The organism is Streptomyces aurantiogriseus, from assembly GCF_014649375.1.
Taxonomy (GTDB): Bacteria; Actinomycetota; Actinomycetes; order Streptomycetales; family Streptomycetaceae; genus Streptomyces; species Streptomyces aurantiogriseus.
In genome coordinates this window covers 429340-544682 of sequence record NZ_BMSX01000002.1, presented here as the reverse complement: position 1 = coordinate 544682, position 115343 = coordinate 429340, and the positions used below count along the sequence as shown (strand labels likewise).

Below are 115343 nucleotides of genomic sequence, written 5' to 3'. Positions count from 1 at the left end.
CGCACTGGACCGCGCCCAGCCCGAAGTCGTTGGCGGCGCGCTGCCGGTGCCAGGCCCGAAAGGCGGCCTCCGGCTCCGGCCAGCGGCGCGATATGGCCAGGACGAAGCCCTTCCCCCATCCCCCGATGTCGTTGCAGACATGGGCGATCACCTTGACGCCCTTGACCGACGGCACGGTGGCGTCACCCCGGACATATGTGATCTCCGACATGACGCCACCGTAGGCGATGCCACTGACAATCGCCCTGACCTGCTACTTCGTGAGATCGGCGAGCTCCTGCTCCGCCGCCTCGGCCACCCGGCGGCGGATCGCGAACCAGCCGGCGACCAGGGCGGCCGCGACGACGGGGACGAGGAGGAGGGTCTTGCGGCCGACTTCGGGGTCGTTCCACATCAGGCCGAGGACGGCGAGCAGGAAGGCGATCGTGACGATCTCCGTGACCGGGCTGCCGGGGAGGCGGAAGGAGGGACGGGCGAGCAGGCCCGCCCTGGCGCGGCGTACGAAGACCAGGTGGCAGACCATGATGATCACCCAGGTGCTGATGATGCCGAGGGAGGCGACGTTCAGCACGATCTCGAAGGCCTGGTCCGGCATCAGGAAGTTCAGGCCGACGCCGAGGACGCAGACCGCGCAGGTGAGGAGGATGCCGCCGTAGGGGACCTGGCTGCGGTTCATACGGGCGGTGAACCTCGGGGCCGAGCCCGCCATGGCCATGGAGCGCAGGATGCGGCCGGTGGAGTACAGGCCGGAGTTCAGGGACGACATGGCGGCGGTGAGGACGACGAGGTTCATCACGTCGCCGGCGCCGGAGACGCCGATCTTCGACAGGACGGTGACGAAGGGGCTCTCGTCGGCCGAGTAGACCGAGCCGGGCAGCAGCAGGGCGAGGAGGACGACCGAGCCGACGTAGAAGAGACCGACGCGCCACATGATCGAGTTCACCGCGCGCGGGACGACCTTCTCCGGCTCGGCGGTCTCGCCCGCGGCGACGCCGACCAGCTCCAGGGCGGCGTACGCGAAGATCACGCCCTGCATGACGAGGACCACGGGCATCAGGCCGTGCGGGAGGACACCGCCGTTGTCCGTGATCACGCTCAGACCGGGTGTCCGGCCGCCGACCTCGTGCCGGGTGGCGAGCAGGAAGATGCCGACGCACATGAAGGCGACGAGGGTGGCGACCTTGACGATCGCGAACCAGAACTCCATCTCGCCGAAGATCTTCACCGAGATCAGGTTCACGGCCAGGACCACCGCGAGGGCGATGAGCGCCAGCACCCACTGGGGGATGCTCGTGAACATGCTCCAGTAGTGCGTGTACAGCGCGATGGCGGTGATGTCGGCGATGCCGGTGGTCGACCAGTTCAGGAAGTACATCCAGCCGGCGACGTAGGCGCCCTTCTCGCCGAGGAACTCGCGCGCGTACGAGACGAAGGAGCCGGAGGAGGGGCGGTACAGGACCAGCTCGCCGAGGGCCCGCACGACGAAGAAGGCGAAGACGCCGCAGACGAGGTAGGCGAGGGCGAGCGCCGGGCCCGCGTTGTGGAGGCGTCCTCCGGCGCCCAGGAACAGGCCGGTGCCGATCGCGCCGCCGATGGCGATCATGTTGACGTGGCGGTGCTTGAGGTCCTTGCTGTAGCCGGCGTCGCCCGCGTCGGCGGGCATCGCGGTCGCCTGGGGGTGGGCGGCGACCTCGGCCGTGTGCACGGTGTCCTTGCTCACGGGTGGTTCCACTCTCTGGTGCGCCCGGGCGTGGTGCGCTCGGGTGTCCGTACGGTCACGGCCCGCGGCTCCCGGGTAGGGGCACAGACCGAGGAGGCAGCTTCCCAGAGGGCCCGCGAGCATGCGGTGGCTCATGTCACAGAGCGTTACTTCTCACAGGGCCCTCACCGCGGCCCCACGGGTTACACAGCACTGGTGTGACAGCGATACTGCTGCGTATGACGATCGAGACCGAGGAGCCGGCCCTCACGGTCGACGAACTGGCCGCCCGGGCCGGTGTCACGGTGCGGACGGTGCGCTTCTACAGCACCAGGGGACTGCTGCCCCCTCCGGTCATCGGTCCGCGCCGGGTGGGGCGCTACGGTCCGGAACACCTCGCGCGCCTCGCGCTGATCGAGGAGCTGCAGCAGCAGGGGATGACGCTGGCCGCGATCGAGCGCTATCTGGACCGGCTGCCGCCCGGTCTCGACGCGCACGACCTCGCCGTCCACCGCGCGGTGGTGGCCTCCTGGGCGCCGGACGCCGTGGAGACGGTGACCCGGGAGGAGCTGCAGCGGCGGGCGGGGCGGGCACTGAGCGAGGAGGACGTGGCACGGCTGGCGGCGATGAACGTCGTCGAGGGCCCGCAGGACGTGCCGGGCGCCGAGGGCGCCGGGGGCGGCTCCTACCGCGTCGACTGCGGTCTGCTGCCGCTCGGGGTCCGGCTGCTCGACGTACCGCTGTCGCAGGAGGTGATCCTGGCGGCGCGCACCACGCTGATCGAGCACTCGCGCGCGGCGGCGCACGAGCTGTCGCGGCTGCTGCGGGAGGCGGTCGCGGAGCGTGACACGCAGGACGTGAAGTCGCTGACCGCGCACATGCATCCGCTGGTGGTGCAGGCCCTGCTGACGACCTTCCAGCGGTCGCTGCGGGAGGAGCTGCGGCAGTGGCTGACGGAGTCGGAGGCGGAGGCGGGCGGGTCCGGCTGAGGGACTCGCCCGCCACACCGCCGCCCGCGACGCCGCCCTGTCTCGGCGAGGGCGGCGTCGCGGGCGGTGCCCTGTGGGAACGTCAGCGCCCGTCCGTGAAGGTCTCCCCCTTCTCCGCCTTCTCCACCAGCAGCGCCGGCGGGGTGAAGCGGTCGCCGTAGCGCTCGGCGAGTTCACGCGCGCGTGCCACGAATCCGGGCAGGCCACCCTCATACCCGTTGATGTACTGCAGCACGCCGCCGGTCCAGCCGGGGAAGCCGATGCCGAAGAGGGAGCCGATGTTGGCGTCGGCGACGGAGGTCAGCACGCCCTCTTCGAGGAGCTTGACGGTGTCGAGGGCCTCCGAGAAGAGCATGCGTTCCTGCATGTCCTCGAAGGGGATCTCGGCGCCCGCGCGCGTGAAGTGCTCGCGCAGGCCCGGCCACAGGCCCGTCCGCTTGCCGTCGGCGTAGTCGTAGAAGCCGGCGCCACCGCTGCGGCCGGTGCGGCCGAACTCGTCGACCATGCGGTCGATGACGGCTTCGGCGGGGTGTCCGGGCCAGGTGCCGCCCGCCTCCTCGACGGCCCGCTTCGACTCGCCCCGGATCTTGCGCGGGAGGGTGAGCGTCAGCTCGTCCATCAGGGAGAGGACCTTGGCCGGGTAGCCCGCCTGGGCCGCCGCCTGCTCGACGGACGCGGGCTCGATGCCCTCGCCGACCATGGCGACGCCCTCGTTGATGAAGTGGCCGATCACCCGGGAGGTGAAGAAGCCGCGCGAGTCGTTGACGACGATCGGCGTCTTCTTGATCTGCCGGACCAGGTCGAAGGCGCGCGCGAGCGCCTCGTCGCCGGTGCGCTCGCCCTTGATGATCTCGACGAGCGGCATCTTGTCGACGGGCGAGAAGAAGTGCAGCCCGATGAAGTCGGCCTGCCGCTCCACGCCTTCGGCGAGGACGGTGATGGGCAGGGTGGAGGTGTTCGAGCACAGCAGGGCGTCCGGCGCGACGATGTGCTGGATCTCCTGGAAGACCTTGTGCTTGAGGGAGGTGTCCTCGAACACGGCCTCGATGACGGCGTCGCAGCCTGCCAGGTCCTGCGGGTCCGCGGTGGCTGTGATCCGGGCGAGCAGCGCGTCCGCCTTCTCCTGGCTCGTACGGCCCCGGGAGACGGCCTTGGCGCACAGCTTCTCGGAGTAGCCCCTGCCCTTGACAGCGGCTTCCAGGGAGACGTCCTTGAGGACGACGTCGATGCCCGCGCGGGCGCACGAGTAGGCGATACCGGCGCCCATCATCCCGGCGCCGAGGACGGCGACCTTGCGGACCTGGCGGGGCTCGATGCCCTGGGGGCGGTTCGCGCCGGAGTTGACGGCCTGGAGGTCGAAGAAGAAGGCCTGGATCATGTTCTTCGAGGTCTGGCCGGCCGCCAGCTCCACGAAGTAGCGGGCCTCGATGACCTGTGCCGTCTCGAAGTCGACCTGGGCGCCCTCGACGGCCGCGGCGAGAATGGCGCGCGGTGCCGGGTAGGGGGCGCCGTGGGTCTGCTTGCGCAGGGTGGCGGGGAAGGCGGGCAGGTTCGCCGCGAACTTGGGGTTGGCGGGTGTGCCGCCGGGGATGCGGTAGCCGGGCCGGTCCCAGGGCTGCTGCGACTCGGGGTGGGCGTCGATGAAGGCGCGGGCCCTGTCGAGGAGTTCCTCGGGGGTGGCGGCGACCTCGTGGATCAGGCCGTTGTCCAGGGCGCGCCGCGGACTGTACTGGGTGCCCTGCAGCAGGACCTTCAGCAGTGCGTCGGCGATGCCCAGCAGGCGTACGGTGCGGACGACGCCGCCGCCTCCGGGGAGCAGGCCGAGGGTGACCTCGGGGCAGCCGATCTTCGAGCCGGGGGCGTCGAGGGCGATCCGGTGGTGGCAGGCGAGGGCGAGTTCGTACCCGCCGCCCAGGGCCGCGCCGTTGATCGCGGCGACGACCGGCTTGCCGAGGGTCTCGATGCGGCGGAGGTTGCCCTTGATCTCCAGCCCGCCCTCGAACAGCTCCTGGGCGGTCTCGGGCGTGACGCGGATCAGGTCGCGCAGGTCGCCGCCGGCGAAGAAGGTCTTCTTGGCGGAGGTGATGATGACGCCGCGGATGGTGTCCTTCTCGGCCTCCAGGCGGTCGGTGATCACCGCGAGCGACTCGCGGAACGCCTGGTTCATGGTGTTCGCGGACTGGTCGGGGTCGTCGAGGACGAGGGTGACGAGGCCGGTGCGGTCCTGTTCCCAGCGGATGGTGGTGCTCTGTGTCATGACAGGGTCTCCGTTGAAGTCTCTTGGTTCCGCCGGGGTGTTCAGACGCGTTCGACGATCGTGGCGATGCCCATGCCGCCGCCCACGCACAGCGTGGCCAGGCCGTAGCGCTTGTCCTGGCGCTCCAGTTCGTCGACGAGCGAGCCGAGGATCATCGCGCCGGTGGCGCCGAGGGGGTGGCCGAGGGCGATGGCGCCGCCGTTGACGTTGACCTTGTCCAGGGACAGGCCCATGTCCTTCACGAAGCGCAGCACGACCGCCGCGAAGGCTTCGTTGATCTCGACGAGGTCGATGTCGTCGATGGTCAGGCCGGCCTTGGCGAGGGCCTTGCGGGTGGCGGGCGCGGGGCCGGTGAGCATGATGGTGGGCTCGGAGCCGGAGACGGCGACGGAGACGATCCGCGCGCGCGGGGTGAGCCCGTACCGCTCCCCGACCTCCTTGGAGCCGATCGCGACCAGCGAGGCGCCGTCGACGATGCCGGAGGAGTTGCCCGCGTGGTGGACGTGGTCGATCTTCTCCACCCAGTGGTACTTCTGCAGCGCCACGGCGTCGAAGCCGCCCAGGTCGCCGATGTCGGCGAAGGAGGGCTTGAGCTTCGCGAGGGAGTCGGCGGTGGTGCCGGGACGCAGGTGCTCGTCGTGGTCGAGGACGACGAGGCCGTTGCGGTCCTTCACCGGCACGACCGAGCGGTCGAAGCGGCCCTCCTTCCAGGCCGTGGCCGCCCGCTCCTGGGACAGGGCCGCGTACTCGTCGACGTCGCGCCGGGAGAAGCCCTCGATGGTGGCGATGAGATCGGCGCCGATGCCCTGCGGCACGAAGTTCACGGCGAGGTTGGTCATCGGGTCGTTGAACCAGGCACCGCCGTCGGAGGCCATCGGCACCCGGGACATCGACTCCACCCCGCCCGCGAGGACGAGGTCCTCCCAGCCGGAACGGACCTTCATGGCGGCCAGGTTGACGGCCTCCAGGCCCGACGCACAGAAGCGGTTCTCCTGCACGCCCGCCACCGTGTCCGGCAGTCCGGCGGCGATCGCGGCGATCCGCGCGATGTCGGAGCCCTGGTCGCCGACGGGGCCGACGACGCCGAGGACGATGTCGTCGATCGCGGCCGGGTCGAGGGTCGGGAAGCGGTCGCGCAGTTCGTGGATGAGGCCGACGACGAGGTCGATGGGCTTGGTTCCGTGCAGGGCGCCGTTCGCCTTGCCGCGCCCGCGCGGGGTGCGGATCGCGTCGTACACGTACGCTTCGGTGCTCACTGGTAAGCCTTTCGGGAGGGTGGGCCGAGCGGGTCAGTCGCCCTGGTGCGGGAGGTCTGTCGCGAGCCGGGGTATGTCCCAGTCGCGCGCGACGTCCGCCGTGCCGGCGCCGGGTCGCGCGGGACCGCTGCGGACGGTGGTGGGGGTCGCGGAGAAGCGGGGGGCGGGGGCGGGCTGGGTGATGCCGCCGTGGTCGGTGAAGGTGCCGCGGGCGGCGAGGTGCGGGTGGTGCGGGGCCTCGCGCAGCGACAACACGGGCGCCACGCACGCGTCGGATCCCTCGAAGACGGCCGTCCACTCGTCCCTGGTACGGGACTTGAACCGGGCGGCGACCGCCTCGCGCAGTTCTTCCCAGCGGGTCGGGTCCTTGCGGGCGTCGGCGAAGTCCTCGATGCCGAGGAGGCGCACGAACGCGTCGTAGAACTGCGGCTCCAGGGCGCCGACGGCCATGTACTTCCCGTCGGCGGTCTCGTAGGTGCCGTAGTACGGGCAGCCGCCGTCGAGGAGGTTGGCGGCGCGGCGGTCCTGCCAGCCGCCGGCGGCGAGCATGCCGTGGATCATCGCGGAGAGGTGGGCGGCGCCGTCGACGATGGCGGCGTCGACGACCTGGCCGGTGCCCGTCACCCGCGCGTGGTGGAGGGCGGCGAGGACGCCGACGACGAGGTAGAGGGAACCGCCCGCGTAGTCGCCGAGGAGGTTGGCGGGGACGGACGGGGGCGTGCCGGGGGCGCCGATCATGCCGAGGGTGCCGGTGAGGGCGATGTAGGCGACGTCGTGGCCGGCGCGGTGGGCGAGCGGGCCGTCCTGGCCCCAGCCGGTCATCCGGCCGTAGACCAGACGGGGGTTGCGGGCGTGGCAGGCCTCGGGGCCGACGCCGAGGCGCTCGGCGACGCCGGGGCGGTAGCCCTCGATCAGCACGTCGGCGCGGGCGACGAGGTCGAGCACGCGCGCGGGGCCGTCCGGTGACTTGAGGTCGACGATCACCGAGCGCTTGTTGCGGTTGGTGACGTCGTGGTCCGGGGCGATGGCGAGGGAGGAGCCGCCGGGGCGGTCCACGCGGACGACGTCGGCGCCGAGGTCGGCGAGGAGCATGGCGGCGAAGGGGCCGGGCCCGATGCCGGCGAGTTCGACGACGCGCACACCGGCGAGCGGGCCGTGCCCCGCCGTGGCAACCGTGCCTGCCGTTGTCATCCAGCCCCCTTGCTGTGACACAACCGATGTAACACCAGTGATGCTAGGAACGCGCTCCGAGGGTGACAAGAGAGGCGAGCAAGCGCTTGGCCAGTTTCTCCCGGAGGTCAGCGGGCGTCCAGCTCCGCTGTCAGCCGCTTGGGGGCGATCGTGCGGTAGCTCTCCTCCACCCAGTCGCACAGCAGCTCCGCCGCGGGGGCGTCCTGCCGCTCCAGCGGAACACTCACCCAGCCGGACCTGCCGAGGCCGTATCCGGCGGGTTCGGCGCCCGGGGAGGCGAGCGCGTGGGCATGGGCCGTCTCGTCCTTGAGCTTGACCGTGACGCCCAGGGGACAGCTGCCGTCGTCGACTCCGAGGAAGACGAACACCTTCTTGTTGACCTTCGCGACGGTCTCGCCCCACGGGAACTCCTCGGTCGCGCCCGGCAGGCCGAGCGCGAACTCGCGCACCTTCTCCCACTTTTTCAGGGCGTTCCTGGGTACGGCCACCTGCTGCCTCCGGGCTCGTCGTCGGGCTCCGCACTCCTCACGCTAGCCTCAGCCACCGACAGCGGCGCGGGCTGCACGACCAAGGGGTGTCATGAGCAGGCTGAAAAGGACGGACCGTCCGTACGACATCGTGCTCTTCGGAGCCACGGGCTTCGTCGGGGCGCTCACCGCGGAGTACCTCGCGGCCCACGCGCCCGAGGACCTGCGCTGGGCGATCGCCGGCCGCGACGAGATCAAGCTGCGGAGGTTGCGCGACCGGCTCCCCGGTGGCGCGGAGCCCGGCGTGCTGCCGGCGGACGTGTCGGACCCGGCCTCGCTGCGCGCTCTCGCCGAGCACGCGCGCGTGGTGGCGACGACGGTCGGCCCCTATGTGACGTACGGCGAGGAGCTGGTGGCCGCCTGCGCGGACGCCGGCACCGACTACGTCGATCTCACGGGTGAGCCGGAGTTCGTGGACCTGGTGTACGTCCGGCACGACACACGCGCGCGGGAGACAGGTGCCCGCCTGGTGCACGCGTGCGGGTTCGACTCGGTCCCGCACGACCTGGGTGCGTACTTCACCGTCCGGCAGCTGCCGGAGGGCGTGCCGCTGACCGTGGACGGCTTCGTGACCGCCGACGCCACGTTCTCGGGCGGCACGTTCGCCTCCGCGCTGAACCAGTTCGCGCGCGGCCGGCAGATGGTGGCCGCCGCGCGGGAGCGGCACCGGCACGAGCCGCGGCTGATGGGCCGCCGGGCCACCGCGCCGCTGGGCACGCCTCGGTTCGCCCCGGAGGTCGGTGCGTGGGCGCTGCCCCTGCCGACCATCGACCCGCAGATCGTGCGCCGGTCCGCGAAGGCACTGGAGCGCTACGGCCCCGACTTCCGCTACCGCCACTACGCGGCCGTACGGCGGCTGCCGGTCGCCGTGGGCGGTACGGCGGCCGTCGGCGCCCTGTTCGCGGCGGCCCAACTGCCGCCCGCCCGGCGCTGGCTGTCGGACCGGCTGAAGCCCGGGGAGGGGCCGAGTGCGCAAAAGCGGGCGCGGAGCTGGTTCTCCGTCCGCTTCGTGGGCGAGGGCGGCGGCCGGCGGGTCTGCACCGAGGTCTCGGGCGGCGACCCCGGCTACGACGAGACGGCGAAGATGTTCGCCGAGGCGGCGCTGGCCCTGGCCTGCGACGACCTCCCGGAGACGGCCGGCCAGGTCACGACGGCGGTGGCGATGGGCGACGCGCTCATCGAACGGCTGCGCGCGGCGGGCATCCGCTTCCGGGTGGCCGCGAGCCGCTGACGGGCCCTTCGGCCCGGCCTCAGATCGGCCACTGCACCAGCGTGTAGATCATCCCCACGATCCAGCCCAGTCCCGCCAGGACGGCGAGGACCAGCGCGGCGTTCACGGCGCGCTCGACGGGCCGGTCGGGGTCGGCGAGGGGCTTCGGGGCACGGTGTGTCGTCATGCGGGTCAGCCTGCCGGGCGGCCGCCGGGTCCCACATCCGTACAGGTACTCAGACGACGTACTCAGGGAAGTACTCAGGCACGTACTCGACGGGGCCGGCACCGGGCGCACGGAGCGGCTCGGGGTCCGTTCTCGAAGTCACCGTGGGCGAAGGGGCGTTGGCGCAGGACACGGCGGGTGAGCCGGGGCGCATCCTGCGTACCTGGGTGGGAACCTCCGGCACTGCGCGAGGGAGCCCGGCGACGGTCCGGCGGTCTTCGGCTCGGAGTACCGCGAGGTCGGTCAGTGGGGCGTCGTCGCGTCCTGAAGCGCCCCGCGGCACAGCGCGTCCGCCCTGCGCGTCGTCTCCGGCAGGCGGAACTCGGGGGTGAGGGCGAGGGTGTGGGCGCAGGCGTTGTCCAGGGTCACGCGGTGGCCGACGGACACGAAGACCGGCTTGACACCGGTCCGGGTCCGCAGGGCGCGGCCCACCTCGTCGCCGCCGGCCAGCAACGGCGTGGCGGATCCGCGCGGGGCGTCCGGGTCGTCGTACGTGAAGGTGAACGGGTTCTTGGCGACGCCGATCGTGGGCAGGCCGGTGAGGACCCCGAGGTGGCTGGCAAGGCCGAAGCGGCGGGGGTGGGCGAGGCCGTAGCCGTCGCAGACGACCAGGCCGGGCGGGCAGGGCAGGGCGTCCAGGGCGGCGAGCACGGTGGGGATCTCGCGGAAGGCGAGCAGACCGGGCACGTACGGGAAGGAGATCCGGCCGACGGCGGTCGCCTCGGCGACGACGTCGAGGCTCGCCGCGTCCAGGACGACGGCCGCGGCCGCGACGACGTCGAGTTCGTCGTCGTAGGCGACGTCGACCCCCGTCACCCGGCCCGCGCCGGGCGGGGGTCCGGGCTCGTCGAGCACGACTCTCGCCCGCAGTTCGTCCTGGACGGCGCGGGCCTCCTCCTCGGTCGCGGGCCAGCCCGCGGGAATGCGTACGGTCGTCATGGTGAGGACGAGCGTACGGCTCCCGGGGGCCGGCCCGCGATCTTGTTCCGGAGCGGCCGTGTCAGCTCTTGCCCAGGGCCCGCTGCAGCTGGCTCTTGTTCATGTCCGAACGGCCGTGGATGTTGCGGCGCTTGGCCTCCTCGTACAGCTGGTCGTACGTGGGCCCCTGTGAGCCCTTGCCGGACCGCTGCCCGCCCCGCTTGCCGGACGACATGTCCTGTGTCGACGTGCGGCTGGCGGTCTTCGACTCGCCGGACCGGGCGCGTTCCTTGTTCACCGTCCGGGCCGCGATCTCCTCCGCCCGCTCGGTGCTCTCCCCCCGGTCCTGCGCGCTCTTCTTGATGTGCTCGTACTGGCGCTCCCGCTTGGGGCTGGAACCGCGTGGCATGTGCGCTCACTCCTTTCGCCGTCGGGGAACGGGTACCCCGAAACGGCGCCGCTGAGCGGGCTCATCGCTCCAGCCGTGCGACCCGCCCCTGTTCACCGGCGGCCCAGCACCCGAGGTCGGGGGTGCAGTCGACGGTGTCGTACGAGCCGGTGTCGACCGTGCGCCAGGTGCGGCCGGCGTCGGTGGTCAGGTCGGTGCCGGTGGGGCCGACCGCGAGGGCGGCGGTGCGGCTGTGCGGCAGCCAGGCGACGCCGGAGCGGTAGCCGGGCGGGGGCGTGGCGCTGGGCCGCCAGCTGCGGCCCGCGTCGCCGGTCGTGGCGGCGGCCTGCGAAGAGGGCTGGTCGGGGCGGTAGTCGCCGCCGACGGCGAGGCCGTGGGCGCGGTCGCGGAAGGCGAGGGCGAACACCCCGCGCGCGGGATCGCCCGCCGGGATCGGGGCGTCGGTGGCCGTCCAGGTCAGTCCGCGGTCGGCGGAGTGCAGCACGCGCGCGCGGGCGGCGCCGCCGGTGGCCAGCCAGACGTCGCGGGAGCCGGCGGAGACCAGACACTGGCCACTGGCGGCGAAGCCGGCCTCGCCCTCCAGGGCGGGCGGCATGCCCTCGTTCGGCAGGACCTTCCAGGAGCGGCCGCCGTCACTGGTCGACAGGATGCGGAACTTCCCGTCCACGGGGTCGCTCATGGCGAGGCCGTGGCGGCGGTCGAAGAAGGTGAGGCAGTCGTAGAAGGCCCGGGCGTCGGTGTTGCGGAAGGACTCCGTCCAGGTCGCGCCGCCGTCGTCGGTGCGGTACACGCGGGAGGCCTCGCCCTCGCCGATGGCGAGCACCACGGCGCGCCGCGCGTCGAAGGCCTCGATGTCCCGGAACTGCAGCTCGGTGGCGCCCGGGGGTGAGACGTTGCGCCAGGTCGTCCCGCCGTCGGTGGTGCGCAGGACGGTGCCCTGGCTGCCCGCCACCCAGGCGGTGTCCCGGTCGACCGCCGCCAGGCCGCGGAAACGGACGGAGGGGGTGCCGGTGTCCTTCGACGCCCACGTTCCGCCGTGCGTCCGCGTCCCCTCGGGGCCGTGCGCCTGTGCCTGGGCGGGTGCGGCGGTCAGGACGGCCAGTGCCGCCGCGCAGGCCGCTGTGGCGGCCGCCGTCCGCCCTGCGCGTCGTGCCCGTGCCGTTCGTACCGTGCGTCGCGTGTTCCCCAAGCGCCTCATGGCGGGCGAAGCTAGCCGACCGCTACGGTGCCGTCCAGAGGACCCTGACGGCCTCAACCGCCCTACGGGGCACGGGAAGAGAGGTGAGTCACTCCCGTGCATGAAGGCGGTGACCGAGGTCACTCGGATCTGGTGTGCACGGATCGGCCGGTTCCGGCGTCTCTTCCAGTGTCCGGCCCCACCCGCCCGGAAGTTCGTCCCGCCGTCACAAGGGAGCAAGGCGTTGTCCATCGTCATCGAGCAGCCCGTTGAGGCCCGCCTGGTCGCCGCCGCGCCTCGGATGCCGAGCATCCCCGCCACGCTGCACTACGACCGGCGCGATCCCTTCGCCGTCCGCATGACCTTCCCGGCCCCGGCCACCCTGGAGGGCGTGGAGGTCTGCTGGACCTTCGCCCGCGACCTGCTCGCCGCGGGTCTGCACGACGCCGAGGGACACGGCGACGTCCGCGTCCGCCCCTACGGCTACGACCGCACGGTGCTGGAGTTCCACGCCCCCGAGGGCACCGCGATCGTGCACGTCCACTCGGAGGAGATCCGGCGCTTCCTGCGGGCCACGAGCGAACTGGTGCCCACCGGCCTGGAGCACCTCCAGTTCGACCTCGACCACGACCTGGCGGAGCTGATGCGGGACGCCTGACCCGGGGCCGATTTAATCCGTTGACAGCCCTCCGACCCTCTCTTACGGTGTAGAACGCTTCTGTTGCCGCCGATTGGAGAAGGACGTTGCTCGTCTGAGGTCTGAGACACCGCACCACACCTGTCAGGTGTGCGTGCCGCGTGCGACCTCGGCGTTCGAGCCGTCCTTGCGGAGCAGGGCTTCTCCCCCGGGTTCTCCCTCCGGAGTCTTCCGGGTTCCCGCTCCCCCGCTCCCGCGGTGGTCGCCGCCTTCCGGTGTCTCGATACGCGTTGCCCCTGACCGCACACGCAACCGCGAGGCCCGCTTGTCCATTTCGATCACCTGTTCCTCCCTTTCCTTCGCCTGGCCGGACGGCACCCCTGTCTTCGAGGGGCTCGACGTCGCCTTCGGCCCCGGCCGCACCGGACTCGTCGGCGTCAACGGCTCCGGCAAGTCGACCCTGCTGAAGCTGATCGCCGGCCGACTGGCCCCCGCCGACGGCGTCGTACGCGTCGCGGGCGAGGTCGGCCACCTCCCGCAGAACGTCACGCTCGACACCTCCCTCCGGGTCGACGAGGCCCTCGGCATCGCCGCGCGGCGGGCCGCCCTGCACGCGATCGAGGCCGGTGACGTGTCCGAGGAGCACTTCGAGACGGTCGGCGACGACTGGGACGTCGAGGAGCGCGCCCTCGCCACCCTCGGCGAACTCGGGCTCGGCCACATCGACCTGGACCGCACCGTCGGCGAGGTGTCGGGCGGCGAGTCGGTGCTGCTGCGCCTGGCCGCGCTGCTGCTGCGCCGGCCGGACGTCCTGCTGCTCGACGAACCCACCAACAACCTCGACCTGTACGCCCGTCGGCGGCTCTACGCGGCCGTCGCCTCCTGGCCGGGCGTGATGGTCGTCGTCAGCCACGACCGCGAACTCCTGGAGCTGGTCGACCAGATCGCCGACCTGCGCGCCGGTGAGGTCACCTGGTACGGCGGCAACTTCTCCGCCTACGAGGAGGCACTCGCCACCGAACAGCAGGCCGCCGAGCGCATGGTGCGCGTCGCGGAGGCCGACCTGCGCAAGCAGAAACGCGAACTGGCCGACGCTCAGGTCAAGTTGGCCCGTCGCAAGCGGTACGGGCAGAAGATGTGGGACCAGAAACGCGAGCCGAAGATCGTCATGGGGGCGCGCAAGCGGGCGGCGCAGGAGTCCGCGGGCAAGCACCGCATCATGCACGAGGAGAAGCTCGCCGAGGCCAAGGAGCGGCTCGACGAGGCGGTGGAGGCCGTACGGGACGACGACGAGATCCGTGTCGACCTGCCGTACACGGCTGTACCGCCGGGCCGTGACGTCCTCACCCTCCAGGATCTGGAACTCGCCTACGGCGCGCGCGTGATGGGCGGTTTCGATCTGCGCGGGCCCGAGCGGGTCGCACTGGTCGGGCGCAACGGCGCGGGCAAGACGACGTTGCTGCGCACGATCGCCGGGGAGCTGGCGCCGGTGGCGGGCGAGGCACGCGCGCACGTGCCGCTGCGTTTCCTGCCGCAGCGGCTGGACGTCCTCGACGGCGAGCTGACGGTCGCCGAGAACGTGGCACGGTTCGCGCCGGCCGCCACCAACAACCGGATCCGCGCCCGTCTGGCCCGCTTCCTGTTCCGCGGCGCCCGCGCGGACCAGAAGGCGGCGACGCTGTCCGGCGGGGAGCGGTTCCGGGCGGCCCTGGCGGCGCTGATGCTGGCCGAGCCGGCGCCCCAGCTGCTGATGCTGGACGAGCCGACGAACAACCTCGACATGGCGAGCGTGCGCCAGCTCACCACGGCCCTGGAGTCCTACGAGGGGGCACTGATCGTGGCCAGCCACGACCTGCCGTTCCTGGAGTCGATCGGCATCACCCGCTGGCTGCTGCTGGACGGGCAGCTGCGGGAGACGTCGGCGGAGGAGGTGACGGATCCGGCGTAGGGCGGTGTCCGCCGCGTGTCTCGGGGCCGAGTGTCTCAGGAGTGGCACAGCCTGACGGCCGGGGTTTTGTCCTCGTCGAGCGGCGCTGCATGATGGCTGATCGGCGCCTGTCAGGGGCGCCGATCAGCCACCGCCGATTCGGAGACCTGGACGTGCCCAGCAAGAAGGCCCTCATCCGCCGCCCCAGCCCGCGCCTCGCCGAAGGTCTGGTGACGCACCTCGAGCGGGAGAAGGTCGACGTGGGGCTCGCCGAGGAGCAGTGGGAGGCGTACGTCGAGGCGTTGCGGACCCACGGCTGGGAGACCGTCGAGGTCGACCCGGCCGACGACTGCCCGGACTCCGTGTTCGTCGAGGACACGGTCGTGATGTACCGGAACGTCGCCCTGATCGCGCGGTCCGGCGCCGAGTCCCGGCGTGCGGAGACCGCCGGCGTCGAGGAGGCCGTGGCGCGCCTGGGCTGCTCGGTGAACTGGATCTGGGAGCCGGGCACACTGGACGGCGGCGACGTGCTGAAGATCGGTGACACGATCTACGTCGGCCGGGGCGGCCGGACCAACGCGGCCGGCGTCCAGCAGGTGCGGGAGGCCTTCGAACCGCTGGGGGCGCGGGTGGTGCCCGTACCGGTGAGCAAGGTGCTGCACCTGAAGTCGGCGGTCACCGCGCTGCCCGACGGCACGGTGATCGGTCACATCCCGAAGGTGGACCGCCCGTCGCTGTTCCCGCGTTTCCTGTCGGTGCCCGAGGAGGCCGGCGCCCACGTGGTGCTGCTGGACGGCCCCAAGGTGCTGATGGCGGCGAGCGCGCCGAAGACGGCGGACCTGCTCGCCGACCTCGGGTACGAGCCCGTCGTGGTCGACATCAGCGAGTTCGAGAAGCTCGAGGGCTGTGTGACATGCCTCTCGGTGCGCCTGCGGGAGTTGTACGCCTGAACGGACGAGCCGACCGCCATCGCAGCCCCGGGACCTGCGGATCCCGGGGCTGTTCCGCATGCCCGGACGCCACCTGGAGAGCCACCGCCACGCGGGCTGATCAGCGAGCTTTACGCCAACCTTAACCTACGGTTTCGTAACCTACGGATTCGTAGCCTACGATCCCGTAAGTTCCGGCACCGCCCGCCGGATGTTTTCCGCTGTGCCTCACGTCCCCTGGAGTATCCGTGACGATCACTTCCCCTCACCTCGGCAGCCCCTCCGTCTGGACCGACGCCCGGCTGCTGTACGCCTTGGAGGAAGTGGTCGAGAAGGAGCTGAACCGGCATCTGCAGGTCGCCAAGGACTGGATGCCGCACGAGTACGTGCCGTGGAGCGACGCGCGCAACTTCCCCGGCTTCTTCGAGGACGGCGAGGCCTGGGACAAGGAGCAGTCCAAGGTCACCGAGATCGGCCGGATCGCCCTCGTCGTGAACCTGCTGACCGAGGACAACCTCCCCAGCTACCACCACGAGATCGCCACGCTCTTCGGCCGGGACGGCGCCTGGGGCACCTGGGTGCACCGCTGGACCGCGGAGGAGGGCCGGCACGGCATCGTCATGCGTGACTACCTGCTCGCCTCGCGCGCGGTGGACCCGGACAAGCTGGAGCAGTTCCGCATGTCCCACATGAGCGAGGGCTTCGAGTCGGACAACCGGCACTCGATGCTGCACTCGGTCGCCTATGTCGCCTTCCAGGAGCTGGCGACCCGCATCTCGCACCGCAACACCGGCCACCAGTCGGGCGATCCGGTCTGCGACCGCATGCTGGCGCGCATCGCGACCGACGAGAACCTGCACATGGTCTTCTACCGCAACCTGCTCAAGGCGGCCTTCGAGATCGCGCCCGACCTCACCATGCAGGCCGTGCGGGACGTCGTGGTGAACTTCCGGATGCCCGGCCACGGCATCCCCGGTTTCGAGCGCGCCGCGGCGCAGATGGCGATCGGCGAGGTCTACAACCTGCGCATCCATCACGACGACGTCCTCCAGCCCGTGCTGCGCTTCCTGAAGGTCCTGGAGATCGACGGCCTCGGCCCCGAGGGGCTGAAGGCGCAGGAGGAACTCGGCCTGTTCATGGGCGGCCTGGACGCGGAGGCCCTGAAGTTCGACGAGAAGCTGGCGGCGCGCAAGGCGCGGATGGCGGCGCGGGCCGGCGGCTGACCGCCCCGCATCACCGGCCCCACGGCTCGCACAGGGAACCGATTTCCCCGTGCGGGCCGTCCACGACCTGCGGCATCATGCGGCCATGCACTACAGCCACACGGTCGAGCAGGCACTCGGATTCCTCCTCGGTCTGACCGACGAGGAGAGCGCCGGGCGGATCAGGGAGCGCATCGGCCTGCCCGCCTTCGCACCCGAGACCGCCCAGTCGCGGCAGCGTCGGCTGAACCGAGTGTGGACGTGGCGGTCGGACGTCCCGTCCTCCCTCATGCTGTGGATCCTCCAGGAGGACAATCCGGAGCTGAACGCCGTGGTGTGGCGCTACATCGGCCTCGACGCCGGTCTGCGGCGGGCCCTCGCCCGCGGAATACCGTTCGGCCCCGGCCGCACGAAGCCCGTCCGGGTGGACCCCCGACTGCCGGGCGAGGAGCCCGAGATCCCCGAGAGCTACGTCCACCACGGCCTCGTCGGCGCCCTGCGTAAGGCGACCGGCATGGCCGCCGGTCGGGCGGCCGCGTCCATGGTCCTCACCCCGGCCGACTGGCGGACGGTCGCCGAGGCGGACACCGAGCGCGCGCTGCCCGGCTACGCGCGCTGGGCGCTGTCCGTGCGCCCGGACTGCCCGCCCGCCCTGCGCGCCCAGTTCGGCTCGCACCCCAAGTTCACCCACCGGGTGCGACAGGCGGGCGTGCTCGACGGTCCCGCCGAGTACGCGACGGACCACGGTCCCGCCGTACGCGTCCTGGAGGTGCTGGCCATGGGTGGCGTGATGTTCCCGGCGCGGATCGGTGCGGCCGAGGACGCCCTCCGGCCGCTCGTCCAGGACCACTTGGGCGACCGGGAGGAGGCCTGGGCGGTGCTGGCCCAGCTGATCGGCACCTTCCACGGCACCGCCCCGGAGTTGGTGGTGACCGCGGGCGCCATCGCCTGAAGCCCGCTGGTGCGGCACCACCCGGACGGACGTATCGTGACAAAGGCGGCATGAACGGTGGTGCCGTCGAGCCGACCCACCCCATTCCGTTCTCTCTTCAACAGTCCATCTCTGGACGTTCGGCCGGCGGTCGCCGGTGGATCGCGGCGCCGGCCTCTGCAGGAAGGCCTAGAGGACATGACACGCGATCAGCACACCTCCGTGTCCAACCAGCCCGAGGAACAGGTCGCCCTGGCCGCGGAACAGGCGCTCTTCCAGCCTCCGTCGGAGGGCGTCGAGGGCACGGCGGCGCAGGCGGGCTCCAACGGCCTGGAACAGGTCGAGGGCTATGTGCGTCCGGAGTACGACAGGATGTCGACCGAGCTGTGGACCCCGCCGACCGCGGAACTGCCCGACATCGGCGTGGCGTCGTTCGGGCCGCCCCGGCCGGCGGCCGAGACCGTTCACGGACCGGACGACAGAGTCCAGATCACGAACACGGCGGACTACCCGTGGCGCGTGCACGCGTCCCTGCTCATCACCGCGGCGAACGGCGACCGGTACATCGGGACCGCCTGGTTCATCGGGCCGCACACCCTCGTGACCGCCGGCCACGTGGTGTTCATCAACCACCCCGGTCACCCCGACCACGGCTGGGTCCAGAGCATCCAGGTCATGCCCGGCCGCAACGGCCCGTCACTGCCCTTCGGCTCCGTCACCAGCACCAACTTCCGCTCGGTGCGCGGCTGGACCGTCTCGGGCGACGAGAACTACGACTACGGCGCGATCATCATCCCCACGGAACTGGGCGCCACCACCGGATGGTTCGGGTTCGGGGCCTGGCCGGACGCCGATCTGCTCAAGACCACCGGCAACATCTCCGGCTACCCGGGCGACAAGCCTCCCGGCACCCAGTGGTACGACGCGCGCGGCATCAGTTCGGTGAACCCGCTGAAGGTGTACTACGACATCGACACCGCCGGCGGGCAGAGCGGCAGCGCCGTGTACCGCGTCATCAACGGCAGCCGCTACGGCATCGCCGTGCACGCCTACGGCGGGGCGACCGTCAACTCCGGGACGAGGATCACCCAGCCCGTCTATGACAATCTGGTCGCCTGGAAGGCCTGAGGTGCCCCACAGCGATCGTTCCACCCACCTGATCACCGGAATCGTGGAGGACGCGACGGGCAGGCCCGTCCCGGACGCCAGCGTGTATCTCACCGCCGGGCCGGAGCCCTACCCCGACATCGCCGCACTCTCCGCGGCCGACGGCAGCTTCACCCTCTCCGTGCGCGGCGCGGGCGCCTACACCGTCCAGTGCCGCACACCGGACGACAGGATCGGCGAGGCCACCGTCACCGCCGGCGGCGACAGTCCGGCACGGGTGCGACTGCGGGTGTGAGGACGGCGACAGGGCCCCGGTGAACGCCGGGGCCCTGTCGGTGTGCAACGTCCTCGGGACGGGCGGGGCGGCTGGATTCGAACCAGCGTGTTCTGGTTTTGGAGACCGGTGCGCCTGCCTCTGCGCTACGACCCCGCCCTGCGGTCAGCGTAATGCCTTGGCCCGTTGTCAGTGGGGCCTGGTACCAATGAGGCACTGGGGGAAAGCACGGCACGGGGGGCTCGGCATGGGGTACGGGGAGCAGGGGCGACGGCGTCCGCCGGTGGTGGACCTCGCCGACCGCAGGGCGCTGGAGGCGTACCGTCCGGCGGATGCGGCGGTCGTGGAGGAGGCGCGGCAGCTGAAGGAGGCCGCGCTGCTGGACTTCGGGCTGACGGAGTCGGCGGTGGCGTCCTGGCTGTACGCCAAGTGCCACCACCAGATCGCCACGACGGCGGTGGACACGGCGGCCGTGGTCGCCTCCGGCGACGGCACCTGCCTGCTGCTGTACAACCCGGACTTCTTCGTCGGACTGGGCCTGTCGGGCGTGAAGTTCGTCCTGTTCCACGAGGCCCGTCACCTCGTGCACCGGCATCTGCTCGCCGACCCGGAGCTGCGCGACGACCCGGTGTTCACGCTGGCCACCGAGGTCGCCGTCAACCATGTGGCGCTGGTCCGGCTCGGCCGCGCGCACCTGCCTCTGCTGGACGGCCGGCCCACGGGTGTCGACCCGCGGCAGGTGTACGACGCCTATGTCGAGGACCTGGCGACGCACGGACTGGAGCCGGTGTCGTACGAGGTGTTCACCGAGACGGACATGCGGGTGTACGGCGAGCTGAAGCGGATGCGCCACCCGCCGGTGCCCGACGAGCGGCTGTGCGTGCACCTGGTGGCGGGCGCGGTCCCCGCCGACCAGCAGACGATCGACACGGTGACGTCCTCGGCGCTGCTCAACTCCCTGCTGGCGGCCCGGCGCGGGCACGCCGGCGCGGAGCGGGAACTGCTCGACCTGATGGGCCGTACGGAGGAGGGCTCGGCGCGGGCCACCCGGCTCTGGGGCACCCTGGGCGCCGGCGCGCTGCGCGGCGAGACGACGCGCACCCGGACGGTCGACTGGTGGCAGCGCTGGCTGGTCGACGTGCTCGGCTCGAAACTGCGCGACGGCGAGCGGCTGGTGTACCCGAAGAAGCGCGGCGCGCTCCTCGCGGCCCTCGGCCAGGACCCGATGCTGGCGCGGCGCGGCCCGGTCCGCGACAAGGTACTCGTGATCGCGTACGACACCTCGGGGTCGATGCCGGACCATGTGATCCGCTGGCTCACCGAGCTGGTCGGCCGGATCGACGGCGTGGAGGCGCACTGGCTGTCCTTCGACGCCGTGGTGATGCCGTTCAAGCCGGGCGAGCGAAGCGAGATGGGGGTCCCCCCGGACGGAGTCTGGGGGAGCGTCTACGGCGGTGGCGGCACGAGCTTCCAGGCCGTCGCGGACCACGTGGAGGGGCGCACGGAGGTGAACGGCCGCGTGTTCGACGTGCGTCCGGACGCGGTCGTCGTCCTCACCGACGGGTACGCGCCGCCGATCACGCCCGCCGAGCCGGAGAAATGGATCTGGCTGATCACCGAGGGCGGCAACGAGTGGCCCGAGACGCACACACCGGCGATGGCCTGCCATCGCGTCACGACAGGTTCGCGGTAGATGGCCCCAAAGACACGCCAGATGAACAACCCGACCGCCCAGCAGGAGCGCACCGAGGTCTCCCGTCTGGAGACCTTCATCGACGCGATGATCGACCTGGGGCAGACCGGGCAGGTCTTCGGCGAGCACGGCATCGGCAAGACGGCGACGTTCTTCTCGTACGTCGCGCGGTCCCGCCCGGACACCACGCTGGTGTACGTGCCGGCGGCGAACCTGACACCGGACGACCTGCTCGTCAACGCGCCGGTCAGGGACCCGGAGTCCGGTGAACTGGTGCTGCGGCAGCTGGTGATGAGCCAGCTGAAGCCCGGCCGGCCGTTCGTGCTGCTCATCGACGACTCGCTGCAGGCCGGGGACACCATCCAGTCGCAGCTGATGCAGATCGCCTGCAACTGGACGCTCGGCGAGCACGATCTGCGCGCCCTGGGCTGCGTCGGCGTCTTCCTCACGGACAACGAGTCGCTCGCGGAGACGTCGGCGCGGCGCGGGGACCTCGCGCTGCTGGACCGCATGGTGACGATGCGGATCACCGCGAACGACACGTCCTGGCGGCGGCACCTCGCGGCCAAGTACCGCCCGTGGGACCTGCGTCCGGTGTTCTCCCTGTGGGCGTCGCTCGCCCCGGCGCTGCGCGAGCTGCTGTCCCCGCGCACGCTCGACCATGTCCTGGCCAACGCCCGCGAGGGCTTCCCGCTGCGCTGGGGCCTGCCCCTGGTCGACGGGGAGCGGCTGCGGCTGGCCGAGCCCGGCCCGGACGGCAGGCCCGGGCAGAACCGCACGGCCGAGATCCTCGACCGCATCGCCCAGGCCCTCGGTGTTCCCAACCCGGCCACGATTCCCGACCCGGTACGGCAGGTGGTGCGGGCGGCGCTGCGCAACCGCTGGACGGTGCTGCTGCAGGGTCCGCCCGGGTGCGGCAAGACGGAGCTGGTGCGGGAGACGGTGCGGGAGGGACTGGGCCGCGACGCCCTGTACTTCTCGCTGCCGGTGACCAACGTCGAGGATCTGTGCGCGCCGGTGCCGTCGCCGGACGGCACGCTGGACAACCTCCTCGCCGTGAAGTTCACCGGGCCGGAGCCCAAGGCGATCGTGTGGGACGAGTACAACCGGCCCAAGGACAAGGCCGCCTTCGCCAAGCTGATGGAGATCACCCAGGAGTGGTCCCTGGCGGGACGGCGGATCGAGAACCTGCGGGCGCAGATAGCCGTGCAGAACCCGCCGTACCACCTGGGCCGCAAGCTCCTGGTGTCCCGGAACAACATCGCGCAGGCCACGCGGTTCACGGCCTCGCTGGAGGTGGCGCCGGAGGACATCCCCGCCAACGAGTGGCTGATCGCGCGGTACGGAGCGGACGCCGAGACGGTGCTGGAGTGGTGGAAGCACGACATCGACGAGGAGGGCCGCGCCTGGATCACCAAGCGCACCCTGGAGCGGCTGATCAAGCTGCACCGGCGTGGGCTGCCGCTGGAGATGGCGACGGTCTACCTCGGCGACGGCGAGTACGCGCCCGTGCCGCTGTCCGCGCTGATCGACCGGCTCCGGGGGCGCCCGGTGACGGGCCTGCGCGAGCTCGCCCGGGACGCGGACGTGTGGGAGGCCCGGCTGCGCCGCGCCGCCGAGCGGTCCGACGAGGGCGGCAACGACAGCGACGTGGTCCACCAGATCCTCGCCAACGCGGAGTTGTCCCAGCTGAAGAAGCACCGCGCGGTGGTGACCCGCTTGGTGGCCCATCTGCCGGCGAAGCTGCGGGCGACGTATCTGGTGGGGGCGTCGGAGCAGCAGCAGAAGTACTGGATGGGGGTGTTCACGGGGATGCGGCGCTGAGCCGACGGGGCGTGGGCGCGGGGTGGCTCACTCCTCGGGCGGGGCCGTGCGGTGCACGCTGCGTACGGCAGCCACGTCGGGGGGCACGGTCGGGGCCGGGATGTGGGCGCTGAGGGCCGACAGCCGGCGTTTGACGCTGGCGGCGACGCCCTGGCCGAGGACGAAGCGGGTGGGGGTGGTGGCGCGGGGCGCGTGGTCGAGGAGGCGGTGGGCCTCGCGGCTGCGCAGACCGGTGTGGCGCAGGACGAGGTGATGGAGGCGGTGCTCGCCGGCTGCCAGGGCCTGCCCGATGGTCTCGGCGGCCGCCAGGTCGAGCCGGTTGTCCGTCGCGCCGAGCACCGCGGCCGCCCGGACCCGGCCGAGGTCGAGCAGGGTGACGCCGGCCGCGGTGGCCGCGCCGACCAGCCGGGCCGCGGCGCCGGGTCCGATGCCGTTGCTGGCGACCGACAGGCGGGTGAGCCGTCCGTACGGTGCCCGTTCGAGCGCGGCGGCGAGGCGAAGGGCGCCCGCGTCACCCAACCGGGCGGCGGAGACGTACAGTTCGTCGATCGCTCCGGCGGCGATCACCGCGGCCAGCGCCTCCGCGCCCGCCTCGCCCAGCGCGTTGCCGCCGGCGAAGAGACGCTCGATGCGCCGCCCGTTGCCGGCGGCGGCCAGCAGGGCGTCGGCGAGGACGGCGACGCCGGCCGCGTCGAGGCCGGTCTGGACGAGGTCGAGGGTGCGCAACGTCCGGGCGGACTCGATGAGTTCGGCGGCCGCCCGGCCTCCTGCGCTGCCCAGCGGGTTGCGTTTGAGCCACACGCCGGTGACCACCTGCGGCGAGGCCCGCAGTTGGTCGGCGATCCGGCAGGCGCCGCCCGCGGTGATGCCGTTGCAGCCGAGGTAGAGCGTCTCCACCGGCGCGTCCGTGCCGGCCACGGCGGCCGCCCCCGCGTCGCCGAGGGCGTCCGTGCCGAGCAGCAGGTGTCGTACGGGCGAGGGGCCGTCGGCCAGGGCCTCGGCGACCAGAGCGGCGCCCTGCGCGCCCAGCCCCTGCTTGCACAGGTCGAGGCGTCCGTCGGGCAGCGCGGTGCCCGCCGCGAAGTCCAGCCGCTCCCCCGCCGGGCGGCCGGCCCGGAGCCAGTCGAGCAGGGGGGCGAGGTCGGCCAGGGGACGGGGGACGACGTGGGGCACGCCGGCGAAGCCGGGCGACTCGGCCTCGGTGTGCGGCTCGTGCCCGGTCTCCGGTTCGGGTTCCTCGGTCACCACTCCGCCTCCCGGTAGTCCTTCAGGAACACGCCCGACACGGGGTCGCCGGCCTCGCCGCGCACGATCGGGTCGTACACCCGGGCCGCGCCGTCGACGATGTCGAGCGGCGTGCGGAAGCCGGCGTCCGCCATGCGGGCCTTCTTGGGTGCCGGGTTCTCGTCGGTGATCCAGCCGGTGTCGACGGCGCACATGTGGACGCCCTGTTCGGCGAGTTCGGCGGCGCTGGTGCGGGTGAGCATGTTGAGGGCGGCCTTGGCCATGTTGGTGTGCGGGTGACCGGGCTGCTTGTTGCGCACCGCGAACCGGCCTTCGACGGCGGTGACGTTGACGACGTACCGGCGCGGATGCGGGGAGGCGAGCAGCAGCGGCAGCAGCCGGTCGCACAGCAGGGCGGGCGCGAGGGCGTTGACGAGCTGCGTCTCCAGGACCTCGGCCGGGTCGAGGGCGCCGAGCCGGGCCGACCAGGAGTTCTCCGGGGACGGGTCGGGCAGCAGCCCCGCCTCGTCGGCCTCGCGCAGGGCGGCGGGGAGGGCGGAGACGGAGCCCCCGAGACCCTCCAGCATCCGCATCGGCGTGAAGCCGGGCGCGCGGCGCGCCCCCTCGGGCAGTGCGTCGTACTCACCGGAGGCCAGCAGGGCGTACGAGTCGGGAGGCCGGCGTACCGTCTGGGCCGCGTTGTTGACGAGGATGTCGAGCGGCTCGCCCTCCTGACGCAGTTCCTCGCACAGGCCCAGTACCTGGCGGGGGTCCCGCAGGTCGACGGCGAGGACGGTCAGCCGGTCCAGCCATGCCCCGCTGCCCGGCGCGGCGCGGAAGCGGCGCACGGTGTCGTGGGGGAAGCGGGAGGTCACGAGGACCTCGGCGCCGTCCCGCAGCATCATCAGCGCCAGCTGGAAGCCGATCTTCACCCGGCCGCCGGTCAGCAGGACCCGGCGGCCGCTCAGGTCGGTGCTCAGGGCGCGCCGGGCGGTGTTGTCGGCGGCGCAGGGGGGACAGAGGCGGTGGTAGAAGGCATCGACCTGTCGATAGGGCGACTTGCAGACGTAGCAGGTGCGTGGCCGGCGGAAGACGCCCCCGCTGCCGGCGTCGGCCAGGGGCGCGTCCTCGCGCCGGTCCAGGGCGCCGGTCGCGGTCGCGGCCATGGCGGCGGCGTCGGCGGCCGAGGTCTCGGCGCCGCGTGTCCTGCGGCGCCGCAGCCGCCCGTCGCGTGCGAAGGACGCGGCGACCTGCTCGGCCCGCAGCCGTACGGGATCGTCGACGGGCAGGGCGCGCAGCTTGCCCACGACGTGGTGGAAGGCGGCCAGCTCCGCCTCGGAGACCGGCTCGACGCCCGGACCCGACGGCTGGGTGACCGCGTCCGCGCCCGTCGACCGAGTGACCGCCACGTCCGTGACCGCGCCCGCGCCCGTCGACCGGGTGACCGCCGCGTCCGTGACCACCGCGTCCGTGACCGGCCCGACGGCCGCCCCCGCGACCGCCCCGCTGCTCTCCTCGCCCATCCGTCCCCGCCCCGACCCGCCCCGTGCTCGCCGTGCCGCGGTCCCGACCGGATTCGAACCGGCGTATCCGCCCTGACAAGGCGGCGAGTCTGCCTCTGCTCTACGGGACCTCGCACGCGCCCGGACGGTCGGATTCGAACCGACGTTGTCGCCTTGGCAAGGCGGTGCGCCTGCCTCTGCGCTACGTCCGGACGCGCCCCCGGATCCTAACCGCACCCCCGCGATGCGGTCGCACGGATTTACGGGCTCAGTGCGAGGTGCGCCGGAGCCGCAGTCGTTCCTTCTCGGACAGGCCGCCCCACACGCCGAAGCGCTCGTCGTGGGCCAGGGCGTACTCGAGGCAGGCGGAGCGCATCGCGCACATGCCGCAGATGCGCTTGGCCTCCCGGACCGAGCTGCCGGGCTCGGGGAAGAAGAAGTCCGCCCCGGTCTGCGCGCACAGCGCCTCCCGCTGCCAGGCGAGGTCGGGCGTGGGAATCGTGTCGGTGTACATGGCGAGGATCGTGCCGTGCGGCGAAAAACGTTCGATCAACGCCGGATATACGCGGCGGCGCAGGGCCTCCGGCCGCCCCGATGGTGCCCCGGCGGAGGGCCTGGGGGCACGGCGGCGCGCGGGAACGGCGTGGACGAAGAGGTCCGTGCCGGTGACCGACGGTGATCCCGGCCCGGAGCTCGCGCCGCCCTGCTCCGGCAGCGATTGTCAGTGGGCGGTGCCAGACTCGGCAGTGCACAGGACGGGACTTCGACGAGGAGGGCGAAGATGCTCACCACCCGTTTCGTCAACGGCGCTCCGAACTGGATCGACCTCGGTACGACCGACATCGACCGCGCCTGCGCCTTCTACGGCGCCCTCTTCGGCTGGCGGTTCGAGTCGGCGGGGCCGGACGCCGGTGGCTACGGCTTCTTCCAGCTGGACGGGAGGACCGCGGCGGGCGCCATGCAGACCTCGCCCGAGCAGGGCCCGCCGTCGTGGACGGTGTACTTCCGGTCACCCGACGCGGACGCCACCTGCAAGGCGGCCGAGCAGGCGCACGGCAGAGTGCTGTTCCCGCCCATGGACGTGATGGACCGGGGCACGATGGCGATCCTCGCCGACCCGGCGGGCGCGCCGTTCGGCATCTGGCAGCCGGGGCGGACCAAGGGCGTGGACGTCGCGGGCGAGCCCGGGTCGCTGTGCTGGGTCGAGCTGTACACCCCGGACGAAGCCGCGGCGGCCGCCTTCTACAACGCCACGCTGGGCCTGGAGACCTCGGCCGTCTCCTTCCCGGGCGGCACCTACACCTCCGTCAACCCGTCGGGCGCCGGGGAGGACGCCATGTTCGGCGGGGTCGTCCCGCCGGCCGACGATCCGACGGCGGCGGAGTCGGGGGCGTACTGGCTGCCGTACTTCGAGGTCACGGACGTGGACGCGGTCGTCGCGCGGGCGGAGGAGCAGGGCGGGACGGTCCGCCTGGCCGCCACGGACATCGAGGGCGTCGGCCGGATCGCCAGACTCGCCGACCCCTACGGGGCACGCTTCGCGGTGATCAAGACCGCCCCGCAGTCCACGTGAGGCGGCCGGGGAACGCCCCGCTAGGCGGAGGCGCGGCGCACCAAAGTGGTCGGGAGGACCACGCCGGACGGTGAGGCGTCCGGTGTGTCGTCGGTCGTGGTCGTACCGCGGTCGAGGCCGCGCAGCAGGAGGCGGGCCATGATCCGGCCCATCTCCTCGATGTCCTGACGGACCGTCGTCAGCGGTGGGTCGGTCTGCTCGGCGACGGGCAGCATGTCGTCGAAGCCGACCACCGCGACGTCCTCGGGCACACGGCGCCCGTGTTCGCGCAGGACGCGCAGGGCGCCCGAGGCGGTGAGGTCGTTGGCGGCGAACACCGCGTCGACGTCGGGGCAGCGGTCGAGGAGTTCCCGCATGGCGCGCTCACCGCCGCCGGGGGTGAAGTCGCTCTCCACGACGAGCCGGGGATCGGCGTCGCCCCTGACGTCCCGGAACCCCTCGAGCCGGTCCGCCGCGGAGGTCTGGTCGAGGGGTCCGGTGAGGTGCGCGACGCGGGTGCGGCCCAGGCCCACCAAGTGGCGTACGGCCTCCCGGGCGCCGCCGCGGTTGTCGCTGTCGACGTACACGACGTCACGCGTGCCGTCGCTCCAGCCGGGGCGGCCGCCGAACACCGTCGGCACACCGGCGCCCTGGATGAGGCCGGGCAGCGGGTCGTCGAGGTGCAGCGAGAAGACGAGGGCTCCGTCGACATGGCCTCCGGCGAGATAGCGGGCGACGCGGGCGTGGTCGGCGCGGCCCTCGGTGAGCAGCAGCACGAGCTGGTTGTCGTGGGCCGTCAGTTCCTTGCTGATGCCGCGGAGTTGGAGGGCGAAGAAGGGGTCGGCGAAGACGCGGGTCTCCGGTTCGGCGATGACGACGGCGACGGCGTCGTGCCGTCTGGTCACCAGGCTGCGGGCGGCCTGGTTGGGGACGTACCCGAGTTCCTCCACGGCCCGCCGCACCCGCTCGACGAGGGGCTCCCTGACGCCGTCCCCGCCGTTGACGACCCGCGAGACGGTGGCCCGGGAGACCCCGGCCCGCGCGGCCACGGCCTCCAACGTGGGACGCGACGCTGTCTCGGTCACTGCGGGGCTCCTCCTCCTGCGCGGGTGCGGATCAGGATAGCCGCGGCAGGAGGGGGGATGAGAGCGCTCTCGCGAGGGTCGCCCGTCCATGATCCCTCAGTGCTTGTGCGTGTCCTTTGTCCCGTGTGTCTCCGGCGTCCCCTGCGATGCGTGCGTCCCGTCGGGATGGTGCGGCTCGTACCCCGGGATCGTGCCGTCCGGTTTCTTCACCAGGAACAGGCCCACCATCCCCATGTCGGAGTGGCTCTGCACATGGCAGTGGTACATCCACGCGCCGGCGCCCACCCCCTCCCCCGCGATCACCTGGAAACCGAAGGAGTCGGCCGGGCCGACGATCTTGTTGTCGATGACCTGGCTGGGGTCGTCGGGGCCGGTCAGCATGCCCGTGCGGTTGTCGGCCCAGCGATGTCCGTGCAGGTGGAAGGTGTGGTAGTACTCGCCGTGGGTGATCATCACGAACTCGACGCGATCGCCCACCGTCGCCTCGAAGTCGGGGCCGGTGTGGGCCGGCCGGTTGTTGATCGTCATGTCGTTGAAGACGATCGTGTGGGTCGCGTCGGGCAGGACGTCGCCCTTCCGGCGGACGATGACCGGGCCGTACAGGCCCTTGCGGATACCGCCCGTGCCGTGTTCGGTGCCGACGACGTGGTCGTGGTAGTGCCAGTAGCCGGCGCTGCCCGCGCGCCAGGTGCCGTCCGCGCGGCGGCCGGGGGCGTGGGTGCGCCAGGTGTAGGTGCGGGTGCCGCCGGGTTCGACGTCGCTGTGGTTCAGCTTCGTTCCGTCGCTGGAGATCTCGTAGTCCAGGCCGTGCACATGCAGGCTCGCCGGCACGTCGAGGGTGTTCTCGAACGCGATGTGGACGGTGTCGCCCTCGGTGATCTCGATCAGCGGTCCCGGGACCGTCGCGCCACCCTTCTCGAAGCCGTAGCCCAACTGCCCGTCGGGGAGCTTCTCGGCGTACAGCCTGAGGTGTCTGACCTGGCCCCCGGGAGGGGCCGTCCTGGCCGGCGCGTCCACGCCGGTGGCCTCGGGGGCCAGGGACAACGATGTCGCGGCCGCCGCCGCGCCGCCGATCAGCACCCGTCGGTTGAAACTGCGTCTGTCCATGCGGAACTCCCCACCCTGCCGAGGAACTTGCTGAGGCGTACCTGTGATGAACCGGTGAGACGGTACCGGCCGTTCCGCCGTTCATCCACACCCAGGACAAAGTTCGTGCCATTGCGGTCATAGGTATTGGCGAGTGACGCAAAGGGGTCTAGCTTCCTTGGCGCTGTCGCTGTGACCGAGGAGGTGCCCATGCACTTACGAGGGTTGAGCACAAGAAGCGCACCGAGCGCGAGCAGTACGGGATGCACGAGAAGACGGGTCTGGGTGGCCACCGCGGCTGCCGGGGCCGTCGCCGCCGGGCTGCTGTCCGGCCCGGCCGCGAACGCCCGCCCGTTCCCCGAGCCACCCCTGACAACGATGTCCGTGAAGTCGCCGCCAGGCGGCGCCGACGTACAGGTACTGGTCTTCTACGGGTCGGCGGCGGCCGGGGAGGAGTCGCCCGTCGTCAACGCCGGGATCGAGGCGATCGAGCGGATCGGCCTGTCCGGTGCGGCGGACCAGCGCTTCGAGGTCGAGGCCACGGACGACGCCTCGGTCTTCACCGACGGGACCCGGCTGGGCCGTTACAACGCCGTCGTCTTCCTGACGGGCGGTGGTGACGTCCTCGATCCGGAGCAGGAGGCGGGTCTGGAGGCCTACATGGAGGCGGGCGGCGGTTTCGTCGGCGTGCATGACGCGGCGCGCGCGGAACCGTACTCGGACTGGTTCACCGGCCTGATCGGCGCCCGTCCTGCCGCTTCCAGCCCCACGGCCGTGCAGCGGGCGGTGGTCGAGGTCGGCGACCGGCTGCACCCGGCCACCAAGGACGTGCCGGTGGAGTGGAAGCGCCCCGACCAGTGGCCCAACTGGGTGCGCAACCCCTCCGGCTCGGTGCACACCGTCGCGCGGGTGCGGGAGTCGAGCTACCAGCCGGGAGCGAGCGCCAACGGCTGGGACCATCCCATCAGCTGGTGCCGCGACTACGACGGCGGCCGCTCCTTCTACACGGGCATGGGCGGCACGGTGTCGTCGTACGACGAGACGGACTTCCGTGCGCACCTGCGCGGAGCGCTGCTGTGGACCACGCGCCTCGTGCAGGCCGACTGCAAGGCGACGATCACCGGCAACTACAAGGCGGAACGGCTGACCCAACCCAACCAGCCAGGCCGAAACGACCAGATCGGCGAACCGCACGGCCTGGTCACCGCCCCCGACGGCCGCGTGCTCTACATCGGCCGGGGCGGCGCCGACTCCTCCCAGCCCGTCGTCACCGACTGGAACAACCCCGACATCGGCAAGGGCAAGGGCCAGATCCACGTCTACGACCCGCAGACCAAGAAGGTCACGCCGGCAGGCGAGTTGACCGTCTTCGGCAACAAGGGCGGAGGCGACGAGCTGGTCAAGGTCGAGGAAGGCCTCCTCGGCATCGAGCTCGACCCGCGCTTCGAGCAGAACGGCTGGGTGTACCTGCACTACACGCCCCACTCGCAGATCAACCGCGACACCCGCATGGCCGAGCGGCGCGTCTCCCGCTTCACCCTCGACCACGCCACGAACAAGCTGGACCTCGGCAGCGAGAGGGTCCTGCTCAAGTGGCCGGTCCAGATCCACAGTTGCTGCCACGCCGGCGGCGGGATGGCCTGGGACTCCGAGGGCAACCTGTACATCGCGACCGGCGACAACAACTCCAGTGGATTCAGCGGCGGTTACTCCGGCAACAACCCCCAGCCGAACTACAAGGGCGTCTCCTTCGCCGACGCGCGCCGCACCGCCGGCAACACCAACAACCTCAACGGCAAGATCCTGCGTATCCATCCGGAACCCGACGGCACGTACACCCTCCCGGAGGGGAACCTCTTCACCGGCCGGGAGACCGACGAGGGCGGCGGCAAGACCCGCGGCGAGATCTATGTGATGGGCGTGCGCAACCCCGCGCGCATCTTCGTCGACCGGACGACCGACATCCTGTACGCGGGCTGGGTCGGCCCGGACGCGAGCGAGCCGTCACCGACCTGGGGTCCGGCGAAGTACGACACGTTCGCCGTCATCACCGGGGCGGGCAACCGGGGCTGGCCGTACTGCATGGGCAACAAGCAGCCCTACCGGGACCGCAATCTTCCGGATCCGTCGCAGCCGCTGGGCTGGTACGACTGCGACCACCCGAAGAACGAGTCCCCGAACAACGACGGCCTGGTCAACCTGCCGCCGGTGACCGGCAACAACATCTGGTACGCGCCCCAGGGCGGCGCCCCCGACTACCCGCGCGACGCGAACGGCGTCCCCTCGTACAAGAAGGAGGAGGCCACCTACCGGCTGCCGTGGCTCAAGGGCGGCGGGCAGGCCGCGATGAACGGGCCCGTCTACCGCTACGACGCCGCGGGCGCGAGCGCGGCCAAGTGGCCCGCGTACTGGGACGGCAAGTGGTTCGTCGGCGACTTCTACGACGCCGACCAGCCGCGCAACGCGGTGCTGATGAACCCGGCGACCCAGGGCAACGGCGGTCTGCCCGTCCACTCGGAGTCACTGAAGAGGATCGTGCCGGTCGGCAACGACGGCATCAAGAACCTCATGGACTGGAAGTTCGGTCCGGACGGCGCCCTGTACGTCCTCGACTACGGCCGGGGCTTCTTCACCTCCGACGCCAAGTCGGCGTTGTGGCGGGTGACGTACACGGGCGGCGCCGCGACCCCGGCCGCCGACCAGCTGGCGAGGGGAGTCCGATGATGCGTCTGTTGCGCCAACGAAGAGTTCTGGCAGCCCTCTTGGCGGGGCTGCTGGCCGTGCTCGGGCTCCAGGCGGTGCCTGCCGCCGGGCAGAGCGATCCACCCGACCGGGCCGCCGCCCAGGTACTCACCTGGACCGCCGGCGACGACATCACGAAGTACACCTCGGCGCCCGCGACGGCGGTGGCCGGAGCGGCGACGATCGTCTTCGAGAACAGCGCGGCGACCGGCAACACCACGGGGATGCCGCACACGTTGACGTTCGTGACGTCCGATCCCGAGTTCAACAGCGACGTCCAGCTCAACATCCTCGCCAACCCGGCCGACGACCAGGGCGGCCGCCACACCGCCGAGGTCACCCTCACCCCGGGCCGCTACTTCTACCACTGCACGATCCCCGGTCACGGGCAGATGCAGGGCATCCTGGTGGTGACCGAGGGCGGCGGCGAGGACACGACGGCTCCGGAGACATCGGCGCGGGTGAGCGGGACGCAGAACGCGCAGGGTGAGTACGTCGGGTCGGCGAGCGTCGCGATCGGGGCGACGGACGACGAGGGCGGGTCGGGGGTCGACCGGATCCAGTATGCGGTCGGCGACACGGGCGACTGGATGCCGTACACCGCCCCGGTCGTCGTCGACCAGATCGGCCGTCACACGATCCGCCACCGGGCCTTCGACAAGGCCGGCAACGTCTCCGCCGAGAAGAGCGTCGAGTTCACCGTCGTGGCGCCGCAGACGGACGACACGACGCCGCCGGAGACATCGGCGACGGTGAGCGGGGAACAGAACGCCGACGGGGCGTACGTCGACATGGCCACCGTGACGGTCAGCGCATCCGATACGGGGTCGGGGGTCGACCGTATACAGTATGCGGTCGGCTCCACGGGCGACTGGCTACCGTACACCGCCCCCGTGATGCTCCATCAGCTCGGCACCCACACCGTCCGCTACCGCGCCACCGACAAGGCCGGCAACGTCTCCGCCGAGAAGAGCGTCACGTTCACGGTCGTCTCCGCACCCCCACAGGACACCACTCCCCCGGTGACGGGCGTGACCGTCGACGGCACACGCAACTCCGACGGTGCCTACGTCGGCAACGCCAAGGTGACCGTCAGTGCGACAGACGCGCACGGTTCGGGTGTGGATCGGATCGAGTATTCGCTCGACGGTGGACCGTACATTGCATACACCATCCCCGTCATCGTCGACCGCGCCGGTACCCACACACTGGCCTACCGGGCGACCGACAAGGCGGGCAACACGTCCGAGGCGCGGACCGTGAGTTTCACCGTGGTGGCCGGCGGCGGCGTGCCCGCGCCCAACTGCCCCGAGTGGGACGAGCGGTTGACCGTGATCGTCGGCACGGTCGACACGGGCGTACCGAACCGGGTGACCGACAACCGCTGCCGAATCAACGAGTTGATCGAGGACGAGAAGGAGTGGACGTCCCACGCGCTCTTCCTCAAGCATGTGAAGACGGTCATGGACCGGCTGTTCAGGGAAGGGGTCGTCGACGAGCGGGAGTACGACGCCGTCCTCGAGGCGGCTCGCGCGTCCGGCATCGGCAGACCCGGGCAGACCGCGGGCTACCGCACGATCCTCGACGGCAGCGCGGAGTCCTTCGCCCAGTGGGAGCAGGTCGGCGGCGGATCCTTCGCCCTGAACGCCGACGGGTCGATCACCTCGGGCACGACGAAGCCCGGCCTCGGCATGCTGTGGTTCCCGCAGCGCAAGTACGGCGACTTCTCGCTCCGGCTCCAGTGGCGTGACGACGCTCCGGGCACGGGCAACGCCAACTCCGGTGTATTCGTGCGCTTCCCGGGGGTCCACGGCCATCCCGAGGAGTCGCGTCCGGAGTGGGTCGCCATCAAGTACGGGCACGAGGTGCAGGTGCTGGACCGGCCCGACGGCGACATGTACAAGACCGGCTCGGTCTACGGCTTCGACCGCGTGGGCCTGGCGGGCGCGGGCGTGACGCAGAAGGGCACCTGGAACGACTACGAGATCCGTGTCGTCGACCAGCACTACTCGGTCTACCGCAACGGTGTGCTGATCAACGAGTTCGACAACATCGGCGGCCTGGACTTCGCCCCGCCCCGCTCGGACGACCCGGGCACGGACGGGCGCCGGTTCGCCTCCGGTTACCTCGGGCTCCAGGTGCACGGCACGACGGACGTGGTGTCCTACCGGGACATCCGGATCAAGGACCTGTAGGCGGCTCCTTCTTCGCGCGGCTCGGCTGTACCCGCCTGGGTTCGCCCGGCATCTTCGGATACTCGGGCGGGTACGGCAGATCACCGAGCCCGTGGTCGCGTTCGTCCTTCGCGGCCAGTTCCAGCAGCGCGTCCAGGGAGTAGGCGTGGTCGTCCATGTCGGCGTGCACGTCGCCGAGCCGGGCGTAGCGGCCCGGCATCGTCGCGATGTCGAAGTCGCGGGGGCGGGCCTCGCCGACCTCCTCCCAGCGCAGGGGCGCCGAGACGGGGGCGTGCGGGCGGGGCCGTACGGAGTAGGCGGAGGCGATGGTGCGGTCGCGGGCGGTCTGGTTGTAGTCCAGGAAGATGCGTTCGCCCCGTTCCTCCTTCCACCACTTGATCGTCACGCGTTCCGGCATCCGGCGTTCCATCTCGCGGCCGACGGCGATGGCGGCACGCCGGACCTGGGTGAAGGTCCAGCGCGGCTCGATCGGCACGAACACGTGCAGGCCCCGGCCGCCGGAGGTCTTGGGCCAGCCGCGCAGGCCGCCGAACTCGTCGAGGACGGCGCGCAGTTCGTGGGCGGCGCGGACGGCGTCGGCGTAGTCGGTGCCGGGCTGCGGGTCGAGGTCGATGCGGAGTTCGTCGGGGCGGTCGACGTCGGTGCGGCGGACGGGCCAGGGGTGGAAGGTGAGGGTGCCGTACTGGGCGGCCCACAGCACCGCCGCCTCCTCGGTGGGGCACATCTCGTCGGCGGAACGGCCGCTGGGGAAGGTGATGTGGGCGGTCGGGATCCAGTCGGGCATGTTCTTCGGGGCCCGCTTCTGGAAGAAGGACTCGCCGGTCACGCCGTCCGGGTAGCGCTCCAGGGTGGTGGGCCGGTTGCGCAGGGCGCGCAGGGCCCCGGGGGCGACCGCCTGGTAGTACCGGGCGAGGTCCAGCTTGGTGAAACCGCGCTCCGGGAAGAAGACCTTGTCGGGGCTGGACAGCCGTACGGTCCGGCCGCCCGCTTCCAGTTCCACCGCTTCGCCCATGCGAGCCACGGTAGGCGTACCTCTCACCGCTCGCACACTGGGCGACACGTCACGAAGAAGCGCAGAATCGGACCATGGATCTGCCGGTGATGCCACCCGTGAAGCCGATGCTCGCCAAGTCGGTGGCGGTGATCCCGCCGGGTATGCAGTACGAGGCGAAGTGGGACGGCTTCCGGGCGATCGCGTTCCGCGACGGCTTTGACATCGAGTTGGGCAGCCGTACCGGGAAGCCGCTGACCAGGTACTTTCCCGAGCTGGTGGGGGCGCTCAGGGAGCGGGTGCCCGAGCGGTGCGTGCTGGACGGGGAGATCGTGATCGCGCGGGAGGGGCGGCTGGACTTCGACGCGCTGACCGAGCGGATCCACCCGGCGGACTCCCGGGTGCGCATGCTCGCCGAGCGGACCCCGGCGTCCTTCGTGGCCTTCGACCTGCTGGCGCTGGACGACGAGTCGCTGCTCGACGTGCCGCTGAGCGACCGGCGGGCGCTGCTGACCAGGGCGCTGGCCGGAGTGACGCCGCCCGTGCACCTGGCCCCGGCGACCACGGACGTCGAGGTGGCGCGGCAGTGGTTCGACGAGTACGAGGGGGCGGGCCTGGACGGTGTGATCGCCAAGCCGCTCACCTTGCCCTACCTCCAGGACGAGCGCGCGATGTTCAAGGTCAAGCACGAGCGCACGGCGGACGTGGTCGTGGCCGGCTACCGCCTCCACAAGAGCGGACCGGTGGTCGGCTCGCTGCTGTTGGGCCTGTACGACGACCGGGGCGTCCTCCAGCACGTCGGTGTGTCCGCAGCCTTCTCCATGAAGCGCCGGGCCGAGCTGGTGGCGGAGCTGGAGCCGCTGCGCATGGCGGACGCCGAGAGCCACCCCTGGGCCGCCTGGTCGCAGGAGGCCGCGCACGAGACGGCCCGGCTGCCCGGTGCGCCGAGCCGCTGGTCGGGCAAGAAGGACCTGTCCTGGGTGCCGCTCAGGCCGGAGCGGGTGGCCGAGGTGGCGTACGACCACATGGAGAACGGGGCCCGGTTCCGGCACACGGCCCGCTTCCGCCGCTGGCGCCCGGACCGGACCCCGGAGAGCTGCACGTACGCGCAGCTGGAGGAGCCGGTGCGCTACGACCTCACGGAGATCCTGGGGGCTCCTCCCGAGGTGTGACTGAGGGGTGACTCACGGCGTCATCAGGATCTTCACCGCGCCGTCCCGCTTGTGCTGGAACATCTCGTACGCCTGCGGGGCCTCCGACAGCGGCAGCCGGTGGGTGGCGAAGTCGTCGACGCCGAGCGGGTCCTCGTCCGTGAGGTACGGGATGATGTCGTCGCTCCAGCGGCGCACGTTGGCCTGGCCCATCCGCAGCTGGATCTGCTTGTCGAACATGGTGAGCATCGGCAGCGGGTCGGCCATGCCGCCGTACACGCCGGACAGCGAGATGGTGCCGCCGCGGCGCACCAGCTCGATGGCGGTGTGGAAGGCGGCGAGCCGGTCGACGCTGAAGCGCTCGGCGAAGGGGCCGCCGATCTTGCGGGGCAGCATGCCCGCGGCCTGCTGGGCCAGCTTGGCGGCGGCGCTGCCGTGGGCCTCGGTGCCGACGGCGTCGATCACGGCGTCCGGGCCGCGGCCGTCGGTCTCGTCGCGGATCGCGGCGACCAGTTCCTTCTCGTTGTCGAAGCTGCGCAGGTCGTACGTCTCCACGCCCCGTGCGCGGGCCCGGCGCAGCCGGTCGCCGACCAGGTCCACGCCGAACACCCGCCCGGCGCCCCGCAGTTGGGCGATGCGGCAGGCCATGTCGCCGATGGGGCCGAGACCGAGCACGGCGACGCTGCCGCCCTGGGGGACGTCGGCGTAGGAGACCGCCTGCCAGGCGGTGGGCAGGACGTCGGAGAGATAGACGAAGCGGTCGTCGGGCGGGCCCTCCGGCACCTTGATGGGGCCGAACTGGGCCTGCGGGACGCGCAGGTACTCGGCCTGGCCGCCGGGCACCGCGCCGTACAGGCGGGTGTAGCCGAACAGGGCGGCGCCCATGCCCTCGCCGGTGACCTGGGTGGTCTCGCACTGGGTGAACAGGGAGTTCAGACACATCCAGCAGTCGCCGCAGGCGATCTGGAACGGCACCACGACCCGGTCGCCGGCCTTGAGGTCGGGCACACCGGGGCCGACCTCCTCGACGATACCCATGGGCTCGTGGCCGAGGATGTCGCCCGGGGTCATGAACGCGGTGAGCACCTCGTAGAGGTGCAGGTCGGAGCCGCACAGTCCGGTGGACGTGACGCGGATGACGGCGTCCGTCGGTTCCTGGATCGTCGGATCGGGCACGGTCTCCACCCGAACGTCCCGCTTCCCCTGCCAGGTCACTGCCTTCATCGTGCCGCGCTCCCTCCACCGAAGTTCGGGGGGCCCGCCGTCTCGGGGGGCCGGGTCCTGGGTGCGGCCCGGGTACCCGGCGCCCCGGTCCCGAACCCCAGCAGGGAGCCCGACCTGGACCAATCGGCCTATTTAATGCGCAAAATCAAAACTGATCGGGTATAGCCACCAAACATCCGATAAGCGCACAATCAAGGCACGAAACGGGGTGGCGACGATGGACGTGGCGACGGCGGGCGCTAGACCGGACACGGCGAAGCCGGACACGGCGAAGCCGGACACGGCGAAGCCGGACACGGCGAGACCGGTCGTGACGAGAACGGTCGCGGGACGAGGAGCCCGCCGGAGACTGACCGTGGCGGCCGTCCTCGCCGCCACGCTCGCGGCCTCCCTGACCGCCGGCTGCGCCACACGAGGCGGGCCGGCCGACGACGGCCGTGGCGGGGGCCCGGAGCCGAGCCGCAGTGGCGGCGTGGTCCCCTCCGCCACCGCCTCCGGTTCGCCGGCCGCCGGCGCCGGCGTGACCCCCTCCGCCGTCGGCTCGCCACTCGTCGTGAAGATCGACAATGCCCGCGCCGCCCGGCCCCACACCGGCCTGAACTCCGCGGACGTCGTGTACGTCGAACAGGTCGAGGGCGGTCTGAGCCGGCTGATGGCGGTGTACGCGACCAAGCTGCCGCAGGCCGTCGGGCCGGTGCGCAGCGCCCGCGAGTCCGATCTGGAGCTGCTGCGCCAGTTCGACCGGCCGGTGCTGGCCTTCTCCGGGGCGCAGAGCAAGCTGCTGCCGCTGATCGACAAGGCGCCGCTGGAGGCGGTCACACCCGAGCAGGCGAAGGGCGCCTACTACCGCGACCGGGACAGGTCCGCGCCCCACAACCTGTTCCTGCGCCCCGACCGGGTGCTCCCCTCCGCACCGGGCGCGGCCGCGCTGACCACCGGCTTCCAGTACGGCCCCGCACCCTCCGGCGGCACGCCGGAGACCTCGCGGACCGTGCGCTACCCGGCGGCCCGCTACACCTTCGCCTGGTCCGAGAGCCGGGGCCGCTGGCTGGTGTCGATGGACGGCACGGCGGCCACGACGACCGACGGGGGCGCGGTGGCGCCGGCGACGGTGGTCGTGCAGTACGTCGAGGTCCGCCCGTCGGCCTTCCAGGACTTCCTCGGCAACAACACGCCGTACACCGAGACGGTGGGGTCGGGCAGGGCGGAGGTGCTGCGCGACGGGCGTGTCCACGACGTGAACTGGAAGCGGGCGAGCGCCCTGGACGGCACGGAGTTCACGACCCGGGACGGCCGGCCGGTCGCCTTCGCCGAGGGCCAGGTGTGGGTGGTGTACGCGAAGGCGTGAGGGGGACCTGAGGGAGGCGCGGGCAAGGCGTGCGGGGCGGTCAGGAGGGGGCGGCGAGGGATTCCGCCGGGTTGCGGAGCCCCTCGGCCGCGTCCGAGACGCGCTGGATGAGGTCGAAGAAGACTGTCTGCTCCTCGGCGGAGAGCGGGGCCAGGAACACCTGGTTCATCCGGGCCGTGCGCACGGTCAGCTTGCGGTGGGTGCGCAGCCCCTCGTCGGTGAGGCGCAGCAGGAAGCGGCGGCCGTCCTGCGGGTCGCGGACCTTGTCGAGCAGTCCGCGCCGGCCGAGGCGGCTGATCACCTCGGCGATCGTGGAGCGGTCGAGCCCCACCCGCTCCCCCACCGTGCGCTGGTCCAGGCCGGGTTCGGCGACGAGCGCGTTCAGCACCGCGAACTGCGGTGAGGTGATCTCCTCGGAAACCATCGTGTTCCACAGCAGGTAGTGCGCCTGCTGCAGCCGCCGGGCCAGGTGCCCGGGGTGGGTGGAGAGGTCCACCGCGGCCATGTGCGCTCCCGAGGTCGTTTTCGTTGGTGTACTGAACAATACCGGGCAGCGGCGTGACTGTCTCCGGCTCGCGCCCGCGATCTGACCTCGCCTTTTCCCGAGACCTTGACGCCCTGCCCGTCCGGTGGCAGCGTGAAGGGCACCTCGCTGAAATAATCAGTGCCCTGACTAATTGTTGGCCTTGGCCGCGATGGGCGCTCGGACGGGATGGGGCTTCACGGATGGACAAGGTGGTCGCCACGGCCCTGGAGGCCGTGGCCGATGTGCCGGACGGCGCGTCGCTCGCGGTGGGCGGATTCGGGCTGAGCGGTGTGCCGAACGTGCTGATCCGGGCGCTGTACGAGCGGGGCGTCGCCGGACTTTCGGTCGTCTCCAACAACTGCGGGGCGATGGAGTCCGGCCTCGCGGTGCTGCTCGCCGCCGGGCGGATCTCCCGGGTGACCGGTTCCAACATCGGGGCGAACAAGGAGTTCGCGCGCCAGTACCTGGCCGGGGAGCTGGAGGTGGAGATGATCCCGCAGGGCACGCTCGCCGAGCGGCTGCGGGCCGGCGGCGCCGGCATCCCCGCCTTCTACACCCCCGCCGGCGTGGGCACGCAGGTCGCCGAGGGCGGTCTGCCGTGGCGCTACGACGGTGCGGGCGGGGTGGCGCTGGCCTCGCCGCCGAAGGAGGTCCGCGAGTTCGACGGCACGGAGTACGTGCTGGAGCGCGGGATCCGCACCGACTTCGCGCTGGTCAGGGCGGCGAAGGGCGACCGGCACGGCAACCTGGTCTTCAACAAGTCCTCCCGCAACTTCAACCCGCTGGCCGCGATGGCCGGCCGGATCACCGTCGCCGAGGTCGAGGAACTGGTCGAGCCCGGCGGGATCGACCCGGACGCGGTGCACCTGCCCGGCATCTTCGTGCAGCGCGTCGTCGCGCTGACCCCCGAGCAGGCGGCCGACAAGGGCATCGAACAGCGCACGATTTCCGCGCCTGAGGCACGAGGGACGGTGAGCCACTGATGGCCTGGACACGCGAGGAGATGGCCGCCCGCACCGCGCGCGAGCTGCGGGACGGCCAGTACGTCAACCTCGGCATCGGACTGCCGACCCTCATCCCCAACTACCTCCCGGACGACGTCGAGGTGGTCCTGGAGTCGGAGAACGGCATCCTGGGCACCGGCCCCTACCCCACCGAGGACCAGGTCGACCCCGACCTGATCAACGCGGGCAAGGAGACGGTGACGGTCCTGCCGGGGGCGTCCTTCTTCGACTCGGCGCTGTCGTTCTCGATGATCCGCGGCGGGCACATCGACGTCGCCGTACTCGGTGCGATGCAGGTGTCGGAGCGGGGCGACCTGGCCAACTGGGCCATCCCCGGCAAGATGATCACCGGGATCGGCGGGGCGATGGACCTCGTCCACGGCGCCCGCACCGTCATCGTCGTGATGACCCACACCGCCAAGGACGGCTCCCCGAAGATCCTCACCGAGTGCGCGCTGCCCCTCACCGGCAAGGCGTGTGTGAACCGGATCATCACCGACCTCGGCGTCCTCGACGTCACCGACGAGGGACTGGTGCTCGTCGAGACCGCGCCCGGGGTGAGCCTCGACGAGATCACCGCCAAGACCGACGCCAAGCTGATCGTCGCGGACGACCTGAAGTGAAGGACCTGAAGTGAAGGACGTCTACATCGTCGACGCGGTCCGCACCCCGGTCGGACGCTACAACGGCGGTCTGTCCTCGGTGCGCCCGGACGACCTCGCCGCCCACGCCATCCGCGAACTCCTCGGCCGCACACCGGAGTTGGACCCGACCCGGATCGAGGACGTCTACTTCGGCAACGCCAACGGGGCCGGCGAGGAGAACCGCAACGTCGGCCGCATGGCCGCGCTGCTGGCCGGCCTGCCCACCTCCGTGCCGGGGGTGACGGTCAACCGGCTGTGCGCCTCCGGCCTCGAGGCGGTCGTCCAGGCGGCTCGCGCCATCGCGGTCGGCGACGCCTCCGTCGCCGTGGCGGGTGGTGTGGAGTCGATGACCCGGGCGCCGTACGTGCTGCCCAAGTCGGACAAGGCGTTCCCGGCCGGGCACGCCGAGCTGTACTCGACCACGCTGGGCTGGCGCATGGTCAACCCGAGGATGGACCCGCAGTGGACCGTCCCGCTGGGTGAGTCGGCCGAACTGATCGCGGACAAGCACAAGATCACGCGTGAGCAGCAGGACGAGTTCGCCCTGCGCAGTCACCAGAAGGCGGCCGAGGCGCAGGCGGAGGGCCTCTTCGACGCCGAGCTGGCGCCCGTGTCGGTCCCACAGCGCAAGGGCGAGCCGGTGGTCGTCGCCGCCGACGAGTGCGTACGCGCCGATGCGTCACTGGCGGCGATGGCCAAGCTCAAGCCGTCCTTCCGTACGTCCGGCGGGACGGTCACCGCGGGCAACGCCTCGCCGCTCAACGACGGCGCCGCCGCCCTGCTCCTGGTCGACGAGGAGGGCCTGAGGGCCACCGGCCGCGAACCGCTCGCCCGGGTGTCCGCCACCGGTGTGTCGGCGATCGACCCGCACTACTTCGGACTCGCCCCCGTCGAGGCCGTCAACCGCGCGCTGGCCAAGGCGGGCAGGGGATTCGACGACCTGTCCGTGCTGGAGCTGAACGAGGCCTTCGCCGCGCAGGTACTGGGCTGTGTCGCCGAGTGGCCCGAGTTCGACCCGGCGCTCCTCAACCCGCAGGGCGGCGCCATCGCCCTCGGCCACCCGCTGGGCGCCTCCGGTGCCCGCCTCGCCGGCACGGTCGCCCACCAGCTCGCCCGGCGCGGTACCGGCATCGGTGTCGCCACCCTCTGCATCGGCGTGGGCCAGGGCCTCGCCCTCGTCCTCGAACGTTAGGACCCCAGGAACCCCCATGACTCTCACCCAGCACGACATCGACCAGGAGATCGCGGCCGAGCACGCCGCGTACGAGAAGCGGATCGCCGACGGCGCCCCCGTCGAACACCACCCGCGCCGCGACTACGCCCCCTACCGCTCCTCCGTCCTGCGCCACCCGAAGCAGCCGCCGGTCGCCATCGACGTCACCCAGGACCCGGAGCTGGTGGAGCTGTCCTCCCCCGCCTTCGGCGAGCGCGACATCACCGAGATCGACAACGACCTCACCCGGCAGCACAACGGCGAGCCCATCGGCGAGCGCATCACCGTCTCCGGCCGCCTCCTGGACCGCGACGGCCGCCCGATCCGCGGCCAGCTGATCGAGATCTGGCAGGCCAACTCGGCCGGCCGGTACGCCCACCAGCGCGAGCAGCACGACGCCCCGCTGGACCCGAACTTCACCGGCGTGGGCCGGACGTTGACCGACGACGACGGCCGGTACCACTTCACCACCATCCAGCCGGGCCCCTACCCCTGGCGCAACCACGTCAACGCCTGGCGCCCGGCCCACATCCACTTCTCGATGTTCGGCACGGCGTTCACGCAGCGGCTCGTGACGCAGATGTACTTCCCGAGCGATCCGCTGTTCCCGTACGACCCGATCATCCAGTCCGTCACCGACGACGCGGCGCGGCAGCGGCTGGTCGCGACGTACGACCACAGCCTGTCCGTGCCGGAGTTCTCGATGGGCTACCACTGGGACATCGTGCTGGACGGCCCGAACGCCACCTGGATCGAAGAAGGGCGCTGACCGCCATGACGAAGATCGACACGAGTCGGCCGGAGGCCGTCCTGCCCACTCCCTCGCACACGGTGGGCCCCTTCTACGGGTACGCCCTGCCCTTCCCGGGAGGCGGTGACATCGCGCCGATCAGGCACCCGGACACCATCACGCTCCAGGGGTATGTGTACGACGGCGAGGGCAACCCGCTGCCGGACGCGTTCGTGGAGCTGTGGGGCGCGGACCCCGACGGCAACGTGCCGACCACCGACGGTTCGATCCGGCGCGACCCGGCGACCGGCGGGTACCTGGGCCGCAACGGCGTGGAGTTCACCGGCTGGGGGCGCATCCAGACGGACGCGAACGGCCACTGGTACGCGCGGACGTTGCGGCCCGGAGCCCGGGGGCGCAGTGCGCCGTACATCAGCGTGTCTGTGTTCGCGCGCGGGCTGCTGGTGCACCTGTTCACCCGGATCTACCTGCCGGGCGACGAGGCTGCGCTGGCCGCCGACCCGCTGCTCACCCAGCTGGACGAGGCGCGACGCGACACGCTGATCGCCAAGGAGCAGGGCGATGGCACCTACCGTTTCGACATCCGTCTTCAGGGCGAAGGCGAGACGGTCTTCCTGGAGTTCCGGTGACTTCTGCCGATTCCGACGGCACCGGCCTGCTCGCCCCGGGGTGGGCAGGCTCCCCCGCCGCCTCCGCGACCGCCGACACGGCCTACCTTCAGGCCCTGCTCGACGCGGAGGCCGCCCTCACCCGGGCGCAGGCCGCCCTGGGCCTCGCCCCGGCCGAGGCCGCGTCGAGGGTGACCGGGGCAGCGGACGCCGGCCGCTTCGACGTCCGCTCCCTCGCCGACCGCGCCCGCGCCGGCGGCAACCCGGTCATTCCCCTGGTCGCGGATCTGACGAAGGCGGTCGGCGACGAGTACGGCTCCTACGTCCACCGGGGCGCGACCAGCCAGGACATCATGGACACGGCGACGATGCTGGTCGCCGTCCGCACACTCGACCTGCTCCTCGGCGACCTCGGCCGTACGGAACGGGCGCTGGCCCGGCTGGCCGCCGAGCACCGCGACACCGCGATGCCGGGGCGGACACTCACCCAGCACGCCGTACCGACGACGTTCGGGCTGAAGGCGGCCGGATGGCGGTCGCTGGTGCTCGACGCGCGCGACCGGGTGACGGCCGTGCGGGACTCGCTGCCCGCCCAACTCGGAGGTGCGGCGGGGACGTTGGCAGCCTTCGGGGTGTACGGCGCGAGCGATCCGACCGCGCTGCCGGCGGCGTACGCCCGCGAACTCGGCCTCCGGACGCCCGACCTGCCCTGGCACACCCTGCGGACACCCGTGGCCGATCTGGCCGGGTGCCTCGCCTTCGCGGCGGGTGCGCTCGGCAAGCTCGCCGTGGACGTGCTCACCCTCTCCCGCACCGAGATCGCCGAGGTCGCGGAGGGCAGTGGGGGCGGTTCGTCGGCCATGCCGCACAAGGCGAACCCGGTGCGGTCCACGCTGATCGCGGCCGCCGCCCGGCGGGCCCCGCAGCTCGCGGCCACGCTGTACGGGGCGCCGGCGGCGGAGGACGAGCGCCCGGCCGGGGCCTGGCACGCCGAGTGGGAGCCGCTGCGGGACCTGCTCCGGCTGGTGGGCGGCGCGGCCCATGACGCCGCCGACCTGGCCGAGGGCCTCCAGGTCCACCCGGACGCCATGCGCGAACACCTCGGCCTCACCCACGGGCTGATCGTTTCGGAACGGCTGTCCGCCGAGCTGTCGGCGCTGCTCGGCCGTGCCCGGGCCAGGGAGCTGCTCACACACCTCGCCCGGCGGACCTGCACCGAGGGCCGCAGCCTCGCTGAACTCCTGGCTGACGAACCAGAGTTGAAGGGCGTCGACCTGGGTGACCTCACCGACCCCGCCCGCTACACCGGCTCCGCCGGAGCCCTCACCGACCGTGCGCTGGAGCGACGTTGACCGAGAAGCTGCTCAACCACCGTGCCGAGGGACCCGTGTCCGCTCCCCCGCTGCTGCTCGGGCCCTCGCTGGGCACCTCCTGCGCCCTGTGGGACAAGGTGGCGCCCGAGCTGTCCATCACCCACCGGGTGATCCGCTGGGACCTGCCGGGGCACGGGGGCTCCGCCGCCGGCCTGATCGCTCCCGGCGCCACCGTCGCTGACCTGGCCGGCCTGGTGCTGGCGCTCGCCGACTCCCTCGGCGTGGAGCGGTTCGCGTACGCCGGGGTGTCGCTGGGCGGGGCGGTGGGCCTGCATCTCGCGCTGCACCACCCGGAGCGGGTGTCGTCGCTGGCGGTGGTCTGTTCCTCGGCCCACTTCAACGGAGCGAAGCCGTGGCAGGAGCGGGCCGCGCTGGTGCGGCGCGAGGGGATGGCCGAGCTCGCCGAGAGCGCGAACGCCCGGTGGTTCACGCCCGGTTTCACCGTACCGGAGCTGGTCGCCGACCACCGGAACGCCGACCCCGAGGCGTACGCCGCCTGCTGTGACGCGCTGGCCGCGTTCGATCTGCGCGAGCGGCTGCCGGAGATCGCCGTGCCCACGCTGCTGGTCGCCGGGCGCGAGGATCCGGCGACACCGCCGGCGCATCTGCGGGAGATCGCGGACGCGGTGCCCGGCGCCGCGCTCGTCGAGATCCCGGGCGCCTCTCATCTGGCGCCGGCCGAGTGCCCCGAAGCGGTGCTGACGGCCTTGCGGGCCCACTTCGGCGGTGGGGCCGGGCGGGGCATGGAGGTGCGGCGGCAGGTGCTGGGCGACGCGCACGTCGACCGGGCGCAGGCCCGGCAGACCCCCTTCACCGCCCGCTTCCAGGACTTCATCTCGCGCTACGCCTGGGGCGAGATCTGGACCGACCCGACCCTCAGCCGCCGCGAGCGCAGCCTGATCACGCTGACCGCGCTGGTCGCGCACGGCCACTACGACGAGCTGGCCATGCATGTGCGGGCGGCCCGGCGCAACGGGCTCACCCCGGAGGAGATCGGCGCCGTCCTGCTCCAGACGGCCGTCTACTGCGGGGTCCCGGCGGCGAACTCGGCGTTCGCGACGGCCCAGCGGGTACTGGCCGAGGAGGACGACGAGCGAGGGTGACGAGCGAGGGCCACGACGACTGTGCGTGACGACTGCTGAGGGTGACACTGCCGGTCGTAGTCCCGACAGGATCGGGCGGATGTCCGCCGGCCCTGCCTACGGTGGAGGCATGTCGACCGTCCTGATCACCGGCGCCACCTCCGGTCTCGGCCGCTACGTGGCCTTCGAACTCGTCCGCTCCGGACACCTGGTCCTCGCCCACGGCCGCGACCCGGACCGTACGCGGCGGCTCGTCGACGAACTGCGCGCCGAGGGCGAGGCCGAGGGATTCGTCGCCGACCTGGCTTCCCTGGCGCAGGTGCGCGAGCTGGGCGCGCGGGTCGCCGAGGCGTGTCCCGGGCTCGATGTGCTCGTCAACAACGCGGGCGTGGGCGCCGGTCCGCCCGGCGCGGGCCGCGAGGTGAGCGCCGACGGGCACGAACTGCGGCTGGCGGTCGACTACCTGGCACCGGTCGCCCTGACCCGCGCCCTGCTGCCGGTGCTGCGCGCGAACACCCCCGCGCGGATCGTGAACGTCGGCTCGCTCGGCCAGGAACCGGTCGACTTCGACGACCCGCAGTTCACCCGCGGCTACGACGGTTTCGCCGCGTACTGCCGCGGCAAGTTCGCGCTCGCCGCCCACACCTTCGCCCTCGCCGAGGAGTTGGCGGGCACCGGTGTCTCGGTGAACGTGGTGCATCCGGCGACCTTCATGGACACGGCGATGGTCCGCGAGGGCGGGGTCGCGCCCTGGAGCACGGTCGCCGACGGCGCGCCCGGCGTCCTGGTGCCGGCCACGCGGGACGTGGGCACGGGCGGCTTCTTCGACGGGACGCGCCCGGCGCGGGCGCACGAGGCGACGTACGACGCCGGGGTGCGCCGGCGGTTGGCGCGGCTCACCGACGAACTGCTGGGCGCCTGAGGCACGGTCGCGCCCGACCCTCGTACCGGCCGGTCAGGCCTCGTGCCCGGTCGCGGGGGACGCCCGCGGCCGGCGCTCACCGCTCTGTGGGAACGCCCTGCGGCTACGCCTCCCCTCGCACCTGCCCCGGCACGAGGCCCACCCGCGGTGCCCCCAGGCTGTCCAGGGCCCGCCGTGCCTGGGCGACCAGGCCGTCCGCGCCGCAGGAACGGGCCAGTGTCAGGCCGCGGTTGAGCTCGGCCACCGAGCGGGCGGCGATGCCGTGCTCGATGCGGGCGGCCGCGTGTTCGTACTGGCAGGGCGAGGACTCCAGGTAGGTGATCGCCTGGGCGGTCAGCCGGACCGCGCGCTGTCCGGTCTCCAGGGCGGCGGCGCAGCGCAGGGCCTCGCCGATGGCCGTGTCGGTGCCGAAGCGTTCGGCCTGACGGCGGGCGTCGGAGGCGAGCCGGGCCGCACGGGCCGGGTCCTCGGTGGCGAGGGCCCGGGCGAGGTCGACCGCCCAGGGCACCATCACGGGGGTTGAGGTGGCCGCGGACGGCCGCCGCCTTCCCGGCCTCCTCCAGCTCGTTGACGCCGTCCTTGGTGCGGCCGACGGCGAGCAGCAGCCGGCCGCGCACCGAACGGGGGTCGGGCAGCACGATCGTGGACGGGTAGGGCGGGGCGAAGCCGTGCTCGTCGGCGATCCGCCAGGCCTCGTCGACACGGCCGCGGGCGAGCAGTGTGTCGATGAGGTTGCACGTCGCCGACCAGTACAGGGGCAGGCCGCGGCCGACGCGTTCGGCGATGCGCAGCGATTCCCGCAGGGACTTCTCCGCCTCCTTCAGGCGGCCCCGGCGGCGGTGGCCGAGACCGACATAGGCGTGGGCGACGGCGAGGTGGCCGCCGCTCCAGCCGGAGGACTCGTAGGTGCGCAGGGCCTCGGTGAAGAGGGACTCGGCGCGGTCGAGCCGGTCGGTGTACACGTACGAGCTGGCCAGCATCATCAGCAGCTCGAGGCCCCACTCAGGGTCGGTCCAGCCGAGCCCGGGCGCGAGGCGGCCGTTGACGAGGGCGCGGTCGCAGAACTCGACGACCTCCTCGGCGTTCTCGCCGTGGGTCATCGCGTCGAAGCCGCGCAGGATGAGCAGGGCTCGCTCGGCGTTGTCCCGGCCGGTGCAGGTGGCGGCGAGCGCGGCGAGCTTCTCCGAGCGGCCCGGTGAGGTGGTCTCCCCGGCGTGGATGCCCTCCCACATGAACTGCACGGCCTGCAGCCGCATCCGTGCCGGTCCCGGTGCCTGCCGCACGGCCTCCGCCTCGACCGTGCGGACGGCCTCCTCCAGCTGGTCGTTGTGCAGGAGGGCCTGGGAGAGGCGGTAGACGGCGTCGACGCGTTTGTCGCCGTCGAGGCCGGGCAGAGCCAGCGCCTCCCGCAGGTGGCCGATGGTGCGGGCGGGTGCGGTGAGGAGGGTGGCGCAGCCGAGCTCGTAGAGGACGTGCGCGCGGACGTCGGAGGCGGGCGGTTCGTTCAGGGCGCGTTCCAGGCAGCGGCGGGCCGCGTCGGGGGCGCCGACGGCGAGGTGTTCGCGGGCGGCCTCGCGCAGCTGCTCGACGAGTTCCTCGTCGTCGTCCGGGTGGACCTGGAGGAGGTGGCGGGAGGCGGCCGCGACGCCCCGGCCGGCGTCCAGGACGACCTTCGCCGCGATGCCGTGCATCGCCCGGCACAGGCCCTCGGGGATGGAGTTGTAGACGGCGGTGGCGATCAGCGGGTGGACGAACTCGAGGCCGCCGCCGTCGGCGACGGGGCCCACCGCGGGGTCGGATTCGGTGAGGATGCGGGCGTCACGCAGCTGGTCGGCGCAGCGCTCCGCGTCCTCGCGGGCCATGCCGGCGAGCCGGGCGGCCTCGTCGACGGAGATGTCGGCGCCGAGGATGGCGGCGGCCATGGCGAACCGGGTGGCGTCGACGCCCAGCTCCTCCAGGCGGTCGACGAGACCGCCGCCGCGGGCCGAGCGGTTCAGGGGGCGCAGCTCGGTGGCCGAGGACTCGCTCGGCTCCAGCTCGCTGTCGCGGACCTTGGCGAGGAGTTCGACGGTGTCGTAGGGGTTGCCGCCGGTGACGGCCCAGACCTCGCGGCAGAACGGGTCGTCGGCGTGCGCGCCGAGCGTGGCGCGGGTGAGGCCGGCGATCGCGTCCGGGGTGAGGGCGCTGAGGCTGGTGACGGATTGCCCGGCGACGGCGGCGACGGTGTCGAGGTGGCGGGCGCCGTCGCCCTTGACCTCGCCGGGCCTGCGGGCCACGACGACCAGGACGGAGAGGTCGTCGAGGCGTTCGACGAAGGCGGCGAGCCAGCGCAGGGTCTCCTGGTCGGCCCAGTGCGCGTCGTCCACCAGCAGCACGAGCGGCCAGTCCCGCCGGGCCAGCCGGGTCACGGCGGCGACCAGGCCGTCGCACACGCCCTGCGGGTCGGCCTGGCGCTCGACCGGGTCCGCGATCCCGAGGGCGGGGGCGGCGATGTCGTACCAGTCGCCGAGGTACTCGCGGGCCTCCTCGGGGTGCAGGGAGAGCAGCGCGGGCTGCAGCAACTGCCGTAACACGTTGAAGGGCACGGACCTGAGGGTCTCGCCGCCGCGCGCGGACCACACCGCGCAGCCCTGGGCCTCGGCGATACGGCGGGTCTCGGCCAGCAGGGCGGTCTTGCCGAGTCCGGCCTCGCCGCGCAGCACGTGCACCTGGCCCGGGGAGGACCGGTCGGCGCGGAGTGTCTCCACCGCTCGCGCGATGGCGGCGACTTCCTCGTCGCGCTCCCACAGGGAAGCCGAGGCGGCCGCCGCCGGCCGTACCTCCGTCATCCCGCTACCTCCCCAAGTCGCCCGAACGACGTACAGACTTGAGCGTAGCTCTCCGACGGCCTGTGCGGAGGAGGGTCCGGCCGTCCGTTGCCCCGCCGGGTGACGGGAGGGTCACCGCGACGCCCCGACGGGCCTGCGGAGGAGGGCTTGGAACGTCAACGGCGGGTGACACACGCCGAATTGACGTCGATTTCCCGCCACACCGGCACGGCGTGCCGGGCCGGGTCGTGTCACAAGCGGCCCTCCCTCTCATCCGACTTTCACCGACGCCTCATACGGTGGGGGCATGACGCAGGTGACTCCTCCCGGGTGGTACCCCGACCCCGGGCAGACAAGTGACGGTCCCGCCACCGAGCGCTGGTGGGACGGCAGGGCGTGGACGGACCAGACCCGCCCCGCGGGCGGGGCCGCAGCCTGGGGTCCGCCGGCGCAGGTGCCGGCCGCCGGGGCGTATCCGGCCTACCCGGCGTATCCCGCGCCGCCGCCGGGCGCGGGTGGGCGGCGCGGACTGCGCACCGGCATCGCCGTCGCGGCGGCCGTGGCGGTCCTCGCGAGCATCGGGGTCGGCGTGTACGTGCTGACCAAGGACGACGGCGGCTCGGATGACCCCGGTACGGCGCAGGGACCGGGCGGGCAGGGCGGTCCGGGCGGCTCCGGCGGGCAGGACGGCGGCCAGGGCGGGCCCTTCGGCGACCCGGGCGATTCCGGTGGGTCCGGCGGGTCGGGCGGTTCCTCGCCCGCGCCGGACGAGTCCGAACCGCCCAAGATCAAGAGCGGCTCGGTGACCGACGCGCTCAACGGGATCAGCATCCCCATCCCGGACGGCTGGACCGGGCAGGAGATGAGCGTGGGCGCGCAGATCACCTCCGACTCCTCCTACAAGTGCCCCGGCGACACCTCGAAGACCTGCACCAAGGGGGGCGTGTACTCGGCGCCCGCCGAGGCGCTGGGCACCAAGGGGGACACGGCCGAGCAGGTCGCGAAGGCCGACATCGAGGCCAACGCCGAGGAGTCCTACGGCGGCAAAACCTACGGCGCGATCACCTCGCACCAGGTGCTCGCCTCGAAGGCGGTCACCGTGGCCGGGCAGAAGGGCTACCTGGTGCGCTGGAAGGCGGTCACCAGCAAGGGCGCCGACGGCGTCGTCGAGTCCCTGGTGTTCCCGGCGCCCGCGGACACCAAGAGGCTGGTGGTGCTGCGCTTCGGTGTCGACGCCGACCAGAGCGTGACGGTCATCGACACGATCACGAAGGGCATCAAGGTGTCGACGGGCGGCGGCAACGGACAGAACGTCTGAGCCGTCCCGTACCCCGGTCGGCCGGGTGGGGCGCCCCTCCGCTCAAGGGGAACCCCACCCGGCCGGGGGGTGCGCGCCGCCCCCGTCCCCACGGTGCGGCGCGAGCAGGTCGCCGTCCGGTCATCCCGCGGACGGCGGCCCGGGTCTTCAGGTGAGGCCGAGTGCCGGCAGCACGGCGGCCTCCACGAAGCGGAGCAGATAGTCCTCGTCGGCGTAGGTCCCGTCCACGACGGGGCGGGCGCGGACGACGCCGAACATCTGGGCCGGGATGTACTCCAGCGCCGGGTGGTCGGCCCGGATCTCGCCGCGGTCGACACCGCGCCGCAGGATCTCCCGCAGGGCGGCGATCTCCGGGTCGATGAGCGCCTCGCGCAGCGCACAGGCGAGTTCCTCGTCCTGGGTGACGGCGTGGCCGAGGGCCTGCAGGAGCTTGGTGTCCGTCGTGGACCACCGGCCGGCCGCCCGCGCGGCCTCGCGCAGGTCCCCGGCGAGCGATCCGGTGTCGATGCCGGCGAGCCGCGAGCGCCGGCGGGAGCGCAGGGCGGCCACCACGAACTGCGGCTTGGTCCTCCACTGCCGGTACAGCGTGGACTTGCTGCACCGGGTGCTGGCGGCGACGCCCTCCATGGTGACGGCGTCGTATCCGCACTCGCGGATCTGTTCGAGGACGGCGTCGAAGAACTCCTGCTCGCGCTCGGGCGTGAGCTTGGAGCGGCGCGAGGCGGTGACCGACTCCGGTCCGTCCGCGGCCTGCGACGTCATCACTGCTTCCCCTCCTGCTGTCCGGCGGCCCGTCGAGGGCCTGCTTCCAGTGTGTCGTACGTCAATCGATACGCCAGTGTACCGGTACACGCGCGTATCGGTACACTGCCGTATCGGAACACTGTCGTATCGGTACGACCTCGTATCGATGGTGTCTCCCCGGGCCACGCGCCCGACCGCACCACCACACGCACCACCGTCAGCGAAGGGGCCGGGGGATGAATGCCCGCACCGAGCCTGCAGAAGCGGAGCCGGCCACGCCGGCACGGCCGCCGATAGTCCGGGAGCTCCTGCTCGTCGCAGGGCTCTTCCTCGTCTACAAGTTCGGCCGGCAGCTGGCCACGGGCCACACCGGCGAGGCCTTCCGCAACGCGGACCGTGTGTGGGACGTCGAACGGTGGCTCCACATACCCGGCGAGGGCGCGGTGCAGTCCCTGCTGCTGCACGGCGACACCCTCGTCCGGGTCGCGAACACCTACTACGCGACCGTCCACTTCCCCGCCACCGCCGCCTTCCTGATCTGGCTCTTTCTGCGGCGCCCGGAGCACTACGTCTGGGCCCGCCGGGTGCTGGCCGCCGTCACGGCCGCCGCCCTGGTGCTCCACCTCCTGTTCCCGCTCGCCCCGCCGCGGATGCTCACGGCGGCGGGCATGATCGACACCGCGCAGGCGTACGGACCGTCGGTGTACGGGCCGCCGCAGACCGACCATCTGTCGAACCAGTTCGCGGCGATGCCCTCGCTGCACTTCGGCTGGGCGCTGATGGTGGCGATCGGCCTGATCGTCGCGACCAGGTCGCGCCTGCGGTGGCTGTGGCTGCTGCATCCGCTGCTCACGCTGCTGGTGATCGTGGGGACGGCGAACCACTACTGGCTCGACGCCCTCGGGGCGGCGGCCCTGCTCGGCATCGCGCTCGCCGTGATCCACGCGCCGCTGCGCACGGCGACCACGGCAGGACGCTCGACACGGCAGCTCGCACCCGCCGAGGAGCAGGTGCTCGTGGGAGCGGCCCGATGAACGCCGGCCTCGTCGCCGTTCTCCTGTCGCTGCTGTCGGCCGTCGCCTACGCGGCCGCCGCCGTCGCCCAGGAGCGGCTGGCCTCCCGTTCCCCGGGCACGGGCCTGGTGCGGCTGCTGGGCAGCGGCGCCTGGTGGGCGTCCGTGGGGCTGAACGGCGGCGCGGCGCTGCTGCACGTCGTGGCCCTCAAGTACGGTCCGCTCACCGTGGTGCAGCCGCTCGGTGCGCTCACCCTGGTCGCGGCGGTGCCGATGGGCGCGCGGGTCGCGGGCCGGCGGGTCGGCGCGGCCGAGTGGCGCGGGACGGCGTTCACCCTGCTCGGGCTGGCCGCCCTCCTGGTCACGGCGTCCGGACCGGCCCCGGAGGACGTGCTGAGCGTGCCCGAGGCGCTCGCGGTGGCGGGGACGACGGCCGCGCTGATCGGTCTGCTGGCGCGGCCCGGCACCCGGCCCGGACTGCGGCACGCGACCGCGTCCGGCTTCGCCTCCGGGGTCGCCTCGGCGCTCACCCAGACGGTGACGGTGGCCGCGACGGACCGGTCGGGCCCGCTGCTCGACGTGCAGGTCATCGGGGTGGCGCTGCTGGTGGCCGCGTTCGCCACGGCCGGGCTGCTGCTGGCGCAGACCGCCTACCGGGGCGGCCTCGGCGCACCGCTGGCGGTGGTGACGCTGGCGAACCCGGTGGCCGCCGCGGTGATCGGCCTCGCGCTGCTGGGCGAACGGCTCCAGGGCGGGGCGGCAGGGGTGCTCCTCGCGCTGGCCGGAGCGGGGCTGGCCGCACGGGGCGTGGTGCTGCTGTCCCGGGCGGCGCCGGAACCCGACGTCGTGCACGAGGAGGAGCACCCGGTGGCGGCGGTCCTGGCGCTGGAGCCGGGGACGGCCTCCCCCGAACCGGCGCTGCTGCCCCGGCCGACGACCGGTCCGGAGCACCTCACACCGCTGTGAGAACGCCCGAGGGTGTCAGCCGACGGTGAGCGGGCGGCGGGTCACCGCCCGCTCACCGCGCTCATTCCGTGGCGATGGCCGGGTCGCTCACGCCGGGCCGCCCGTTCTCGACGTGCCCCGCGAACCGCCGCAGGAAGGACGGGTCGGCGGCGGAGGTGACGGTGAGGTCGTACCAGCGCCGGCCGGCGCTCAGGTCGACGGTCCGCTTGAGGACGGCGCCGACCCGCACCCTGACGGTCGTCGTACGGCCGCCGTACCCGTCCGCCACCTTCAGCTCGGCCGTGCCGGAGCCGCGGTTGGTGAAGGTCAGCTCCAGGCTGTCGCCGACGTGCCGGGCCACGACCTCGGGGCCGGCCTGCTTCCCCGGTCCCCTGAAGACCCGCAGGAAGCCGTTCGGGCCGTGCACGGTCAGGTCGTGCGCGCCGCCCGAGGACGCCGGGTTCCAGGTGTCGGAGATCTTCTTGCCGGCCTCGGTGGTGTAGCTCCACGGCCCGTCGGTGCGGTTGCCGGAGGTGACGAGGAAGACGGCGCCGGCCTTGGGGCCGGAGGCGAAGGTGAGCGTGAACGTCCCGGCGGCCGGGTCGGCCGCACCGTCCACGGCGGGGGCGTACCTGAGCGGCCGGGTGGGCCGCAGGCCGCGCTCCTGCTTGGGCAGCACACCCTCGGCCGGCGGGGTCGGCCTGTAGTCGGGGTGACGCTCGCGGTCCGGGGGCTCGTAGCCGTCGGTGTCGGGGAGCGCGACCGGCTTGGTGTCCTTGCGCGAGAAGTCGAAGGCCGAGGTCAGATCGCCGCAGACGGCGCGCCGCCAGGGCGAGATGTTCGGCTCGTGGACACCGAAGCGGCGCTCCATGAACCGGACGATGGAGGTGTGGTCGAGCGTCTCGGAGCAGACGTAACCGCCCTTGCTCCAGGGGGAGACGACGAGCATCGGCACCCGCGGGCCGAGGCCGTAGGGGCCGGCGACCCGCTTGCTGTCGCCCGGGTAGAGGTCCAGGGTCACGTCGACGGTGGACTTGCCCCGGTCGCCGGACGCCGGCGGGAGCGGCGGCACGATGTGGTCGAAGAAGCCGTCGTTCTCGTCGTACGTGATGAACAGGGCCGTCTTCGCCCACACCGCCGGGTTGGAGGTGAGCGCGTCCAGAACCTGGGCGATGTACCAGGCGCCGTAGTTGGTGGGCCAGTTGGAGTGCTCGGAGAAGGCCTCGGGGGCGGCTATCCAGGAGATCTGCGGCAGCCTGCCCGCCTTGACGTCGGCCTTGAGCACGTCGAAGTAGCCGTCGCCGTTCTTGACGTCGGTGCCGGTGCGGGCCTTGTCGTAGAGCGGGTCGCCGGGCTGGGCGCCCCGGTACGTGTTGAAGTACAGCAGCGAGTTGTCGCCGTAGTTGCCGCGGTAGGCGTCCTCGATCCAGCCCCAGGAGCCCTTGGCGTCGAGGCCGTCGCCGATGTCCTGGTAGATCTTCCAGGAGATGCCCGCCTTCTCCAGGCGCTCCGGATAGGTCGTCCAGTCGTAGCCGAGCTCGTCGTTGCCCATGACGGGCCCGCCGCCCTGGCCGTCGTTGCCCGTGTGGCCCGACCACATGTAGTAGCGGTTCGGGTCGGTGGAGCCGATGAAGGAGCAGTGGTAGGCGTCGCAGATCGTGAACCTGTCGGCGAGCGCGTAGTGGAAGGGGATGTCCTCACGGGTCAGGTACGCCATGGTCGTGGTCCCCTTCGCGGGCACCCACTTGTCGTACCGGCCGCCGTTGTAGGCGGCCTGGCCGTCGGGCCAGCTGTGCGGCAGGCCCTCCAGGAACTGCATCCCGAGGTCGTCGGCGGTCGGATGGAAGGGCAGCACCTCCTTGGTGCCGTCCGACTGGTGCCACACCGACTCACCGCTCGGGAGCGTCACCGGATGCGGGTCGCCGAAGCCGCGCACGCCCCGCAGCTTGCCGAAGTAGTGGTCGAAGGAGCGGTTCTCCTGCATCAGGACGACGATGTGCTCGACGTCCTCGATCGTCCCCGTGCGGTGGTGGGCCGGAAGGGCCGCGGCGCGCTCGATACTGCTCGACAGCGCGCTGAAGGCCGTGGTGGCCCCCGCGATCTGGAGGAATCTGCGCCGGTTGACTTCGGACATGGGTGAGGACCTCTCGTACGGAGGGAGTTCGACGGGCGGCCGGTTCGTGGCGGAACGCGCGCGCAAGGAGTGTTCCAAGGGCACGGAACGACAGGGAAGGCCCGGATGGCGCCGATGTGAAGGTCGCCGGTACGGGGGGTGGCAAGGGGCCGGGAGCTCGTCGGAGCGGCTGTGTCACCTGGTCTACGGTGGTGTTCCCGAGGCGCTCCTGTCCTCGGCCGTGCGCACCGCGCGCGGGCGGGGCGCGGCGCGGTCCGCGGGCCGGTGACGGGCGAACCGCCCGACCTCCGGGACGGGTTGACGCCCGCGCCGAACGGAAAGACGGAGCGAACGGAGCGATGAGCATCAGAACACCGGCGTACGTGACGCTGCTGGCCGCGCTGGTGACCTGGGCGCTGAGCGGCTGTTCCGGCACCGACGGCGGGGACCGGCCGGCCGACACGCGCGAGACGGCGAAGGCCCTGTGGCAGCCCCGCCCTGGCCTGGCCTGGCAGTGGCAGCTCGACGGCAAGGTCGACCCGTCGGCGGCCGACGTGCCGGTCTACGACATCGACGGCTTCGAGAACTCCGCGGCGGACGTCGCCCGTCTGCACCGCGACGGCCGCAAGGTCATCTGCTACATCAACGTCGGCGCCTGGGAGGACTTCCGGCCCGACAAGGACGCCTTCCCGCGCTCGGTGCTCGGCAAGTCCAACGGCTGGGCGGGCGAGCGCTGGCTGGACATCCGGCAGATCTCCGTCCTGCGGCCGATCATGGAGCGCCGCTTCGACCTGTGCCGTGACAAGGGCTTCGACGCGGTGGAGCCCGACCTGGTGGAGGGCTACGGCAACGACACCGGGTTCCCGCTCACCGCCCACGACCAGCTCCGCTACAACCGCATGATCGCCCGCATCGCCCATGAACGCGGACTGTCGGTGGGCCTGAAGAACGACCTGCCCCAGATCCCCCAGCTCCTGGCCGACTTCGACTTCGCGGTCAACGAGGAGTGCGCCCAGTACGACGAGTGCGGCCGGCTCACTCCGTTCATCGAGGCCGGCAAGGCCGTCTTCCACGTGGAGTACGCGGTGCCGACGGCCGCGTTCTGTCCGGACTCACGGAGGCTGAAGCTGTCGTCGATGCTGAAGAAGCCGGAACTGGGGGTGTGGCGGGAACCCTGCTAGGAGGGCCCGCTGTCAGGAGGGGTTCGGGAGCGTCACAGCACCTCGCTGCCGTACATCTCCCCCAGCGGGTCGGCGATGAGTTCGATACGGGCGCCGTCGGGGTCACGGAAGTAGACGGAGACCTCGCTGTGCACGACATGGTCGACGCCGGCGCGGGAGAGCTTGTCGACGAGGTGGCTCCAGCGGTCGGGCTCGACCGAGATGGCCACGTGGTGCAGCCCGCCCAGCACCTCGGCGTAGGGGCCGACGGCGAGGCCGGGGAAGTCGAAGAAGGCGAGCAGGTTGCCGTTGCCGATGTCGAAGAAGAAGTGCGAGGAGCCGGGGTAGTCCCGGTTCTCGATCAGCTCGGTCAGCGGGAACTCCAGCAGGTCCTGGTAGAAACGGACGGTCCGCTCGACGTCGCTGCTGATCAGGGCGGTGTGGTGCAGGCCGCGGGCGGACGACGCGGGACGCGAGCCGCTCGGCCGCAGGTACCGCTCCCGGATCCGCTGCCGCTCCGCCTCGGCGGCCGAGCGGTCCGGCTGCGCGTTCCCCTGTGTGCTGGTCATGGCTCTCCTCGGTTGCGTCAGGTGGCCTGCTCCTCCCCACCAGGATCGTCTCGCACACCAGACCCCCCTGCTCCCCCGACCACCCGCACGCCTCCCACGCGGGACTCTGACCAGGCGCGTCACCCGTCCCCTTCCTTCAGACGGAAACCGGGCCGCCGCCCGCGAGGCGCGTTCGCGCAGGATGACCGAGAGGTGGTTCTCGGCGTAGTCACCGGCGGCCAGGGAGGTCGTCGCGCGCACCGCACCGGCCATGAAGCGGAAGGTGTCGACGGTCATGTCAGTGCTCCTTGAGTATGGTCGTGCGGAACAGCCGGGTGGGCGTGTGGCGAAGTCAGGCAGGGGCCGGCCGGAAGCCGGGCAGGGGGAGGGCCGGCCAGTCGACGCTCCGGCCCACGCCCTGTGCTTCGGCCTGCTGGTAGACGCTCCAGGCCGCTGCGGCGTCCTGGACGCCGAGGCCGGCGCTGATGTACGTCACGATGTCGTCGTCGCTGGCGCGACCGGTCGCGCCGCCGGTCAGGACATGGCCGAGTTCGAGGACTTCCAGCTCCCCCTCGGTATCGGCCCGCGCCTGGGCGGCGACGATCGGACCGCAGTTCTGTCGTGCCGTCGGTTCGTGGTCGACGACGACGTGGCGGCCGGCGCGGAGGGTGTCGGGTCCGATCTCGCAGCGGTGCCGTTCGAGCACCATGCTGCGATGCGTCAACCATCGCGAGCGCCCGTCCCGAGGCACCGTCGTCGTGGACGGCGAGGTGATCGGTTACCGCATCAAGGGTGACAAGCTGCACGAACTGCCTCCGGCGGCCATCGCGAAGCAGCGCACCAGGACCGGCATGGTCTTCCAGGCCTACAACCTCTTCCCGCACATGACGGTGCTGGAGAACCTCATCGAAGCACCGCGCCGAGTCAAGGGCGTGAACAAGGCCGAGGCCGTGGCGGACGCGATGCAGGCGCTGGAGGAGGTGGGCATGGCCCACGAGGCCGACGTCTACCCCAGCACCCTGTCCGGCGGCCGGCAGCAGCGCGTGGCGATCGCGCGTGCCCTGGTCATGAAGCCCAGCGTCACGCTTTTCGACGAGCCGACCTCAGCCCTGGACCCCGAACTCGTCGGTGAGGTCCTGCACGTCATGAAGCGCCTGGCGACCAGCGGCATGACGATGATGGTCGTCACCCATGAGATCGGCTTCGCCCGCTCAGTCGCCGACGAAGTGGTCTTCATGTCCGAGGGCCGGCTCGTGGAGAAGGGTCCGCCGTCCCAGGTCATCGACGCACCCGTCCACGAGTCCACGCGCACCTTCATCGACAGCATCCTGTGACAGCCCGCCTGTGGCGGATCAGGATCGACAGCCCTCGGCCCCGTCGGGCACGTCCCCGACTCGCCGGCCAGGCGAGTTGTGGGCCTCACGGCCTCCCCGCACCGTCTCAGAGGGCGTCGCGAACGGCCCGTTCGAAGCCCTCGACGTGACCGCGGGCGAGCCGTGCCGCCCTCTCTGGTTCGCCGGCGACGATCGCCTCGATCAACGGCCCGTGCTCCTCGATGTGTCCGGCCATGTCGGACAGGCGGTCCGCGAACAGGCACCAGATGCGGGTGGCCAGGTTGTCGTAGCGGACGAGGGTGTCCTCCAGGTACGGGTTGTGCGTGGTGGCGTAGATGGCGCGATGGACCTGAAGGTCGAGGTGCATGAGCTCGGCGGCGTTGTACCGACGGGGATCGGCGCTCTCCAGGTCCTGCCGTAGGGCCGTCAGAGCCGCTCGGTCCGTGGCCGTGGCGCGCCGCGCGGCCTGGGCGGCGGCCAGGGGTTCCAGTTCCTGGCGTACCTCGGAGATGTGGGCGAGGTCGGTGATGTTGACGTCGGTGGCGAAGGTGCCGCGCCGGGGGTAGGTCGCGATGAGGCGTTCGTACTGAAGCCGCTTGAGCGCTTCGCGCACCGGCGTCCGACCGACGCCGAGGGACTGCGCCAGCTGCTCCTCGTTGATCGGCGCGCCGGGGCGGATCTCGAGCATGACGAGACGGTCACGGATGACGCGGTAGGCGCGTTCGGCGAGGGACAGCTCCTCGCCCCCCGGCTCCCCGCCCCTGGGCTCTGTCGCCACCTGCTGCATGAAGTGCCCCCTTGACCTGTCCGGCGAGCTCCCATACCTTACCGCAGAGGCTGATATATCAGTTGCTCTCTAGTTGACTCTCAGGATGGTGCACAGATGGCAACGACCCCGTCGACCACCACGGTCACCACCCCCCTTCACCTCCCGCTCAGCGAGCTCGACCCGGACGTCGCCACCGCGGTGGCCGCCGAGTTGCACCGTCAGCAGTCCACCCTCGAGATGATCGCCTCGGAGAACTTCGCCCCGGCCGCCGTCATGGAGGCTCAGGGATCGGTCCTGACCAACAAGTACGCCGAGGGCTACCCGGGCCGCCGCTACTACGGCGGCTGCGAACACGTCGACGTCGTCGAGCAGTTGGCCATCGCCCGGGTGAAGGAACTGTTCGGCGCGGAGGCCGCGAACGTGCAGCCGCACTCGGGCGCCCAGGCCAACGCGGCCGCGATGTTCGCGCTGCTGGAGCCCGGCGACACGATCCTCGGCCTCGACCTGGCGCACGGTGGCCATCTGACCCACGGCATGCGCATCAACTACTCCGGCAAGCTGTACCACGTCGTGCCGTACCACGTGCGCGAGTCCGACATGCGCATCGACATGGAGGAGGTCGAGCAGCTCGCCCTCGCCCACCGCCCCAAGATGATCGTCGCCGGCTGGTCGGCCTACCCCCGACAGCTGGACTTCGCCGCGTTCCGACGGATCGCCGACGCCGTGGGCGCGTACCTGATGGTGGACATGGCGCACTTCGCCGGTCTTGTGGCCGCGGGCCTCCACCCGAGCCCGGTGCCGTACGCCGACGTCGTCACGACCACCACGCACAAGACCCTCGGCGGCCCGCGCGGCGGGGTCATCCTCAGCCGCGCCGACCTGGCCAAGAAGATCAACTCCGCGGTGTTCCCGGGCCAGCAGGGCGGCCCGCTGGAGCATGTCATCGCGGCGAAGGCCGTGGCCTTCAAGGTGGCGGCGAGCGAGGAGTTCAAGGAGCGCCAGCGGCGCACCCTGGACGGCGCCCGCATCCTCGCCGGGCGGCTGCTGGCCGACGACGTGGCCGAGGCCGGGATCACGGTCCTGACCGGAGGCACCGAGGTCCACCTGGTCCTCGTCGACCTGCGGAACTCCGTGCTCGACGGGAAGCAGGCCGAGGACCGGCTGCACCGCATCGGCATCACCGTCAACCGCAACGCGGTGCCGTTCGACCCCCGCCCGCCGATGGTCTCCTCGGGGCTGCGGATCGGCACCCCGGCCCTGGCCACCCGTGGCTTCGGCGAGGCGGAGTTCCGGGAGGTCGCCGACCTCATCGCCCAGGCCCTGAAGGACGAGCAGCTCGGCGACGAGCACGCGGGCCTGCTGCGCGCCCGGGTCGAGAAGCTCGCCGGCGCGTTCCCCCTCTACCCCCACCTGAACGGAGACGCGGCATGACCACCAAGCCGCTGCCGGAGCACCCGGACTGGCTCTGGCGCAACCCCGAGCCGCGCTCCTCGTACGACGTCGTCATCGTCGGCGCGGGCGGCCACGGTCTGGCCACCGCCTACTACCTCGCCAAGAACCACGGCATCACCAACGTCGCCGTCCTGGAGAAGGGCTGGCTGGCCGGCGGCAACATGGCCCGCAACACCACGATCATCCGCTCGAACTACCTCTGGGACGAGAGCGCGGCGATCTACGAGCACGCGCTCAAACTGTGGGAGCGGCTCCCGGAGGAGTTGGACTACGACTTCCTGTTCAGCCAGCGCGGCGTCCTCAATCTCGCGCACACCCTGCAGGACGTCCGCGAGGGCGTGCGCCGCGTGAACGCCAACCGTCTCAACGGCGTCGACGCCGAGTGGCTCGAGCCGGACGAGGTCGCCAAGGTCTGCCCCATCCTCAACGTCTCGCCCCGCACCCGGTACCCGGTCCTCGGCGGCACCTTCCAGCCCCGGGCCGGCATCGCCAAGCACGACCACGTCGCCTGGGCGCTGGCGCGGCGGGCCGACGAGATGGGCGTGGACCTGATCCAGGGGTGCGAGGTCACCGGCTTCCTCAAGGACGGCGACCGCGTGGTGGGCGTCGAGACCAACCGGGGCCGCATCCTCGCCGGCCGGGTCGGCCTCGCGGCCGCCGGGCACAGCAGCGTGCTGGCCGAGCGGGCGGGCGTACGGCTGCCGGTGCAGTCCCATCCGCTGCAGGCGCTGGTCTCCGAGCTGCACGAGCCGGTGCACCCGACGGTCGTCATGTCGAACCACGTGCACGTCTACGTCTCCCAGGCGCACAAGGGCGAGTTGGTGATGGGGGCGGGCGTCGACTCGTACAACGGCTACGGGCAGCGCGGCTCCTTCCATGTGATCGAGCGTCAGATGGCCGCCGCCGTCGAGCTGTTCCCCATCTTCGCCCGCGCGCACGTGCTGCGGACCTGGGGCGGCATCGTCGACGTCACCCCGGACGCCTCCCCCATCATCGGCACCACCCCCGTCGAGAACCTCTACGTCAACTGCGGCTGGGGCACCGGCGGGTTCAAGGCCACCCCGGCCGCCGGCTGGACGTTCGCGCACACCATCGCCACGGGCGAGCCGCATCCGCTCAACGCCCCCTTCGCCCTCGAACGCTTCACGACGGGCGCACTGATCGACGAGCACGGCGCAGCAGCCGTGGCCCACTGAAAGCCTGTTGAGAGAAGGACCCCGTGCTGCTGATCACCTGCCCATGGTGCGGTCCCCGTGACGAGACCGAGTACCACTACGGAGGACAGGCCCACGTCCCCTACCCCGGGAACCCGGCGGACCTCACCGACGAGCAGTGGGCCGAGTACGTCTTCTACCGCGACAACCCCAAGGGCCCCTTCGCCGAGCGGTGGATGCACAGCATCGGCTGCCGCCGCTGGTTCAACGTCCTGCGCGACACCGCCACCCACGAGGTACTGACCTCCTACCGGCTCGACGAGCCACGCCCCGAACTGCCCCAGGCCGGAGGGAACCGATGACCGACCAGCACTTCCGGCTCCGCCGAGGCGGCCGCATCGACCGCGGCACCGTGCTGCGGTTCACCGTCGACGGGCGGGAGTTGACCGGGCACCCCGGTGACACCGTCGCCTCGGCGATGCTGGCGAACGGGCTCGTCGAGGTCGCCCCGTCGCTCTACCGCGGCCGCCCGCGGGGCATCGTCGCCGCGGGTGTCGAGGAGCCCAACGCCCTGGTGCAGATCGACGGCCCGTACTCGGAGGGCATGCTGCCCGCGACGACGGCAGAGCTGTACGACGGCCTGTCCGCGAAAACGCTGTCCGGGATGGGCCGGCTCGACCCGAGCTCCGACCCCGCCGTCTACGACAAGAAGTACGCCCACACCGACGTCCTGGTCGTCGGCGCCGGACCGGCCGGGCTCGCGGCCGCCGCCGCTGCCGCCGGCTCCGGCGCCCGCGTGATCCTCGTCGACGACCAGCCCGAGCCCGGCGGTTCGCTGCTCTCCGGGCGCACCGAGAGGGCCGGCGCGCAGAGCGCCCTGGAGTGGGTCGCCGACGTTCGCGCGGCACTCGACGCCGCCCCCGAGGTCGTGGTCCTCCAGCGCACCACAGCCTTCGGCTCGTACGACGACAACTATGTGCTGGCCCTTCAGCGGCGCACCGACCACCTCGGAGCCGACGCCCCCGACCCGTCCGCGGGCGTCTCGCGCCAGCGGCTGTGGCACATAAGGGCCCGCCAGGTGGTCCTGGCGACCGGCGCCCACGAGCGTCCGCTGGTCTTCGCCGGCAACGACCGCCCCGGGGTGATGCTCGCCGCGGCCGTGCGCACGTACCTCAACCGGTATGCCGTTGCCCCGGGTTCGCGGGCCGTGGTCAGCACGACCAACGACAGCGCCTACGACACGGTCGCCGATCTCCACGTCGCCGGGATCGAGATCGCCGCCGTCGTGGACGCGCGCTCCGAGCTGTCCCACCGGGCCGCCGAGGTGGCCGTGGCGACCGGGGTGCCGGTGCTGACGGGAAGTGCGGTGGTCGACACCACGGGCAGCGGCCGGCTCGACGGCGTCACCGTCCAGGCCCTCGACGAGCACGGTCGACTCACCGGTGAACCGGCGTCGTTCGACTGCGACCTGCTCGCCGTCTCGGGCGGCTGGAGCCCGGTGGTGCACCTGCACAGCCAGCGCCAGGGCCGGCTGCGCTGGGACGAGGACCTGGTCGCCTTCGTCCCCGACGGCACCGTACGGGACCAGCAGGTCGTCGGGGCGGCCCGCGGGACGTACGACCTCGACGGCTGTCTGGCCGAGGGGGCGCGGGCAGGCGCGTGGGCCGCGACGGACGCCGGGTTCCCGGTTCCCGTACCGTCGCCCGGCGACCCGCGGTCCGCAGCCGGCCCGACGCGTGCGCTGTGGCTGGTGCCCGCCCCCGACGGCGAACCCGGCGGCTGGGACACCCACTTCGTCGACCTGCAGCGCGACGTCACCGTCGCCGACGTCCGGCGCTCCACCGGCGCCGGCATGCGAGGCGTCGAACACGTCAAGCGCTACACCTCCCTCGGCACGGCCAACGACCAGGGAAAGACGTCCGGCGTCAACGCGATCGGTGTGATCGCCGAGGCCCTCGGCTCTGGTGCGTCCCCCGGAGACATCGGCACCACCGCCTACCGGGCGCCCTACACCCCGGTGGCCTTCGCCGCTCTGGCCGGCCGCGAGCGCGGCGAGCTGTTCGACCCGGAGCGCACGACCGCGATCCACCCCTGGCACGTGGCCCACGGCGCGGAGTTCGAGGACGTCGGGCAGTGGAAGCGCCCCTGGTACTACCCCCAGCCGGGGGAGGACATGGACACGGCCGTGGCCCGCGAGTGCCGCGCGGCCCGTGAGGGAGTGGCGTTCATGGACGCTTCGACCCTCGGCAAGATCGAGATCTGGGGCGCGGACGCGGGTGAGTTCCTCAACCGCATCTACACCAACGCCTTCAAGAAGCTCAAGCCGGGCATGGCCCGCTACGGCGTCATGTGCAAGCCCGACGGCATGATCTTCGACGACGGCGTCACGCTCCGCCTCGACGACAACCGCTACTTCATGACCACCACGACCGGCGGCGCCGCCGGCGTCCTGGACTGGCTGGAGGAGTGGCTGCAGACCGAGTGGCCCGAACTCGACGTCCACTGCACCTCGGTGACCGAGCAGTGGTCGACGATCGCCGTCGTCGGCCCGCAGTCGCGCCAGGTCGTCGCCCGACTCGCGCCCGACGTCGACCTGTCGGCCGAGGCGTTCCCGTTCATGGCCTTCCGCGAGACCACCCTGGCCTCCGGCGTCCCGGCCCGCATCTGCCGGATCTCCTTCTCCGGCGAACTCGCCTACGAGATCAACGTCTCCGCGTGGTACGGCCTGGCCGTCTGGGAGCAGGTCCACGCGGCCGGGCAACCGTACGGCATCACCCCGTACGGCACCGAGACCATGCACGTCCTGCGGGCCGAGAAGGGCTACATCATCGTCGGCCAGGACACCGACGGCACCGTCACCCCGCAGGACGCGGGCATGTCCTGGGTGGTCTCGAAGCAGAAGGACTTCGTCGGAAAGCGGTCCTACGCCCGCGCCGACACCTCCCGCACCGACCGCAAGCAACTCGTCGGCCTGCTGCCGGCCGACCGCACGACCCGGCTGCCCGAGGGCACCCAGCTCGTCGCGCCCGACGTGCCCCTCACCCCCGAGGCCGGGCCGGTGCCGATGCTCGGCCACGTCACCTCCAGCTACCACAGCCCGGCCCTCGGCCGCCCCTTCGCCCTCGCCCTCGTCGCCGACGGGCGGGCAAGGATCGGCGAGACCCTGCTCGCCCCGGTGGGCGAGGACCTGGTGCCCGTCGAGGTGGCCGACTTCGTCCTCTACGACCCCGAAGGGACCAAGCGAGATGGCTGAGCTGACCGAAGTCGGCCCGGTGCACCTGCGCCGCACCCCGCTGGCACATCTCAAGGAGCAGATGCGCGCCGCCACCGTCACCGGCCCCCGCGGCGTCACGCTGACCGAGTGGCCGTTCATCACCATGGTGAACCTGCGCGTCGACCCCGCGTCCGAAGCCGCCGACCGCATCGAGAAGGCCCTGGGGGCGCCGCTCCCGCGACAGTGCGGCCACACCAGCACATCCGGCCCCCACACCCTTGTCTGGCTCGGCCCCGACGAGTGGCTCGTGCTGTCCCAGGCCGAAGAGACCGCTGTGGCCGTCGAGTTGCGTGAGGCGCTCGCAGGGGCCCCGGGCTCGGCCGTGGACGTCTCGGCCAACCGCACCACGCTGGAACTGGGCGGCCCGGCCGCCCGGCAGGTGCTGGAGAAGGGCTGCCCGCTGGACCTCCATCCCCGGGCCTTCGGCCCCGGCCGGGCGGTGTCGACCACCGTGGGACCTGTTGCCGCAGTGCTCTGGCAGGTCGACGACACACCGACGTACCGGCTCCTCCCGCGGTCCTCGTTCGCCGACTACCTGGCCCGCTGGCTCATCGACGCCATGAGCGAGTACCGCGGCCCGGAGGTCCCCTGATGGCGTTGAGCGCCTTCGACCTGTACTCGGTCGGCATCGGCCCCTCCTCCTCCCACACGGTGGGGCCGATGCGGGCGGCCCGACGCTTCGTCAGGCTCCTCAACGACGGGGGCCTCCTGCCCTCCGTCAGCCGAGTACGCGCCGAACTGTTCGGATCGCTCGGCGCGACCGGCCACGGCCACGGCTCGGACAAGGCGGTCGTGCTCGGCCTCGAAGACGAGGATCCCGCCACCGTGGACACCGACCAGGCCGACAGCCGGGTCGCGCGGGTACGTGACAACAACACCCTGCTCCTGGCCGGCAAGCACCGCATCGGCTTCGACGCAGATGCCGACCTGGTGCTGCACCGGCGCAAGTCCCTGCCCACGCACCCCAACGGCATGGTGTTCCACGCCTTCGCCGACGACGGCCGGATGCTCGACAGGCGGACCTACTACTCCGTGGGGGGAGGCTTCGTCGTCGACGAGGACGCCACCGGCGCCGACCGCGTCGTCGCCGACACCACACGGGTGCGCTTCCCCTTCGGCTCGGCAGCCGAACTGCTCGCGCACTGCGACCGGGAAGACCTGGCAGTGAGCGACATCATGCTCGCCAACGAGCAGGCCTGGCGGCCCGAGGCCGAGGTGCGGGCGGGACTGCTGCACCTGTGGTCCGTCATGCAGGCGTGTGTGGAGCGCGGCTGCCGCCGCGAGGGAGTGCTGCCGGGAGGACTGAAAGTACCGCGCCGCGCACCGGCGCTGTTCCAGGTCCTCAACTCGGACACTGAGGGCCGTGATCCGCTGCACATCATGGACTGGGTGAACCTGTTCGCCCTGGCCGTCAACGAGGAGAACGCCTCCGGCGGCCGCATCGTGACCGCGCCGACCAACGGGGCGGCCGGCATCCTGCCCGCCGTACTGCACTACTACGCGCGGTTCGTACCCGGAGCCGACGACGACGGCATCGTCCGCTTCCTGCTGACCGCCGCCGCCATCGGCATCCTCTTCAAGGAGAACGCCTCCATCTCCGGCGCCGAGGTCGGCTGTCAGGGCGAGGTCGGCTCGGCCTGCTCCATGGCGGCCGGGGCGCTGTGCGAGGTCCTCGGCGGAACGCCGGCGCAGGTCGAGAACGCCGCCGAGGTCGGCATCGAGCACAACCTGGGGCTCACCTGCGATCCGGTCGGCGGCCTGGTGCAGATCCCCTGCATCGAGCGCAACGCCGTGGCCTCCGTCAAGGCGATCAACGCGGCACGGCTCGCCCTGGCCGGTGACGGCACGCACAAAGTCACGCTGGACAAGGCCATCAAGACCATGCGCGACACCGGCCGGGACATGAAGGTCAAGTACAAGGAAACCGCCCGCGGCGGCCTCGCCGTCAACGTCATCGAATGCTGACACCATGACTGATTCCCTCGAGCACGCCACACGGCCACGCCTTCACCTCGGCCGGCGCAAAGTGTTCCGCATGTCGGGACGGCGTCTTGCATTGACCAGGAGCTCCGGATCGTCCATAGTGCTGCGAACACTCTTCGAGACCTGCAACCTCCCATCTGGAAGGCCCCAGGAGCCGAAGTTGAAGTGCGGTATTGGGGAGGACGGGTTGAACACTGATGCCACCTTGGGCCTTCCCGGAGCCTTCATGCTGGCTGTTTACCTGGACGGACAAGGTCGGGTTCCCGGCTATCGCACGGGCCTTGACTTCGGTCTGAGCGCCGCGATGCTGACAGAACTCGCTTTGGACGGCTCCATCCATACCGTTGACGGATACATCGTCGCCGTCCACGGTGCAGAGCCGCGTGACCCCGTGCTCCGCGAGGTTCTCGTACGGATCCGGTCGTCTCGCAGACGACGCAGGGCATCCGAGTGGGTCAGGGCCCTGAGCGTCAGCGCGCACAGGCGTCTGTCGGCTGATTTGATCGCCGAGGGTATCCTTGTTCGCACGCCGAGGCGGTTGCCGTTGCCGACCGGGTCGGCTCGTCGCTACAACGTGCTCCGTGGGGAACTGCGGGATGCCGCGGTCCGGTCCCTGGGCGATGCGACCGAATCCTCTCATCGCTCCGTAGCGCTGACTGCGCTGGCGAGTGCGTGCGGGGCCACGTCGGGCGGTCGAGGGTGGAGTGAGTCCGAGGCAACGCTGCGATCCCTGAACCCGACCTGCGCCCAGATCCTGACTGCAGTCGCCGACTGCGTGCGGCCGCTGGCGTTCCCTTCTTGGAACTAGCAGCGCCGCCCTGGATACGTGACAGATGGGATTTCCCACCACGTCGCCCCAACCCCCAGGCAGGTGGCTCACCGCGGGTGCTGGGCCCGGGCACCGGGGAGTACCCCGCGCCGACCTGCTGCTCCTCGCGGGTTCCGTCAGTTCCCAGCGGCCGTATGCGGGATACGACAGTTCCTTGACCGCCGCCCGCGTCGGGGTGGTCGCCCAGAGGCGACAGGCGCCTCCTGTCTGCGTACCTCTCTCACCCTCGACGATGCCGGCCGGAAGATCTCGCGATCACGGCAGTTCCTGCACCTGGCAGCGGTTGGGGCGGGCACCGCGATCCTGCGAGCGCTCGTTCGTCTCCTGCTTGCTTCACTCGACAGACTGAGCGCTTCAACGGCCGAATCCCGTCATGTGAAGCGCTCAGCCGCACAAGGGGTGCTCGTGATGACGAGACGAACGCCCCCGACCCTCGTGACGGTAACGACCGACGATCTACTGAAGCAGCGTCCGGAACTGGCGCCATGGCGCTCAGTAGCCGGCGGTACCTCACAGAGCATCGCGAGATCGAGGACGCGGAGCCCGGGAAGGGTGATGCCTGGTCTGCGGGTGTTCATGAGAGGTGCTTCCTCTGTTTCTCCTGCTCGGCCAGTTCATCGATTTCGATGCGGTACGGCATGGCGGTCGAGGCTCCGGATCGCTGGACGGAGAGCGCGGCTGCGGACGACGCCCATGCGAGCGCCTCCGGCATCGGCCGCCCTTCTCCCAGCGCCACGGAAAGGGCGCCCACGAACGTGTCACCCGCCCCGGTCGAGTCCACGGCCGTCACGCGCTGGGCGGGCACCATGATCTTCCCGGCGTCCCGGGAGGCGTAGAGACTGCCCGCCGATCCCAGCGTGATCACCACCTCCGGCACCTGCTCCAGCAGGGCTTCGGCCGCCTCATACGGCTCGGTGATGCCGGTGAGCGCGGCGGCCTCGTGCTCGTTCGGTACGAGGAGATCGGTGGCGGCCAGCAGTCCGGCGGGCAGGGCCTGGGCGGGTGAGGGCGTCAGGACGACACGTACGCCGTGCCGGCGCGCGACGTCAGCGGCGGACACGACGCCCTCAAGGGGGCTTTCCAGTTGGAGCAACAGCAAGTCAGCACGAGCGATGACGGCCTCGTCGTCATCGGTCAGGGTCGTGACAGTGCCGTTGGCGCCGGGGATGACGACGATCGCGTTGCCGCCCTCGTCGTCGACAACGATGTGCGCAGTGCCGGACGGGCCTTCGATGGTGCGCAGAGCCCCGGTGTCCACACCCGACTGCTCGAGCGCGGCCCGCAGCCGACTGCCGAAGGCGTCGACGCCCACGGCGCCGATCATCGACACCGTGCCGCCGGCGCGGGCAGCCGCCACGGCCTGATTGGCCCCTTTCCCGCCGGGGATCGTGCGGAACTCGTGTCCCGTGACGGTCTCTCCGCGCCCCGGGGCCTTCGAGACGTACGCGACGAGATCCATGTTTGTGCTGCCGAGCACGGCGATTCTGGTCATTGCATGCCTCCTGATGATCCTCGGTGCTTCGTGGGCTGCTGCCCGGTGCGTGAGCACTGCGTGAGGCGAGCGCGGGTGTTGAAGCCAATGCCTGGAAGCCGGCAACGGAGGTGGCTGAACATCCCCGTCACGCGGGCTTGGCTGGTGCTGGTGAGGCGCCATGGTGCGGTTCTCTCGCCGACGCACAGCCGACGTTCACGTCGTCCACACGGGCCGGATCGAGTATCTGGACGCGATCCAGCAGGGAATTCACCACGTGGTCGATGAGATCGTCGGATGGGGCCGCCGCTCTCGCCGACCTGGGGTAAGGATGGTTTCGCTACGCACCACGGAGGGTCATCAGCGGGCGCCTTCGCCGATGAGCACCTTCGCCGCCGTCCTGACGGTGATCTCCTCGGCTGTGACGCCGGGGGCGGTCTCGACGAGGACCAGGCCGTCGTCGGTGACGTCGAGGACGCCGAGATCGGTGATGATCCGGTCCACGCAGCCTTGCCCGGTGAGCGGCAGGTCGCATTCCGCCACGATCTTCGGAGTGCCGTCCTTGGCGGTGTGGGTCATGGTGACGATCACCCGGCGGGCACCGTGCACGAGGTCCATGGCTCCTCCGATACCGGTCACCATCTTGCCCGGGATCGCCCAGTTGGCGAGGTCGCCCCGCTCGGAGACCTGCATGGCGCCGAGCACGGCCGCGTCTATGTGGCCTCCGCGGATCATGCCGAACGACAGGGCCGAGTCGAAGAACGCCGCGCCGGGCAGGACGGTGACGGTCTCCTTGCCCGCGTTGATCAGGTCCGGGTCGACCTCGTCTTCATAGGGGAAGCGGCCGGTGCCGAGGATGCCGTTCTCCGACTCCAGCACGACGTGGACGTCTTCGGGCAAGTGGTTGGGGATCAGCGTCGGCAGTCCGATGCCGAGGTTGACGTACTCGCCGTCGCGCAGTTCGCGGGCCGCGCGGGCGGCCATCTCGTGCCGTGTCCAGGCCATCAGGCCCACACCTCCCTGGGCGTCACCGTGAGGTTCTCGATCTTCTTGTCGGCGGTCTGCTCGGGGCTGAGGGCCACCACGCGCTGGACGAAGATGCCCGGCAGGTGGACCTGGTGGGGGTCGATCCCACCTGGTTCGACCAGTTCCTCCACCTCGGCGATCGTGACACGGCCCGCCATGGCGGCGAGGGGGTTGAAGTTGCGGGAGGACTTGTTGAACACGAGGTTGCCGTGCCGGTCGCCCTTCGCCGCGCGCACCAGGGCGAAGTCGGTGGTGATCCCGCGTTCCAGGACGTGTTCGACGCCGTCGAACTCGCGTACCTCCTTGGCCGGTGAGGCGACAGCGACGCCGCCCCGGCCGTCGTAGCGCCAGGGCAGTCCGCCGTCGGCGATCTGGGTGCCGACCCCGGCCGGGGTGTAGAAGGCCGGTATGCCGCAGCCCCCGGCCCGCAGCCGCTCGGCGAGGGTGCCCTGAGGAATCAGCTCCAGCTCGATCTCGCCGCCCAGGTACTGGCGGGCGAACTCCTTGTTGCCGCCGATGTAGCTGCCGGTGACCCGGGATATCCGGCCTGCGGAGAGCAGCACAGCGAGGCCGGCGTCCAACGCCCCGCAGTTGTTCGAGACCACGTCGAGTCCCGTGACGCCGACGTCGTAAAGGGCCTGGATCAGGACCCCCGGAACTCCGCTGAGCCCGAAGCCGCCGACCGCGAGGGACGCCCCGTCAGGGATGTCCGCCACCGCCTCCGCCGCGGAGGCCACTACCTTGTCCATCTGCCCGTCCACTTCCCTTCGGGGCGCTCTGGCCCTTCGCTGAGGCTGTTCGCTGATGAGAACTCAGGTTCACGGCTGTTCGGTCCAACCCCGTGGCATCGGGCCGCCTGGAGCGCCTGATCCGGCCCGCCGCGCCCGGCGTCGCCTCTCAGGGGACTCGGCCCGGAGGGTCGTCGGGGCGTGCCGCGCCGATCGAGAACGTCCCGTGGTTGTGTGTCGTCTCCGTGTGCCCGGTCCCGGCCGCCTTCCCGGGGCGGCGGTCACCAGGCTGCCGGACCGGTCCGTCCGGAACTGCCTGGGCTACTCCGGCAGTTCGGTCAGCAGCCGGCGGTATATGCGCGCGTAGGCCGTCAGCCGCGCCAACGACAGTTCATCGCGACGTGGATCGTCGGCGGCCGGCTTTGCCTGCGGGCCGAGGCGCACGGTGTCGACGCCGTGGGAGCGCAGTACGACGCCGTCGGTGGATCCCGTCCAGCCGGTGATCGGCGGCGGCTGCGCGCCGAACTCATCGCGCCAGGCCGCCCGGGCGGCCGTCACCACCGGGGCGTCGGCCGGTGTGGCCGCGGCTGACGCGACCGGCTCGGCTTCCACATGGATCGCGCATTCCCGCAGCACCGACTCCGCGCACCGCATCCGCAGCCGGTCCGCCAGCTCGGCCGCCAGCGCTGCCGGCTCCACCTGGTCACCGGCGACGACGTACAGATCGATCCGCAGCTGGGCCGGCAGCAGGTCCGGCTTGTCCGGCCATCCCCCGCTGACCGCGCCGATGCCGCACGCCCGGCCGGTCTGTCCCACCCGCGGGTCGGCGGCCAGGTAGTCCGTGCGCCATCGGGCCAGCTCGTCCAGGACGACGCCGGCCTGGACGATGACTCCCCCCGGCGGCGTGGCGGACTCCGCCATCATCGCCGCCCCGGAACGGCCGGTCACCCGGACGGTCAGGTACAGCGCGCCCGGCTCGTGCCACAGCAGCGTGGGCGGGCCGCACTTGGCCACGATCGCGGACCGCGGCAGCTTGTACGCGTCGGCGTAGGCCTCCAGGCCGGTGATCTGGCTGGAGCGGCGGTGCGTCCCGGAGCCGGCGAGCAGCAGCCGCCCGGCACCGGCCTCGGCGAAGGCGACCAGCGCGGCGGCCGCCGGCCCGCGGGCGACCCCGAGGCCGAAGCCGGACACCACGTCGCCGTCCACGGTGAGCGGACCGACCGGCGCGGCGTTGCCGGTGACGAGCCGGTTCGCCGCACCGCCGTCGTCCAGCGATGTGTCGAGGTGGGAGTACAGCAGGGGCCCGGCCCCGTGAGCGGCGATCAGACTGCCGCCCGCGGGGCCGTGCTCCAGTACCTGCCATTCGACGTGCGGCCACCGGTCGGCGCACCAGCCACGCAACCGGTGGGCCGCCGTCCGCTCCTCCCCGCGTGGAGCGGGGGCCTCCTCGAGCAGGCGCAGCACGTCAAGCAGGTGCTGCCTCAAAAACGTCCCCAGTCGTCGGAGGCCGGACGCCACACGTCGATGTTGCGCGGGTCGGCCACCATCCTGCGGGGCCGGTGCGTCTCGTGCTCCTCCGGCGTGAACACCCGGTGCGCGTCGCACAGTTCGAACCGCGGGCCGAAGCGCGTGTCGTGCATGTAGAACGCGATCGACGTCGACGCCGAGTGGTTGACGATGTCGGAGGCGATCGGCGCGCCCTTGTACAGCGCGCGGGCGCGCATCCGCATGACGTGGTCGAGGCTCTTCATCGCGAAGCACAGGTGCGCGACGAAGTGCTCCTTGTTGTTCTGGATCGCGATGCTGTGGTGGTAGCGGTCCTCGCCGCGGAAGAACGTGGTCGAGCCGACGACATAGTCCGAGGGCAGGAACTTCAGGACGTTCTGGTAGAAGTCCACCGTCTCCTCGTACTTCGCGGTGGCGACGAACGGGTGCACCAGCTTGAGCGGCCGGATCTCGATGTGCGGCGCCTCGGCGTACTCGTGGAACTCGGTGAAAAGCTCGACGATCATGCCGTTGGGGTCCTTCACCGCGAAGCCGTTGTCGCACAGCCCCTGCTGGCGCTCCTGCAGCTCCAGGATCTCCAGGCCGGCGTCGGCCACGCTCTTGCGCAGCTGCTCGAGGACCTCCTCGCTCTCCACGCTGTAGCCGACCGCGGTCGTCCACCCGTCGGTGCGCTCGGGCGCGTTGATCAGCTCGATCGCGTGGTGCTCGATGCCGGCGCGCAGGTAGGCGTACTCGTCCGTCCGCTGCTCCAGTTGCAGACCGACGTGGTATTCGAGGAAGTCGATCGTGGCCTGCACGTCCGGAACTTCGATCCGGGCGTACTCCATGCCGTACGGGCCGTGCGGGCGCGTGCTCACTGGCGCTTTCCTTCCTGCGGTGAGCGACGGACGCTCGGCGTACTCGAACGAGGTGATGGCCTGCTGGGCGATGACCGGCCGCCAGCGGGTGCGCACGAAGCTCTCGTGGGACTCGCTGCCGAGATAGGCGAGCAGGTCGTCCTGGCTGTCGAAGTCGACGGCCATCGTGTGGGTGAAGGTCTGGTCGCGGGTGCTGATGTTCTCGCCGAGGGTGAAGCCGCGCATGGCCGGGTACCGGTCCGGGAAGGCACGCAGCTCGGACAGCACGGACTCCCGCGTGGTCTGGTCGACCTCGTCGGCGAAGCGGAACGAAAGGGTGTGTCGGATCATCGGGTCACCATCCGTCGCCGGCTAGAGGATGAAGCTGAGCCGGGCGCCCGCGGCGAGCGACTCGTGGCCGAGGATGGAGCGCCGCAACCGGAAACGGAGTCCGTCCTCGGAAGGGACCAGCAGGTGGTCGTACCACCCGACATAGGCGTCGAAGCGTCCGTCGCGGGCGCGGTGCACCACGAAGGACGCCGCCACCTGGAAGCAGTCCTCCGAGTGCTCGGACAGCCGCACGTTCGACACCAGCCGGTGCGTGCGTGAGTGCGGGTTCTCGGCGTGCGCCTTGCGCGACTTCAGCCGCTTGACCCGTGCGCGGAGCAGGTCCCAGTCGTCGTCGACGAACGATCCGGTCTCGTGCAGCGACCAGCCGGGACGGTAGTCGGTGGTCGGGATCTCGTAGCGGGCGCCTTCCTCGAAGAGGCCCAGCCAGCTGTCGTAGTCCCAGTGATCGAGGATGTCCGCCTCGGCGTAGAGGAAGTCCTCCACGTCCTGCCGGGTGACGGTGCGTCCGGCGCACCGCACGGATCGGCTGCTGGTGATCGTGGTCATCGCACGTCCCTCCCCACCAGGAAGGACGCCGGGCGCTCGCCGTTGATCTCGAGGCCGTCATCGAGCCCGATGGCTTCGATCCAATGCCGCCAGAAGCCCCGCATCGCCCCTTCGTCGATCGACCTGCCCTGCGCACCCTTGACCTCGTCGGCCATGCCGCGCGACATGTCGCTGTAGTCCAGCTCGGGCGCGGCGCTGTTCGCCGTGGCCTGGATGCCGCGCTGCACCGCCTCGTACGCCTCGATGTCGTCCGGCGTGGCGAGCCCGCCCGGGCCGACGAAGCTGACGACGGTCTTCATGCGCAGGGCGCGCGTGTCCGGGTCCTCGTTGCGCGGGACCAGCTGCCAGGCACGCACGTCGGTCTGGTCGGGTGCGACCGGCTCCAGCTGCCGGATCGACAGGCCCTCGATGTCGAACAGCAGCAGGTTCGGGAACACGAAGAGAATGTGGCTCTCGTCGGCCACGTAGTGTGCCCGCGTCTCCCCCAGCCGCCGCGTCATCTCGGCTCGGTGCTGCTCGGTGCGGACCCGCTCGTCCTCGCCGAAGCGCGGTTCCCAGACCATGCTGATCCGCCCGCCGTGCCCGGTCAGGACCAGCAATCCGTGGCCGTTGCCGAGGTTGTAGGCGTACTGGTTGTCGTCGGTGACGGCGAAGCCGCTCTCGCGCAGGTAGCCCACGAACGTGTTGTGCGTCGGCGCGAAGTGGTAGCCGTCCATGGCGTTCTCGACGGCGAGTTTCCAGTTGCCGCGCACGCTGTAGAGCTGCGTGCCGGCCAGCGTGGTCATGCCGCCCTCGTGCTGCTGCTCGATCATCGTCATGTAGTCGGCGGCGTCGCCGAGGTGCTCGAGCAGCGGCGGAACGTCAGGGTCGAAGGAGACGAAGACGAATCCCTCGTGGATCTCCAGGCGCGGCACGCTGCGCAGCCCCATCGACGCCGCGAAGTCGTCGCCCGACTCGTACGCGCCGACATCGGGGATCGCGGCGAGCTCACCGTTGTTGCGGAACGTCCAGGCGTGGTAGAAGCACTGGAACAGCCTGGTGGAGCCCTCGTTCTCGCGGCACAGCACCGTGCCGCGGTGCGGACAGGAGTTCAGGAACGCGTGTACCTCGCCGGCACTGTCCCGGCAGAAGATCAACGGTCGACCGCCGAGGGTGCGCACCTTGAAGTCGTTGGGGTTGGGGATCTCTGTCTCATGCCCGAGGTAGAGCCAGGTGTGCATCCACACCCAGCCGCGTTCCCGGGTGAAGATCTCCGCGCTTCGGTAGGCCTCGCGGTTGACCCGGAAGGTGAGCTGGTCCCAGTCCTCGACGATCATCGGCGCTGGGACGGTCCGGGGGTTGCTACCCATGGGGAGTTTGCCTCTCACAAGTCCCGACACGAGTGACGTGCTTTGCGAGACGCCATCTCGTATGTCGCGCTAGCGTCACCCAGCACACACGACGGTGTCAAGCATTCCCCTCATGGTTGACACCCCGCCACCGGCACCGTCATCATCCAGTTCCACATTGAGATACACCGTCTCGCATTCTGTGCGACCGTGTGAAGGGCAAACAAGCTCGTGCCGTACGTCATCACTCAGGCCTGCGTCGACGTCATGGACAAGTCATGCATGGAGGAGTGCCCGGCCGACTGCATCTACGAGGGCGACCGGATGCTCTACATCCAGCCCGACGAATGCGTCGAGTGCGGGCGCTGCGAACCGGTCTGCCCGCAGATCTCGATTTTCCACCATGAGGACCTGCCGGAGGAGAGCAAGCACTTCGAGCGCATCAACGCCGAGTTCTTCACTCTCGGTACCGAACCGCTCGGGTCGCCCGGCGGGGCTCGCAAGGTCGGCCGGGTCGGCAACGACCACCCGGAGGTGGGCGCGTGACCGGCCTCGCGACCGCCACGGGCACCGGCTCCGAGCTGTCCGTCGACCTGCTCATCGTCGGCGCCGGCCCGACGGGGCTGTACGGCGCTTACTACGCCGGCTTCCGCGGCATGAGCGTGGCAGTCGCCGACGCCCTGCCCGCGGTGGGTGGCCAGATCGCCGCGCTGTACCCGGAGAAGCTCATCTACGACGTGGCCGGCTTCCCCGCCGTCCGGGGCCAGGACCTGGTGGACCGCCTGACCGAGCAGGCCTGGCGGTGGAACCCCACCTACCTGCTCGGGCACGGGGTCACCCGGCTGGACGACACGGGCGAGGGCATCGTCGCCACCACCGACGCCGGCGCGCGGGTCACCGCGGGCGCGGTACTCATCTGCGGCGGGATCGGCAACTTCATCCCCCGCGAGCTTCCGGTGGGATCCGAATACCTGGACCGGGGCCTGCGATATTTCGTACCGCGGCTGAACGAGCTCGCCGGACAGGACGTCGTGGTGGTCGGCGGTGGGGACTCCGCGCTGGACTGGGCGCTGTCGCTGGAGCCGATCGCCTCGTCGGTGACGCTGGTGCACCGGCGAAAGCAGTTCCGGGCCCACGAACGCAGCGTCGAGCAGGTGCACGCCTCCGCCGTGCGGATCCTGACCCCCTATGAGGTCGAGAAGGTCTCCGGCGAGGGAGCGATATCGGAGGTCGTGGTCGCGAACTCCGACGGCGACCGGGTCAGCCTGCCCGCCCAGAGTGTCGTGGCCGCGCTCGGCTTCATCGCAGATCTCGGCCCGATCGAGCAGTGGGGACTGGAGCTGCGTCGCCGGCGCATCCTCGTCGACCGCACGATGCGCACCAACCGGGAGCGCGTCTTCGCGGCAGGAGACATCTCCGACTACGACGGCAAGGTCAGCCTCATCTCCATCGGCTTCGGTGAGGCAGCCCTGGCCGTCAACCACATCGCCGCCCTGCTCGACCCGGCACGCTCGATCACGCCGGGGCACTCCTCCGATGCGTGAGGCTTCTCCACCGAGGGGCGCTCTGAACGGGCGCCCCTCGGCCGTGCCGCGGGTGCGCAAGGCTCCCGCGCCCGGCCGGGGCCCGGCGGGGCGCGGACACGCTTCCCGTCCCGCTCCCTCAGACCACCGTCGACGACGGCGGACGAGCGTTCCAGTACTCTTCACGCACCATCGAAAGCCCCCCTACCATTGCGCTGTACGATACAGCGTTTCATCGAACGACTTGTCACCGTGGTCTCACCACCTCGGCTGAGCATGGACAGGAGCGAGAAATCCATGGCCACGAAGGCGCAAGGAAGCGCCGGCGAGCAGGACGGTCCTCCCGAGAGGACCGCGCCGACCATCCAGACGGTGCAGCGTGCGGCGCTGATCCTCGGCTCGTTCACCGTCGGCAAGCCGCACATGAGTCTCAACGAGATCACCGCATGTCTCGGGGCGAGCAAGGCGACCGCCCACCGCTACACGAAGGCACTGCGGGCGGCGAACCTGCTGCGGTACGACGAGCGCACCTCCCTGTACTCCCTCGGCCCTCAGGTGCTCACGCTCGCCGGAGCCGCCCGGGCCGGCCTCCCGATCGTCGCCGCCGCGGAACCGTACATGGAGGAGCTGGTCCGCCGCATCGACGAGACGATCGTCCTGTCGGTCTGGGACGGTGAGTCGGCGACCGTCGTGCGTTCGGTGGACAACACCGACCACATGGTGCGCATCAGCGTCCGGGTCGGCTCACGTCTGCAGCTCACGACCTCCGCGCAGGGACGGGTCTTCCTCGCCTTCCTGGGCCCGGAGCAGGCACCGACGCTGCCGCGCTCGGTCCGCAAGTCGCCCGAGCTCATGGAGGAGCTCGAAGCCATCCGGAAGCACGGGCTGTCGGTCAACTCCCCCGCCGTCAACGGGGTCCGCACCATCGCGGCTCCGATCTTCGAAGGCGACAAGATCAGCGGGACGCTCGCGATCGTCGGTACGACGGCCACCGTTCCCGACGACGTCACGTCGCCGATGGCCCAGGCCCTGCTGGAGACCGCCCGCGCGTTGTCGCAGCGGCTGGGCAACTCGGACGGCACATCCCCCGCCGGCTGAGCCCTCTCCGCGACAGTGGATCGGCCCGCCGCCCTGAGGGCGGCGGGCCGATTGTCGTGACCTGTACGTCGTTGCTGTCGTGACCTCTAGGTCGTTGAGGGCGTCGCGGCTTCTGCGCCACAGCGCAACCAGGTCCGCCGCCCCCGGTGTCCCCGGGGGCGGCGGACGTGTACGGCCGGGCCCGCCCCGCAGCGGCAAGCCCGTCTGTCGGTCAGGGCAGCAGATCGGCCCGCGGCGGAACGAAGAAGTCGATGTTCACGCACGGCGCCTCGATCGGCTCCACGTAGTGCTCACTGCCGCGGGGCACCAGCAGGAACGATCCCGCACGCATGTCGTGCGCGACACCGTCCACGTAGTAGTTCGCCCGCCCCTCGGCGATGTGGACCAGCTGGTCGAAGTCCTCGTGCCGGTGGGGGTTGAGTGTCATGCCGACCTCGAGTTCGTGGTGGCAGATCATCACCTCGTCCGTCGCGTAGACGCGACGGCGGACCCCCGGCCGCACCTGGGTCACCGGCAGCTCGTCCCAGTTGACGACCGTGTTGAACAGCGCTGCGTTGCGTGTGCTCACTGGTTTTCCTCTCCTGCGGCCGCCCGCAGGCCAGCCGCCAACATCTGCAGGTCCGAGCCGACGACCAGGTAGTCGGCATCGCCCAGGCCCAGGTCCGCCGCGGCGTCCCGGACCGCCGCCCAACCGCCGAACGCCACCGCCGTGGACCGGGCGGCGTCCCTCACCCGATCCACCGCGGCGCGCAGCACCGCCGGGTCCGCCGGCAGACCCAGGTCGACCGCGAGGTCGGTGCTGCCGACGAAGCACACGTCGAGAGAGGCAATCAGATCCGGCAGGGGATCGGTATGCGTCGTCTCGATCTGGCCCACAAGCACCGGCGGGTCGTTCTGCTCACGGCTAAGGAACCCGGTCAGCGGGGCCGCACCGAACCGGGCGGCCCTGTTGGCCAGACTCACCGACCGGTGGCCGCCCGGAGCGAACCGGGTCGCCGCCACGAGCGCCTCGGCCTGGGCTACGCGGGTGAGCATGGACAGCTGGATCCCCGCCGCCCCGGCCTCCAGCAGCCGGTTGACGGCGGCGGCGTCCACCTCGGGCACACGGACCAGGGCCGGCAGGCCGCACGCGTCGGCGTGCCGGACCAGGTCGACGGCGTTCTGCTCGGTGAGGGTGGAGTGTTCGAGGTCGACGACCACGAACGCGAACCCGGCCGCAGCGGCTAGTTCCACCACGTCGGGCGAGGCCAGCTTGACGAACGTACCGACGGCGGGTCGCCCCGTCGTCAGGGCGGCGCGCAGTCGGCGCCGCAGCAGATGGACGTCACCGACGGTCATGGCATCCTCCCTGGTAGGCGGCGCGTCAGGCCGACTTCAGCCCCCGCCACGGCACGATCTCGACCTCGGCGCCGCCGTGCAGCACCACGGTCGGCTCCAGGCGCGGCGCGACGATCGTGTTGCCCGCGGCGTCGGGCAGGGTGACCTCGTCGGTCCAGTCGACGACCGTGACGTCGGCCCGCCCGCCGACCTCCAGGCGCCCGTAACCCTCGGCGTCGAGCCCCAGCAGTCGGGCCGGCGCGACGGTGGCCCGCCGGACGCACTCCTCCAGCGGCGCGCCGAGCGCGACCAGCTTGGAGATGCTGGTGAGCAGGTCGAACACCGGGCCGCGCCAGTTACGGGCGCTGGTGTCGGAGCTGAGAACGTCGGGCAGGAATCCGTCGGCGATCGCCCGGCGTGCCACCTCGAAGCTGAGGTTGCTCTTGCCGTGGGCGGAGTCGAACAGGACGCCGCGCTCACGGGCCTCGTTGACGGCGGGCTGGACGTGGTCGCCGTCGAGGATGCCGTGCGGCTTGCCGGTGTAGCAGTGCGCGACGATGTCGCCGGGGCGCAGGTAGTCCAGGACGACGGGCAGGGGCTCCGAGGTCTCGCCGATGTGCAGCATGAGCGGGAGACCGGCCTGCTCGGCCAGCGCCACGGACTTCTTCAGCAGCGACTCCCAGTTCTCGCCGACGACGTCCTCGGACAGTCGGATCTTGAAGCCGCGCACGATATCCGGGTGCGCTTCGGCGGTCGCGAGAGCGTCCTCGGGGACCAGGGTGTCCGGGTTGAGCAGTTCGCCGAACCTGAAGTCGATCAAGCCGAGCACCGAGACGTTGAGGAAGTTGACGATGCGCAGCGGGTTGGCCTCGACCACCAGCTTACGGAAGGCCGCGAACGTCGAGGCGCCCGCCGTTCCGGCATCCGCCGCGGCGACCACGCCGCGGCGCAGATGAGCCTCCTCGGCAGGGGCGCCGACGGCGGAGACGTACTGGAAGATGTGGGTGTGGCCCTCGACGAGGCCCGGCAGCACAGTGGAGCCGGTGACGTCGATCGTGCGGGTCGCGCTCGCTGCCAGCCCCTCCCCGATTGCCGCGATGCGATCACCGGTGACCGCCACGTCGAGCCGGGCGTTGGTGCCCGACGCCGGGTCGATGACGGTGCCGCCGGCCAGGACGAGGTCGTAGGACGACTGGGTGGAGTTGGACATCGATGTGTACTCCAGGGTGGGAAACGGTCAGCTGACCGGTTCGGTCAGCCGGTGGTCGCGCTGTGCGGCGTCCGCGGGACGCACGATGCGGGTGACGAGGGGCAGCACGTCGTCCACCTCGATGCGCACCTCGTCGCCGTCGGCGAGGAAGCACGCTCGGTCCTGGCCGGTGCCGGCCGGTGTTCCGGTGAGGACGACGTCGCCGGGCTCGAGCACGGCGAACCACGACAACCGGCTGAGCAGATCCGCGACTGGGAAGATCATTCCGGCGCTCGTGTCGTCCTGCACCAGCTCGCCGTTGACCCAGGTCCGTACGCCGATCCCGTGGCAGTCCTCAAGGTCGTCGGGGGTACAGATCGACGGGCCGAGCGGGGTGAAACCCGGGTAGCTCTTGGCGAGGGCGGGCGTGCCCGTGGTGCGCATGACATCACGCGCCGTCATGTCGTTGGCCGCGGTGATGCCGGCGACCGCGGGCCAGACCTCCGCCTCGGTCGCCTGGTACAGCCGACGCCCGACGACGACCGCGATCTCGCCCTCGTAGTCGGGCTCGGTCACGGCCTGCGGGATCACCACCTGCGCGCCGGGGACCGAAACGCCGGACGACGCGGCCAGGTACAGAATCGGCTGCTCGGGCAGTCCCCGGCCGGTGCGGGCCGCCTTCGACACGTAGTTGAGCCCGACGCCCCACACCGCACGGGGACGGCCCAGCGGCGCCACCAGCGCGGCCTCGTCGATCGAGATGCGCCTGCGCACCGCGCAGGACGCCAGACACCGCAGCGAGCCCTCCTGCTCGAGGACCGCGCCGACGTGCGGAAAAGCAGTGTTCAGCAGGGCGACAGCCCCGTCCTCGATCCGGCCCAGGCCAGCATCCGTCGTCACGACTCGCATGGCGAGCATCTTTCAATGCGAGATGGCATCGTGTCAAGCGATACGGAAACGCTGGGCACGGATAGGCCGACACCACACCCGAGCAAGAATTGACGGGCCGTCAGACACGCGACAGAGAGCCGACTCAGCGGCCTCGACCACACGCGAACCGCTGCTGCACCTCGACGCATCTCAGGGTCCGGCGGAACGCGCTACACCAAAGTCGGGGCGCATACCGGGGAGCACGTTGCGAGATGCCGCCTCTCATCTCGCACATAGTTCGGCTCGATGCCGAGAGTCGCCTCCGTCTTGGCTTTTCAGTCAGGCGGCCCGCAGTGCAGGTGCCGAGTCCCTCACCCGCGGCCAGGGCCGGGGCGTGTACGCCAACGGCGAGGCGGACGCGGGCGAGCAGGCACGACAACTGCAGCAGATGATCGACGAGCGGGTCGACGTGATCCTGCCGGCCCCCGTCGAGGCGCACGCCATCGCCAGCGGGGCGAGGAACGCCAAGCAGGCCGGTATGTGCGGTCATCGCCTACGACCGGCCGGCCGAGGGTACGAGGCGGGATCCATGCCTTGCATCGTCGACCTGAACAGCCGACCGATAGCGGTGATCCGCGCGCTCATGAGTCTCGGCAGGGTCACTGCGGCTCTCGGGTCGAGGCCGGGGTGGATCGCTCGTGACGGGCTGGACGTGCGGCTGATCGCCGAGGAGATGAAGGGCTGGACCGGCCCGAGAGGGTGCGTCGCACAACGCGTGAAGGGCCGTCGTCGCATCGACCGCAGCGACGACTTCGGGGCCCTTCCTGTCCCGCAGGGGCATATCAGCTGCAAGTCTCGACAATACGGGCATGCAGAGGTGAAGCTGTGGCGCATGGATCCCTTGCGCCACCTGCTGTCCGACGAACCACCGGACGGCAGGCCCATAGTCCCCTCGCATCAAACCGGCCCGGCAGTCCGGTGAACGGGCTCAACTCCGAGGCGTTCGTCCTGTTCGGCCAGCACATCCTGTGGTCCGACATGATCGGCAACATCCTCGGCCTGGCCGCTCTCGCCCTCGGCTGGCGCCGCTCCGTGTGGACCTGGCCGGTGCAGTTCCTGTCCGGTCTCATCCTCTTCGGAGCCTTCTTCGGCCACCTGACCGGCAGCGCCGGCAAGCAGGCCGTCGTCATGACCGTGGCCATGTACGGCTGGTGGCGGTGGCACCGCGACAAGGACCGGTCCGAGGACGGCCAGATCACCCCGCGGTTCGCCACCTGGCGCGAGCGCGCGGCGATGGTCAGCGCCGTGGCCGTCGGCACAGTCGCGGTGGCCCTGCTGTTCATGGCTTACCCGACTCTGTCCTGGGATCCCTGGCCGGACGCCTACATCTTCGTCGGCACGGTCGTCGCGATGTACGCCCAGGCGCGCGGCATGGTCGAATTCTGGATCGCCTGGCTGCTCGTCGACCTGGTCGGCGTACCCCTGACCTTCGCCAACGGCTACGCCTTCTCCGGCTTCGTCTACGTCATCTACGGCGCGCTCGTCCTGTGGGGCATGCGCGACTGGTGGCTGCGCTCCCGCAACGGGCCGCAGCCCGCTCTGGGACTGCCCAGCGCGCATGCGTCCGAGGGAGCGTCAAAGTAAATGTCGTCGATGGGGCGCAGATCGGTGAGGCGGGTGGTCGAGCGTTGGATTCGGCGAGGCTGAGGTGGATGAGCTGCGAGGATCCGGTTCTGCTTTCTCCCTGTCCAACTCTCGGGCTCGCAGGACGGTCAAGCAGGCGTGGGCCCTGAGAGCACTCCTTGGCAGCCCATCGGCTGCCCGCGACGCGTATCAGTTCGTCCAGCGTGGTCCCGGCCGGACAGTGGGCGAAGCTGTAGGAGATCTCCTCAAGCCTGCTTACGCGGCGGCGAAGAGAAGCCGGTGCCGGCTGTCTTCGCGGCTCCGGGGCCAGACCTCGGCGTGGGTCCAGTCATAGAGCCGACGGCCGTGAGCCCCTGCCCGCGGGGATTGCCGCTTCCACTCCTGTCGCACAGGCGGGAAACAGCTCGTGCACGAGGTGGTCGATAGCCAGCAGGTGACGACGGTCTCGTTCCGGGTGCGGCCATGGCGTGGTCAGCGCCGGCACGGCGCGCCCTCGCCTGTCCACGGCAGCCTTCGCCTCGAACCCGACCGTGTCGTCGATGTCCGCCCGGCGGCAGCGCTCCCGGTCGTCCGTGCAGGAGATTTGCAGATTCAGCCGCCGGTCGAACAGCGTGCGTCCGCGGCCGGTGGCACAGGCGAGGAACAGACCGCCGCCCACCTCGCCTCCTACGCCGGGCTCGCCCCGCCACGAAGTCCCACGCCCGTCTGCGGGGCCGACACCGCCGATGAGAACACTGCCTGACGCCCCCAGCCCATCCACAGCAGCGCGAGCAGGCGAGATGGCATATTGACATGCGAGATAGTGCGTCCTACCGTCGGGGCATTCCTCAACAGAAGGCAAGACTTGATGAGATCCACCTTTTCCCCGTCGGCCTCCCGTCCGACCTTCCTGCCGCATCCGGCGACACAACGACCGTCCCAGAGAGCCGTCGGCGGCGCTGCACCCTGCGCACCCGGCTACATCCGTGAAACCACCGAGCCAGCGGCCGACGGTGCGCCGGAGTGTGCCGGCGAGATGGTGGTGGTCTGACATGCCCAATCCCGCGACGGAACAGGCCGTCACGCGCCAGCCTGTCACCGGCTATGACCCGCAGGCGTACCGCGACGGACTGTCCTCGATGGTCACGTCTGTCTGCGTGGTCACCACCGAAGTGGACGGGAAGCGGTACGGCTTCACCGCGAACTCGGTGACCAGCGTGTCGATGGACCCGCCGCTGATTTCGGTCTGTCTGGCCGACACTGCCGACGTCCACCCGGCCTTCAGTCAGGCCGAGTCGGTGGCCGTCAACGTCCTGGCGACCGACCAGCGCCCGGTGGCGACGGCGTTCGCGACGCCCGGCGTCGACAGGTTCGCCGCGGCGCGCTTCAGTCCGGGAAAGCTCGGTCCGCCCCTGCTCGACGGCGCTACCGTGTCGCTCGAGGGCGTCGTCCACCAGCGTCTCACCGCCGGCGACCACACGATCATCCTGATAGAGGTGGCCGACGTGGTGGTCCGGGCACGGGAGCCGCTCACCTATCAGGGGCGCCGGTTCCACACCCTGAACCCGCTGGAGCCATCCGCCCTGCCGTCGGCCGGAAACGACCAGTCATGACCACCCCGGACGACCTCGGCACTGCATAGCCGTACCCGGCTCCGTCGACGACCTCGGCGGAGCGCCCGGCACCCGACACGCTCACGGACCCTCACAGCTGAATCGACGCGTACGACAGCGGCAGCCCGACGCTCTTCGGGAAGACTCTGGCACAGATGCAACAAGTCGGCGGGTCAGCTCCGCGAACAGCGCGGTGTGGACCGAGACTCTGTAAGGGGTATCGAAGGGCCTGGTCGACAAGACCCCTGCCTGACCGCTCGTTCGGACGTGTTGTTCGCGCCGGCCGACGCCGTCCTGTGCGGTGACGAGCCGGTGAGATCACTGGTCGCGTTGTCGCTGGTGAGCGAAGAGCGCCGCGGTCATGGCGGGCTCTACCGGCATGGTCGCCGTCCCCTTCGACAGCGGATTCCCCCAGTGCGAGGCGTCGACGGCTACACCCGCCCGATGCTCCTGGAGGCCGCTGCAAGGCCGCCTACGGTCGAGGGCAGGCCCGGGATCCTCCCGTATGCGCGGCGGAGAAGAGAGTGACGGTCGCCCGGTGCTGGGCACAGGCGTCGACCGACAGGTCGGCCCGTGTCCTTCACTTGCGCCGTAGCCCTGGTCACCCAGCACTGAACTCGGACGGTTGGCCGAGTCCCGGGTGGGCGCCACGCGCGCGGAGGGCTTTTCCTACCGGTGCCCGCAATGCCGCCCCGGCCACCACACCGCAGCGACCGTTACACAAACACTGGCCTGCAGGCGCTCACCGAGGCCCAGCGGATGGGCCGATGAGGACCGCGGCCCGCCCTCGCTACGCCGGAGGCTCGATCCGCTCGGGCAGACAGGCCGCGCCGCACTCATGGGCGGTGTTGGCGCGGTGGATCCGCTCGCGCAGTTCGTCGGCGAGCTCGACGGCCAGGTGGCCGGGGCCGAAACCCAGTGGTCGCGGCGAGGAGCGCCGACCGTGCGCCAGACACAGATGATGGGTCAGCACGCCGCCGACCTGGACGCCGTCCTGGTTCTGGAAGCGATGGCGCTCGACGAGATCGCCATCCGCAACGGGGCAGCAGCCCCGTTCCGACGCGTCGTGCCGCACAGCCGGCGGCCTCGGTAGCGCAATGACCCTGCTGCCGACACCCCGTTGGCTGGCCCGGCGCACTTCGCCCCACTCTTGTCATCACTGCTCTCACGGCAAGCATCTCTCATGCGAGCCAGCATCACGCCGAGAGAAATCCCAGTCCGGGAAGGCACGGGCACCCCGTCGGCACAAGAGGCGGGCGGGGTGTCACTGGGGCACGTTCTGCCAGGTCAGGGCGCCGATTCATGGTCTGCCGACTCGGGTCGGCAGGCGAGCTGTCGCTGCACCTCGCCGCTGTCCCAGTAGTCCGTGCGGCGCGTGATGAGACTGTCGGCGACGGTGAACACGAAGACACCGCGGATGCGCACGGGGCGGTCGCCCGCAGAGCGCATCCGGAACGTCATGACGTACGGCACCGCGGCCGACTCGCCGTCGACGAGGACGCGCTCGGGCGCGTAGTGCAGGTCCCCGAAGTCCTCGAGGAACCCGGTCAGCGCCGCACGGTACTCGCCGCGGCCCCTGCGGCTGCGCCCCGTCGACGACGTGTGTTCGTTGACGAAGTCCTCGGCCACACAGGCGGCCACGGCGTCGGCGTCGTGCGCGTTCAACGCCGCGAGATAGGCCTGGACAGCGGCGCGGGTGTCATTCAGGACGAACCCCACTTCTGCCGGACCGTGTCGAAGACACGCTGGTCGTGGGAGATCTCGACGACGTTGCCGTCGGGGTCCTTCAGAGCGCAGATGTAGCCGATCGGGTCGGGCATCTGTCGGGGCTCCCAGTGCAGGCAGCCCAGTTCACGGGCCCTGTCCGCCAGCGCGTCGACGTCCCCGCGCTCCGGCACCTCGATGCCGATGTGCGCGAACGGGTGCAGCAGGCCCAACTGGTTGCCCTTGTCCTTGTTGAACGACACGAGGACGAGCACGAAGGGCGTCTCGACCTGCTTGTCGTTGGAGAGCCAGACGCTTTCGCCGTCGGCGTCCTTGAACCGCTCGACGACAACCAGGGGAGTCAGCGAGGTGTAGAACTCGATCGCCTTGTCGAGATCGCCGGTCGGCAGCGCGACGTGAGTCCAGCGGGCCGAGGTGAGACCGGTGGCCACGGTACCTCCAGTGAGTGGTGCGGTTTTCCTCGAGCGTAGATCCGCTCGGCCCCGGGGGTCGATGTGCTGCGGACACAACGCCTGCGCAGACAACGCTGACCCCCCGCGACATCGGTTCCGCGCCCGCCGCAGTGGGAGCCTGCGGCATGACGGCGCCGGATGTCGCCGGGGAAGACGAGGGAAAGACGTGCGCTACCGGATTCTGGGTGGGACGGGCATCGAGGTGAGCGAGCTCTGCCTCGGGTCGATGATGTTCGGGGCCTGGGGCAACACCGACGAGGCGGAGTGCCACCGCATGGTGACGACGGCGCTTGACGCCGGGGTCAACTTCGTCGACACCGCCGACGTGTACGCCTTCGGCGAGTCGGAGGAGATGCTGGGCCGCGCGCTGAAGGGACGCCGCGACGACATCGTACTCGTGTCGAAGTTCCACAACCGGATGCCCGGAGGGCCGCTCGACCGCAACCGGCGCGGCAACTCACGGCTCTGGATCACTCGTGCCGTGGAGGACAGTCTGCGACGGCTGCGGACGGACCACCTCGATGTGTACCTCGTCCACCGTCCCGATCCCCTGACCGACATCGAGGAGACGCTCGGTGCGCTCAGCGACCTGGTGCGGGCGGGCAAAGTACGGGCGATCGGCACCTCCAGCTTCCCGGCCGAGGAGATCGTGGAGGCGCAGTGGGCGGCGCGGCGTGCCGGCCGCGAGCGGTTCACCGTGGAACAGCTGTCGTACTCGATCCTGGCCCGGCACGCGGAGGCCGCCGCGCTGCCCACCGCGCAGCGGCACCGTATGGGCGTCATGGTGTGGAGCCCGCTGAACGGCGGCTGGCTGACGGGCAAGTACCGGGCCGGCGCCGAACCGGCTGGGGACTCGCGCGCGCGGACCCACGGCGACCACTTCGACTTCGCCGACGAGCGGATACGCGAGCGCAAGCAGGCAGTCGTCGAGGAACTCGTGCGCATCGCGGCCGACGAGGGCTGCACACTCGTCGAGCTGGCGCTGCGGTTCGTACTCGCCCATCCCGGCGTCACCTCGGCCCTCATGGGCCCGCGCACCCACGATCAGCTCCTGACGCAGCTCACCTCGGTGGACCGGCCGCTGTCGGCCGAGGCGCTGGACCGGATCGACGAACTCGTCGCGCCGGGCAGTGTGCTCAACCCGCGCGACATCGGCCACACACCTCCGGCACTGGAGACAGCGGCGCTGCGCCGCCGCTGACACCGGTGTTCCACAGCGAACACCGGCCCCGTGCTGCCGTCGCGGGGCCGGCCGTCCGCCGGGTGGTGCGTCCCTCCGGACGGCATGGGGCCGCACAGCCGTGCTTGCTTCGGCGCGGCCTCGGACCACCGCGCGGTCGGCCACGGGGCGCCCGACGCGCTCCGGGCGTGCCGGAGCAGGCCCTCGTACTGGACGTACGTGGGCCTGCATCCGGTGTGGCTGACGGGCCTTCCCCGGCCCTGTCGTCAGGTCGACCCGCGCTCGAAAGGTCGGCCGAGCGCCGCCGGTTCTCGGTGCTGGGTGGTGAACAGCAGCATGGCGAGGAGCGCGAGCAGATACGGGGCCGCGACGAGCAGTTGGGCGTTGAGGGTGACACCGAGCGCGGGCAGCGCCAGGCGCATCGCGTCGGAGAGTCCGAACACCAGGCACCCGAGCAGGGTCCGGCCGAGCCGCCACGCGCCGAAGATCACCGCTGCGATGACGAGGTAGCCGCGTCCGGCGGTCATGTTCTGGTTGAACGATCCGACCTCGCCGACCGCGAGGTACGCGCCGCCGAGCCCGGCCAGCGCGCCGCACCACAGCAGGGCCTGCCGGCGCCGCACGTTCACCTTGATGCCCGTGACGTCGGCGGCCTGCGGGTTCTCCCCCACCGCCCGCAGTTCCAGGCCCCAGCGGCTGCGTTCCACCAACCACCAGGTCAGCGGCACCAGCAGGATCAGCAGGTAGGCCGGCCAGCGTTGGGAGAACAGCGGCTTGCCGATGAGTGGGATGTCCTGGAGGAGCGGGATCGACAGGACGCCGACCTGGTGTGCGGTGAACTGTTCCGTCGTGATCAGGTAGCTCGTGAGCCCGAGCACCAGCGCGTTCAGTACGAGGCCGATGACGAAGGTGTTGATCTGGGCCCGGTGGGAGAGGTTGCCGTGCACGAAACCGACGACGAGACCGGTCAGGACGCCGGCCGCGAGACCGACGGTGGCGCTGCCGGTCGCGCTGGCGGTGGCGACCGAGGTGAACGCGGCGCTGAGCATCATCGCCTCGACGGAGATGTTCATCGCGCCGGCCCGCTCGGCCAGGTACTCACCGCAGGCGGCGAAGGCCAAGGGGACGGTCAGCCGGACGCCGCTCGCGAGAATGGTCGTGGTGCTGTCCAGAACGCTCACGCGGCTGCCTCCGTCTTGGCCGGGACAACGGAAACGGTGGGCGCCGCCCGCGGTGTGGCACCGCGACGCCCGTGGAAGAGGTCGAAGAGGACGGGCGGTGCGACGAAGGCGAGGACGAGCAACGCCTTGACGATGTCGACGAGGTAGGACGGCACGCCGGTGGCCGAGAGGAAGTCGCCGCCCGCACGCAGCACGGCGAAGAGGAACGACACCGGGATCGCGGCCAGGGGCCGGTTGCGCGCGACGAGCGCGACGAGCAGGCCGTCCCAGCCGACGTTGTCGGAGAGACCGGCCTGCAGCCGGTTGGTGCTGACCGGGCTGGCCAGCAGCAGCCCCCCGGCCAGCCCGGCGAAGGCGCCGGACAGCGCCAGGGTGAGACCGCCGAGCGCGGCCACCCGGACACCGGCGTGCTTGGCGGTGCGCGGGTTCAGTCCGACCATGCGCACCTTGAAGCCCCACCGGCTGCGGCTCAGGAGGAGGGCGACGGCGACCGTGGCGGCGAGCGCGAGGAACAGGCCCGTGTTGAGTTGCATCGAGGGGTACTGCCCGAAGCTCGCGAGCTGTGCGTTGGCCGGCAGGGCGTTGGACTGCGCGTCGGCGATGTCGCCGGCACCCTGCACGCTCTCCTGCAGGACCCACGGCGTGCTGACCGCGAAACTGACGAGCTGGATGGCGAGGAACGTCATCAGCAGGGTGCTCACCGGGACGTTGACGCCGCGGAAGCGGAGCATCAGGGCGCTGAGCGCGGCCCAGGCGGCACCGCCGACGGCGGCGGCGGCCAGCACCACGACGACCAGCATGGGGCCGGGCATGGCCAGGCGCAGCCCCACCCAGGCACCGGCCAGGCCGCCGATGAGCACCTGCCCCTCCTGGCCGATGTTGAACATGCCGGCGGACGCACAGACGCACGCACCGACCGCGACCAGCAGCAGAGGGGCCGTGTTGAGCAGCGTCGTCGTCCAGCCGGTGGCGTTGGCCAGAGAACCGGTCCATATCGCGTTCAACGAGGCGCTCGGTGAGGCACCGGTCAGCGTGAGCAGCAGCGCGGACACACCGCCGGCGACACCGATGAGCGCGAGGGTCAGCCCCGCCGTCATCCAGTCACGGCGCCCTGGTCGGAGCCGGGCGAGGAGGCGCCGGCCGAGGTCGCTCGGATCCGTCAGTGAGGCGGCGCTCATGCGGCCTCACCGCCGACCAACATGCCGAGCCGTTCGGCGGTCGCCTCGGAGACGGGGAGTGCTCCGGTGATCCGCCCGGAGGAGATCACCGCGATCCGGGTTGCAAGGGCCATGACTTCCTCGAATTCGGTGGAGATGAGCAGCACTCCGACGCCTTCGGCGGCCGCTGCGCGCAGCCGGGCGTACATGTCCTCGATGGCACCGACGTCGAGGCCGTGGGTGGGCTGCGCGGCGACCAGGACCCGGGTGTGCCCGGACAGTTCCCGGGCGAGTACGACCCGCTGCTGGTTGCCGCCGGACAGGCTGCGTACCGGCGCGTCCAGCGACGGGGTGACGATGTTGAACTCGTCGGCGAGGCGACGGGCCTCGGCGAGCATGGCGCGTCGCCGCAGCAGGAACCGGCCGCTGACCTTGTCGAGCGCCTTCATCGTCAGGTTCTCTGCGACGCTCATGTCGAGGACGACGCCACTGTGGTGGCGGTCCTCCGGCACGATGCCGAGGCCGGCCTTCGAGAGCGCGCCGGGCCGGGTCACGTCCACCCTGTCCCCGGTGACCTCGATGGTGCCCGCTGTGGGCGGGATCAGCCCCGCGAGGACATCACCGAGGGTCGCCTGGCCGTTGCCCTCGACGCCGTAGAGGGCGACGATCTCGCCCGGTCCCACGGTCAGGTCGACATCCGCGAGGAGCCTGACCCCGCCTTGGTCGACGGTGAGTCCGGCGAGGCGCAGGACGGGCTGCTGCCCCTCGGGGCCGCCGCCTCCGTCCTTGCGCCTCTTGTCTGCCGGCACCAGGCCGAGGGCGGCGGCCTCCTCTCCCAGGGACACCTCCCGGCCCACCATCTGCCGGGCGAGCAACTGGGGAGTGGTGTCGGCGGTGACCGCCCGGAAGGCGACACAGCCCTTGCGCAGGACCGTCACCCGATCGGTGGCCTGGGCGATCTCGGCGAGCTTGTGGCTGATGAGGATGACAGCGCGCCCCTCCTCCTGCACCACTCGGCCGAGCACGGCGAACAACTCCTCCGACTCCGCCTGCGTCAGCACCGAGGTGGGCTCGTCCAGGATCAGGATCTGAGGGTTGCGCCGCAGGCACTTGACCACCTCGACCCGCTGCCGCTCACCGGCCGAGAGGGTCTCGACGCGTGCGTCGGGCTCGACGGTCAGCCCGTACCGGGCGGAGACCTCGGCGATGTCGGCACAGATGGCCTGCTTGTTCACCTTGCCGTTGTCGCCGAGCGCCACGTTCTCCCACACGGTCAGCCCGTTGATGAGGCTGAAATGCTGGTGCACCATGCCGATGCCCAGCTCGGCGGCTTCCTGCGGGCTGTCCAGCGCGACCTCCTCACCGCGCACCAGGACGGTGCCGGCATCGCGCCGGACCAGCCCGAGCAGGACCTTCATGAGGCTGGACTTGCCCGCCCCGTTCTCGCCAAGGAGTCCGTGGATCTCGCCGGCGTCGACCCTGAGGTCCACGCCGGCGCATGCCTTGACGGTTCCGTATGACTTCGTGATGCCGCGCAGCTCGAGAATCGGAACCGCTGAGGTCGTCGGTGTCATTGCTGATCTTTCCTCGTCGCTGTCGGCGCGTCAGCCGAGGCGCTTGACCTCGGCCGCCGGATCGATCTTGTCGGTGCCGATCTTGTTCATGAACTGGTCGAGCTGCTTCGCCTCGTCACCCTCGGGCCGGCAGATCTTGACGGTCGGGTAGGGGTCGACGCCCAGCTTCCACACGCGCGTCGTGCCCATCTTGAGGTTGTCCTTGGCGAACTCCTCCAGTGCTGCACGGAAGTAGTCACCCGGACTGAAGATCACCGAGATGTCGTATTTCGGACTGGTCGAGTCGCACCGGTCGGTGCCCGGCGTGAGGGTCAGCGCGCCGCCTTCGTTCGCCATCTGCGCCGCTGCGTCGGTCGCTCCGCCGAGGTAGGGGTAGATGACCTTGATGCCCTGGCTGATCTGTGCCTGGGTGGCTTCCTTGGCCTTGGCCGAGTCGTTGAAGTCGCCGGTGTAGGTGCTCGTCATGGTGGCCTTCGGGACGACCTCCCGGATCCCGGCCAGGAACGCCGTGGCGGCGTTGACGCTGAAGTCGGCCTTGTTGCCCGTGATGAACCCGGCCTTGGTGTAGCCGGCCGCCTTCATCTTCAGGCCCGCGGCGTAGCCGGCGGCGAGCAGGGACTGGTTGGGGTCGTCGGCGGACAGCAGGACCCGGGGGTGGACGTCGGTGTCCGACGACGACGGCAGGTACCAGACCGTCTTGCTGCAGACCGGCTCCTCGGAGGCGGGAGTCGCGGTCTTGAGCTCGCTCGCGCCGAGCGCGACCAGGTCGACGTTCTGCTGGCACATCGCGCGGGCCGCGGTGAGCGCGTCGCTCGGGGGCACGCTGCCGCGCTTGATGATCGTCCAGCCCTTTTCCTTGGCGAAGGCCTCCGCCGAGTCGACGAAGCTCTGGTAGTAGCCGTGGTCGTTGATGTCGCCGGGGCTGAGGACACCGACGACGACCTTGCCGTCTCCGTTGACGTCGGGCTCCTTGAGGGCGGAGTCGCTGCCGCCCTTCGCCGCGGAAGTCGGCTTGGACGCCGTCGCCGCGTTGTCGGCGCAGCCGGAGAGCGCGAGGGCTCCCGCGAGGGCGAGGCCTGTCGCAGCCCGACGATGCCAGAGCATGCTTCTTGTGGTCATCTGTGTGCTTCCGTTCGCTGAGTGGCACCGCCTCTTCGCGGCGGTGGTGACATCGGGGGGTGGCGTCAGTCGGCGGGGTCCGACGGCCCGGTCGGGTTCGGCGCAGGAGACACGGTCCTGGTGGGAGAGGGGCTCCTCACCCGCGGCGGACGAGCCGCGGGAGACCATCCGCCCGAGCGCTCGGACCCGGGTGGGGTCACGCGGCCAGGAGCGGACGTGATCGAAAAGGCAGTGGTGATGCGGACGGCCTCCGCGAGCGCGAGGTGCGCGTCCGGGAAGCAGGGGCTGTGGCCGCCGCGGGCTTCGCCTCGTGCACGCGGCACTCCAGAGGGCGGGGCTGTCGGCCGATGACGGCGTGGCGTGTCGACGATCCACAAGGGGTGGGGTCGCCGGTCGGCGATGGCCATTTCGCTGACGCACGGGGGTGTTCGAGAAGCGTCGCCTCGATGTGCTCGGCGACCCCTCCGCTCGTGACGTTCGCTACGGATGCGGCGGTGTGGCTCGGTGTCGAGCCAGGCATCCTTCGGCCCGGGGGTCCGGCCGCCGGGCGCCATGGAAGAACCGCGATCGACGGCGGCCCTCGTTGACCTGCACGAAGCAGCCGTACGGTGCTGCGTCGCCCTCTCTGTCGGGAACGCGCCGGATCGATCGTGTCGGGCGGCCGCGGAACCGTCGGTCGCGACAGCGGGCCCTGCTTCTTCGCCGGCGAAAGCCCGGACGTGTCGATGACATGCAACGGCGGGTCTCCTTACCGGTCGGCCGCCCGCTCCGTGGGCCAGGTGGGGCGGGGTGTGATGCCGGCACGCCCCAGGAGGGCGGCGGATCGTTCGGCGGCTGCCGCGGCGACGGCCGCCAGGTCGACGCCGGTCGGTCGGCGGTCGCGGACGACCACGCGGCCGTCGACCAGCACGTCACGGACGGTGCGCGACACATGACCCCATACGAGCTGGCGGGCGAGGTCGCCCCGGGGGATCCAGGCGGGGTCGTCGCCGTCGAGGACGACGATGTCGGCGGCCTTGCCCACCTCCAGCGAGCCGATGCGGTCCCCGAGACCGATCGCCCGGGCGCCGTCGATCGTCGCCAGCGCGAACGCCTGCTCGGCGCGGACCGGGTCGGGCAGATCACGGTCGCGTTCGAGGGCGGCGAACAGGTAGGCGGCCAGGAGGACGTCCGGGCCGTCACCGGCGTTGTGCGCGTCGCAGCCCAGTGCCACCCGTCCGCCCCTCCGCACCAGTTCGGCATGGCGCGACGCGCGCGTGTACCCCTGGGCGAGACGCAGGTAGGCCCCCGGGCAGGCGGCGACCGCGGTTCCGGTCTCGAGGATCGCGTCGGTCTCCGCGTCGTCGAGCCACACGGCGTGCCCGAGCAGCAGCCGCGGGCCGAGTACTCCGAGTTCGCGGAAGTGGACCACTGGCCTGCGCCCGCAGCGCCGGGCGTACGCCTCGATGTCGGCAGGTCCAGGCGAGATGTGCCAGGTAAGCCCGACATCGAGCCGCTCGGCCAGGCTCGCCGCTCCGGCGAAGAGCTCGTCGCTCGCCAGGTCGTGGCCGACGAGCGTCACCCACCCGGTGACCGGACCGGTGACCGGCAGGGACCGGACGATGTCCTCCTGCCGGGCGAGTACCTCGTCGGCGGGCGCACCGAACGGCACGCCCTCGGCGTCCCAGCCCCAGCCGCCGACCCGCGCGCGGACACCTGCGGCGCCGAGTCCCGCGGCGACTCGTTCCGGGTAGGCCACCGTTCCCGGCTCCAGCACGGTGGTGATGCCCCGGGACAGGCAGTCGACCGCGGTGATGGTGGCGGCAAGTTCGTCGTCGTCACCGTCGGCGTGGGCGTGCAGCGGGACGATCCAGTCGAATATCGACTCCTGCGAGCCGATGTGATCCGGGATCATGCTGCGCACGAGGGGGTCGACGGTCGTGTGCTGGTGGGCGTCGACCAGGCCCGGGATCACGACACAGCCCGACGCGTCGATCTCCCGCGCACCCGGGAAGCGGGCACGCAGGTCCTCGGCCGTGCCGAGCGCGGCGATGCGGTCTCCGGAGACGGCGACCGTCGCACCGGTGAGGACGCGTCGTGCGGGGTCCATCGTGACGACGTCGCCACCCACGATCAGCAGGTCGGTCATGGCTCGATCACGACCTTGCCGATCGTCTCGCGGGCGGCGAGCACGTCCCAGGCGTCGGCCAGATCCTCGAGCGGAAACCGGGCGGCGGTGGGCAGGTGCAGACCGTCGGCGAAGCAGGCCGACGTGGCGGCGACGAAGTCGGCCGAGGTGTAGCCGCCGGTGCCCAGCAGTTTCAGGCCCCGGTGGAAGACCTCTCGGAGCGAGAGCGAAACCTGGTCGCCACTGGTGTCGCCCATCAGGAGCAGACGTCCGCGGATGCCCAGACAGTCCAATGAGGTGCGCCAGGTCTGGGTGCCGACGTGGTCCAGGACCAGATCAGCTCCGGCACCGCCGGTGAAAACCGACACGGTCTTCGCCGCGTCGGGGTCCCCGTTGGGGAGCACCAGGTCGGCACCGGCCGCGCGGGCCGCGTCCCGCTTCGCCTCGGTGCCGGCGAACGCGACGACCGAGGCACCGGCCCGCTTGGCCAGCGCGATGGCCGCCAGGCTGACGGCGCTCGCGCCGGCGTGCACGACGAGGGTCTCACCGGCGGCGAGTGACCCGACCGAGTGCACCGCGTGCCACGCGGTCGCGGCGGCGGTGGGCAGGGTGACGGCCGCGGCGAGGGGCAGAGATTCGGGAACCTGAACAATGGATTCCGCAGAGGCCAGTACATAGTCGGCCAGTGCTCCGGGGGCGTTGGCGCCGAGGATCCGGGGACTCGGGCAGTAGGCCCGGTCGCCCACGGCGCACCGGGGGCAACTGCCGCAGCCCTGGGTGGGATCGGCGATGACCCGGTCACCGGGGACGAGTGAGCTGACCGCGGACCCGGTCGCCACCACCGTCCCGGCGAAGTCCATGCCCGGCACGTGCGGAAGGCGGAAGCCGGGGATCAGGCCCGGCCCCTTGCGCTGCAGCAGGTCCAGGCGGTTCAGCCCGCAGTACGCGACCTCGACGACGACGTCACGGGGTCCGCACACCGGCTCCGGGACATCCTGCAGGGACACGGCCTCGGGCCCGCCGAAATCGGTCTGCACCATGGCTCGCACCGCGCTGCCTCCTCACCCTAAGTCGTCTCGCATTGCGAGGCGGTGATACGTATTGCGAGGTACTCTGCCTCCGCCGACGGGTGCTGTCAACGCTCCTGGGGAACATCTTGGTTTCGTCGGTGTATCGCCCACTCAAGGGCTGACAGCCCAGGCCGCGGCAGGTGGGTGCGGATGGCGTCCTGCCAGGTGGTGCAGCGGATCGAGGCACCGCAACCCGTGGGTCGGCGACGGCGCTTTGGCCGGACTGGGTTTCAACTCGCCTCAGCCGAGCGCTCGTCCACTGCCGTCTCCGCCGAGAGAGCGCACGGGACTGCATCGTCCGGGCGGCGGCGCGGCGTACAGCGTCCGTGGCACGCGGGGGCGCTGCGTACGGCGCTCAGCGCCCCGCCGACACCGGCTCGTCGTCGCCGCGCAGCCGCTGTTCGTCGGCGGCGAGCAGATCCAGGGCCGCGAGCGCCAGGTGCAGCTGTGCCGACACTGCGGGAAGCAGGGGGTCGGTGCCCAGGAAGCTCTTGATCTGGCGCACCCGGTAGCCCACCGAGTTGCGGTGCAGATGGAGTTGGGCGGAGACGCTCTGCCGACTGCCTCTCTCGGCAAGCCAGGCACGCAGGGTCGCCATCAGCTCCGGACGCTGCCGGATCGGCCCGAGGTGCGCCTCGGCGTAAGCCTCGAGCTGCGCATGGGGGAGGGGCAGAAGCACCTGGACGACCCCGCAGCGGTCGAAGGTGAGGACGGGGACCTTCTGGGTCCGGGCAAGGCCGAGCAGTCTTTCGGCCTCGGTGAAGGAGCGGGCCAGACCTGTGGGTGAGTCGGGGTGGGAGCCGCTCGCCGCCATGACGTGGTCGGCGGAGTCGTCGCCGGTCGTGAGACACAGCCGGTCCCTCAGGCGGGTGAGCACGGCCTCGTCCGGCACCACCGTCCACGCGGTGCGCCCCACCTGCAGCACCGGGTGCTCAAGCCAGGCGAGGGCGGTGGACCAGGCGCGCGAGCGGGAACCCTTGTAGTGCAGTACGGCACCGGCCGGCGGGCGCCGCAGATCGATCCCCAGTGCCGCGGCCGCCGCGCACACGGAGGGCGTCACCGTCCCTGACCGCAGCGCGTCGATGACGCCGGCCGGTGTGTGCTGCGACGAGACCTCAGCAGTGCCCTCCCCCGTGCGTACGGCGTCGATGAGAAGTGCGGTGACGGCGGCACCGGTCAGCGCCCGCACGCGCGGATCACCGGGACCGACGGTCAGCAGCACACCGGCCACCGTCGTCCCCGCACGCACGGGCAGGGCCGTGGCCGGCAGCCCGTCCAGCGTGTGGACCACCGGCCCGGTCGCTTCAGCGAGCACGGCGTCGGCCACCGCCGCCGGCACGCCCGCGCCGCCGTCGGTGGTCTCCAGCGGCGCGCCTTCCGCGGACAGCAGGCGCACCTGCCGGCCGGTTGCCCGGCGAAGCGTGTGGAGCACGTCCGAGCGTGCGGCGCCGGCCAGCACGGCCTCGGTCAGTTCCCGCTCCAGAACGGCAGGTGAGACGTCCGGCTCCGGTCCTTCCCGGGCCGGTTCCGACCGCGGCCCGGCGATGGTTGTCATGGTGTCGGTCTCAGCGGGCCAGCAGCCGGATGGCCACGCCCTTCTCCTGGGTGTACTCGCGCAGCGCCGCGTACCCGCCGCCCCGGCTGAAGCCGCTGTCCTTCTGCATGTTGAACGGGAAGCCGATCACACCCGCGTCGTGGAACTGGTTGACCGCCACCTGCCCGGAGCGGACGTCCTTCGCCAGCCGCAGTGCCCGGGAGACGTCGTTGGTCCAGATGCACGCCAGCAGACCGAAGTCGGAGGCGTTCATCAGCTCGGTCGCCTCGGCGGTGTCGCGGAACGACTGCACCGCGAGAACCGGGCCGAAGACCTCCTCGCGGGCGATACGCATGCCCGCATCCACACGGTCGTAGACGGTCGGCCGGACGAACCATCCGTCGCCGCTGGGCGTGCCACCCGTGACCAGCCGGGCCCCCTCGCGAGGCGCCTCCTCGAGGAAGCCGCTGACGCGGGCGAACTGCGCGGCACTGACCAGCGGCCCCATGTCCAGGTCGGCGTCCCAGGGCCCGGTCTTGACGGCGGCCATGCCGTCGGCGACCCGCTCAACGACCTCGTCGTGCACCGAGGCCTCGACGAGCAGCCGGGAACCGGCGTAGCAGTTCTGGCCCGCGTTCTCCGTGATGGAGGCGACGATCGCGGGGATCGCCGTGTCGAGGTCGGCGTCGGCGAAGAGCACGTTCGGTGACTTGCCGCCGAGTTCCAGCTTCACCGGGACGAGGTTCTGTGCGGCGGCCGCCATGATCGCCCGCCCGGTGGCGGTGGAGCCGACGAAGCTGATGTGGTCGACGCCCGGGTGCGTGGTGAGTGCGACGCCCGTCTCCGGGCCGAGGCCCGCGACGACGTTGATCACTCCCGGCGGGAAGCCGGCGCGGCGGGCGAGCTCTACGAGTGCGAACGGTGCCAGCGGCGCGATCTCGGACGGCTTGAGCACGACCGTGTTGCCCGCGGCGAGCGCCGGCGCGACGTTCGCGGCGGTGAGCACGGCGGGAACGTTCCACGGGATCACGACGGCGCACACACCGTACGGCTCGTGCACCGTGTAGCCCAGGTAGTCGGGGCTGCGGGTGGGCAGCGTGACGCCAGTCAGTTTGTCGGCCGCGCCGGCGAAGTAGTCGATGATGCCGTGCGCGATGTAGATGTTCGTCCGGCCGCCCGACAGTGGCTTGCCCACGTCCTGGGCCTCGACCGCCGCGAGGGCTTCGACCTCGGCGATGACGAGGTCGGCCCAGCGCCGGATCAGTGCTCCGCGCTCGCTCGGATTGGTCGCCGCCCAGGCAGGAAAGGCGCGGCGTGCCGCAGCCACCGCGTCCTCGACATCGGCTGCGCCTGCCCGGGCCACCTGGGTGATCACCTGTCGCGTCGCCGGATCGAGGACGTCGAGCCTGCCGCCGTCGCGGGCCGCGACCCACTCGCCGTCGATGAAGTGCTGGGAAGAAGGGAAGTCAACAGCCGCCATGGGGGGTACCTTGACCGACCTTGTCACGCATGTCAATATGCGGTCTCGCTTTGTGAGGCATAGAGGAGGCCCTGTGCGCGCCACCGCCGCTCTGCTGGAGCAACCCGGCAAGCCGTTCGTCCTGACCGAGGTGGACCTGGACGAACCCCGCGCCGACGAGGTGCTCGTCCGCGTCGCCGCAGTCGGCATCTGCGGTACCGACCTCGAGTTCGCCAACTTCTTCCCCACGCCCGCGCTGCTCGGGCACGAAGGGTCGGGTGTCGTCGAGAAGGTCGGCGCACACGTCACCTCCGTACGCCCGGGCGACCACGTCACCATGTCCTTCGCGTCCTGCGGCACGTGCGCGCTGTGCCGCACCGGCTCGCCCGCCTACTGTCGCAGCTTCGACGCGGTGAACTTCTCCGGCCGCCGGCCCGACGGCTCCACCGCGGTGACCCACCAGGGGCGGGAGGTCAACGCCCACTTCCTGGGCCAGTCATCGTTCGCCAGTCACGCCGTCGCACCGGAGCGGGCGGTCGTGAAGATCGACCCGTCACTGGACCTGCTGCGGGCCGGCCCCTTCGGATGCGGCTTCCAGACCGGAGCCGGCGGCGTGCTCAACGTGCTGCAGCCGCGCCCCGGCCAGTCGATCGCGGTGTTCGGGGCCGGGGCTGTCGGCGTGGCCGCCATCATCGCCGCCGGCTTGAGCAGTTGCGCGGTCGTCGCCGCCGTCGACGTGAACCCGGCCAAGCTCGAGGCGGCCCGCGGCTTCGGCGCCACGCACACCGTCGACTCCTCGGCCGGGGACACCGCCGGGCAGCTGGCCGCCCTCGTCCCCGAGGGCTTCGACTTCGTGATCGACACGACGGGACGCGAGGACGTCCTGCGCACCGCGGTGGAGGCTCTGGGACCGCTCGGTCGCGCCGGTGTCATCGGTATCGGCCCCAGCGAGTCGATGAGCTTCGAATGGCGCAGCATCCTCAACGGGCGCTCCGTCACCGGCATCATCGCCGGGTCCAGCCTGCCGCAGCTGTTTCTGCCGCAGCTGCTCGCGCTCAACGCCAAGGGCCGGTTCCCGGTCGAGAAGATGATCACCTACTTCCCGTTCGAGCAGATCGACGAGGCCGTCGCGGCCGTCCGGTCCGGCGCGGTCGGCAAAGCCGTACTGACCTTCTGATCGTCTTCCACGAGGCTCTGAGCGCCTTCCATGAGACGTTGTCGCACGCGGCGAGACACCTTAGGGTGGCCGACGCCTGAGGCATGTCAGACATCCGGTGGCGCGGCCGGACAACACCGCGCACAAGGCCCGAGCACGTGGAGCGTGCCCACCATGTCCGCCGACACCGACTTCATGCCCGCCGACACCGACTTCGACCACCATTCCGACGAGGCCAACGCCGACCCGGTCGCCTACTACGCGCGTTTCCGCGAGAGCTGCCCGGTGGGCCGCTCCGCCGCCCACGGCGGCTTCCACTACACGACGCGGTACGCCGACGTGGCCCGCATCGCCCGCGACGACGAGACGTTCTCCTCGGCCCGCAGCGACCACGGCGGCCAGGGCGTCGGCATCGTCATCCCCAAAGGACCCGGGCTGGAGCAGTATCCGATCGAGCTCGACCCGCCGAGGTCGACCGAGTACCGGAAACTGATCAACCCGCTGCTGACCCCGGAGGCGGTCGAGCACTTGGTCCCCATGATCGAGCGCCACGCCGCCCGCATCGTGGACGAGTTCATCGAGCTCGGCTCCTGTGACCTCGTGCGCGACCTCACCAACCCGCTGCCGGCCGCGGTGACTTTGGACTGGCTCGGTTTCCCCGAGGAGGACTGGGCGAAGCTCGCCGGGCCGATCCACGACATCTTCGCCGCACCGGCCGGCAGCGAGCGCGCCGCGAGGGGGGCCGCCGGACTGGCCTACATGGACCAGCGCATCCGCGAGCTGATCGCCGAGCGGCGGGTGGAGCCGAGGCCCGACGGGGTCAGCACGCTGGTGGCCGCCCGGCACGACGACGGCAGCGAGTTCGGCGAGGACGAGCTGGTGTCGGTGATCGGCCTGCTCATCGCCGGCGGCGTCGACACCACCACCTCCCTGACCGGATCGACCCTCGTCCACCTCGCTCGCCACCCCGAGCAGCGCCAGCGGCTGATCGACTCCCCCGATCTGCTGGACACCGCGACCGAGGAGTTCCTCCGCGCGTTCGCCCCGTCGCAGTCGATGGCGCGCACGGTCACCCAGGACGTCGAGGTCGGTGGCTGCCCGATGCACGCGGGCGACCGGGTGCTGATCCCGTGGGTCGCCGCGAACCACGACCCCGCCGTGTTCCCCGACCCCGAGCAGGTACGACTGGACCGCGACGCCGGCCGGCACCTCAGCTTCGGGATCGGATCGCACCGGTGCGCCGGCGCGCACCTCGCCCGGGCCATGTTCCGCGCGATGATGACGCAGGTCCTGACCCGGCTGCCCGACTACCGGGTGATCGAGGAGGGGCTCGTCCCCTACCCCACGCGCGGCAACCAGTCCGGCTGGGACGCGGTCCCCGCGGTCTTCACGCCCGGCCCCCGGGCGACCGCGGCGGCAGGCTCTGTCCGCGCGCTGGCCACGCCCACCCCGCTGCGGGTGACCGCGGTGCGTGCCGCGGCCGACGGCGTCGTCGCCGTCGACCTCGGCCTGCCGGACGGAGGCGAACTGCCCGCCTGGCAGCCCGGCGCCCACGTCGAGCTGCGTCTGCCCTCGGGCAGGCTGCGCCAGTACTCGCTGTGTGGCGATCCCGCCGACGCCACGACGTGGCGCATCGGCGTCCTCCACGAGCCGAAGGGCCGGGGCGGATCGGTCGAACTCCACGAACTCGCCCGCCCCGGAGTCACGTTCGCGGTACGCGGGCCACGCAACCACTTCCCGCTCAGGCCGGCGCCGTCCTACCTGTTCCTCGCCGGCGGCATCGGCGTCACACCGATCCTCGCCATGGTCCGCGAGGCCGCCGGACGCGGCACGCCCTTCACGGTCGTGTACGGCGGACGCACCCGCTCGACGATGGCGTTCGCCGACGAGCTCGCCACCGTCGCCGGTGACGCACTCACCCTCCTCCCGCAGGACGAGGCCGGGCTGCCGGACCTCCCCCGGCTGCTGGGCGGGCTGGATGCCGGCACCGCCGTCTACGCGTGCGGGCCGGGACCGATGCTGGCGGCCGTCGAGCGTGAGTGCTCCAGCCTGGGCCTCACCGACCGGCTGCACCTGGAACGCTTCGCCGCCGGCGACGACCTCGAGACGGCGTTCGACGCGGCGGACAACCGCGCCTTCGAAGTCCAGTTGGCGCGCACGGGGGTCACCCTCACCGTGCCGGCCGACCGCCGCCTCATCGAGGTCCTGCGCGACAACGTCAGCGGCCTGTCCTACGACTGCGAGAAGGGATACTGCGGCGCCTGCGAGACCCGTGTGCTCGCCGGTACACCGGAGCACCGGGATTCCGTGCTCAGCGACGAGGAACGCCTTGCCGGGCGCACGATGATGATCTGCGTCGGCCGCTGCCAGGGCGACCGACTGGTCCTCGACCTCTGAGCCCCGGCCGGCCGGCGGACCACCTCCGTCGGCCGGCCTCCTGGTTACCAGCCGGCTGCCGCACGGGTCCACCAGCGGGCGCGACGTTCACCATGGGACCAGCGCGGTGGCCGGTGGGTGCTCGGCCGGCGCACCCACCGGCCCTCCCCGCAGCGGCTGTGGTCAGCCGAAAGCGCGGATACCCAGCCAGACGCCGGCCAGCACGCCGAAGCCGACCACGGCGGCACGCAGCACCGGCTCCCTCAACCTCCTCGCCAGCCGGCCGCCGAGCACTCCGCCGGCAAGGGACGACGGCGCGACAACCAGCGCGATCACCCAGTGCACGGGGCCGAACAACGCGAACACGACGAGCGACACACTGGCCACGACCAGCTGCAACGTCCCCTTGACTACGTTGACCTCGGCCAGCGGAGCGGGCAACGTCAGGCCGAGCAGCGCCAGCAGGATCACTCCCAGCCCGCCTCCGAAGTAACCGCCGTAGACCGCGCCGACGAGTACTCCCGCGTAGAGCTTCACGCGGTGGTCACCGTGAGCGGCGCCGAGCAGTGCCCGCAACCAGGGCTGGAAGGCGAAGAGGGCACTGGCACCGAGCACGAGGAACGGCACTGCGACCGAGAAGATGCGCGTCGGGGTGAGCAGCAGCAGCGCGCATCCAGCGGCGGCACCCACTGCGGACACCACCGCCGGCGAGGTCGCGGAGGGTGGGCGGGACGCCCCCCGGAGTGCCGCGACGTTGCCCAGGTAGCCCGGCCAGAGCGCCACGGAGTTGGTGACGTTGGCAGCCACCGTGCCCAGCCCTCCTGCGACCAGGGCGGGGAAGAGGATCAGCGACCCACCGCCGGCTATGGAGTTGACGAACCCACCGACGAAGCCGGCACCGCCCATGAGAACAACGTCGCCGACGTCCATCGGACTCTCCCTGTGCAGCAACCTATTACGAGATGCCATATTGACATACGAGACATAGTTACTGTGTGGACCCCCGCGCGAAACACCACGGCAACGAGACGTTCATAGCGTCGGGCCATCCGTTCCACGAAAGGTGTGGCCATGCCAGCGACCGGCTCCCCCCTCCTCGACGTTGCCGCAACCGGCTTCCCCGTCCTCCAGCCCGGCCACGGAGCGATCGCGTCGACGACCTACGTCCCGGCCACGCCTGGGAACACCCTGTGGGGGCGTCTCCCGTGCGAGGCGGACTCACCGTGCGCGGTCGTGCGACCGGGTTCCGTCGTCACGGTCGACACGCTCAGCCACGAGGGAGTTCTGGAGGACCAGGACCGCAACCCACGTGAGTTCTTCGCCCGTTACGGCGTCAGCGGCGCGCATGTCCTCGACGACGCCCAGCAGGTGGCGGACTCCGGCATGGCGCACGACTTCGATGACGACGGGCCGCACCTGGTCACCGGTCCGATAGCTGTGGCCGGTGCCCGGCCCGGCGATCTGCTCGCCGTGACCATCCTCGGCCTCACACCGCGAGTTCCGTACGGCATGGTCTCCGCACGGCATGGCTTCGGCGCGCTCCCCGGCGAGATGCCGTCGCTGCCCGGTCCCGTGTTCACCTTCGCGACCGCACACGCGGATCGCCACGGCGCGTGGGGCCGGATGGCGGTGGACCCGATGGATCCCTCCCGCGGCTCACTGCGCTTCCCGCTGCGGCCGTTTCTCGGCGTGATGGGCGTGGCGGTGCCCGGGAGCACCCGGCCTCACTCGGTGCCGCCCGGGCGTCACGGCGGCAACCTCGACGTCTCCCTGCTCGGCGAGGGCGCCACACTGTTCCTTCCGGTGCAGGTCGACGACGCGCTGGTCTACTTCGGGGACCCGCACTTCGCACAGGGCGACGGCGAGATCGCCCTCACCGCGTTCGAGGCGTCGTTGCGCACCACCGTGAAGCTCGAGTTGGTGCCCGGCGGTGCGGCTCTGCGGCCGGGCCACGGCCGCGTCGCCCCTTTTGCCGAGACAGACGAATACCTCGTGCCGATCGGCTTGGACGAGGACCTGGACGAGGCGATGAGCGACTGCGTGCGCTGCGCGCTGGACCTGCTCACAACCGACTACCGCATCGACCGCCATCTGGCGATGGCGTACCTCAGCGCGGCAGGCGACTTCGCGATCTCCCAGGTCGTCGACGGTGTGAAGGGCGTCCATGGAAAGATCCGCAAGTCCGACTTCCGCGAGCTCCGCCCCCGGCGCTGAGAAAACAGGCGCCGGTTCCCACTGCGGCACGGTGCCACCGACGCCAGGCCCTCGGTGTTCCCGCACGCGCTCGTCGTCCTGACGGCCGTGGACCGTCCGGCCGAGGACCAACTCGACGGACGTTTTCCGCCGGGTATGACGACTGGATCCTGGCCGGCGCGACCTGCTCGGCGGTCGCCGGACGGCGGAGAGGTCGACGCGCTACTGCCGTATGAGGGCTGGACACCGACGCGGTCGTCAACGCGCTTACCTGACGCGGTTCACATCCTGGCCACCGTCCGGACAGCTACTCAAGCTGCCGGGCGACCACCCGCCTCGACAACCGCCGTGCCAGGCGAATCGTGCGGGAAGCCGCACACTCGCCGATGGTCGGCCTCGGGCACGATGGTGCTCCACTGCTCCGTGGTCGGGTCGGCGGCGCCGCCCCGTGCGCAGACCTGCTCGATGTCGCCTGCGAGGTCGGCGGGACAACCGCTGGAGCGGAACGGGACTGCTGACGCGCTCCCCTGCCGGTGCGCTCGCGGACTTCTTCGCAACGTCAGAGGACCGCCGTAGCCAGGTGGCGCAATGGCTACGGCGGTCGAGGGTTGCCTTCGGCGATACCACGGCCCCTGCACCACGCTCGTCGAGCGTGGTGCAGGGGCCGGTTCGTCGCATGAGCTGACGGAGCTCATGCTGTACGACGAGCTTGCTGCCTTCCTGGCCGGCTGGGTGTCCGCCGCCCTGCCTGCCAGGGATCGGTCGGCGTCACTGCGGAATCAGCCGCGGACGCCGACGACCGCAACCGAGAAGGTACGGCGTCACACGCCCCAGTCGTCGTTGACGGTGACGGCGTCGGCGATGCGGAACCGGCCGCCTGGCACCAGCGGTGCGGTGGGCTCACCCATTTCGACGACGTGCTTGCCGAACTTGGGAGCCAGCGGACGGCCGACGTCCCGCTTGAGCCACAGACGCAGCAGGTGCCGACGGCGCTCCGGCTGCGGGTGGTCGATGTAGCTGGTGCGCGAGTGCAGCGCGGCATAGTTGAGCAGCCACTGCACGTCACCCGGCTGGAAATCCATGTCGATCGGCAGGCCAGGCTCCTGCGAGATCTCGTCGAAGAGGGTGATCGCCGCGGTCTGGTCGGGCGTCAGCCGGGGAACGCTGGGGTACTCCTGAGCGCTGAAGATCATCGAGCTACCGGCGTAGGTGCTGAAGACGCCGTCGACGTAGCTGATGATCGGTGAGGTGTACGTCAGCTCCGGGGAGTCGGGGTCCTGACGCCGCCAGTCCCAGTGGTAGGTGTCGAAGAGCCGCGGAGCGAGATCCGGCCGACGGCGCAGCATCTCGTTGTAGATCGTGGTACCGCTGACCAGGCTCGATGCTCCCCCCTCCTTGGCGCCACGCAGACACATGAGGGCGACGACATCGGAGCTGTCCGAGTGGAACGGCAGCCGGTCGCGCACGCGGGAAGGCAGCGCCCCCTCGTCGGCCATCGTCTTGTTCGACGTGGCGATCACGTGGTCGAGCAGGTCGCCCCTCTGGTTCTGTCCGATCGGCTGGCCGAGGTGCAGGCCCATGATGAAGAAGATGGCCGCCGCCATCGTGTCGCCGTAGTCCTTGGTGCGCAGCCCACGCACCAGGACGAAGCCCCGGCCGGCATCCATCTGTGCGGCGCACTCGTTGTTGAGGGCACGACAGGCGTCGAACGGGTAGTCGGCGGCGGTGACGGTGCGCAGGTCGGGGTCGTCTGCGACGAAGCGCCGACCCAGGTTTTCCAGCTCAGCGCGCTCGGCGTCACTGAGGACGTATATCCACTCGGAGGACTTGGACAGCTCGTCGCCGCGCCAGGCGGACGGCCCGGAGACCTGCTGAGGGGGGGTAGTGGTGGTCAAGGTGATGCACTCCTCGCGAACGTAAGGGAAACGCCGTCGGCGAACGCCGAACGGCGAAGTCTTCGGTGCGGCACTTGTTCGTCGTGCCGCAACGAATCCTCAGAAGGGGGTCTGAGGTTCGCCGGCAGCTGTGCCGACGCGCAGCCCTTCGCGGGGCGGGGAGTACCTGAGCGGTTCGTCGTAGGTCCGACGGCCGGCGCACGACACGAGGAAGGCACCGGTCAGGGCGACTGGCCTCATGCGGGATCCCATCCTCTCAAGAAGTGCGCCAACCATATGAGCGGTTCGAAGCCCGAGTCAATAGGCAAGATGGCATCTCGCAATACAGTATTGCCCTGGGCGCACTTCGGCGGCGATCCCGTTCTTCCGCGACCGCTCCCCTGGCTTCATGGCGGGTCAGCCCGCCTCGAATCCCAGAGCTTGTTCAGCCCAAATGGTCTTTCCGGTGCGCGTGTGGCGGGTGCCCCAACTGCGGGTGAGTTGGGCAACCAGCAGCAGGCCCCTGCCGCCCTCGTCGTAGGTGCGAGCACGGCGCAGGTGGGGAGCGGTGCTGCTGGCGTCGGAAACCTCGCAGATGAGGTGGCGGTCGTGGATCAGCCTCAGTTGGATGGGCGGGTCGGCATAACGGATGGCGTGGTGACAAGTTCGCTGACGACCAGCTCCGTCACGAAGCACGCATCCATCAGGTTCCAGGTGCTCAGCTGTGTTCGGACGAGCCTACGGGCCTGGGCCACAATGGCCGGGTCGGCGGGCAGGCCCCAGGTGGCCACCTGCCGGGCGTCGAGGGCGTGGGTGCGGGCCAGAAGCAGGGCTATGTCGTCGGTTCGATGCTCAAGCGGCAGCGTGGTGAGCACTGCGTCACACAGGTCGTCCAAGCAGGCTGTGGGGCGTGAAAGTACCTGGCGCAGCCGCGCGAGGCTTTGGTCCATGGCCTGGTCTCGCATGGTGATGAGGCCGTCGGTGTAGAGGGCGAGCACACCGCCCTCGGGCAGCGTGACCTCGGCGTTTTCGAAGGGCAGGCCACCGAGGCCCAGCGGGGGGCCGGCAGGAAGGTCGAGGAAGTCCACAGTGCACTGAGGGCTGATCAGCGCAGGCCCGGGACGGCCGGCGCGCCCCTCGGACCGGCGTCGGGGCGGGCGGCAGACACCCTCGTGTGACGACGTCGAAGCATGCGGTCTTTCGCTCGGTTTACGACTACCCTCCATTTCTCATTGCGCGACGCCATATCGTATAGTGCTGCAATCTTGATGCCGAGGGTCGCCCCCGCGCCGGCTTTCAACCTGGTGGGCCGCATTGCCTTGCCCACGCCCGGACCACACCCTGAAGTGAGCTTCCGATGCGTCGTATCGCCATATCCCTGGCCGTCATCACGATCTCTGTCCCACTCGTCGGCTGCGACGCCCTCAACGCGACGGGGAGCAGCGACGACGTGAGTCCGACCAAGGGCAACGACATCACCGTGGGGCTATTGCTGCCGGAGAATGCGAATCCCCAGTACGAGAAATTCCACTACCCCGTCATCAAGGCGAAGATTGAGTCCCTCACCCGCGGCCAGGGCCTGGTCGAGTACGCCAACGCCGATGCGGACGCAGGCAAGCAGTCCCAGCAGTTGCAGCACATGATCGACGAGCGGGTGGACGTGATCCTGCTGGACGCCGTCGATACGCACGCCATCGCACGCGGGGTGAGGAGGGCCAAGGAGGCCGGTATCCCGGTCATCGCCTACGACCGGCTGGCCGAGGGGCCGATCGACGCGTACATCACCTTCGACAACGAGCTCGTCGGTCAGGTGCAGGGCCGTTCCCTGCTGGAGGCCCTCGGCAAGGATGCCGACCTCTCCGACAAGATCGTCATGATCAATGGCTCGGCCACCGACCCGAACGCCAAGCAGTTCAAGGCAGGCGCGCTCTCTGCTCTCGACGGCAAGGTGACGATCGCCAAGTCGTTCGACACCGTGGGCTGGAAGCCGACGAACGCCGAGAAGGACATGGCCGAGGCAATCAAAGAGATCGGCAAGGACAACATCAAAGCCGTCTACGCCGCCAACGACGGCCTGGCGGGCAGTGTCGTCAAGGCACTCAAGGCCGCGGGTGTGACCGACCTGCCGCCGGTCACAGGACAGGACGCGGAACTCCCGGCAGTCCATCGAATCATCGCCGGCGAGCAGTACATGAGCGTGTACAAGCCGTACCCGCAGGAGGCCGAGACTGCTGCGGAGATGGCTGTGACGAAGGCCCAGGGCAAGAGCATCCAGTTCGACGCCCTCACCCGCGACAGGGTCGACAGCCCTACCTACAAGGACATCCCCGCGCAGCTCGTGCCTATCAGCGCCCTGACCAAGGACAACATCAAGGACACGGTCCTACGGGACCGCATCTACGAGCTGTCCGAGATCTGCCCACCCGAGCTAGCAGCCGACTGTGCCGCGATAGGTCTGAGGAAGTAGGCCCGCGAAGCCAAGGGATCAGCGTCGTGGGAACGATGCCTTACCTCGTGCTTTCATGAGCGGGCCGTCGATCAGATCGCCGACCACGGCGACAAGTCCGGCTGGGTCGAGTTGCTGGTGTCCACGACCTTTTGAGCGAAGCCGCGGCCGAAGGTCGGCGCGGAACAGGCGTTTCCAGGCGTACCTGCACCGGGGCTGCTGGTCGTGTTGCCCGGCCTGGACGGCCCTTGCCCGCCAAGACGCCCCGCCCAGCAACACGGGCTCCGACCCGGCCATCCCAGCCGCTGTCAGCCCGCTCTCCGCACGGACACGCCGGACAATACTTTTGATGCGCTCCGAGGCAAGAAAACATAGCCCCTGACCTGCGAAAGTAAAGAGCGGCAGACGAGTCGGGCTGTACGCCGGGTTCTGTTCGAGACGGAGCCAAGATCACACATGCAGATCGCCCATCCCACAGCCAAGGCGTCAGCGGCCTGCCGCTCGTGCACGACGACATCGCCAGGAACGCACTTCGAAGTCGTGAACAGCCCTCGCCCCTCCCTCCTCCGACAAGAGGCCCAGACAGGGGCGAGCCCAGCCGTTCACGGCGGCCCTCACCACCTCAACTTGCCCCGCCCGCTGCCCCAACCCACTTCTGCGAGGACACCAGCCGCTGTGCCGTGCAGCCGTCCACTTCTCCCCACGCGGATCGATCCTGCCTGCCACCTCCCTGACCTGCGATAACCCAGCCAGGTACGCCAAGACGGGCCAATTCGACCCGGATTCGACCCGGCACGCCCTTGCGACAGCACTGACCACTTTTGAACTGCGAGAATGCAGGTTCTGCCGGTGTACCGCTCAAGAACCGGCAAAAATTGGTGCGTTCACCTACAAGAATCCTGCTTCCAGACAATTACGGCAGCACCACGATCGGACGTGCTCGCCAAACACATCAGCGGCCACCTCAGGAGTGATCCACCCAGCGGCGTCACTCCGCAGCCCCTGCCAGTGATGAACAAGACCCACGACAAGGCCCTGACCAGCTCTTTCACAGAGATACTTCCGCCTGGCAGAAGCAGCCTTGCGCGGCAACCACAGCCGTCAGGACGCTAAGTCCAACCACGGCACGCGGGGCGACGACGCCCCGCCGACAGGGACGGGAACCCCCATGCCTCACATGACCGCCTTCGCCAGGAACCAGTGGTACGTCGCCGCCTACAGCCACGAGGTCGGGCGCGAGTTGCTGGGCCGGACGATCCTCGGCGAGCCGCTCGTCTTCTACCGCACCGAGGACGAGGGCACCCCGGTCGCCCTGCACGACCGCTGTGTGCACCGCCGCTACCCGCTCTCGCAGAGCGGTCTCGACGGTGACCGGATCGTGTGCGGCTACCACGGCTTCACGTACGACACGACCGGCGCCTGCGTGTACGTGCCGGGGCAGAAGCGCATCCCGCGCACCGCGCGCGTCGCCTCGTACCCCGTGGTCGAGCAGGACGCCCTGATCTGGGTGTGGATCGGCGACCCCGGGCTCGCCGACCCGCAGACCATCCCGCGCGCCCGCCACCTCGACTCCCCCGGCTGGGTCACGGTCCGGGGCATGGAGCCCATCGACGCCGACTACGGGCTGCTCGTCGACAACCTCCTCGACCTGTCCCACGAGACGTATCTGCACGGCGGCTACATCGGCACCCCCGAGGTCGCGGAGACGCCGATCACCACCGAAGTGGACGAGGGCGCGGGCATCGTGCGGGTGAGCCGGCACATGGACGACGCCGAGTGCCCGCCGTTCTACGCCCGTTCGACCGGCATCGAGGGACGGATCACGCGCTGGCAGGACATCGAGTACCACGCCCCCTGCCTGTACCTGCTGCACAGCCGGATCGCGCCGGTGGGCGTCCTGCCGGAGGCCGACGGCAGCGACCCGAACGGTTTCCACACCGAGATCACGTACGCGATCACCCCGTCGTCCGACGGCAAGGTGTACGACTTCTGGATGGTCTCGCGGGACTGGGCGACGGACGACGACGAGGTCACCGAGTTCCTGCGCGGCAACAACCACACCGTCGTCATGCAGGACGTCGACGCACTCAACCTGCTGCAGAAGACGCTCGGCACCGAGCGCACCGGCTACCAGGAGCTGAGCATCAACATCGACACCGGCGGTCTGGCCGCCCGCCGTATCCTCGCCCGGCTGGTCGAGGAGGGCGACAAGCCCGTGGAGAAGGTCCTGTGAGCAGCCCGTCCTCGGCGGGGCCGCGCGAGATCTACCGCATCGACTGGCTGCCGGGCACCGACATCCTGCACGGAACCTGTCACTGCGGCGCCGAGCACACGGCTCAGGACCCGATCGAGATGTGGGAGTGGATGCTCGGCCACCCCGAAGGACACCAGCCGGGAGCCCAGCGGGGACCCCTGCCGCAAGGAAGCGACTCATGACCGTGTACGAAGCCGAACTGGTCGTCGCCGGCACGGAGCCGGCAGCCGACGGCGTGCTCGCGCTCACCCTGCGCCACCCGCTGGGCGAGCCGCTGCCCGCCTGGGAGCCGGGCGCCCACGTCGATCTCGTCCTCGGCCCGGAGCTGGAGCGCCAGTACTCGCTGTGCGGCGACCCGGCGGACCGTGCCGCCTGGCGGGTCGCGGTGCTCCGGGAGCCCGCGGGACGGGGCGGATCCGCCTTCGTGCACGAGCAGTTGGGTCCGGGCGACAAGGTGCGGGTGCGCGGCCCGCGCAACCACTTCGCCCTGCGGCCGGCGCCCCGCTACCGCTTCATCGCGGGCGGCATCGGCATCACCCCCATCCTGCCGATGCTCGCGGCCGCCGAGGCGGCGGGCGCCGAGTGGACCCTCCTCTACGGCGGCCGCTCCCGCGACTCCATGGCGTTCACCGAGGAGTTGGCGCGCTACGGCGACCGGGTCACCCTCGCCCCGCAGGACGAGACCGGACTGCTCGACCTCGGAGCGGTGCTGGACGCGCTGCCCGAGGGGACGCTCGTGTACTGCTGCGGTCCGGGCGCGTTGCTCGACGCGGTCGAGGAGCGGTGTCCGTCCGGCGCGCTGCACGTCGAGCGGTTCCAGCCGAAGGAGCAACAGACCGGCGATGACGCCGAGTTCGAGGTCGAGCTGGCGCAGAGCGGCCGTACGGTGACCGTCGCGGCGGGCGTGTCCGTGCTGGACGCCGTCCGGGATGCCGGGGTCGAGGTGCTCTTCTCCTGCACGGAGGGGACGTGCGGCACCTGTGAGACGGACGTGCTGGAAGGCACCCCCGAGCACCGGGACTCCGTCCTCACCCCGGAGGAGCGGGAGGCCGGGGAGACGATGATGATCTGCGTGTCGCGGTGCCGGGGGAAGCGGCTCGTCCTGGATCTCTAGCGGAGGCGGAGAAGTGTACGGCCGGCGTGGACGGCGAGGTCCATGCCGGCCACCGGAGAACCTCCGCCCCAACTGTCAACAATTTTGTCAGCCAAGACCGTTGACCCCGCCGAACGCGCGGCTCTACGTTCCCTGCACGCCAGTTGAGCACTACTGTGCGGTGTGCGCACAGCCTGTCGGAACACGTTTGTCTGCACAGGAGGAGCCTTGCGTCGTCTGTTCGCCGGTCTCGCGGCCGGCACCTTCCTGCTCGCCACGGCGGCCTGTGGCTCGTCCGACGGCTCCGGTTCGTCGGGCCGGGCCACGTCGTCCGGGGGCACCATCACCGTCGAACTCGGGCTCATTCCCATCGTCGACGTGGCGCCCGTCTACCTCGGCGTGAAGAAGGGCTTTTACGCCAAGCACGGCCTGAAGCTGTCGATCACGACCGCGCAGGGCGGCGCGGCGATCGTGCCGGGTGTCGTCAGCGGCCAGTTCAAGTTCGGCTTCAGCAACATGACCTCCCTCATGGTCGCCCAGTCCAACAGCGTTCCCGTGCAGGCCGTCGCGAACGGCATCGCCTCGACGGGCGTGCGGGGCAAGGACTTCGAGGCGCTCACCGTGAAGAAGGGCAGCCCGATCAAGTCCGCCGGGGACCTGGAGGGCAAGAAGGTCGCCATCAACACCCTGAAGAACATCAACGAGACGGCGGTCCGCGCGTCCGTGGCCAAGGCGGGCGGCGACCCGGACAAGGTGGAGTTCGTCGAGCTGCCCTTCGACCAGATGCCCGCCGCCCTCGACAGCGGGCGGATCGACGCCGCGATGGTCGTCGAGCCCGCCCTCGCGACCGTCAAGTCCCAGGGCGGGGTGGAGATCGCCTCACCGATGGTCGACGTCTCCCCGAACCTCACCGTCGCCATGTACTTCACCTCCACCCAGTACGCCCAGCAGAGCCCGGACGTGGTGAAGAAGTTCCAGCAGGCCACGGCCGAGTCCCTCGCCTACGCCGACGCCCACCCGGACGAGGTCCGCCAGATCATCACCACCTACACCAAGATCCCGCCCTCACTGCTGGAGCAGGTGACGCTGCCCAAGTGGCCCGCCGAGGCGAACCGTTCGTCCATCGAGGACCTGATGAAGCTGGGCCACGAGGACGGCCTGTTCAAGACGAGCCCCGACCTCGACAAGCTGCTGCCGTGAAAGGCGTGAACCTCGCCCTCGGTGCGGCCGGGCTCGCGGCCTTCCTCGCCCTCGGCGAGGCGGTGCCGCGGCTCGGCCTGGTCAAGGAGGCCTACTTCCCGCCGACCAGCCGCATCGCCGACGCCCTCGGTGACGAACTCGCCGACAGCGCCTTCTGGACCGCCCTCGGCGACACCCTCACCGGCTGGGCCCTCGGCCTGGCGATCGCGGTCGGCGCGGGCATCGTGGCCGGTGTGGTGATCTCCGTCGTCCCCCACCTCCGCGAAGCGACGGCGTCGACGATCGAGTTCCTCCGCCCGATCCCCTCGGTCGCCCTCATCCCCCTCGCGGTCCTGCTGTACGGCACCGAACTGCGCTCGGTCCTCCTCCTCGTCGTCTACGCCTCCTTCTGGCAGATCCTGATCCAGGTCCTGTACGGCGTCCAGGACGTCGACCCGGTCGCGGAGGAGACGGCCCGCTCCTACGGCCTCGGCACCTGGGCACGGATCCGGCACGTCCTGTGGCCGACCGCGCTGCCGTACGTCATGACCGGCGTGCGGCTCGCGGCAGCGGTCGCGCTGATCCTCGCGATCACCGCCGAACTGGTCATCGGCGCACCGGGGCTGGGCGCGCGCATCGCGGTCGCGCAGACCTCACAGGCCGTGCCCGAGATGTACGCGCTGATCGTGGTCGCGGGGCTGCTGGGCCTGCTGATCAACGTGGGCGCGCGGACCGTGGAGCGGCGGGCGCTGGCCTGGCACCAGTCGGTGCGCGGGGAGGTGGCGGTGTGAGAGGCCTCCTGATGCGCCTGGGGTACGTGCTCGCCCTGCCGGCCGTGCTGGTCGCGGTGTGGTGGGTGGCGTCCGACGACAGCACCGACGTGTACTGGCCACCCCTGCGGACCATCCTGGAGACCTTCCCGGACGTGTGGACGGGCGAGCGGCTGCGTGCGGACGTGCTGCCGAGCGTGCTGCGGCTCGCGGGCGGCTACACGCTGGCGGCCGTCGCCGGGATCGCGCTGGGCACGGTCATCGGCTCGCACCGGCGGGTGCGGGCGGTGTGCGAACCGGTCCTGGAGTTCCTGCGGGCGGTGCCGCCGCCCGTGCTGGTGCCGGTCATCATGCTCTTTGCCGGCATCGGC

99 protein-coding genes, 3 tRNA genes and 6 pseudogenes (2 of these 108 only partly in view) are annotated in these 115343 nt (G+C 71.1%); 54 read left to right on the top strand and 54 right to left on the bottom strand.

Annotated elements, in window-relative coordinates; genetic code table 11:
- Positions 1-211, bottom strand: the 5' portion of a protein-coding gene (locus IE263_RS05885; protein ID WP_189932901.1) for a macro domain-containing protein. Its footprint begins 269 nt before the window's first position; only the first 211 of its 480 coding nucleotides appear in the window; its start codon is at positions 209-211; its stop codon lies off the left edge, out of view.
- A gap of 42 nt (positions 212-253) precedes the next feature.
- The gene (locus IE263_RS05880; RefSeq protein ID WP_189932899.1) at positions 254-1720 is read right to left on the bottom strand and encodes an amino acid permease; all 1467 of its coding nucleotides are present in this window, start codon (positions 1718-1720) and stop codon (positions 254-256) included.
- A gap of 218 nt (positions 1721-1938) precedes the next feature.
- On the opposite strand from IE263_RS05880, the gene IE263_RS05875 reads away from it, so the two are divergent.
- On the top strand, positions 1939-2688 hold the full coding sequence (locus tag IE263_RS05875) for a MerR family transcriptional regulator (protein ID WP_189932897.1): 750 nt from the start codon (positions 1939-1941) through the stop codon (positions 2686-2688).
- 82 nt (positions 2689-2770) lie between these two features.
- Here IE263_RS05875 and IE263_RS05870 read toward each other — a convergent pair whose 3' ends face one another.
- The 4 genes from IE263_RS05870 to IE263_RS05855 form a co-directional block, all read right to left on the bottom strand.
- Positions 2771-4945: a 3-hydroxyacyl-CoA dehydrogenase NAD-binding domain-containing protein gene (locus tag IE263_RS05870; protein WP_189932895.1), complete on the bottom strand. Its 2175-nt coding sequence runs from the start codon at positions 4943-4945 to the stop codon at positions 2771-2773.
- Between the two features lie 41 nt (positions 4946-4986).
- Positions 4987-6201: an acetyl-CoA C-acetyltransferase gene (locus tag IE263_RS05865; RefSeq protein ID WP_189932893.1), complete on the bottom strand. Its 1215-nt coding sequence runs from the start codon at positions 6199-6201 to the stop codon at positions 4987-4989.
- A gap of 33 nt (positions 6202-6234) precedes the next feature.
- On the bottom strand, positions 6235-7392 hold the full coding sequence (locus IE263_RS05860; RefSeq protein WP_189932891.1) for a CaiB/BaiF CoA transferase family protein: 1158 nt from the start codon (positions 7390-7392) through the stop codon (positions 6235-6237).
- 107 nt (positions 7393-7499) lie between these two features.
- Entirely contained in the window at positions 7500-7880 is a 381-nt protein-coding gene (locus IE263_RS05855) for an MmcQ/YjbR family DNA-binding protein (protein ID WP_189932889.1), read from the bottom strand.
- 91 nt (positions 7881-7971) lie between these two features.
- On the opposite strand from IE263_RS05855, the gene IE263_RS05850 reads away from it, so the two are divergent.
- On the top strand, positions 7972-9150 hold the full coding sequence (locus IE263_RS05850; protein WP_189932887.1) for a saccharopine dehydrogenase family protein: 1179 nt from the start codon (positions 7972-7974) through the stop codon (positions 9148-9150).
- A 19-nt stretch (positions 9151-9169) separates the two neighbouring features.
- Here IE263_RS05850 and mmpA read toward each other — a convergent pair whose 3' ends face one another.
- The 4 genes from mmpA to IE263_RS05830 form a co-directional block, all read right to left on the bottom strand.
- Positions 9170-9316, bottom strand: coding sequence for a morphogenic membrane protein MmpA (gene mmpA / locus IE263_RS05845; RefSeq protein WP_189932885.1), 147 nt, complete (start codon positions 9314-9316; stop codon positions 9170-9172).
- A gap of 282 nt (positions 9317-9598) precedes the next feature.
- A complete protein-coding gene (locus tag IE263_RS05840; RefSeq protein WP_189932883.1) occupies positions 9599-10294 on the bottom strand; it encodes an endonuclease V in 696 nt (231 codons plus the stop codon).
- Between the two features lie 61 nt (positions 10295-10355).
- Positions 10356-10682 (bottom strand): plasmid stabilization protein, encoded by a 327-nt coding sequence (locus tag IE263_RS05835; protein WP_189932881.1) that lies wholly within the window; start codon positions 10680-10682, stop codon positions 10356-10358.
- A gap of 61 nt (positions 10683-10743) precedes the next feature.
- Positions 10744-11880, bottom strand: coding sequence for a WD40/YVTN/BNR-like repeat-containing protein (locus tag IE263_RS05830; protein WP_229910807.1), 1137 nt, complete (start codon positions 11878-11880; stop codon positions 10744-10746).
- 223 nt (positions 11881-12103) lie between these two features.
- Here IE263_RS05830 and ssgD point away from each other — a divergent pair, with 223 nt between their 5' ends.
- The 7 genes from ssgD (at position 12104) to IE263_RS05795 (ending at position 18887) form a co-directional block, all read left to right on the top strand.
- Entirely contained in the window at positions 12104-12517 is a 414-nt protein-coding gene (gene ssgD / locus IE263_RS05825; RefSeq protein WP_189932879.1) for a spore wall synthesis regulator SsgD, read from the top strand.
- A 304-nt stretch (positions 12518-12821) separates the two neighbouring features.
- Positions 12822-14444: an ABC-F family ATP-binding cassette domain-containing protein gene (locus IE263_RS05820; RefSeq protein ID WP_189932877.1), complete on the top strand. Its 1623-nt coding sequence runs from the start codon at positions 12822-12824 to the stop codon at positions 14442-14444.
- A 152-nt stretch (positions 14445-14596) separates the two neighbouring features.
- The gene (ddaH, locus tag IE263_RS05815; RefSeq protein ID WP_189932875.1) at positions 14597-15373 is read left to right on the top strand and encodes a dimethylargininase; all 777 of its coding nucleotides are present in this window, start codon (positions 14597-14599) and stop codon (positions 15371-15373) included.
- A 227-nt stretch (positions 15374-15600) separates the two neighbouring features.
- On the top strand, positions 15601-16575 hold the full coding sequence (locus tag IE263_RS05810; RefSeq protein WP_189932872.1) for an acyl-ACP desaturase: 975 nt from the start codon (positions 15601-15603) through the stop codon (positions 16573-16575).
- A gap of 85 nt (positions 16576-16660) precedes the next feature.
- Entirely contained in the window at positions 16661-17506 is an 846-nt protein-coding gene (locus IE263_RS05805; RefSeq protein WP_189932870.1) for a hypothetical protein, read from the top strand.
- 177 nt (positions 17507-17683) lie between these two features.
- Positions 17684-18613, top strand: a complete 930-nt coding sequence (locus IE263_RS05800) for a trypsin-like serine peptidase (protein ID WP_189932868.1) — start codon at positions 17684-17686, stop codon at positions 18611-18613.
- A 1-nt stretch (position 18614) separates the two neighbouring features.
- A complete protein-coding gene (locus IE263_RS05795) occupies positions 18615-18887 on the top strand; it encodes a carboxypeptidase-like regulatory domain-containing protein (protein ID WP_189932866.1) in 273 nt (90 codons plus the stop codon).
- 61 nt (positions 18888-18948) lie between these two features.
- Here IE263_RS05795 and IE263_RS05790 read toward each other — a convergent pair.
- A tRNA-Trp gene (locus IE263_RS05790) sits at positions 18949-19024 on the bottom strand.
- A gap of 89 nt (positions 19025-19113) precedes the next feature.
- Between IE263_RS05790 and IE263_RS05785 the strand changes: the two genes are divergently transcribed.
- Both IE263_RS05785 and IE263_RS05780 read left to right on the top strand, forming a co-directional pair.
- A complete protein-coding gene (locus IE263_RS05785) occupies positions 19114-20559 on the top strand; it encodes a DUF2201 family putative metallopeptidase (RefSeq protein WP_189932864.1) in 1446 nt (481 codons plus the stop codon).
- A gap of 21 nt (positions 20560-20580) precedes the next feature.
- On the top strand, positions 20581-22383 hold the full coding sequence (locus IE263_RS05780) for a MoxR family ATPase (protein ID WP_229910806.1): 1803 nt from the start codon (positions 20581-20583) through the stop codon (positions 22381-22383).
- 27 nt (positions 22384-22410) lie between these two features.
- On the opposite strand, the gene IE263_RS05775 is transcribed toward IE263_RS05780, so the two are convergent.
- The 5 genes from IE263_RS05775 to IE263_RS05755 all read right to left on the bottom strand — a co-directional run bounded on the left by IE263_RS05775 (position 22411) and on the right by IE263_RS05755 (position 25623).
- Positions 22411-23628 carry a leucine-rich repeat domain-containing protein gene (locus IE263_RS05775; RefSeq protein ID WP_229910805.1) on the bottom strand — a complete coding sequence of 406 codons (1218 nt, stop codon included), beginning with the start codon at positions 23626-23628 and terminating at the stop codon, positions 22411-22413.
- On the bottom strand, positions 23625-25130 hold the full coding sequence (locus IE263_RS05770) for an SDR family oxidoreductase (RefSeq protein WP_229910804.1): 1506 nt from the start codon (positions 25128-25130) through the stop codon (positions 23625-23627). The genes IE263_RS05775 and IE263_RS05770 overlap by 4 nt, the downstream gene beginning before the upstream one ends.
- Before the next feature lie 38 nt (positions 25131-25168).
- Positions 25169-25240, bottom strand: a tRNA-Asp gene (locus IE263_RS05765).
- Positions 25241-25249: 9 nt separating this feature from the next.
- A tRNA-Gly gene (locus IE263_RS05760) sits at positions 25250-25321 on the bottom strand.
- 56 nt (positions 25322-25377) lie between these two features.
- Positions 25378-25623, bottom strand: a complete 246-nt coding sequence (locus IE263_RS05755; protein WP_189932860.1) for a WhiB family transcriptional regulator — start codon at positions 25621-25623, stop codon at positions 25378-25380.
- A 267-nt stretch (positions 25624-25890) separates the two neighbouring features.
- On the opposite strand from IE263_RS05755, the gene IE263_RS05750 reads away from it, so the two are divergent.
- Positions 25891-26682, top strand: coding sequence for a VOC family protein (locus IE263_RS05750; RefSeq protein WP_189932858.1), 792 nt, complete (start codon positions 25891-25893; stop codon positions 26680-26682).
- 20 nt (positions 26683-26702) lie between these two features.
- Here the strand turns inward: IE263_RS05750 and IE263_RS05745 are convergent, their stop codons facing one another.
- Positions 26703-27746 carry a LacI family DNA-binding transcriptional regulator gene (locus IE263_RS05745; RefSeq protein ID WP_189932855.1) on the bottom strand — a complete coding sequence of 348 codons (1044 nt, stop codon included), beginning with the start codon at positions 27744-27746 and terminating at the stop codon, positions 26703-26705.
- A gap of 96 nt (positions 27747-27842) precedes the next feature.
- Complete coding sequence (locus tag IE263_RS05740) at positions 27843-28853, bottom strand: multicopper oxidase domain-containing protein (protein ID WP_189932853.1); 1011 nt, start codon at positions 28851-28853, stop codon at positions 27843-27845.
- Between the two features lie 189 nt (positions 28854-29042).
- Between IE263_RS05740 and IE263_RS05735 the strand changes: the two genes are divergently transcribed.
- Positions 29043-31556: a ThuA domain-containing protein gene (locus IE263_RS05735; RefSeq protein WP_229910803.1), complete on the top strand. Its 2514-nt coding sequence runs from the start codon at positions 29043-29045 to the stop codon at positions 31554-31556.
- Positions 31556-33769 carry an OmpL47-type beta-barrel domain-containing protein gene (locus tag IE263_RS05730; protein ID WP_229910823.1) on the top strand — a complete coding sequence of 738 codons (2214 nt, stop codon included), beginning with the start codon at positions 31556-31558 and terminating at the stop codon, positions 33767-33769. Before IE263_RS05735 ends, IE263_RS05730 begins: the two co-directional genes overlap by 1 nt.
- Here IE263_RS05730 and ligD read toward each other — a convergent pair.
- Positions 33756-34781, bottom strand: a complete 1026-nt coding sequence (gene ligD / locus IE263_RS05725; RefSeq protein ID WP_189932847.1) for a non-homologous end-joining DNA ligase — start codon at positions 34779-34781, stop codon at positions 33756-33758. The genes IE263_RS05730 and ligD overlap by 14 nt on opposite strands.
- A gap of 74 nt (positions 34782-34855) precedes the next feature.
- Here ligD and IE263_RS05720 point away from each other — a divergent pair, with 74 nt between their 5' ends.
- Positions 34856-35932, top strand: coding sequence for an ATP-dependent DNA ligase (locus tag IE263_RS05720; RefSeq protein WP_189932845.1), 1077 nt, complete (start codon positions 34856-34858; stop codon positions 35930-35932).
- A gap of 12 nt (positions 35933-35944) precedes the next feature.
- On the opposite strand, the gene IE263_RS05715 is transcribed toward IE263_RS05720, so the two are convergent.
- Positions 35945-37135 carry a zinc-dependent alcohol dehydrogenase gene (locus IE263_RS05715; protein ID WP_189932843.1) on the bottom strand — a complete coding sequence of 397 codons (1191 nt, stop codon included), beginning with the start codon at positions 37133-37135 and terminating at the stop codon, positions 35945-35947.
- A gap of 217 nt (positions 37136-37352) precedes the next feature.
- Here IE263_RS05715 and IE263_RS05710 point away from each other — a divergent pair, with 217 nt between their 5' ends.
- Positions 37353-38483, top strand: coding sequence for a DUF3048 domain-containing protein (locus IE263_RS05710; RefSeq protein WP_189932840.1), 1131 nt, complete (start codon positions 37353-37355; stop codon positions 38481-38483).
- Positions 38484-38523: 40 nt separating this feature from the next.
- Here IE263_RS05710 and IE263_RS05705 read toward each other — a convergent pair whose 3' ends face one another.
- Entirely contained in the window at positions 38524-38988 is a 465-nt protein-coding gene (locus IE263_RS05705; protein ID WP_189932838.1) for a MarR family winged helix-turn-helix transcriptional regulator, read from the bottom strand.
- A gap of 221 nt (positions 38989-39209) precedes the next feature.
- Here IE263_RS05705 and IE263_RS05700 point away from each other — a divergent pair, with 221 nt between their 5' ends.
- From IE263_RS05700 to IE263_RS05665, 8 genes are all read left to right on the top strand, one after another.
- A complete protein-coding gene (locus tag IE263_RS05700; RefSeq protein WP_189932836.1) occupies positions 39210-39992 on the top strand; it encodes a CoA transferase subunit A in 783 nt (260 codons plus the stop codon).
- Entirely contained in the window at positions 39992-40636 is a 645-nt protein-coding gene (locus IE263_RS05695) for a CoA transferase subunit B (RefSeq protein ID WP_189932834.1), read from the top strand. Before IE263_RS05700 ends, IE263_RS05695 begins: the two co-directional genes overlap by 1 nt.
- A gap of 10 nt (positions 40637-40646) precedes the next feature.
- Positions 40647-41849 carry a thiolase family protein gene (locus IE263_RS05690; RefSeq protein WP_189932831.1) on the top strand — a complete coding sequence of 401 codons (1203 nt, stop codon included), beginning with the start codon at positions 40647-40649 and terminating at the stop codon, positions 41847-41849.
- 16 nt (positions 41850-41865) lie between these two features.
- On the top strand, positions 41866-42639 hold the full coding sequence (gene pcaH, locus IE263_RS05685; RefSeq protein ID WP_189932829.1) for a protocatechuate 3,4-dioxygenase subunit beta: 774 nt from the start codon (positions 41866-41868) through the stop codon (positions 42637-42639).
- Positions 42640-42644: 5 nt separating this feature from the next.
- On the top strand, positions 42645-43250 hold the full coding sequence (gene pcaG, locus IE263_RS05680; protein ID WP_189932827.1) for a protocatechuate 3,4-dioxygenase subunit alpha: 606 nt from the start codon (positions 42645-42647) through the stop codon (positions 43248-43250).
- Entirely contained in the window at positions 43247-44581 is a 1335-nt protein-coding gene (gene pcaB / locus IE263_RS05675; protein WP_189932825.1) for a 3-carboxy-cis,cis-muconate cycloisomerase, read from the top strand. The genes pcaG and pcaB overlap by 4 nt, the downstream gene beginning before the upstream one ends.
- Entirely contained in the window at positions 44578-45705 is a 1128-nt protein-coding gene (pcaDC, locus tag IE263_RS05670; RefSeq protein WP_189932823.1) for a bifunctional 3-oxoadipate enol-lactonase/4-carboxymuconolactone decarboxylase PcaDC, read from the top strand. Before pcaB ends, pcaDC begins: the two co-directional genes overlap by 4 nt.
- 109 nt (positions 45706-45814) lie before the next feature.
- Entirely contained in the window at positions 45815-46606 is a 792-nt protein-coding gene (locus tag IE263_RS05665; RefSeq protein WP_189932820.1) for an SDR family NAD(P)-dependent oxidoreductase, read from the top strand.
- A gap of 103 nt (positions 46607-46709) precedes the next feature.
- On the opposite strand, the pseudogene IE263_RS05660 reads toward IE263_RS05665, so the two are convergent.
- A pseudogene (locus IE263_RS05660) lies at positions 46710-49434 on the bottom strand (ATP-binding protein).
- Between the two features lie 286 nt (positions 49435-49720).
- Between IE263_RS05660 and IE263_RS05655 the strand changes: the two are divergent.
- Positions 49721-50731 carry a DUF2510 domain-containing protein gene (locus IE263_RS05655; protein WP_189932818.1) on the top strand — a complete coding sequence of 337 codons (1011 nt, stop codon included), beginning with the start codon at positions 49721-49723 and terminating at the stop codon, positions 50729-50731.
- A 147-nt stretch (positions 50732-50878) separates the two neighbouring features.
- Here the strand turns inward: IE263_RS05655 and IE263_RS05650 are convergent, their stop codons facing one another.
- The gene (locus tag IE263_RS05650) at positions 50879-51493 is read right to left on the bottom strand and encodes a TetR/AcrR family transcriptional regulator (RefSeq protein WP_189932816.1); all 615 of its coding nucleotides are present in this window, start codon (positions 51491-51493) and stop codon (positions 50879-50881) included.
- 218 nt (positions 51494-51711) lie between these two features.
- On the opposite strand from IE263_RS05650, the gene IE263_RS05645 reads away from it, so the two are divergent.
- Both IE263_RS05645 and IE263_RS05640 read left to right on the top strand, forming a co-directional pair.
- Positions 51712-52509, top strand: a complete 798-nt coding sequence (locus IE263_RS05645) for a phosphatase PAP2 family protein (RefSeq protein WP_189932814.1) — start codon at positions 51712-51714, stop codon at positions 52507-52509.
- Positions 52506-53453: a DMT family protein gene (locus IE263_RS05640; RefSeq protein ID WP_189932812.1), complete on the top strand. Its 948-nt coding sequence runs from the start codon at positions 52506-52508 to the stop codon at positions 53451-53453. The genes IE263_RS05645 and IE263_RS05640 overlap by 4 nt, the downstream gene beginning before the upstream one ends.
- A gap of 61 nt (positions 53454-53514) precedes the next feature.
- Here the strand turns inward: IE263_RS05640 and IE263_RS05635 are convergent, their stop codons facing one another.
- On the bottom strand, positions 53515-55566 hold the full coding sequence (locus IE263_RS05635) for a phosphocholine-specific phospholipase C (RefSeq protein ID WP_189932810.1): 2052 nt from the start codon (positions 55564-55566) through the stop codon (positions 53515-53517).
- Between the two features lie 338 nt (positions 55567-55904).
- Here IE263_RS05635 and IE263_RS05630 point away from each other — a divergent pair, with 338 nt between their 5' ends.
- Positions 55905-56726, top strand: coding sequence for an endo alpha-1,4 polygalactosaminidase (locus tag IE263_RS05630; protein WP_189932808.1), 822 nt, complete (start codon positions 55905-55907; stop codon positions 56724-56726).
- Positions 56727-56758: 32 nt separating this feature from the next.
- On the opposite strand, the gene IE263_RS05625 is transcribed toward IE263_RS05630, so the two are convergent.
- Both IE263_RS05625 and IE263_RS48280 read right to left on the bottom strand, forming a co-directional pair.
- On the bottom strand, positions 56759-57274 hold the full coding sequence (locus tag IE263_RS05625) for a VOC family protein (RefSeq protein ID WP_189932806.1): 516 nt from the start codon (positions 57272-57274) through the stop codon (positions 56759-56761).
- A gap of 331 nt (positions 57275-57605) precedes the next feature.
- Entirely contained in the window at positions 57606-57962 is a 357-nt protein-coding gene (locus IE263_RS48280; RefSeq protein ID WP_229910802.1) for a hypothetical protein, read from the bottom strand.
- Between IE263_RS48280 and IE263_RS05615 the strand changes: the two are divergent.
- Positions 57955-58587: pseudogene (locus tag IE263_RS05615) on the top strand (amino acid ABC transporter ATP-binding protein); the annotation flags it as partial. The gene IE263_RS48280 and the pseudogene IE263_RS05615 sit on opposite strands and share 8 nt — an antisense overlap.
- 106 nt (positions 58588-58693) lie before the next feature.
- On the opposite strand, the gene IE263_RS05610 reads toward IE263_RS05615, so the two are convergent.
- Complete coding sequence (locus IE263_RS05610) at positions 58694-59374, bottom strand: GntR family transcriptional regulator (protein ID WP_189932802.1); 681 nt, start codon at positions 59372-59374, stop codon at positions 58694-58696.
- A 96-nt stretch (positions 59375-59470) separates the two neighbouring features.
- On the opposite strand from IE263_RS05610, the gene glyA reads away from it, so the two are divergent.
- The 7 genes from glyA to IE263_RS49925 are packed head-to-tail and all read left to right on the top strand — an operon-like array spanning position 59471 to position 68027.
- Positions 59471-60787, top strand: a complete 1317-nt coding sequence (gene glyA / locus IE263_RS05605; protein ID WP_189932800.1) for a serine hydroxymethyltransferase — start codon at positions 59471-59473, stop codon at positions 60785-60787.
- Positions 60784-62004, top strand: coding sequence for a sarcosine oxidase subunit beta family protein (locus IE263_RS05600; protein WP_189932798.1), 1221 nt, complete (start codon positions 60784-60786; stop codon positions 62002-62004). Before glyA ends, IE263_RS05600 begins: the two co-directional genes overlap by 4 nt.
- A 23-nt stretch (positions 62005-62027) precedes the next feature.
- Positions 62028-62324: a sarcosine oxidase subunit delta gene (locus tag IE263_RS05595; RefSeq protein WP_189932796.1), complete on the top strand. Its 297-nt coding sequence runs from the start codon at positions 62028-62030 to the stop codon at positions 62322-62324.
- Positions 62321-65215 (top strand): sarcosine oxidase subunit alpha family protein, encoded by a 2895-nt coding sequence (locus IE263_RS05590; protein ID WP_189932794.1) that lies wholly within the window; start codon positions 62321-62323, stop codon positions 65213-65215. Before IE263_RS05595 ends, IE263_RS05590 begins: the two co-directional genes overlap by 4 nt.
- Positions 65208-65828, top strand: coding sequence for a sarcosine oxidase subunit gamma (locus IE263_RS05585; protein WP_189932792.1), 621 nt, complete (start codon positions 65208-65210; stop codon positions 65826-65828). The genes IE263_RS05590 and IE263_RS05585 overlap by 8 nt, the downstream gene beginning before the upstream one ends.
- A complete protein-coding gene (locus IE263_RS05580) occupies positions 65828-67201 on the top strand; it encodes an L-serine ammonia-lyase (protein ID WP_189932790.1) in 1374 nt (457 codons plus the stop codon). The genes IE263_RS05585 and IE263_RS05580 overlap by 1 nt, the downstream gene beginning before the upstream one ends.
- Positions 67202-67205: 4 nt before the next feature.
- On the top strand, positions 67206-68027 hold the full coding sequence (locus tag IE263_RS49925) for a GOLPH3/VPS74 family protein (RefSeq protein WP_373311868.1): 822 nt from the start codon (positions 67206-67208) through the stop codon (positions 68025-68027).
- A gap of 595 nt (positions 68028-68622) precedes the next feature.
- On the opposite strand, the gene rbsK is transcribed toward IE263_RS49925, so the two are convergent.
- The 7 genes from rbsK to IE263_RS05540 all read right to left on the bottom strand — a co-directional run bounded on the left by rbsK (position 68623) and on the right by IE263_RS05540 (position 75861).
- Positions 68623-69540 (bottom strand): ribokinase, encoded by a 918-nt coding sequence (gene rbsK, locus IE263_RS05570; protein WP_189932786.1) that lies wholly within the window; start codon positions 69538-69540, stop codon positions 68623-68625.
- A gap of 339 nt (positions 69541-69879) precedes the next feature.
- On the bottom strand, positions 69880-70524 hold the full coding sequence (locus tag IE263_RS05565) for a CoA transferase subunit B (protein ID WP_189932783.1): 645 nt from the start codon (positions 70522-70524) through the stop codon (positions 69880-69882).
- Positions 70524-71294 carry a CoA transferase subunit A gene (locus tag IE263_RS05560; protein WP_189932780.1) on the bottom strand — a complete coding sequence of 257 codons (771 nt, stop codon included), beginning with the start codon at positions 71292-71294 and terminating at the stop codon, positions 70524-70526. The genes IE263_RS05565 and IE263_RS05560 overlap by 1 nt, the downstream gene beginning before the upstream one ends.
- A 300-nt stretch (positions 71295-71594) precedes the next feature.
- Complete coding sequence (locus IE263_RS05555) at positions 71595-72737, bottom strand: zinc-binding metallopeptidase family protein (protein ID WP_189932778.1); 1143 nt, start codon at positions 72735-72737, stop codon at positions 71595-71597.
- A 17-nt stretch (positions 72738-72754) separates the two neighbouring features.
- Positions 72755-73966, bottom strand: coding sequence for a Dabb family protein (locus tag IE263_RS05550; protein WP_189932775.1), 1212 nt, complete (start codon positions 73964-73966; stop codon positions 72755-72757).
- A 21-nt stretch (positions 73967-73987) separates the two neighbouring features.
- Entirely contained in the window at positions 73988-74512 is a 525-nt protein-coding gene (locus IE263_RS05545; RefSeq protein ID WP_189932773.1) for an aromatic-ring-hydroxylating dioxygenase subunit beta, read from the bottom strand.
- Positions 74509-75861, bottom strand: coding sequence for an aromatic ring-hydroxylating oxygenase subunit alpha (locus IE263_RS05540; RefSeq protein ID WP_189932771.1), 1353 nt, complete (start codon positions 75859-75861; stop codon positions 74509-74511). Before IE263_RS05540 ends, IE263_RS05545 begins: the two co-directional genes overlap by 4 nt.
- Before the next feature lie 210 nt (positions 75862-76071).
- Here IE263_RS05540 and fdxA point away from each other — a divergent pair, with 210 nt between their 5' ends.
- The 3 genes from fdxA (at position 76072) to IE263_RS05525 (ending at position 78461) form a co-directional block, all read left to right on the top strand.
- Positions 76072-76386 carry a ferredoxin gene (gene fdxA / locus IE263_RS05535; RefSeq protein WP_189932769.1) on the top strand — a complete coding sequence of 105 codons (315 nt, stop codon included), beginning with the start codon at positions 76072-76074 and terminating at the stop codon, positions 76384-76386.
- The gene (locus IE263_RS05530) at positions 76383-77384 is read left to right on the top strand and encodes an NAD(P)/FAD-dependent oxidoreductase (protein WP_189932766.1); all 1002 of its coding nucleotides are present in this window, start codon (positions 76383-76385) and stop codon (positions 77382-77384) included. Before fdxA ends, IE263_RS05530 begins: the two co-directional genes overlap by 4 nt.
- A 276-nt stretch (positions 77385-77660) precedes the next feature.
- Entirely contained in the window at positions 77661-78461 is an 801-nt protein-coding gene (locus tag IE263_RS05525) for an IclR family transcriptional regulator (RefSeq protein ID WP_189932764.1), read from the top strand.
- A gap of 211 nt (positions 78462-78672) precedes the next feature.
- Here IE263_RS05525 and IE263_RS05520 read toward each other — a convergent pair whose 3' ends face one another.
- Genes IE263_RS05520 through IE263_RS05505 form a run of 4 tightly spaced genes read right to left on the bottom strand, consistent with a single transcriptional unit; the run spans position 78673 to position 81867 of the window.
- On the bottom strand, positions 78673-79029 hold the full coding sequence (locus IE263_RS05520; protein ID WP_189932762.1) for a cupin domain-containing protein: 357 nt from the start codon (positions 79027-79029) through the stop codon (positions 78673-78675).
- The gene (locus IE263_RS05515) at positions 79026-79799 is read right to left on the bottom strand and encodes an HpcH/HpaI aldolase family protein (RefSeq protein WP_189932760.1); all 774 of its coding nucleotides are present in this window, start codon (positions 79797-79799) and stop codon (positions 79026-79028) included. Before IE263_RS05515 ends, IE263_RS05520 begins: the two co-directional genes overlap by 4 nt.
- Before the next feature lie 25 nt (positions 79800-79824).
- Entirely contained in the window at positions 79825-80988 is a 1164-nt protein-coding gene (locus IE263_RS05510) for an amidohydrolase family protein (RefSeq protein ID WP_189932758.1), read from the bottom strand.
- A gap of 27 nt (positions 80989-81015) precedes the next feature.
- Entirely contained in the window at positions 81016-81867 is an 852-nt protein-coding gene (locus IE263_RS05505; protein ID WP_189932756.1) for a fumarylacetoacetate hydrolase family protein, read from the bottom strand.
- 364 nt (positions 81868-82231) lie between these two features.
- On the opposite strand from IE263_RS05505, the gene IE263_RS49695 reads away from it, so the two are divergent.
- Complete coding sequence (locus tag IE263_RS49695; RefSeq protein WP_189932754.1) at positions 82232-82819, top strand: hypothetical protein; 588 nt, start codon at positions 82232-82234, stop codon at positions 82817-82819.
- Positions 82816-83481: a nicotinamide mononucleotide transporter family protein gene (locus IE263_RS05495; RefSeq protein WP_189932752.1), complete on the top strand. Its 666-nt coding sequence runs from the start codon at positions 82816-82818 to the stop codon at positions 83479-83481. The genes IE263_RS49695 and IE263_RS05495 overlap by 4 nt, the downstream gene beginning before the upstream one ends.
- Here the strand turns inward: IE263_RS05495 and IE263_RS48270 are convergent.
- Positions 83473-84130, bottom strand: a pseudogene (locus IE263_RS48270) (transposase family protein); the annotation flags it as partial. The gene IE263_RS05495 and the pseudogene IE263_RS48270 sit on opposite strands and share 9 nt — an antisense overlap.
- 382 nt (positions 84131-84512) lie before the next feature.
- Between IE263_RS48270 and IE263_RS05485 the strand changes: the two are divergent.
- Both IE263_RS05485 and IE263_RS48265 read left to right on the top strand, forming a co-directional pair.
- The gene (locus IE263_RS05485; RefSeq protein WP_189932748.1) at positions 84513-85073 is read left to right on the top strand and encodes a flavin reductase family protein; all 561 of its coding nucleotides are present in this window, start codon (positions 84513-84515) and stop codon (positions 85071-85073) included.
- A 195-nt stretch (positions 85074-85268) separates the two neighbouring features.
- Positions 85269-85448, top strand: a pseudogene (locus tag IE263_RS48265) (hypothetical protein); the annotation flags it as partial.
- 415 nt (positions 85449-85863) lie between these two features.
- On the opposite strand, the gene IE263_RS05480 reads toward IE263_RS48265, so the two are convergent.
- The 3 genes from IE263_RS05480 to IE263_RS05470 all read right to left on the bottom strand — a co-directional run bounded on the left by IE263_RS05480 (position 85864) and on the right by IE263_RS05470 (position 87229).
- Positions 85864-86148 (bottom strand): hypothetical protein, encoded by a 285-nt coding sequence (locus tag IE263_RS05480; RefSeq protein WP_189932746.1) that lies wholly within the window; start codon positions 86146-86148, stop codon positions 85864-85866.
- A gap of 212 nt (positions 86149-86360) precedes the next feature.
- Entirely contained in the window at positions 86361-86792 is a 432-nt protein-coding gene (locus tag IE263_RS05475) for a nuclear transport factor 2 family protein (RefSeq protein ID WP_189932744.1), read from the bottom strand.
- Positions 86777-87229 carry a VOC family protein gene (locus IE263_RS05470; protein WP_189932742.1) on the bottom strand — a complete coding sequence of 151 codons (453 nt, stop codon included), beginning with the start codon at positions 87227-87229 and terminating at the stop codon, positions 86777-86779. The genes IE263_RS05475 and IE263_RS05470 overlap by 16 nt, the downstream gene beginning before the upstream one ends.
- Before the next feature lie 187 nt (positions 87230-87416).
- On the opposite strand from IE263_RS05470, the gene IE263_RS05465 reads away from it, so the two are divergent.
- Positions 87417-88451, top strand: a complete 1035-nt coding sequence (locus IE263_RS05465) for an aldo/keto reductase (protein ID WP_189932741.1) — start codon at positions 87417-87419, stop codon at positions 88449-88451.
- A 245-nt stretch (positions 88452-88696) separates the two neighbouring features.
- On the opposite strand, the gene IE263_RS05460 is transcribed toward IE263_RS05465, so the two are convergent.
- The 8 genes from IE263_RS05460 to IE263_RS05425 all read right to left on the bottom strand — a co-directional run bounded on the left by IE263_RS05460 (position 88697) and on the right by IE263_RS05425 (position 99652).
- Positions 88697-89611: an ABC transporter permease gene (locus tag IE263_RS05460; protein WP_189932739.1), complete on the bottom strand. Its 915-nt coding sequence runs from the start codon at positions 89609-89611 to the stop codon at positions 88697-88699.
- Positions 89608-90789 carry an ABC transporter permease gene (locus IE263_RS05455; RefSeq protein WP_229910801.1) on the bottom strand — a complete coding sequence of 394 codons (1182 nt, stop codon included), beginning with the start codon at positions 90787-90789 and terminating at the stop codon, positions 89608-89610. The genes IE263_RS05460 and IE263_RS05455 overlap by 4 nt, the downstream gene beginning before the upstream one ends.
- Positions 90786-92342 (bottom strand): ABC transporter ATP-binding protein, encoded by a 1557-nt coding sequence (locus IE263_RS05450; RefSeq protein WP_189932737.1) that lies wholly within the window; start codon positions 92340-92342, stop codon positions 90786-90788. The genes IE263_RS05455 and IE263_RS05450 overlap by 4 nt, the downstream gene beginning before the upstream one ends.
- 30 nt (positions 92343-92372) lie before the next feature.
- Positions 92373-93461, bottom strand: coding sequence for a BMP family ABC transporter substrate-binding protein (locus IE263_RS05445; protein ID WP_229910800.1), 1089 nt, complete (start codon positions 93459-93461; stop codon positions 92373-92375).
- 748 nt (positions 93462-94209) lie between these two features.
- Complete coding sequence (locus IE263_RS05440) at positions 94210-95589, bottom strand: amidohydrolase family protein (RefSeq protein ID WP_189932735.1); 1380 nt, start codon at positions 95587-95589, stop codon at positions 94210-94212.
- On the bottom strand, positions 95586-96608 hold the full coding sequence (locus tag IE263_RS05435; protein WP_189932733.1) for a quinone oxidoreductase family protein: 1023 nt from the start codon (positions 96606-96608) through the stop codon (positions 95586-95588). Before IE263_RS05435 ends, IE263_RS05440 begins: the two co-directional genes overlap by 4 nt.
- Positions 96609-96993: 385 nt before the next feature.
- On the bottom strand, positions 96994-98193 hold the full coding sequence (locus IE263_RS05430; protein WP_189932732.1) for a PucR family transcriptional regulator: 1200 nt from the start codon (positions 98191-98193) through the stop codon (positions 96994-96996).
- A gap of 10 nt (positions 98194-98203) precedes the next feature.
- Positions 98204-99652, bottom strand: a complete 1449-nt coding sequence (locus tag IE263_RS05425) for an aldehyde dehydrogenase family protein (protein ID WP_189932730.1) — start codon at positions 99650-99652, stop codon at positions 98204-98206.
- A 73-nt stretch (positions 99653-99725) separates the two neighbouring features.
- Here IE263_RS05425 and IE263_RS05420 point away from each other — a divergent pair, with 73 nt between their 5' ends.
- Positions 99726-100808, top strand: a complete 1083-nt coding sequence (locus IE263_RS05420; RefSeq protein ID WP_189932728.1) for an NAD(P)-dependent alcohol dehydrogenase — start codon at positions 99726-99728, stop codon at positions 100806-100808.
- Between the two features lie 153 nt (positions 100809-100961).
- Positions 100962-103184: a cytochrome P450/oxidoreductase gene (locus tag IE263_RS05415; RefSeq protein ID WP_189932726.1), complete on the top strand. Its 2223-nt coding sequence runs from the start codon at positions 100962-100964 to the stop codon at positions 103182-103184.
- 162 nt (positions 103185-103346) lie between these two features.
- Here the strand turns inward: IE263_RS05415 and IE263_RS05410 are convergent, their stop codons facing one another.
- Positions 103347-104093 (bottom strand): TSUP family transporter, encoded by a 747-nt coding sequence (locus IE263_RS05410; RefSeq protein ID WP_189932724.1) that lies wholly within the window; start codon positions 104091-104093, stop codon positions 103347-103349.
- Positions 104094-104234: 141 nt separating this feature from the next.
- On the opposite strand from IE263_RS05410, the gene IE263_RS05405 reads away from it, so the two are divergent.
- Positions 104235-105377: an acetamidase/formamidase family protein gene (locus IE263_RS05405; RefSeq protein ID WP_189932722.1), complete on the top strand. Its 1143-nt coding sequence runs from the start codon at positions 104235-104237 to the stop codon at positions 105375-105377.
- A gap of 800 nt (positions 105378-106177) precedes the next feature.
- On the opposite strand, the gene IE263_RS05400 is transcribed toward IE263_RS05405, so the two are convergent.
- The gene (locus tag IE263_RS05400; RefSeq protein ID WP_189932720.1) at positions 106178-107251 is read right to left on the bottom strand and encodes a TauD/TfdA family dioxygenase; all 1074 of its coding nucleotides are present in this window, start codon (positions 107249-107251) and stop codon (positions 106178-106180) included.
- A 396-nt stretch (positions 107252-107647) separates the two neighbouring features.
- Positions 107648-108381: pseudogene (locus IE263_RS05395) on the bottom strand (SpoIIE family protein phosphatase); the annotation flags it as partial.
- Positions 108382-108587: 206 nt separating this feature from the next.
- On the opposite strand from IE263_RS05395, the gene IE263_RS05390 reads away from it, so the two are divergent.
- Positions 108588-109697: a substrate-binding domain-containing protein gene (locus tag IE263_RS05390; RefSeq protein WP_189932718.1), complete on the top strand. Its 1110-nt coding sequence runs from the start codon at positions 108588-108590 to the stop codon at positions 109695-109697.
- 27 nt (positions 109698-109724) lie between these two features.
- Here the strand turns inward: IE263_RS05390 and IE263_RS49920 are convergent.
- Positions 109725-109858 (bottom strand): annotated as a pseudogene (locus IE263_RS49920) (metallophosphoesterase); the annotation flags it as partial.
- Positions 109859-110844: 986 nt separating this feature from the next.
- Between IE263_RS49920 and IE263_RS05385 the strand changes: the two are divergent.
- From IE263_RS05385 to IE263_RS05360, 6 genes are all read left to right on the top strand, one after another.
- Positions 110845-111909 carry an aromatic ring-hydroxylating dioxygenase subunit alpha gene (locus tag IE263_RS05385; RefSeq protein ID WP_189932717.1) on the top strand — a complete coding sequence of 355 codons (1065 nt, stop codon included), beginning with the start codon at positions 110845-110847 and terminating at the stop codon, positions 111907-111909.
- Complete coding sequence (locus IE263_RS05380; RefSeq protein WP_189932715.1) at positions 111906-112112, top strand: hypothetical protein; 207 nt, start codon at positions 111906-111908, stop codon at positions 112110-112112. Before IE263_RS05385 ends, IE263_RS05380 begins: the two co-directional genes overlap by 4 nt.
- The gene (locus tag IE263_RS05375; RefSeq protein WP_189932713.1) at positions 112109-113044 is read left to right on the top strand and encodes a PDR/VanB family oxidoreductase; all 936 of its coding nucleotides are present in this window, start codon (positions 112109-112111) and stop codon (positions 113042-113044) included. Before IE263_RS05380 ends, IE263_RS05375 begins: the two co-directional genes overlap by 4 nt.
- A gap of 207 nt (positions 113045-113251) precedes the next feature.
- Positions 113252-114223 carry an ABC transporter substrate-binding protein gene (locus tag IE263_RS05370; RefSeq protein ID WP_189932711.1) on the top strand — a complete coding sequence of 324 codons (972 nt, stop codon included), beginning with the start codon at positions 113252-113254 and terminating at the stop codon, positions 114221-114223.
- On the top strand, positions 114220-114993 hold the full coding sequence (locus IE263_RS05365) for an ABC transporter permease (protein WP_189932709.1): 774 nt from the start codon (positions 114220-114222) through the stop codon (positions 114991-114993). The genes IE263_RS05370 and IE263_RS05365 overlap by 4 nt, the downstream gene beginning before the upstream one ends.
- Positions 114990-115343, top strand: the 5' end (the start) of a protein-coding gene (locus tag IE263_RS05360; protein WP_189932707.1) for an ABC transporter permease. It continues 426 nt past the right edge of the window; 354 of the gene's 780 nt are visible here — the first part of the coding sequence; its start codon is at positions 114990-114992; its stop codon lies beyond the right edge, outside the window. The genes IE263_RS05365 and IE263_RS05360 overlap by 4 nt, the downstream gene beginning before the upstream one ends.

Excerpts from the sequence above, each read along its gene's own strand:
- IE263_RS05875 (WP_189932897.1), top strand. The coding sequence starts at position 1,939 with ATGACGATCGAGACCGAGGAGCCGGCCCTCACGGTCGACGAACTGGCC.
- IE263_RS05870 (WP_189932895.1), bottom strand. The coding sequence starts at position 4,945 with ATGACACAGAGCACCACCATCCGCTGGGAACAGGACCGCACCGGCCTC.
- IE263_RS05860 (WP_189932891.1), bottom strand. The coding sequence starts at position 7,392 with ATGACAACGGCAGGCACGGTTGCCACGGCGGGGCACGGCCCGCTCGCC.
- IE263_RS05850 (WP_189932887.1), top strand. The coding sequence starts at position 7,972 with ATGAGCAGGCTGAAAAGGACGGACCGTCCGTACGACATCGTGCTCTTC.
- mmpA (WP_189932885.1), bottom strand. The coding sequence starts at position 9,316 with ATGACGACACACCGTGCCCCGAAGCCCCTCGCCGACCCCGACCGGCCC.
- IE263_RS05840 (WP_189932883.1), bottom strand. The coding sequence starts at position 10,294 with ATGACGACCGTACGCATTCCCGCGGGCTGGCCCGCGACCGAGGAGGAG.
- IE263_RS05835 (WP_189932881.1), bottom strand. The coding sequence starts at position 10,682 with ATGCCACGCGGTTCCAGCCCCAAGCGGGAGCGCCAGTACGAGCACATC.
- IE263_RS05830 (WP_229910807.1), bottom strand. The coding sequence starts at position 11,880 with ATGAGGCGCTTGGGGAACACGCGACGCACGGTACGAACGGCACGGGCA.
- IE263_RS05805 (WP_189932870.1), top strand. The coding sequence starts at position 16,661 with ATGCACTACAGCCACACGGTCGAGCAGGCACTCGGATTCCTCCTCGGT.
- IE263_RS05800 (WP_189932868.1), top strand. The coding sequence starts at position 17,684 with ATGACACGCGATCAGCACACCTCCGTGTCCAACCAGCCCGAGGAACAG.
- IE263_RS05785 (WP_189932864.1), top strand. The coding sequence starts at position 19,114 with ATGGGGTACGGGGAGCAGGGGCGACGGCGTCCGCCGGTGGTGGACCTC.
- IE263_RS05780 (WP_229910806.1), top strand. The coding sequence starts at position 20,581 with ATGAACAACCCGACCGCCCAGCAGGAGCGCACCGAGGTCTCCCGTCTG.
- IE263_RS05770 (WP_229910804.1), bottom strand. The coding sequence starts at position 25,130 with ATGGGCGAGGAGAGCAGCGGGGCGGTCGCGGGGGCGGCCGTCGGGCCG.
- IE263_RS05755 (WP_189932860.1), bottom strand. The coding sequence starts at position 25,623 with ATGTACACCGACACGATTCCCACGCCCGACCTCGCCTGGCAGCGGGAG.
- IE263_RS05750 (WP_189932858.1), top strand. The coding sequence starts at position 25,891 with ATGCTCACCACCCGTTTCGTCAACGGCGCTCCGAACTGGATCGACCTC.
- IE263_RS05740 (WP_189932853.1), bottom strand. The coding sequence starts at position 28,853 with ATGGACAGACGCAGTTTCAACCGACGGGTGCTGATCGGCGGCGCGGCG.
- IE263_RS05735 (WP_229910803.1), top strand. The coding sequence starts at position 29,043 with ATGCACTTACGAGGGTTGAGCACAAGAAGCGCACCGAGCGCGAGCAGT.
- IE263_RS05730 (WP_229910823.1), top strand. The coding sequence starts at position 31,556 with ATGCGTCTGTTGCGCCAACGAAGAGTTCTGGCAGCCCTCTTGGCGGGG.
- ligD (WP_189932847.1), bottom strand. The coding sequence starts at position 34,781 with ATGGGCGAAGCGGTGGAACTGGAAGCGGGCGGCCGGACCGTACGGCTG.
- IE263_RS05720 (WP_189932845.1), top strand. The coding sequence starts at position 34,856 with ATGGATCTGCCGGTGATGCCACCCGTGAAGCCGATGCTCGCCAAGTCG.
- IE263_RS05715 (WP_189932843.1), bottom strand. The coding sequence starts at position 37,135 with ATGAAGGCAGTGACCTGGCAGGGGAAGCGGGACGTTCGGGTGGAGACC.
- IE263_RS05710 (WP_189932840.1), top strand. The coding sequence starts at position 37,353 with ATGGACGTGGCGACGGCGGGCGCTAGACCGGACACGGCGAAGCCGGAC.
- IE263_RS05705 (WP_189932838.1), bottom strand. The coding sequence starts at position 38,988 with ATGGCCGCGGTGGACCTCTCCACCCACCCCGGGCACCTGGCCCGGCGG.
- IE263_RS05700 (WP_189932836.1), top strand. The coding sequence starts at position 39,210 with ATGGACAAGGTGGTCGCCACGGCCCTGGAGGCCGTGGCCGATGTGCCG.
- IE263_RS05695 (WP_189932834.1), top strand. The coding sequence starts at position 39,992 with ATGGCCTGGACACGCGAGGAGATGGCCGCCCGCACCGCGCGCGAGCTG.
- pcaH (WP_189932829.1), top strand. The coding sequence starts at position 41,866 with ATGACTCTCACCCAGCACGACATCGACCAGGAGATCGCGGCCGAGCAC.
- pcaG (WP_189932827.1), top strand. The coding sequence starts at position 42,645 with ATGACGAAGATCGACACGAGTCGGCCGGAGGCCGTCCTGCCCACTCCC.
- IE263_RS05665 (WP_189932820.1), top strand. The coding sequence starts at position 45,815 with ATGTCGACCGTCCTGATCACCGGCGCCACCTCCGGTCTCGGCCGCTAC.
- IE263_RS05655 (WP_189932818.1), top strand. The coding sequence starts at position 49,721 with ATGACGCAGGTGACTCCTCCCGGGTGGTACCCCGACCCCGGGCAGACA.
- IE263_RS05650 (WP_189932816.1), bottom strand. The coding sequence starts at position 51,493 with ATGACGTCGCAGGCCGCGGACGGACCGGAGTCGGTCACCGCCTCGCGC.
- IE263_RS05645 (WP_189932814.1), top strand. The coding sequence starts at position 51,712 with ATGAATGCCCGCACCGAGCCTGCAGAAGCGGAGCCGGCCACGCCGGCA.
- IE263_RS05640 (WP_189932812.1), top strand. The coding sequence starts at position 52,506 with ATGAACGCCGGCCTCGTCGCCGTTCTCCTGTCGCTGCTGTCGGCCGTC.
- IE263_RS05635 (WP_189932810.1), bottom strand. The coding sequence starts at position 55,566 with ATGTCCGAAGTCAACCGGCGCAGATTCCTCCAGATCGCGGGGGCCACC.
- IE263_RS05630 (WP_189932808.1), top strand. The coding sequence starts at position 55,905 with ATGAGCATCAGAACACCGGCGTACGTGACGCTGCTGGCCGCGCTGGTG.
- IE263_RS05625 (WP_189932806.1), bottom strand. The coding sequence starts at position 57,274 with ATGACCAGCACACAGGGGAACGCGCAGCCGGACCGCTCGGCCGCCGAG.
- IE263_RS48280 (WP_229910802.1), bottom strand. The coding sequence starts at position 57,962 with ATGGTGCTCGAACGGCACCGCTGCGAGATCGGACCCGACACCCTCCGC.
- IE263_RS05610 (WP_189932802.1), bottom strand. The coding sequence starts at position 59,374 with ATGCAGCAGGTGGCGACAGAGCCCAGGGGCGGGGAGCCGGGGGGCGAG.
- glyA (WP_189932800.1), top strand. The coding sequence starts at position 59,471 with ATGGCAACGACCCCGTCGACCACCACGGTCACCACCCCCCTTCACCTC.
- IE263_RS05600 (WP_189932798.1), top strand. The coding sequence starts at position 60,784 with ATGACCACCAAGCCGCTGCCGGAGCACCCGGACTGGCTCTGGCGCAAC.
- IE263_RS05590 (WP_189932794.1), top strand. The coding sequence starts at position 62,321 with ATGACCGACCAGCACTTCCGGCTCCGCCGAGGCGGCCGCATCGACCGC.
- IE263_RS05585 (WP_189932792.1), top strand. The coding sequence starts at position 65,208 with ATGGCTGAGCTGACCGAAGTCGGCCCGGTGCACCTGCGCCGCACCCCG.
- IE263_RS05580 (WP_189932790.1), top strand. The coding sequence starts at position 65,828 with ATGGCGTTGAGCGCCTTCGACCTGTACTCGGTCGGCATCGGCCCCTCC.
- IE263_RS49925 (WP_373311868.1), top strand. The coding sequence starts at position 67,206 with ATGACTGATTCCCTCGAGCACGCCACACGGCCACGCCTTCACCTCGGC.
- rbsK (WP_189932786.1), bottom strand. The coding sequence starts at position 69,540 with ATGACCAGAATCGCCGTGCTCGGCAGCACAAACATGGATCTCGTCGCG.
- IE263_RS05565 (WP_189932783.1), bottom strand. The coding sequence starts at position 70,524 with ATGGCCTGGACACGGCACGAGATGGCCGCCCGCGCGGCCCGCGAACTG.
- IE263_RS05560 (WP_189932780.1), bottom strand. The coding sequence starts at position 71,294 with ATGGACAAGGTAGTGGCCTCCGCGGCGGAGGCGGTGGCGGACATCCCT.
- IE263_RS05550 (WP_189932775.1), bottom strand. The coding sequence starts at position 73,966 with ATGATCCGACACACCCTTTCGTTCCGCTTCGCCGACGAGGTCGACCAG.
- IE263_RS05545 (WP_189932773.1), bottom strand. The coding sequence starts at position 74,512 with ATGACCACGATCACCAGCAGCCGATCCGTGCGGTGCGCCGGACGCACC.
- IE263_RS05540 (WP_189932771.1), bottom strand. The coding sequence starts at position 75,861 with ATGGGTAGCAACCCCCGGACCGTCCCAGCGCCGATGATCGTCGAGGAC.
- IE263_RS05525 (WP_189932764.1), top strand. The coding sequence starts at position 77,661 with ATGGCCACGAAGGCGCAAGGAAGCGCCGGCGAGCAGGACGGTCCTCCC.
- IE263_RS05515 (WP_189932760.1), bottom strand. The coding sequence starts at position 79,799 with ATGACCGTCGGTGACGTCCATCTGCTGCGGCGCCGACTGCGCGCCGCC.
- IE263_RS05510 (WP_189932758.1), bottom strand. The coding sequence starts at position 80,988 with ATGTCCAACTCCACCCAGTCGTCCTACGACCTCGTCCTGGCCGGCGGC.
- IE263_RS05485 (WP_189932748.1), top strand. The coding sequence starts at position 84,513 with ATGCCCAATCCCGCGACGGAACAGGCCGTCACGCGCCAGCCTGTCACC.
- IE263_RS05455 (WP_229910801.1), bottom strand. The coding sequence starts at position 90,789 with ATGAGCGCCGCCTCACTGACGGATCCGAGCGACCTCGGCCGGCGCCTC.
- IE263_RS05450 (WP_189932737.1), bottom strand. The coding sequence starts at position 92,342 with ATGACACCGACGACCTCAGCGGTTCCGATTCTCGAGCTGCGCGGCATC.
- IE263_RS05445 (WP_229910800.1), bottom strand. The coding sequence starts at position 93,461 with ATGACCACAAGAAGCATGCTCTGGCATCGTCGGGCTGCGACAGGCCTC.
- IE263_RS05440 (WP_189932735.1), bottom strand. The coding sequence starts at position 95,589 with ATGACCGACCTGCTGATCGTGGGTGGCGACGTCGTCACGATGGACCCC.
- IE263_RS05435 (WP_189932733.1), bottom strand. The coding sequence starts at position 96,608 with ATGGTGCAGACCGATTTCGGCGGGCCCGAGGCCGTGTCCCTGCAGGAT.
- IE263_RS05430 (WP_189932732.1), bottom strand. The coding sequence starts at position 98,193 with ATGACAACCATCGCCGGGCCGCGGTCGGAACCGGCCCGGGAAGGACCG.
- IE263_RS05425 (WP_189932730.1), bottom strand. The coding sequence starts at position 99,652 with ATGGCGGCTGTTGACTTCCCTTCTTCCCAGCACTTCATCGACGGCGAG.
- IE263_RS05415 (WP_189932726.1), top strand. The coding sequence starts at position 100,962 with ATGTCCGCCGACACCGACTTCATGCCCGCCGACACCGACTTCGACCAC.
- IE263_RS05410 (WP_189932724.1), bottom strand. The coding sequence starts at position 104,093 with ATGGACGTCGGCGACGTTGTTCTCATGGGCGGTGCCGGCTTCGTCGGT.
- IE263_RS05405 (WP_189932722.1), top strand. The coding sequence starts at position 104,235 with ATGCCAGCGACCGGCTCCCCCCTCCTCGACGTTGCCGCAACCGGCTTC.
- IE263_RS05390 (WP_189932718.1), top strand. The coding sequence starts at position 108,588 with ATGCGTCGTATCGCCATATCCCTGGCCGTCATCACGATCTCTGTCCCA.
- IE263_RS05385 (WP_189932717.1), top strand. The coding sequence starts at position 110,845 with ATGCCTCACATGACCGCCTTCGCCAGGAACCAGTGGTACGTCGCCGCC.
- IE263_RS05375 (WP_189932713.1), top strand. The coding sequence starts at position 112,109 with ATGACCGTGTACGAAGCCGAACTGGTCGTCGCCGGCACGGAGCCGGCA.